The following is a 115,343-nucleotide window of genomic DNA, read 5'->3' on the forward strand; positions in this document are numbered from 1 at the left end:
AGATCGGCGCCTAAACCGCCTTCACCTTCACCCGCAGCCCGTCCCGCGGCTTCGGGATCGGCCACATCTGCCAGTCGGGCTTGTAGCCTGGCGCGAGCGACACCTCGATATTCTCCAGGAAGTGCCGCGCGAAGCATTTCGCCTGCATGTAGGCGAAGTGCAGACCGAGGCACATATGCGCGCCGCCGCCGAACGGCACGAAGGCGAAACGGTGACGGCCACGCTGTGCGTCCTCGGTGAAGCGCAGGGGATCGAAACGGTCCGGCTCCGGCCAGATCTCCTTCATGTGGTGGGTATAGAGCGGGTTGATGCCGATCGCCGTGCCGGCGGGAATCGCAAAACCCTTGAAGCTGAAATCGCGCATCGCGCGGCGCGGCATCGACGGCACCGGCGGCTTGAGCCGCAGCGCTTCCTTGAACGCCATCTCGGTCAGCGGCATCTTCTCGAGATCGTCGAAGCTGGTCGGCGCGCCGGAGGCGAGGCCGAGCGCGAGCACCTCCGCGCGCAGCCGGTCCTGCCAGTCCGGATTGGCGGCGAGCTCGCCGATGAAGGAGGTCAGCGACGAGGTCAGCGTGTCGTGCGCGGCCATCATCAGGAAGCTCATATGGTCGATGATGTCCTGGTCGGACAGCAGCGCGCCGTTCTCATGGGTGGCGCGGCAGAGCTGCGAGAACAGATCGTCGCCGCCGTGATTGCCGCGCCGCAGCGGAATCTGCTCGCGGAAATAGGCGATGATGCGCTTGCGTCCCTTCACCCCTCGCGCCATCTGGGTGCCGGGCAGGGGGCGCCGGATCGGGGTGACGGCGGCGGCCACCATGTCGATGAAGGCGCGGTTGATCTCGTCGACCTCGGGCCCGATATCGGCGCCGAGGAACGAGGCCGCGGCGAGATCGAGCGTGAGCTGTTTCATCGCCGGATAAAGCTGCATCTCACCCGGCTTCGCCTTCCACTGCGCGACGCGCGCGGAAATGCCCCGGTCGAGATCGCCGAGATAGGACTTCATCGGCCCCGACTTGAACGCGACCGATAGCGCCTTGCGATGCAGGCGATGCTCCTCGAAATCGAGCAGCATCAATCCGCGCGGAAACAACAGCCCCAGCACCTTGTCCCAGCCATGGGTCGAGGAGAACAGCTTCTGCTGGTCGAACAGCACGAGCTCGTTGGCCTCGGGCCCGAGCAGCACGACGTTGGTCTCGCCGAAAAAGTGCGTGCGGTAGACCAGACCGTACTTGGCGCCGTTCGCCTCAATATGGCCCTTGGGGTCGGCGAGCACCTGAAAGGTCTTGCCGATGATCGGCCAGCCTTCGTCACCGGGAATGTGCGTCAGCTCGTTGCGCCTGGGCGGAGTGAACGGAAGCGCAGGGGCGGCCACATTCTGCATCGACATGACGATTGCTCCGGTTGGCTGGCCCCGCAAACATAGCACGATCCGGCCGCGATGAGCTGCGGTCGTCTTGCGCACAAAATCGTCACTCCCACCGCCGTCGTCCCCGCGGAGGCGGGGACCCATAACCACAGGGAGGAGTTTTGGTGCGAGGCTGGTAGCTCCGAGTCTTCGTAAATCCGCATCCTGTGGTTATGGGTAGCTCGCGCTGCGCGCGCCCCGGGACGACGAGTGGAGTGCCTACCGCTTCGCCGCTTCCTTCTGCAGATCCGGCGCGTTAACGGCGGGAATGGCGACGCGGCCGGGGCCGGTCACTTTCAGCGCCTCGGCGGCCTTCTCATTCTCCATGATCTTGGCCATCACCGCCTGACCCGCGCGCTCGAAGATCGCGCGGTTCTCGATCACGAACTTTTGCGACCTGCGCAGTCCGTCGATATAGCCGTTGATCTCCGGCACAACGTAGCGCGCCACCATGTCCCAGCTCCGGCGGGTGTTTTCCGGATTGGCCCAGTCGTGCACGAAGCCGATGATGGCGCCGACGCCGCCGGAGACCTGCATCACGTTCTTGATGGTTTTGACGAGATCGTCGGGCGTGCCGATGGTGGACGCCGCCCCCTCGACGAAGGCGGTCTTGTCGACGGCCTCGTCGGGCGAGGAGAACGCGGTGAGGCCCGGCCGCTGCAGCGTGCCGACATTATATTCGTTGTGCCAGCGCATCAGCCCGGCGCCGGCCTCGCGGCGGGCTTGTTCACGCGTTTCGGCGATGTGCCAGGTCAAGAGCACGCGCCAGTCGGCGCGACGCACCGTGGTTCCGTGCTTCTTGGCGGCATCCTCGGCGAACTGCCATTGCTGCTGCAGCGACATCAGGCCCTGGGTCGTCATCGAGCCCAGCGAGATGATGCCGATGCCGTATTTGCCGGCGAGCGTCATGCCGGAGGGCGAGATCTGCGAAGCTACCACGAACGGCATCTCCTCCTGCAGGGGCAGGATCTGCAGCGCGGCGTCGTTCATCGTGAACCAGTCGCTTTTGGCGGTGACGCGCTCGCCGTTGAAAAGGCGGCGGATGATGCCGATCGCCTCGTCCTGGCGGTCGCGCTGCGTCATCGGATCGATGCCGAGCGTGTGCGCATCGGAGGCGAGCGCGCCCGGTCCGGAGCCGAAAATGGCGCGGCCGCCGGTCATGTGGTCGAGCTGCACCATGCGCTGGGCGACGTTGAAGGGATGGTGATAGGGCAGCGACACCACGCCGGTGCCGAGCTTGATCCGCTTGGTGCGCTCGCCGGCCGCGGCCAGGAACATCTCGGGCGAGGCGATCATCTCCCAGCCCGAGGAATGATGCTCGCCGCACCAGAACTCGTCATAGCCGAGCGCATCAAGCTGCTCGACCAGGTCGAGATCGCGCCGGAACTGCAGCATCGGATGCTCCCCGATCGGGTGATGCGGGGCAAGAAAGGCTCCGAACTTCAGGCGCGCCATGGCGGTCTCTCCGGCTGAATTTTCTGTTTGTTGGTCGTGTCAGGCTACGTGCCTGACGGCACGAACGCAATCACGCGATGTCCCGCGCGGTGGAATGCAGGCATGCGCGGTGGCAAGCGAGACGTTGCGTAGTCCTCGCCTCCTTCGCGCTTCATCACGATAACGACGCGCAGCGCGATTGGGCCGGTCCGTTCATTCGCGTTCGACACCTCCGCGTCGAAGCCTCACAATCAGCACGCGCAGAATTCCTCGCCTCGCTCGTGTCATTTGTGACATTCGTCATGATCGGCGCCGCATTTCCGGCGCGGATGCGCCGCGCATCGGCACGAGATTGCGACGTTGCGGTTAATACGTGCGGATTCTTGCGGATTTTCAGCCAATTTCCCCAATTGACAGCCCACGGTCTTTTTATTTTGCGCCGCAGCAACTATCTGGTTGGGCTGGACGTTGAGCGTCGCCCACCAGGAACTTGCCGTGTCGTTAGCCAGAAACATCGACCTCTTGAGACGTCTGCCCCGGCTGGACGGACTGCGCTTCGCCGAGCCCGGCCGCGGTGCAGATGGATCGAGCCCGCTGCAGGAGGTCACTGGCTTCGGCGACAATCCCGGCGCCTTGCGCATGTTCGCGTTCGTGCCGGCGCAATTGCAGCGGCCGCGCGCGCTCGTCGTCGTGCTGCATGGCTGCGGGCAGACGGCGGCCGCTTACGATCTCGGCGCGGGCTGGTCGACGCTCGCGCAACATTACGGCTTTGCGCTGTTGATGCCCGAGCAGCAGCGCATCAACAATGCCAACACCTGCTTCAACTGGTTCAATCCGGAGGACACCGCGCGGGACAGCGGTGAGCCGAGTTCGATCCGCGCGATGATCGCGCACATGGTGAAGACGCATCGCATCGATCCCAGGCGCGTTTTCATCACCGGCCTGTCGGCCGGCGGCGGCATGACCTCGGTGATGCTCGCGACCTATCCGGAAGTCTTTGCGGCCGGCGCGATCATTGCCGGGCTGCCTTACGGCATCGCCTCGAACTTGCGCGAGGCGCTCGACGGCATGTTTCATTCCCCGGCGCGCCCTTCGCGCGAGCTCGGCGATCTCGTGCGCAGCGCCTCCGACCATCGCGGCCCTTGGCCGAGGGTCTCGGTGTGGCACGGCAGCGCCGACCGCACCGTCAATCCCGGCAATGCCAACGAGATCGTCAAGCAGTGGCTCGACCTGCATGGCCTGCCCGAACTGCCGATGGCGGAGACCAATGTCGACGGCTATCCGCGCCAGGCCTGGTGGGACAAGGACGGCGAGACGCTGGTCGAGTCCTATGCCATCACCGACATGGCGCACGGCACGCCGCTGGGGCTCGCCGACAACGATCAGCGCTACGGCATCGAAGGCGCCTTCCTGATCGAGGCCGGCATCTCCTCGTCCTACCACATCGCGAAGTTCTTCGGCCTCACCGGCTGGATTGCGGACGCCGCGACGACGAAGGCGGAAGCCAAATCCACGACGAAGCCCGCGACGAAGCCTGCCGCGAAACCGGCACTGTCGCCGGCACCGCATCTCGCCCGCTCGATCCGCACCGCGGTCGCCGCGGAGCCGGCCGAGCCGCAGGCCGAGAAGGTGCGCGGCTTCGACCTCGGCCAGATCATCACGCGCGCGCTCACGGCCGCGGGATTGATGAAGTAGCGCCGCTGTCGTCCCGGACAAGCGCGCCTAAAGCGCGTGCCGATCCGGGACCCATAGCCACAGGACAAAGTTGGGCACGAAGAGGTGACTCCGAGTCCCCGTAACCACATCTCCCTGTGGTTATGGATCCCGGATCGGCGCGCGCTTCAGGCGCGCTTGTCCGGGACGACAGCGAAGTTGTAGCGGCGGCTTCAATTCAGCTCCGCGAAAAGCTACCCCGTCTGATCGATCACCTCGACCGGTGTCACGCTGATCTCGCCGCCCGCGACCTTCCGCGTCACCTCCTGGTAGTGCTTGAAGAAGTCCCGCGATTGCAGCGTTTTCTGCGCAGCATCGTCGGCGACGCTGGCGAAGTGGAGATAGCTGCCGTCGTCGCGATGCTTCAGGCAACGATAACCGATCCTCCCCTTCAGCTCCGCATCGGCGTCGATCGCCCTGATGAAGCGGCCGATCTCGCGGTGCCACTCCTCCGTCGTGCCGTTCTTGAACGCGTACCTGATCATGAAGTGCTTCATGTGACGCTCCCTGTTCGTCTTGTGCGTCATCATCTGCGCGCTCGATACGATCCCGCAAGTATGGACAAAATTGATAGTATGGACTTTTTCGCCGTTGCTCCTATCCTCATCGCATAGCGTTTTCGAGCGAAGTGGATACCGGTTCGCGTAAAGAAAACGCGTCAAAACAAGAATCTTCCACATGGAGGAAACGACATGGCGAAGACGTCTCCCGCGCGCACCTGTCCGGTTGCGGCGTTTCAGAAGATGATCAGCGGCAAATACAAGCTGCGCATCGTCTGGGACCTCAAGGACGGCCCGCGCCGCTACGGCGAGATCAGAAGCGGCTTGCTGCGCGGCGCATCAGGCAGCGCCGAGATCACCCCGCGCGTGCTCAGCCGCGAATTGAAGGCGTTGACGATGAGCGGCCTGATCGACCGCAAGGATTTCGGCGAGGTGCCGCCGAAGGTCGAGTACCGCCTGACGCGAAAAGGAAAGAGTTTTGTGCCCGTCGTCGCGGCGATCCGCGAATGGGGTGAACGAAACCTCGGCGAGCCCGTGCTCACCGAGGCTGCCGAATAAGACTCACATCTCGCCGGTGATGAACGGATTGGTCATCCGTTCCTGGCCGATGCTCGAGCCGGCGCCGTGGCCGCAGATGAAGCCGACATCGTCGCCGAGCGGCAGCAATTTCGTCTTGATCGAACTGATCAGCGTGGCGTGACTGCCGCCGGGCAGGTCGGTGCGTCCGATCGAGCCGGCGAACAGGACGTCGCCGACATGGGCAAACCGCAGATCCTTGTTGAAGAACACCACGCTGCCGGGCGAATGACCCGGACAATGCAGGATGTCGAACTGCAAGCCGCCGATCGACACACTGTCGCCCTCGTCGAGCCAGCGGTCGGGCGTGAAATTGCGTCCTCCCGTCATGCCGAAGCGCGCGCCGCTCGCCACGACGTTGTCGAGCAGGAACTTGTCCGCGACATGCGGTCCCTCGATCGGCACCGTCAGCGCATCGCGCAGCTCGGCCGCGCCGCCGACATGATCGATATGGCCATGGGTCAGCCAGATCTTCTCCACCGTGACGCCGCTTCTCTTGATCGCATCCAGGATCTTCGGCACGTCGCCGCCGGGATCGATCACCACGGCCTTCTTGGAAGGCTCGTCCCAGATGATGGTGCAGTTCTGCTCGAACAGCGTCACGGGAACGATGATCGCGCCCGCCTTGGCTTGCCGGGATTCTTGCCGGGATTCTTGGCTGTCGTTTTGCTCGGTCATGGCCTCACAATGCCGATTTTTGCCGGGCCGCCAAGCAAAAGATTCGGGCCCGCGCCAGGGAACAACCGTCACACGGCCGTCCCAATTGGCCTGCCAATTTGAACCGGGGCGTTGCTGTCGCGTTCTCCCGCGCAAGGCGTCAGATTTGGGTGGTCTTCGGCATGGCTCACGACAACGAGAATTGGTGGCGCGACGGCATCTTCTATCAGATCTATCCGCGCTCGTTTCAGGACTCGGACGGTGACGGCGTCGGCGATCTCGCCGGCATCCTCAAGAGGCTGCCTTACGTCAAATCGCTCGGCGTCGATGCGATCTGGCTGTCGCCTATCTTTCCCTCGCCGATGGCCGATTTCGGCTACGACATCTCGGACTATGTCGGTATCGAGCCGCTGTTCGGCACGATGGCCGATTTCGACGCGTTGCTCGCGGCCGCCCACGACAACGGCCTGAAGCTGATCCTCGACCTCGTGCCGAACCACACCTCCGACCAGCATCCCTGGTTCGCCCTGAGCCGGTCCTCGCGCGACAATCCCAAGCGCGACTGGTACATCTGGCGCGACCCGGCGCCGGGCGGCGGCGTTCCGAACAATTGGCTGTCCGAGTTCGGCGGCAGTGCGTGGCAGTTCGACGAAGCCACCGGTCAATATTACTACCACGCCTTCCTCGCCCAGCAGCCGGATCTCAACTGGCGCAATCCGGACGTCCGCAAAGCGATCTACGACGTGATGCGGTTCTGGCTCGACAAGGGCGTCGACGGCTTTCGCGTCGACGTGATCTGGCACCTGATCAAGGACGCCGAATTCCGCGACAATCCGGCCAACCCGCACTACGTCGAGGGTCGTCCGCCGAACGAAAAAATCCTCACGCAATATTCCACCGACCAGCCGGAGGTGCATGACGTTATCGCCGAGATGCGGCGCGTCACCGATTCCTATGGCGCGCGCGTCTTGATCGGCGAAATCTATCTGCCGCTGCACCGGCTCGTGGCCTATTACGGCAACGATCTCACCGGCGCGCAGATGCCGTTCAACTTCGCGCTGCTCTCGACGTTCTGGAGCGCCCGCTCGATCGAAAAGATCATCGAGGATTACGAAAAGGCATTGCCGCGCGGCGCCTGGCCCAACTGGGTGCTCGGCAATCACGATCGTCCGCGCGTCGCGAGCCGCGTCGGGCCCGAGCAGGCCCGCGTCGCGGCGATGCTGCTGCTGACGCTGCGCGGCACGCCGACGCTGTACTACGGCGACGAGATCGGCATGCACCAGCTCGCGATCGCGCCGGAGGACGTGCGCGATCCCTTCGAGAAGAACGTCCCCGGCATCGGTGTCGGCCGCGACGGCTGCCGCACGCCGATGCAATGGGATTCCTCGAACTTCGCAGGTTTTTCGCAAGCAAGGCCGTGGCTGCCGCTGCCGGAGGACCACATCCGCGAGAATGTCGCCAATCTCGAAGCCGACCCGCGTTCGATCCTCAACCTCTACGAGCGCCTGATCGGCTTGCGGAAGAGCTGCCCTCCGCTGGTCACGGGCGATTATCATCCGATCGCCGCGCAAGGCGATCTGCTGATCTATCGCCGCGCGGCCGGCGGCAAGGCCGTGATCGTCGCGCTCAATCTCGGCCCCGATCCGGTCGCGGTGACCAGCAGCGCGATCCGTTTCGGCAGCAGCATCTTGCTGTCGACGTTCCTGGATCGCGAAGGTGAGGAGATCGAAGGCGTGCTGGACCTGCGCGGCAACGAGGGCGTGGTGGTGGCGTCACCCACCTAACTATCGTCCCGGGGCGGGACGAAGTCGCGAGCTATGATGCGCAATTGCGCATCTGAGGACCCATAACCACAGGAAGAAGTTTTGCGACGACTCGGAGTTGCCCGCTTTGCCCCACACGTCTCCCTGTGGTTATGGATTCCGGGCTCGCGCTGCGCGCGTCCCGGAATGACGGGCGGGATGGAATCGGCTATTCTCCCGCCATGGACAACACCGCCCGCATCACACTCGTGCCGCCGCCGGATCGTCGCCAGTCGGAGACGGCGCTGGCGATCGCGCGCGGCACCGCGCGTCTGTTGCGCTCGCTCGGCTTCTCCTGCATCAGCGAATTGCCGCTGCCGTCGGGCCGGCGCGCCGATCTCGTCGCGCTGAACGAGCGCGGCGAGATCTGGATCGTCGAGATCAAGTCGTCGGTCGAGGATTTGCGCGCCGATCAGAAATGGCACGAATACCGCGCCCATTGCGACCGGCTGTTCTTCGCCTTCACGCAGGATCTGCCGTGCGAGATCTTCCCCGATGACACCGGCCTGATCGTCGCCGACGCCTACGGCGCGCACCTGCATTGCGAGGCACCCGAGCACAAGCTCGCCGCCGCCACACGCAAGCAGATGACGGTACGTTTCGCGATGACGGCGGCCTTGCGGATCAACCGCCTGGTCGATCCGCAGGGCCATGCGGATTTCTGGGAGTAGGCTGACTTCGTAGCCCGGATGGAGCGCAGCGCAATCCGGGACAATTGCAGCCCGTCGCGCCAATCCCGGATTACGCTGCGCTCCATCCGGGCTACGCAGTGTCGTAGGGTGGGCAAAGCGAAGCGTGCCCACCAATTAAAATTAATCAGGATCGAAATAGAGAACGTGGGCACGGCGCTTCGCGCCTTTGCCCACCCTATGCGACCGCTACCTCGGCGCGCGCTTCGCCAGGATCCGCTGCAAGGTACGCCGGTGCATGTTGAGCCGGCGCGCCGTTTCCGAGACGTTGCGATTGCACATCTCGTAGATGCGCTGGATGTGCTCCCAGCGGACGCGGTCGGCCGACATCGGGTTGGCCGGCAGCTCGGATTTGTCCGTGTTGGTCGACAGCAGTGCGGCGACGACGTCGTCGGCATCCGCGGGCTTGGAGAGATAATCGATCGCGCCCATCTTCACCGCGGTCACCGCAGTGGCGATGTTGCCGTAGCCGGTCAGCACGATCGCGCGCGCATCCGGCCGCTTCTTCTTGAGCGCCGAGACCACGTCGAGGCCGTTGCCGTCGCCGAGCCGCAGATCCACCACCGCGAACGCCGGCGCCGATTTGCCGATCTGCGCAAGCCCGTCCGAGACCGTGTCGCATGATGTCACCGAAAAGCCGCGGCTCTCCATGGCCCGTGACAAACGCTCCAGAAACGGCTTGTCGTCTTCAACGATGAGCAGCGAGCGGTCGGTCTGTTCGTTCAGGTCGGCAATGGCGTTCAAGGTTGTTTCCTCTCTCCAGCGCATCGACATATGGCGTCGCAATCGCGCGGTGCCAAGGCGGCAAATGGTCGACCCGCCCCGTTGTGCGACGCAAGGTCGCGGCTATCCTATTGTTTCTTCGAGCGTCTCGATAGCCTCAAAACGCTGTCTCGGCCATGTGATCTGAACCACCGCACCATGGTCCGGAAAGATTCGGTTGGTAAACGAGACCTTCGCGCCGGTGCGCTCCAGCAAGGTGCGCGCGATGAAGACGCCGAGGCCGAGGCCGCGCCGTTCGCCGCCACCATCATCCTGGGGGCGTCGCCGCGACAGATAGGGCTCGCCGATCCGGTTGAGGATATCGGGTGGAATGCCCGGTCCGTCGTCGGAGATCACAAGCTCGATATGGTCCTGGTTCCACCAGGCGTTCACCTCGACGGTGGTGCGGGCGAAATCGACCGCGTTCTCGACGATGTTGCCGATGCCGTAGAGGATCGCGGGATTGCGCGAGCCGACCGGCTCCGCCGCCGCGGCCACCGCGATCCGCACCTTGATCTCGACGCCGAAATCGCGATGCGGCGCCACCACCTCCTCGATCAGCTCCGACAGCTTCATGTGGTCGAACGGCGCGCCGGTGGGGGAAAGCTGGGTGATCTTGCTGAGGATGTCGCGGCAGCGCTGGGTCTGCTCGCGCAAGGTCTTCAGGTCGGCGGCGATGCTTGGCTCCTTCACCGTCTTTTCCAGCTCGCGCGAGATCAGGAAGATCGTCGCGAGCGGCGTGCCGAGCTCGTGTGCGGCCGCGGCGGCAAGACCGTCGAGCTGGGTCAGGTGCTGCTCGCGCGTCAGCACCAGTTCGGTTGCGGCCAGCGCGTCCGCAAGCTTGCGCGCCTCCTCGGTCACCTGGAACGAGTAGAGGCTGGTGACGCCGATCGCGAGCGCAATCGAAAGCCAGACCCCGACGAGATAGACCGGCGGCAGCACCAGGGGATCCTCGGAATCCCACGGCAGCGGAAAATGGAAGAAGAACAGGACCGACGCGCAGGCCACCGCGAGCAGGCCGAGGCCGAAGGTGAAACGGGCCGGCAGCGCCGTGGCCGAGATCAGCACGGGTGCGAGGAACAGGAACGAGAACGGGTTCTGCAGTCCGCCGGTGAAGAACAACAGACCGGCCAGCTCGACGATGTTCAGCGCGAGCAGGCCGGCCGCCTGCATCGGCTCCAGCCGCTGCATCGGATTGGCTGCGGTCTGGAGTGCGAGGTTGAGCGCCGCCGAGAGCGCGATGATGCTGACGCAGGGAATGATCTCGACGTTGAACTCCAGCCCCTGGGCCACGATGAAGATCGCGGCGAGTTGCCCCAGCACCGCCAGCCAGCGCAGCCGCAGGATCGTGTCCAGCCGGATATGCCGCTGCGCGTGATGGAAGTCGGAATCGGCAATTTTGGTCATATCGGCCAATGTGGCGGCGCCTTCCAAGGTCACGGACGCCGGGCTGACGGAACCGCCCGGTGAGGAGCCCTTACATCGAGCCTTGCGCTCGCCGATGCAATAGCAGAAGAACGGCCAGCATGACCGAGAATGGCAAGGCTTCAAGTCGGCCGACTGTCGCGGATCGAGATTCGTCCGCGGCAATTGCCGTCGATCACCTCGTCAAGGTCTACAAGCAGACCCGCGCCGTCGACGACATCTCCTTCTCGCTGCCGCGCGGCAGCATCACCGGGCTGCTCGGCGGCAACGGCGCCGGCAAGACCACGACCATCGCGATGATCATGGGCTTGGTGCTGCCGACCTCCGGCCGCGTGCAGGTGCTCGGTCACGAGATGCCGGACGAGAGTGCGTCCGTGCTGGGGCGGATGAATTTCGAAAGCCCCTATGTGGATATGCCGATGCGGCTCACGGTGCGGCAGAACCTCACCGTGTTCGGCAAGCTCTATGCGGTGAAGAACCTCACTGAGCGCATTGCCAGGCTCGCCGCCGATCTCGACCTCGGCGATTTCATCGACCGCGCCAACGGCAAGCTCTCCGCCGGGCAGAAGACCCGCGTTGCGCTGGCAAAGGCGCTGATCAACCAGCCGGAGCTGCTCTTGCTGGACGAGCCGACCGCCTCGCTCGACCCCGATACCGCCGATTGGGTGCGGGCGCATCTGGAGCGGTATCGCCGGGACAACAACGCCACCATTCTCCTCGCCTCGCACAACATGCTCGAGGTCGAGCGGCTCTGCGACCGCGTCATCATCATGAAGCGCGGCCGCATCGAGGACGACGACACGCCCGAGGCGATCATGGCCCGCTACAACCGCACCACGCTGGAGGAGGTGTTTCTCGACGTCGCCCGCGGCCGGGCAAACGGGGCGAAGGAGGCGGTGAGGTGAGGGAGAGCTGTAATCGTAACTTCAATGGAGCGACGTCATTCCGGGGCGCGCGGAGCGCGAGCCCGGAATCCATAACCACAGGCGGCAGCTGTGAGGCGAGACTGGTAAATCCGAGTCTTCGCCAAATTCAATCCTGTGATTATGGATCCCGGGTTCGCGACTACGTCGCGCCCCGGGATGACACTTTCCATCCCGGCCACGGGGTACGGCCATGACCGAGCTCTCCCTCCACCGCGGCATCTCGCTCCACCGCATCGGCGCGATGATCCTGCGCTATTGGTATCTGCTGCTGTCGTCCTGGCCGCGGCTGCTCGAGCTGCTCTATTGGCCGGCGCTGCAGGTCATCACCTGGGGCTTTCTCCAGTATTACATCGCCGAGAACGCCAATTTCTTCGCGCGCGCCGGCGGCACGCTGATCGGCGCCGTCATCCTCTGGGACATCCTGTTCCGCGGCCAGCTCGGCTTCTCCATCTCGTTCCTGGAGGAGATGTGGGCGCGCAACCTCGGCAATCTCATGATGAGCCCCTTGAGGCCGATCGAGTTTCTGTTGGCGCTCATGGTCATGAGCCTGATCCGGCTTGCGATCGGCATCATTCCGATGACCCTGCTCGCGCTGTTCCTGTTTCACTTCAACATCTATGCCCTCGGCCTGCCCCTGATCGCGTTCTTCTGCAATCTGATCTTCACCAGTTGGTCCGTCGGCATCTTCGTCTCCGGCCTCGTGGTGCGTAACGGCCTCGGCGCCGAGAGCATCGTCTGGACCTTGATGTTCGCAATCCTGCCGCTTGCTTGCGTCTACTATCCCGTCAGCGTGTTGCCGGTCTGGCTGCAATACGTCGCCTGGGCGTTGCCGCCGACCTATGCCTTCGAGGGCATGCGCGCGCTGCTGATCGAGCAGACCTTTAGGAGCGATCTGATGATGGAGGCGTTGCTCATCAACGCCGTCCTTTTGGTTGCATCTTTTGGGGCATTCCTTGCCCTTTTGCGCAGCGCAAAGCGGCACGGCTCGCTGCTGTCGGGCGGTGAATAAAGTCACTTTCCCGTGGATTCACGCTGATTTGGCGGTTTTCGCCACGTAGATGTACGGAACCATGCATTGACGCAATATTACGCATTCGGCAGTATGCTGCGATGCGAAGAGGAATATGACGATGCCTATTGGTGAGTTCGGCGGCGCACCGCCCCTGGCGGCAGAAGGCAGTCCGGTCCTGACGACGCCGATGTACTGGATGTACGAGATGGCGCACGCCTCTCTCAATCCGGCGCGTGCGGTCACCGACGCGACCAAGCTGCTGTTTCAGAACCCCCTCAATCCCTGGTCGCGCACCGAGGTCGGCAAGTCGGTCGCCGCGGCCTGCGAATTGTTCGAGCGCACCACGCGCCGCTACGGCAAGCCGGAATGGGGTCTCAACGACACCGAGGTCAACGGCATCCGCGTCCCCGTCGAGATCCGCTCGGTCTGGGAAAAGCCGTTCTGCAAGCTGCTCTACTTCGACCGCAAGTTCGCCCGTCCGCTGCGCAGTCCGCAGCCGCGCGTGCTGATCGTGGCGCCGATGTCCGGCCATTATGCGACGCTGCTGCGCGGCACGGTCGAAGCCTTCCTGCCGGCGCATGAGGTCTACATCACCGACTGGGCCGATGCCCGCATGGTGCCCTTGAGCGAAGGCCGCTTCGATCTCGACGATTACATCGACTATGTCATCGAGATGCTGCATGTGCTCGGCGGCAACACCCACGTGATGGCGGTGTGCCAGCCCTCCGTGCCCGTCGTCGCGGCGGTCTCGATCATGGAAGCGCGGCGCGATCCGTTCGTGCCGACCTCAATGACGCTGATGGGCGGCCCGATCGACACCCGCCGCAATCCGACAGCGGTGAACAATCTCGCCCAGGAGCGCGGCATCGACTGGTTCCGCAACCACGTCATCACCAAAGTGCCGTTCCCGCATCCGGGCATGATGCGCGACGTCTATCCAGGATTCTTGCAGCTCAACGGCTTCATCAGCATGAATCTCGACCGGCACATGGATGCCCACAAGCAGCTGTTTGCCCATCTGGTGAAGGGCGACGGCGATCTCGCCGACAAGCATCGCGACTTCTACGACGAATATCTCGCGGTGATGGATCTGTCGGCCGAGTATTACCTGCAGACCGTCGACACCGTGTTCGTGAAGCACTCGTTGCCGAAGGGCGAGATGACCCATCGCGGAACCCGCGTCGATCCTTCCAAGGTCAAGCGCGTCGCGTTGATGACGGTCGAAGGCGAGAACGACGACATCTCCGGTCTCGGTCAGACCGAGGCGACGCACACATTGTGCAGCGCGATTCCCGATCATCGCCGCGTTCATTACGTCCAGAAGGGCGTCGGACATTACGGCGTGTTCAATGGATCGCGTTTCAAGTCGGAGATCGTGCCACGGATTCACGACTTCATGGTTTCGGCTGCGAATCCTGCTTCGTTGCAGGCGCTTGCGGCTGAATAACCTGGAATTTCGGCTTTCCCGTCGAAATTTCGGCCCCTGTCGCGGCCTCCGGCGGGCGCAACTCCACGCCAGATTCGCGGTATTTAGGTAGCTTTATAGGAGTGAGTCTGCCCTCACCCCTTGGGGGTGTTGCATGCGTCCAGCGGGGGCGAAAAAAGCCGGTTCCAACCCCAGTCTGTAGGGTCTCCCGGACGCCTGACCGCTGTATATTGGGCAAATGATTTGTTTTTGCGCCGAGCGCTTCCCATGGCGGCGGTTATGGCAGAATCCGGGCGCCCTCCTGCCCCCCGGACTGACAGACATGGCCACCCGCGCACTCCTTTATCGTAGGCCCCACGAACCGAAGACCCTCGTCATCACCCACGGATCGCAATTTTTTGCGATTCGGCTGCGCCGGCACCGCCGCGCGCGCCGTTACACGCTCAGAATCCATCCGAGCGACCGCGAAGCCATCCTCACCATGCCGCCGCGCGGCACGCTTGCGGAGGCCAAGGACTTCGCACAGCGTCACGGTGCGTGGATCGCAGCGCGCCTCGGCCGCTTGCCGAAGGCCGCACCGTTCCAGCCGGGCACGGTGATACCGCTGCGCGGGACGCCGCATCGCATCGTTCATCGCGCCGGCACCCGCGGCACGGTGTGGACCGAGGTGCGTGACAGCGGTGAGCGCATTCTCTGCGTCGCCGGCGGCCTCGAGCATGTCGATCGGCGCGTCAGCGATTTCCTAAAGCGCGAGGCGCGCCGCGACCTGCAGCGCTCGGCGGAGGTCTACGCGGCCGAGCTCGGGGTCAGGGTCAAGCGCCTCTCGATCCGCGATCAGTCCAGCCGCTGGGGCTCCTGCACCTCGGCCGGCTCGCTGTCGTTCTCCTGGCGGCTGATCCTCGCCCCGCCCTTCGTGCTCGACTACCTCGCCGCGCACGAAGTCGCCCATCTCGTCGAGATGAACCACTCGCCGCGCTTCTGGCGCGTCTGCGGCAAGGTCTGCCCGTCGATGGAGCGCGCCAAGAAGTGGCTCGACACGTACGGGAATGATCTGCACCGGTATGGCGTCGAGGATTAGTTCCTCGCAGATCAGGCCGCGCTCTCAGCGCTGTCATCGCCCGCGAAGGCGGGCGATCCAGTACGCCGCAGCAGCCGTTATGAATCTCGATGCCTCGGAGTACTGGATTCCCCGCCTTCGCGGGGAATGACAGGAGAGAGTGGGCAGGCATCACCGCTCCATTCTCGCCACACTTCGCGACGATTGCGCCGCTTGCCTGATTAATCCCGGCGCATCAACCGCTTCGCAGCATCCAGCGCGCATCGCGCCGGACCTCGTCTTCTACTGTGCATGGGGTTGTTTTCGCAGTTTGTGCTTTGAGGCCCGAAGGGTCCCAACCCACAACTACCGATTCCCGCCGAACAGCCGATCCATCAGCCAGCCATCGAGCCCCGCCGCCGCTTCCGGCCGGACATTGGCGCGCGTCGGAGGCGGCGGGCGATAGCCGCCGGCGTTCGGTTGTGGCGGTGCCGCGGGCGTCGGCGGCGACACCTGCGAGGCCGCCTGCGCGAGGTTCGACAGGCCCCAGCCGCCGGGTGAGCTCGGCAAGGCCGCCACCGGCACGCCCTCGTGCGCGGCCTTCATGAAGCGCGACCAGACTTCGACCGGCAGGCCGCCGCCGGTCGCCTTCTTGGTCGGCGAGTTGTCGTCGTTGCCGAGCCAGACGCCGGTGACGAGACTCGCGGTGTAGCCGATGAACCAGGCGTCGCGATAATCCTGGCTGGTGCCGGTTTTGCCCGCCGCCGGCCAGCCCGGGATCTCCGCCTTCTTGGCAGTGCCCGAAACAAGCGTCTCCCGCATCATCGCGTTCATCATGCCGACATGGCGGGGGTCGATGACCTGGTTGCGCTCCTCCGCCTGGCGCATGTAGAGCAGCTTGCCGCTGACTGTCCTGATCCTTGTGACGACATGCGGCGCCACGGCGAGGCCGCCATTGGCGAACGGCGCATAGGCGCCGACCAGCTCGACCATGGAGACTTCGGAGGTGCCGAGCGCGATCGAGGCGTTGGGCTCGAGCTTGGAGGAGATGCCGAGGCGGTGTGCGGTGCGCACCACGTTCTTCGGCCCGACCTCGAGGCCAAGACGGATGGCCACCGTGTTGAGCGACATCGCCAGCGCCTGCGTCAGCGTCACCGCGCCGAAATATTCATGGGTGTAGTTCTCAGGACGCCAGCCCTTGACCTCGATCGGCGCGTCCTGGCGCATGGTGTCGGGCGTCAGCCCCTGCTCGAGCGCGGTCAGGTACACGAACGGCTTGAACGAGGAGCCCGGCTGACGTTTTGCGGTGACCGCGCGGTTGTACTGGCTGTCGGAATAGTTCCGCCCGCCCACCATGGCGCGCACCGCGCCGTCGGGCGTCATGGCCACCAGCGCGCCCTGGCTGACGTTGAACTTCACGCTCTTGGCCGCGAGCTCGTCGATGATGGCGGCTTCCGCCACGCTCTGCAGTTTCGGATCGATCGTGGTCTCGACCTTGATGCTCTCGTCGATCTGCCCGACCAGATCGTCCAGCACCTCGCCGATCCAGTCGGCGACGTAGTTCACCGTGCCGGCGCCGGCCGGCTTCACGTTGTAGGAGGGATGGCCGATCGAGGCCTTCGCCTGCGCGTCGGTGATGAACTTCGCATCCGCCATCGCCGCGAGCACGATCTGGGCCCGCGCTTCGGCACCTTCCGGATTGCGGTTCGGGGCAAGGCGGGACGGCGACTTGACGAGGCCGGCCAGCATCGCGGCTTCCGCGACCGTCACGGCCTTCGCCGACTTGCCGAAATATTTCTGCGCTGCCGCCTCGACGCCGTAGGCGCCGGAGCCGAAATAGACGCGGTTGAGATAAAGCTCCAGGATCTCGTCCTTGGAATGCTTGCGCTCCAGCCAGATCGCGAGCTCCACCTCCTGCAGCTTGCGCTGGATGGTGCGCTCCTGGGTCAGGAACAGGTTTTTCGCGAGCTGCTGCGTCAAGGTCGAGCCGCCCTGCGATACGCCGCGATGGAGCACGTTGGTGACGAGCGCGCGCAGGATGCCGACCGGGTCGATGCCGAAATGCGAATAGAAGCGGCGGTCCTCGATGGCGATGAACGCCTTCGGCAAATGCGGCGGCAGATCCTTCAGCGCGACATTGGCGCCGGCCATCTCGCCGCGCTGGGCCAGAATGCTGCCGTCGATGCCGACGATCTGGATCGTTGGCGGGCGCTTCGGGATCTCCAGCGACTGGATCGGCGGCAGATGCGCGCCGACATAGATCACGACGCCGATCACCGCGATGACGCCCCACAGGCTCAGCACCGCGCCCCAATAGACCAGGCGGCCGAGACCGAACCCGCCACGCGACTTCGCTCGACGCTTGGCGCCGCTGCGGCCGGCTGGCGCCTTGCGCTCGCGCGGCGGCTCGGTGCCGGCATCCTCGCTCTTGCGCTTGGCGGATGGCTTCGCGGATTTCTTCGGCTTGTCGTCGCCGCCGGGAACGCGGTCTGCCGGGGTGAGCCGCAGATCGGCAAGCGCCGCGGGCAAGCCGAACAGCGGCTCCTTCCGCGCACCCTTTTTCTTTCCCCACGCCATACGCAAAACGCCCGGTCAGCCCGCCCCGCCGAGACGCTAGCGGTCGCTGTTTAAGGCCGGGTTACCCCGGCGTTAACGCACGATTAGGAGATGCGGCATTCGCCGGCCGCAGTTCCGCTTCCGGGGCCGCAAGGCTAGGATCGCTCGTATCAATAAGATGAGGGAGCGCCATGGGCCATATCGATCCGACCAAGGAGATCTTCGCGCAATTCCGGGAGAACGATCGGCCGGGCCCGATCCACATGCTCAACCTGGTGCGCCTGCGCAAAGAGGCGGCCTATCCCGACGGCCGCAAGGCCAGCGGCGCGGAAGCCTATGCGGCCTATGGCCGAGAAAGCGGCCCGGTGTTCGAACGGCTCGGCGGGCGCATCGTCTGGCAGGGCAAATTCGAGCTGATGCTGATCGGCCCGCAGGAGGAACGCTGGGACCATTGCTTCATCGCCGAATATCCAACCGTCGCCGCCTTCGTCGAGATGATCCGCGACCCCGTCTATCGTGAGGCGGTGAAGCACCGCCAGGCCGCGGTGGAGGATTCGCGGCTGATCCGGCACGCCGTGCTGCCGGTCGGGAAGAACTTTGGAGAGATACCGACCTGAACGCCAAGTAGGAGGCTCTCTCGATCGTCATGGCCGGGCTTGACCCGGCCATCCACGGCTTCCTTGACGCCCCAAGAACGTGGATGCCCGGGACAAGCCCGGGCATGACGTCGCAGAGGCAGATGCGTTCTAGCCCGACGGGCCGGTGTCCTCGATGATCGGTCCGAACAGCTCCCAGCGCTCGCCGTTGAACTTCATCATCTGCATCTGCTTGTTGACGCGGTAGTCGTTCGGCCCGGTGTTGATCTTGATGCCGGGCAGCGCCAGGCTCGGCGTGTAGCCCTTGATATTGGCGGCCTGCTTCATGATGTTCGCACGCGTCAGATCGTCGCCGCATTGCTTCAAGACCTGCACCAAGAGCTCGGCGACCGAGTAGGCGTAGGTGTTGATGGTGTTGAGCTTGTCACCTTCCGGGAAATACTTGTCCATGAAAGCGAAGAAAGCCTTCACGCCGGGATCGTCCTTCCACTGCGGGTCGCTCGGCTCCTTGCCGTAATTGGTCGAGATGATGCCCTTGGAGATGTCGAGGCCTGCCGGCTTCAGCGTCGCCGAAATCGGGCTCGCATTGATGTCGAGGATGTGCACCGGCGTCCAGCCGAGATCGGCAAGCTTCTTGATAGCCTGCGCCGCGAATTTCGGCGTCGAGGCGTTATAGAACAGGTCGACGCCCATCGACTTCAGCTTCACCACCTGCGAGTCGACGGTGGGGTCGGTCACCTCATACGACACCTCGCCGACGATCATGTTGGCCTTGTCGCCGAGGCCGCTCTTGAGGCCGGCAAGATAGTCGCGGCCCATGTCGTCGTTCTGGTAGAGCACGCCGATCTTGGCGTTGGGGTGATTGGCGAGAATGTATTTTGCGTAGATCCGCCCCTCGGACACATAGTTGGGATTGTAAGCGATGGTCCAAGGATAGTTCTGCGGATCGTTGAAGCGCGCGGCGCCGGTCGAGGCCAGCAGCTGAGGTACCTTCTTGCCGTTGAGGTACTTCTGCACGGCGGCGTTCGCGGCTGTGCCGATCAGCTGAAAGGTGAACAGGACCTCGTCGCCCTCGACCAGCTTGCGCACCTGCTCGACGGTCTTCGGCGGCGAATAGGCGTCGTCATACTGGATCAGGTTGATCTTGCGGCCGTTGATGCCGCCCTGATCGTTGATCATCCTGAAATATGCGGCCTGGGTCTTGCCGATATTGGCGTAGACCGAATAGGCGCCGGAGAACGGCACGGTCTGGCCAATCTTGATCTCGGTGTCGCTTGCGCCGGTGTCGTATTTCTTCTGGGCGAGGGCCTGGCTGGTCGAGACTGCGACGGCGAACGCCGCCGTGGCAGCTAGGAAGGCTCTGCGATTGTTCATGTTGGTTCGTTCCTCCTGACGGAATTTTAGGTCGATGGTCTTTCTCCGTTGATTGCAACGGTCGCCATCGCTGCCGAAGATTGTGGAGGAAGCTTCGCCGCAGCGCAAGGATCGCGGCGCCGCGCCGTAGCGTCTCAGGCGAGAAACATCGCAATCAGCGCGATTGCCGCCGGCAGCGCCTGCACGATCAGGATCCGCGTGCTGACGGTCGCCGCGCCATAGGCGCCGGCCACGATCACGCAGAGCAGGAAGAACACCTTGATCTGGAATGCGAAGGCCGGGTTGCCGTGGAACAGGCCCCAGACCAGGCCGGCCGCGAGGAAGCCGTTATAGAGACCCTGATTGGCGGCCAGCACCCTGGTGATCTCGGCCTTCTCGGGCGAATTCCGAAACACCTTCAGGCCCAGCGGCTTGTCCCAGAGAAACATCTCCAGGACGAGGAAGAAGACGTGCAGCGCCGCGACCAGCGCCACCAGGATATTGGCGATCAGGATCAAGGCGAGCTCCCCCAAAAGCATCAGCTTTCGGGTGGACGTTAGCACGGCCGCCGTGGCAAGTGCGATCGATGTGTTTCGATTGCTGGTGCCGCAATGTCCGCTCGATCAACCAAGGTGCCTGAACGCTTCGGTCTCGACCACCTGGCGACGCCGATCGGGATTGCGCTGCTCGTCACCGATGCCGAGGGCAAGCTGCGCGCGCTCGACTGGGAAGACTATGAGCACCGCATGCGCGATCTGCTGCGCCTGCACTATGGCACAGTGGATCTGCGTGATCAGCCTGCGCCGTCGGACATGCGGACCGCACTCTCGCGCTATTTCGACGGTGATCGCGGTCAGCTCCAGAGCATCGCATGGCGTATCGCCGGCACGCCGTTCCAGCAAAAAGTCTGGACCGCGCTCGCGCAGATCCCCGCCGGCACCACGATGAGTTACGGCGCGCTCGCCGCGAAGATCGACATGCCCAGGGCGATACGAGCCGTCGGCCACGCCAACGGCTCAAATCCGATCAGTGTGGTGCTCCCGTGCCATCGCCTGATCGGAGCGGACGGTTCGCTGGTGAAGTATGGTGGTGGCCTCGAGCGGAAGAGATGGCTGCTGCGGCACGAGGGGGTGGAGATTTAGGTCTTTCAATTCGTCATTCCGGGGCGCGCGTAGCGCGAACCCGGAATCCATCGGGCGACACCGACGGTACCGATAAATGGATTCCGGGTTCGCCGCTACGCGGCGCCCCGGAATGACGAGTGGAGAGAATCCCCCGAGCGTCCTACGCCGCCGGCTGCACCGCCTTGTCGCCGGCCATCACATGGGTCAGCGCGCTCTTGATCGCGGCCTGGCGCGTCGGCGCGTTGATCTGGGCGCCCAGCAGGTCGGTGACGTAGAACACGTCGCGCGCGCGCTCGCCGAAGGTCGCGACATGGGCCGAGGCGATGTTGAGATTGAGCTTGGAGATCGCGGTGGTCAGCTCGTAGAGCAGGCCGGGCCGGTCGAGCCCGGAGACCTCGATCACGGTGTAGCGATCGGACCATTGGTTGTTGATCGTCACCTCTGGTTCGATCACGAAAGGCTTCGCCTTGCTGCGCACGGTGCGCCGCGCCACCACTTCCGGCAGGCGCAGCTTGCCCTCCAGCACGTCCTCGATCATCTCGCCGATGCGCGTGGCGCGCCGTCCCTCGTCCTCGTCGCGGTCGTACTCGCGCGAGATCGAGATGGTGTCGAGCGCGCGGCCGTCGGTCGTGGTGTAGATCTGGGCGTCGACGATGTTGGCGCCGGCCGAGGCGCAGGCGCCCGCGATGATCGACAGCAGCCAGGGATGGTCGGCGGCGAAGATCGTCAGCTCGGTGACGCCGCGCACCTCGTCGAAACCGACATTGATCGCGAGCTTGTGGCCGGCCTGCTCGCTGGAGCGGACGAAGCGGGCGTGCCGGATCTTGCGCGGCAGCTCGACCTTGAGCCAGTAGGCCGGATAGTGCCGGCCGATATAGGCGTCGAGCTCGTCGTTCGGCCATTCGGCGAAGGCCATGCGGAATTCGGCGTGCGCAGCGGCGAGGCGCTTGCCGCGGTCGACCTCTGAGAAGCCGCCGGTCAGCACCGGCTCGGTCTCGTAGTATAGCGAGCGCAAGAGCTGCGCCTTCCAGCCGTTCCACACGCCAGGGCCGACCCCGCGGATGTCGGCGGTGGTCAGGATGGTCAAGAGCTTCATCTGCTCCACAGACTGCACCACGGCAGCGAAATTCTCGATGGTCTTGCGATCGGAGAGGTCGCGCGACTGCGCGACCGTGGACATCGTCAGGTGCTCCTCGATCAGCCAGGCCACGAGCTCGGTGTCGGCCGGGCTGAAGCCGAGCCGCGGGCAGAGCCGCCGCGCCACCTTGGCGCCGGCGATGGAGTGGTCCTCGGGACGGCCCTTGGCGACGTCGTGCAGCAGCGTTGCGATGTAGATCACCGCGCGGTGCTCGGGCCGGATCTTGCGGAACAGGTCGCTCGCCAGCGCGAACTCCTCGATGCCGCCGCGCTCGATGTCCTGGAGGAAGCCGATGCAGCGGATCAGGTGCTCGTCGACGGTGTAGTGATGATACATGTTGAACTGCATCATCGAGACGATCTTGCCGAAGGCGCGGATGAAGTGACCGAGCACGCCGGTCTCGTTCATCCGCCGCAGCACGATCTCGGCATTGTCCGAGGTCAGGATCTCCATGAACAGCCGGTTGGCCTCGGGATTTTCGCGCAAGCCCGCATTGATCAGGCCGAGCGAGCGCGTCACGTCGCGCATCGCATCCGGATGGAAGGCAAGGTTGTTCTTCTGCGCGAGGCGGAAGATGCGGATCAGATTGACCGGGTCGTGCTTGAACACGTCGGGCGCGGCAACATTGATGCGGTTGTTGTCGACGATGAAGTCGTCGCTGTCGGGGACGCGCCGCTTCACTGCGCTCGGTCGCAGCCGCGCCATCACCCGGCTCAGCACCGGCGCGGGCTTGGCCTGCTGGTCCTCGAGCTTGGCGCAGAGGATGGCGGTGAGGTTGCCGACTTCCTTGGCGACCAGGAAGTAGTGCTTCATGAAGCGCTCGACGTCCTGCATGCCCGGATGCGAGGTGTAGCCGAGACGTATCGCGATCTCGCGCTGGAGATCGAAGGAGAGGCGCTCCTCGGCGCGACCAGAGTAGAAATGCAGATTGCAGCGCACCGACCAGAGGAAGTCGGCGCAGCGGCGGAAGGTGCGATATTCCTGCGCGTCGAACACGCCGCGCCCGACCAGCTCGTGGGTGTCGCGGACGCGGTAGACGTATTTGGCGATCCAGAACAGTGTGTGCAGGTCGCGCAAGGCCCCCTTGCCGTCCTTGACGTTGGGCTCGACCAGATAACGCGACTGGCCGCCGCGGCGGTGGCGCTCCTCGCGCTCGGCGAGCTTTGCGGTGACGAATTCGGACGCGGTGCCCTGCACCACTTCCTTGTCGAAGCGCTCGACCAGCTCGTCGTAGAGCGGCTTGTCGCCGGTCAGGAAACGCGTCTCCAGGATCGCGGTCCGGATGGTCATGTCGCCGCGCGCCTGCCGGATCGATTCATCGACCGATCGCGTGGCGTGGCCGACCTTCAACCCCATGTCCCAGAGGCAATAGAGGATCGCTTCGGCGACCTGCTCGCCCCAGGCGGTCTGCTTGTAGGGCAGGATGAAGAGCAGATCGATGTCCGATTCCGGCGCCATCAGGCCGCGGCCGTAGCCGCCGGTCGCCACCACCGCCATGCGCTCGGCGCCGCTCGGGATCGGCGAGCGGTAGAGATGGCGCGTCGCGGCCGAATACAGGATGCGAATGATCTCGTCCTGCACGTGGCACAGCCGCTCGGCGCAGCGGCGGCCGTGGCGGTCCTTCAGAAGGATCGCCTGGGCGGCGGCGCGCGCCGCGATCAGCTCCGCCTTGAGCAATAGCGCCATCGCCGTGCGGAACGCGTCCTCGCGCCCCTCGTGCTTCTCGGCAAGCGCATCGACCGCGGCGGTGATCCGCGCGGTATCGAAGCGCTCGTCCACCTGTGGCTTCTGCTCAGTCGCGACGCTGTCCATATCTTACCGGATATAAGAGGTGACAGGCGCTGTCACGAGACATTCGCAAGGGACGACCGGCGAGTTTCGCCATGCAGATGAATCGGCTTCGATACCGATATCGGCGCCTGGGGTAACGTCATGAATGTGCTCAGATTTTTCTCCTGGATCCCGGCTGGTCATGACTGCCTCCACCAATCATGGGCTGACACAAAACCAATCGCGCTCTATACCGCACGTCGATATCCCCGGGAGAGAACAAGATGGACGCTGCAGAGCTGCGCCAGATGCAGGCCCCGATCAAGGAGCGCTACAAGACCGATCCCAAGGCTGCGCTGATCACGCTGAAGGCCAAGGGCTCCACCGATAGCGAAGGCATTGCGTGCAAGGTCGAGACCGGCCGCGCTATCGCGATGGCCGGCCTGCATCCGGGCACAGGCGGTTCCGGCCTCGAGCTTTGCTCCGGCGACATGCTGCTCGAAGCCCTGGTCGCCTGTGCCGGCGTCACGCTGAAATCGGTCGCGACCGCGATCGAGGTGCCCTTGAAGACCGGCAACGTCTACGCCGAGGGCGATCTCGATTTCCGCGGCACGCTCGGCATCGACAAGGAGACCCCGGTCGGCTTCGCCGAGATCCGCCTGCGCTTCGAGGTCGACACGTCAGCGCCGCAGGACAAGCTCGATCTGCTGCTCAAGCTCACCGAGCGGTATTGCGTGGTCTATCAGACCATCAAGAACGGCCCGAGGGTTTCGGTGTCGATGCAAAGGATGTAAGACGCAGGTCGTCATTCCACCGATTGGTGTCGTCCCGGGACGCGCCGCTTGGCGCGAGCCCGGGACCCATAATCCCCGGCCGTCGGGATTTTCGGACGGTCGTTGCTCCTAGCTCTTAAGCCACCATGGCCTGTGGTTATGGATTCCGGGCTCGCGCTTCGCGCGCCCCGGAATGACAGATAAAATGTCCCTCGACCTCCACTTCCTCCTCTTCCTGCTCCTGCGCATGGCGATCGCGGCGGCGTTCGTGGTGACGGCATCGATCATCACCGAACGCTCGGGACCCGTGATCGGCGCGCTGATCGCGACCCTGCCGGTCTCGGCCGGGCCGTCCTACGTCTTCCTTGCGATCGATCATGACGCCGCGTTCGTCGCCCAGGGCGCGCTGGCGAGCCTGCCGGTCAATGCGGCAACGATCTTGATGTGCCTCACTTACGTTGTGCTGTCGCAGCGGCACACTCTCGTGGTGAGCTGCGGAAGCGCTTTCGCGGTATGGATCGGGATGGCCTCGATCATCCGCCAGTTCGACTGGTCGCTCGCCGCGGGGCTCGCCGCCAATCTGATCGCGTTCGGCATCTGCATTCCACTGCTCGCGCGCTATCGCCATGCGAAGATGCCGCTGGTGACGCGCCGCTGGTACGATGTGCCGATGCGCGCTGCGCTGGTTGCGACCCTTGTCGCCATCGTGGTTTCGACATCGAGTTGGGTCGGCCCGCGCATCAGCGGCATCATTGCACTCTTTCCCGTGGTGTTCTCCAGCATCATGGTCATCCTGCATCCGCGCATCGGTGGACCGCCGACCGCTGCCGTGCTCGCCAACTCCGCCTGGGGCCTGCTCGGATTTGGCATGGCGATTGCGGTCCTGCACGTTGCAGTCGTGTGGTTCGGCTCCGCCGCCGGCTTGTGCCTCGCGCTCGCAACTTGCGTGGCATGGAATCTGACGCTGTGGAGAATAGGACGGCGCGCCTTGCGCCGCACGCGGCCGATGCCGTGAGACTACGGATATGCGCGACGCGACGTCGCGAGAAGCCGATGTGGCCCGCTCGGATCAACCGTTGAATGAGCGCCATCATTTCAAGTCCTGCCGTACTGTTCCGGTGTGAGCTCCAGCGGCTCCTCGCGCTGACATGCTGATAACCCCCGTCGAATTCCCGACAGTAAAATTAGAACTTTGTTCGAGCTTTTGCCGTAAAGAATCAGGCTGCTCGCCCGCTTCGTTGCTGTCCGACCATCGCGACGGACCTTCCAATCGGATCTGGGGGAGACGCAGATTGGAATATGTCAGCACTGCTGCGCGATCAGTTCCTCGATACTGACGAGCATATCCCCCTTCGGCTCAATTCGAGATGGAGATTTCCTGATGTTCGGCCGTAAATTCCACACTGATGCACAATCGCGGCTCGATGCCATCGGCCGTTCGCAGGCGATGATCGAATTCAATCTTGATGGGACGATCATCACGGCCAACAAGAATTTTCTCGACGCACTCGGCTACCGGCTCGAGGAGATCCAGGGCAAGCATCACTCGATGTTCGTGCCGGCCGACCAGCGCGACAGCGCCGAGTACAAGGCGTTTTGGGCCGCATTGAACCGTGGCGAGTATCAGGCGCGCGAGTTCAAGCGGATCGCGAAAGACGGCCGCGAGGTCTGGATCGAAGCATCCTACAATCCGGTGCTCGACGGCAACGGCAAGACGGTGATGATCGCCAAGATTGCGACCGACATCACCGAGAAGAAGATCCGCAGCATGACGGACGCCTCCAAGATCGCTGCCATCAGCCGCGCCCAGGCCGTCATCGAGTTCAAGCTCGACGGCACCATCCTCTCGGCCAACGAGAATTTCTGCAAGGCGCTCGGCTATTCGCTCGACGAGATCAAGGGCAAGCATCACAGCCTGTTCGTGGCCGAGGCCGACCGAAACAGCCCGGCCTATCGCGAATTCTGGGCCGCGCTCAACCGCGGCGAATACCAAGCTGGCGAGTTCAAGCGGATCGGCAAGGGCGGCCGCGAGGTCTGGATCCTTGCCTCCTACAATCCGTTGCTCGACGAAAACGGCAAGCCGTACGGCGTGGTCAAGTTCGCGACCGACGTCACCGCGGAGAAGCTGAAGAATGCCGATCTCGCCGGCCAGATCGCGGCGATCGACAAGGCCCAGGCCGTGATCGAGTTCAACATGGACGGCACGATCATCACCGCCAACGCCAACTTCCTCGGCGCGCTCGGCTATTCGCTGGCCGAGATAAAGGGCCGCCACCACAGCATGTTCGTCGAGCCCTCCGAGCGCGACGGTGCCGGCTATCGCGAGTTCTGGGCCGCGCTCAATCGTGGCGAGTACCAGGCGGCGGAGTACAAGCGCATCGGCAAGGGCGGCAAGGAGGTCTACATCCAGGCCTCCTACAATCCGATCCTCGACCTCAACGGCAAGCCGTTCAAGGTCGTGAAATACGCCACCGACGTCACCAAGCAGGTCCTGGTCCGCATGGGCAACGAGCGCGTGCGGGGCATGATGGAATCGGTCGCCGCCGGCTCGGAGGAGCTCAACGCCTCGGTGCGGGAGATCTCCGAGGCCATGACCAAGTCGCGCGAGACCGCGATGGGCGCGGTCGAGCAGGTCGGCGCCGCCGACGCGCAGGCCCAGCGCCTCACCGAGGCCGCGCAGGCGATGAGCGGCATCGTCGAGATGATCAACAACATCACTGGGCAGATCAACCTGCTCGCGCTCAACGCCACGATCGAATCGGCGCGCGCGGGCGAGGCCGGCCGCGGCTTCGCGGTGGTCGCTTCCGAGGTCAAGAGCCTCGCCAACCAGGCCAAGCAGGCGACCGACAAGATCGGCCAGGAGATCGGCAGCCTCAACAGCATCTCCGGCGACGTCGTCAGCGCGCTCGGCTCGATCAAGCAGGCGATCAACAATGTCAGCGAGTACGTGACCTCGACCGCCGCCGCGATCGAGGAGCAGAGCACGGTGACCAACGAGATGTCGACCAGCATGCAGCGCGCCGCCGCGGAAGCCGCGGCGATCGCGGCGAGGGCGTAGCGTCGAATTTGTAGCCCGCATGAGCGCAGCGAAATGCGGGACATGCGTCCCCCGATGTCGCTTCGCTCATCCGGGCTACGACGCCTCTACGATTTCGGCAGTTTCGCCTTCAGCGCATACAGAGCATCGAGCGCCTCGCGCGGCGACATCTCGTCGGGGTGCAGCGCCTTCACCGCCTCCATCAGCAGCTCCGCTTCGCTCGGCGGCGCGGCTTCAGTGGCGGCGCGCGAAGGGACAGCGAACAGCGGCAGATCGTCCACCAGGGCTCGTGCGGTCTGGCCGCGGTCCTGCGCCTCCAGCTTGGACAGCACCGATTTGGCGCGCGTGATCACCGCCGGCGGCAGGCCGGCGAGTTTCGCCACCTGGATGCCGTAGGAGCGGTCGGCCGAGCCCGGCAGCACCTCGTGCAGGAACACGACGTTGCCCTGCCATTCCTTCACCCGCACCGTGGCGTTGAACATCCGCGGCAGTTTTGCCGCGAGCGCGGTCAGCTCGTGATAATGCGTCGCGAACAAGGTTCGGCAGCGGTTGCTCTCGTGCAGATGCTCGATCGCGGCCCAGGCGATCGAGAGGCCGTCGAAGGTCGCGGTGCCGCGGCCGATCTCATCGAGGATGACGAGCGAGCGCTCGCCGGCCTGGTTCAGGATCGCCGCGGTCTCGACCATCTCCACCATGAAGGTGGAGCGGCCGCGGGCGAGATCATCGGCGGCGCCGACGCGCGAGAACAGGCGGTCGACGATGCCGATCCGCGCGCGCGTCGCCGGCACGAAGCTGCCGATCTGGGCCATCAAGGCGATCAGCGCGTTCTGGCGCAGGAAGGTCGATTTACCGGCCATGTTGGGACCGGTGAGCAGCCAGAGCTGGCCTGACTTCTGCGCCGGCGCGGGAGAGAGGTCGCAGGCATTGGCGATGAACGGCTCGCCGTTGCGCTTGAGCGCCTGCTCGACCACGGGGTGGCGGCCGGCCTCGATCGCAAAGCTGAGCGAACCGTCGACCTCGGGCCGCACATAGTTCTCGTCCACGGCGAGCTTGGCCAGTGACGTCGCGACGTCGAGCAGCGCAAAGCCTTGCGCCGCGGCGCGCAGATCGTCGCTGATCGCGAGCGCCTTGCCGCAGAGCCGCTCGAAGATCTCGAGCTCGAGGCCGAGCGCGCGGTCGCCGGCATTGGCGATCTTGGCCTCGATCTCCCCTAACTCGGCGGTGGTGAAGCGCACCTGTCCCGCCAGCGTCTGGCGATGGATGAAGGTCGCGTTCAGCGGCGGCGACATCAGCTTGTCGCCGTGCTGGGCGGTGACCTCGACGAAATAGCCGAGCACGTTGTTGTGCCGGATCTTGAGACCCTTCACGCCGGTTTGGTCGGCGTAACGGGCCTGCATCGAGGCCACGACCAGACGCGAGGCATCGCGCAGGTTTCGCGCTTCGTCCAGCGCGGGCGCGTAGCCCTGGCGCACGAAGCCGCCGTCGCGCTTGATCAGCGGCAGCTGCTCGTCGAGCGCGCTGGCGAACTCGGCTGCGAGCGCGCGCGACGGCCTTTGCAGCGCCGCCATCACCGCCGCGATTTCCTGCGGCGGCTGATCCAGTTCGGCGAGCCGCGTCAGCACCTGGTCGGCGGCGATGATGCCGTCGCGGATGCCGGCGAGGTCGCGCGGCCCGCCGCGGCCGACCGAGAGTCTGGCCAGAGCGCGCGACATGTCGGGCGCGCCGCGCAGGATGCTGCGGATGTCCTCGCGCGCGGCGGAATCGGCCACGAAGGTGCTGACCGCGTCTAGCCGCCGCGCGATCGCCGGCGCATCGGTCAGCGGCGCCGCCAGACGCTGCGCCAGCAGGCGGGAGCCTGCCGAGGTCACGGTGCAGTCGATCGCGTCGAGCAGCGAGCCGCGGCGTTCGCCGGCGAGCGTCCGCGTCAGCTCGAGATTGGCGCGCGTCGCCGGATCGATCGCCATGGTCGCACCCGAGGCTTCGCGCGCGGGCGGCGAGAGCGGCGGATGCTTGCCGACCTGGGTGCGGTCGACATAGGTGACGGCGGCGGCCGCCGCGGTGGCCTCCAGTCGCGTCAGCTGCGCGAGCCCGTCCATGGTCGCGACGGCAAAGTAGTCGCAGAGCCGCTTCTCGGCGGTGGCGCCGTCGAAGACGTCGCGAGTCAGCGGTGTCACCGCCGGCAGCTCGCGCAAGGTCTGGCCGAGCTCGTTGTCGCCAAAGAGCGCGTCGGTGACGATCGCCTCGTTCGGGTTGATGCGCGCCAGCGTCGCGGCGAGCTCGCCGCCCGAGACCTCGGTGACCATGAATTCGGCCGTCGAGATGTCGATCCAGGCAAGGCCGAAGCGGTCGCCGCCGGCGGAGGAGCGGGCGCGCGCGATCGCCAGCAGGTAATTATTGGCACGTGCATCCAGCAGCGTGTCCTCGGTCAGCGTGCCCGGCGTCACCAGCCGCACCACGCCGCGGCGTACCACGCTCTTGTTGCCGCGCGCTTTCGCCGCGGCAGGATCCTCGGTCTGCTCGCAGACCGCGACCCGATGCCCGGCGCTGATGAGACGATGCAGATAATCCTCTGAGCGCTCGACCGGCACGCCGCACATCGGGATATCCGCGCCCTGGTGCTTGCCGCGCTTGGTCAGGACGATGCCGAGCGTCCTCGAGGCGATCTCGGCATCCTCGAAGAACAGCTCGTAGAAGTCGCCCATCCGGTAGAACAGCAGCAAGCCCTGATGCGCCGCCTTGATCTCCAGATACTGCTCCATCATCGGCGTGACGCGCGCGGCAGCCTCGGCCTGCGGCGCGGGCGTGTCATCGGCGGGCGGAACTTGTATCGGCTGTTGCATCGTCATGGGCGGCGCAACCTACAAAATTTCGGCACCTGCTCCTATTTGCTTTGCCGGGGAAGCGAAGGTTTTCCACGTTGTCCGTGTAGCGCATGCGGCTGCCACATTTTCCGCCGTCATTCCGGGATGCGCCGGAACGGCGCAGGCCCCGAATCCATCGGGCCGCACGTCACGCCGACAAATGGATTCCGGGTTTGCGCCAAATGGCGCGCCCCGGAATGACGTCTGCTCCGCGAAACCGTCAATTGACCTGCCGCGGGCGCCCTCCTAAAACTCCGCCGACATTGAAGAATTTGGCCGGATCGCGGCATTCAGGGAGAACAACGATGCGTGACGTCTTTATCTGCGATGCCGTGCGGACCCCGATCGGCCGTTTCGGCGGCTCGCTCGCCAAGGTGCGCGCCGACGATCTCGCCGCCGCCCCGATCAAGGCGCTGATGGCCAAGCACCCCAATCTCGATTGGGCACAGGTGGACGAGGTGTTCTTCGGCTGCGCCAACCAGGCCGGCGAGGACAATCGCAACGTCGCGCGCATGGCGCTGCTGCTGGCGGGCCTGCCGGATTCGGTTCCCGGCCAGACTCTGAACCGGCTCTGCGCCTCGGGCCTCGATGCGGTCGGCGCCGCGGGCCGCGCCATTCGTTCCGGCGAGATCGATCTCGCGATTGCCGGCGGCGTCGAATCGATGACCCGCGCGCCCTTCGTGATGGGCAAGGCGCAGGAAGCCTTCTCGCGCTCGGCCGAAATCTTCGACACCACGATCGGCTGGCGCTTCATCAATCCGCTGCTGAAGGCGCAGTATGGCGTCGATGCGATGCCGGAGACCGGCGAGAACGTCGCCGAGGAGTTCCAGGTCTCGCGCGCGGACCAGGACGCCTTCGCCATCCGCTCGCAGCAGCGCGCAGGCGCAGCGATTGCCGCCGGCTATTTCGCGGAAGAAATCACGCCCATCATCATTCCCGGCGGCAAGGCCGGCCCGATCACCATCGACAAGGACGAGCATCCGCGTCCTGAGACCACGCTGGAAGGTTTGGCAAAACTGAAGCCGATCGTGCGCAATCCCGGCACCGTCACGGCCGGCAACGCCTCCGGCGTCAATGACGGCGCCGCCGCCATGATCCTGGCCTCGGAAGCCGCGGTCAGGAAGCACGGCCTGACGCCGCGAGCCCGCATCCTCGGGCTCGCCTCGGCCGGCGTGCCGCCGCGGATCATGGGTATCGGCCCGGTGCCGGCGACCCGCAAGCTGATGGAACGGCTGGCTAAGAAGATCAGCGATTTCGACCTGATCGAGCTGAACGAAGCTTTCGCTTCGCAGGGCATCGCCTGCATGCGCCAGCTCGGCGTCGCCGATGACGCCGATTTCGTTAATCCGCATGGCGGTGCCATCGCGCTTGGCCATCCGCTCGGCATGAGCGGTGCTCGCCTCGCGCTCACCGCCGTGCACGGCATGGAGAAGCGCGGCGGCAAGCTCGCACTCGCCACCATGTGCGTCGGCGTCGGCCAGGGCGTCGCGGTTGCGATCGAGAAGCTGAATTGAACTCTCTCCTTCGCCGCTCCCCGCTCTTCGCGGGGAGAGGCGAAGATCCCGGGCTCGCTCATTTCTCTCGCGTCCCGGAAAGACAGGGAGAAAATACCTGTGATCATCGAGCGCGAAAAGGACGTCACGGCCGCGGCCCTCGCGGTAATGGAGCGGACATCCGATCCTCGGCTGCGCGAGATCATGGTCTCCCTGGTCAAGCATTTGCACGCCTTCGTCCGCGATGTCAGGCTGACCGAGAAGGAGTTCCGCGACGCCGCGGCGATCGTGGCCGAGCTCGGCAAGCTGACCACCGACACGCATAACGAAGTCGTGCTGATGGCGGGGTCGCTCGGCGTCTCCTCGCTGGTGTGCCTGCTCAACAACGGCGATCAGGGCAATACGGAGACCGATCAATCATTGCTCGGCCCGTTCTGGCGGTTGAATTCGCCCCGGGTCGAGAATGGCGGATCGATCGTGCGCTCGCAGACACCGGGAGCCACGCTGTTCGTCAGCGGCCGCGTCGTCGATAAGGACGGCCGGCCGGTCGCCGGTGCCGAGGTCGATGTCTGGCACGCCTCGCCGGTCGGCCTCTACGAGAACCAGGACCCCGAGCAGGCCGACATGAACCTGCGCGGCAAGTTCACGACCGATTCTGACGGGCGCTTTTCCTTCCGCTCGGTGATGATGGTCGGCTATCCCATTCCGACCGATGGTGTCGTCGGCCGCCTGCTCGCGGCGCAGGCCCGCCACCCCTATCGTCCCGCGCATCTGCATGCCCTGATCTTCAAGCCGGGATTCAAGGTGCTGATCTCGCAGGTCTATGATCCCAGCGACCCCCATATCGACAGCGACGTGCAGTTCGGTGTGACGCAGGCGCTGATCGGCAAGTTCGTGCGCCACGATACGCCGCATCCGACGGCGAAGGACGCCACCGTGCCTTGGCATTCGCTCGACCATACCTACCGGCTCGAGGCCGGAGAGGCCGTGCTTCCGCGTGCGCCGATCAGGTAGCAGCGGCCGGCTGCCATGCGCGGGAACGCCGCCAAACCGGCTTTCCCAAATTAGTTATATCCTATAATGATTGGCGGAAGAGTTGACTGGCCGGACCGAAAACGGCCGGGGAGGAGTTCGCCAATGACATTCATCTATCCCACCGGCAGCAACGCGGCGCATCCGCTGCCGCTGTCGCCCGACTACAAGAGCTCGATCAAGCGCGCGCCGAACAAGCCCTTGATTCCGATGCCCCATACGCTGTCGGAGCTGACCGGGCCGGTCTACGGCCACGAGACCGTGCGCGAGGGCGACAACGACCTCACCCGCCAGCACGCGGGCGAGCCGCTCGGCGAGCGCATCATCGTGCATGGCCATGTGCGCGACGAGGACGGCCGCGGCGTGCCGAACTCGCTCGTCGAGATATGGCAGGCCAATTCCTGCGGCCGTTATGTCCACGTCCGTGATCAGCATCCGGCGCCGCTCGATCCGAATTTCACCGGCGCGGGCCGCACCGTGAGCGATGCGTCCGGCTATTATCGCTTCGTGACGATCAAGCCTGGCGCCTACCCTTGGGGCAATCACCACAATGCCTGGCGTCCAGCGCACATCCATCTGTCGGTGTTCGGCCATTCCTTCGTCACGCGCCTGGTGACGCAGATGTATTTCCCGAACGACCCCTTGTTCCCGTTCGACCCGATCTTCAACTCGGTGCCGGACGAGAAGGCGCGGGCGCGGATGGTCTCGTCGTTCGACTTGGAGAATACCCAGCCCGAATGGGCGCTGTGCTACCGCTTCGACATCGTGCTGCGCGGCAAGGACGCCACCCCCATGGAGAACCATTAAGTGCAAGAGTCCGCGAAGCCCGACGGGATCACCCCATCGCAGACGGTCGGTCCGTTCTTCAAATACGGCCTGACGCCGACCGGCGAGTACGCCTGGAACGACGCGTTCACCAATTCGACGCTGACGCCCGATGTCACCGGCGATCGCATCCGCATCGAGGGCCGGGTGTTCGATGGCGACGGCGTGGCCGTCCCCGATTGCATGCTGGAGATCTGGCAGGCGGATGCGCAGGGCCGCTTCGCCGATCCCCAGGACAAGCGCGCGCTGCCGAATGCGAGCTTCCGCGGCTTTGCCCGCTGCGGCACCGACAAGGACGGCAACTATTCCTTCGAGACCATCAGACCGGGTGTGGTGCCGGATCCCGAGGGCAAGCCGCAGGCGCCGCACATCCTGCTTGCGGTGTTTGGCCGCGGCATGCTCAGGCATCTCTACACCCGCATCTATTTCAACGACGAGGCCGGCAACGCCACCGATCCAGTGCTGGCGCTGGTGCCTGCCGACCGCCGCGCCACGCTCACTGCGGTCCGCGAGGCCGGCAAGCCGGTCTACCGGCTCGACCTGCACCTGCAGGGCGACAACGAGACGGTGTTCTTCGACGTATGAGGGCAGGGCGTGCCGGGGAGGCCTGCTCCTCGGCACACATATCTCATTCGGCGCATCGGAGCCGGTGCTGCGTTGCCGCATCAGACTCGAACGTTGATTTTGCGCGGTTGTGCGTCAGCCTCGCTGACTCAATACCGATGACTTGACGCCTAATCTCCGTATTCATGCGGGGTTCGTGAAATACAATTCCGGCGCGAATCAATCCCGTATTTACCGTAGTCGTCTAGGGTGGCCGCAGTTTCGACGCCGACCTGGATTGTTTCATGAAATTTCGTCTGTCCTTGTCCTCTGCGATCGTCGCGTTTGGCATCGTTCTCGCCATTGGTTTCGCCGCCGTTGTTTCCACCAGCCTGTACGCCCTAAAAGAGCTCAAGGTCGGCGGTCCGCTCTATTCCGACATCAAGCTCGGCAATGACCTCATCGCCGACATCCTGCCGCCGCCCGAATACATCATCGAAGCCTATCTCGAGGCGACGCTGGCCATGCGCGAGCCGGATCAGCTGGCGGCCCACGGCGAGCGTCTGGTCCAGCTCCGCAAGGACTACGACGAGCGCAAGGCGTTCTGGGTCTCCTCCAGCCTCTCGGCCGACCTCAAGACCGCGCTGGTGTCGAAATCCGATGCGGAGGTGCAGAAATTCTGGAAGGCATCGGATCAGCTTCTGCCCGCCCTCAAGGCCAAGGACGCGGCGGCTTCCGAGCGCGTCTATGCGCAGCTCAAGGAGGCCTATACCGCGCATCGCGCCGTCATCGACAGTATCGTCGAGAGTGCCAACAAGCGGAATGCCGCCATGGAGAAGCTGGCCGCGGACCGCGACAGCGCGATGCTCTATATCCTCCTCGGCGTCTCCATCGCCGTCCTCGCCTTCGTTACCGCCGGCCTGCTGGGTGTTGCCCTCGGCGTGGTGCGCCCGATCGTGCGCATGACGGACACGATGCAGAAGCTCGCGACCGGCGATCTCGCCGCCGAGATTCCGTTCGCGCAGCGCCAGGACGAGGTCGGCTCGATGGCGGGTGCGCTTGTGGTGTTCAAGCAGGCGGCGGTCGAGAACTCCCGTCTGCGCGAGGAGCAGTTGCGGCAGGAACGGGCGGCGGCGCTCGCCAAGCGCTCCGCCCTGCACCAGATGGCCGAAACGGTCGAGCGCGAGACCGGCCGCTCGGTCGATACCGCGACCGCGGCGACGCAGGGCGTGGAGCAAGCCGCCTCCGGCCTCTCTGAGATCGCAAAGTCGCTCTCTGCGCAGTCGCAGGCGGTGGCGGCGGCCTCGACCCAGGCGCTCGGCAGCTCGCAGGCCGTCTCCGCTGCGGCCGAAGAGTTGAGCGCCTCGATCCGCGAGATCACCAGCCAGGTCGCGCGGACCAGCACCGTCACCAAATCGGCCGTCGCCGGCCGCGAGCAGGCGCGTTCGACCATTCAGGCGCTGGCCGGATCGGTGAAGAAGATCGCGGAGGTCTCCGACCTCATCGGCGGCATCGCAGGCCAGACCAACCTCCTCGCGCTCAACGCGACGATCGAGGCGGCGCGCGCCGGCGAGGCCGGCCGCGGCTTCGCGGTGGTTGCCGCCGAGGTGAAGTCCCTGTCCGACCAGACTGCCAAGTCCACCGAGGAGATCGGCCGGCTGATTGCAGAGATCCAGGCCTCGACGCAGGCCGCGGTGGACGCCGTTGAGGCTATGGGAGGCCACATCATCGAGATCGACGGCGTGGCGACATCGGTCGCTGCCGCGATGGAACAGCAGGATGCCGCGACCCGGGAGATCATGCGGTCGATTTCCGAATCGGCCTCCGCCGCACAGGAGGTCTCGGCCAAGATCGGCGACGTCAGCCGCGATGCCGCCTCCGTCAACCAGCGCGCCGCGGATGTGAGGCAGGCGATCGCCGGGATGACGGCCAATCTCGATCAACTGCGCGCGATCGTCGTGCGGACGGTGCGCGACTCGACCGCCGCGGCCTGAGCCGGCGGCAGCCGCTGGTGCCCGGGCATGTGATCGTGCAGTATGACGCGGGACAGGGGCATCGTGGTTCATGACATCTCCACAATTGCCGACGGTCGTTGAGCCCGCCCGACTGACGGCCGCGCTGCGCCGGGGCGGCGCGCTGGATGCAGGCGCCGTCCGCGAGGTGAAGGTGCTGCATCAGCGCGACACAGTGGTGTCGCATATCGTCAGGCTCGGGCTGCGCTATGTCGGCGAGTCCGCCGGTGCTCCGCAGTCGCTGATCCTCAAGACGCCCAATGCCGCTTTCGCCAAGCGCCTCGCCAATGGCGGCCGGCGCGAGGTGGGCCTTTACACGCAGCTGGTGCCGCAGATGCCGCCGGGACTCGTGCCGCGCTGCTTTGATGGGCATTTCGACGAGGACAGCTTCGCCTGGCATCTGCTCCTGGAAGATCTCACCGACAGCCACGAGATCGCGACGGCCTGGCCGGTGCCGCCGTCGCGTGAGCAGACGTTCGCCATCGTCACGACGCTGGCGCGCTGGCATGCAGCCTGGTGGGACCATCCGAGCCTCGGCGAGACCCTCGGCACCTGGGCCAGCGTGGAGGACAGCGCGCAACGCATGGAGACGTTCGCGGGGCATTACGACCGCTTTGCCGATCTTCTCGGCGATCGCCTCAGCGAGGAACGGCGGATCCTCTATCGTCGGCTCATCGATCAATCGGAGCGGCTGTCCCAGCGTTACCATTCACGCCGCCACCTCAGTATCACGCATGGCGATGCCCATGTCTGGAATTTCCTGCTGCCGCGCACGGGAATCGATGACACCGTGCGCATCTTCGATTTCGATCTGTGGAGCATCGACGTTCCGACGCACGACCTCGCCTATATGATGGCGATGCATTGGTATCCGGAACGCCGGCAGGCGCTCGAACGGCTGCTGCTCAATCTCTACCACGACACGCTGATCGAGAGCGGCATCACCGGCTATTCGCGCGGAGCGCTCGACCGCGACTATCGCTGGGCGGTGCTCTGGCAGATCACGCGGCCGGTCTGGCAGTGGAGCATCAACATCCCGCCGCTGATCTGGTGGAACAATCTGGAGCGGGCGTTTGCGGCCGTGGATGATTTGGGCTGCGAGGAGCTGTTGTAGCGCTGTTGTGTCCCGGACGCGGTGCAACGTGTAGCGCTGCGCTGCGTCCGGGGCCCGAGATCCGCTACTCCATCACCGCATGCTCCGGCCCCGCCGCCTGCTTGCGCAGCGTCGCCTTGGTCGAGCCGATCAGCAAAGCGAGCGGGATGGTGCAGAGGATGAAGAGCATCACCAGCTGGTAGTCGTGCGCGAAGGCGATGATCTGCGCCTGCACGTTGACCATTCTGTCGGCCATGGCGCGGCCGGTGTCGGTCGACAGATTGATGATGCCGCTGACGCCGGGCATCTGCAGCGCGTGGTTGAACGGGTTGATGTGCTCGGACAGGATCGCGTAGGTCCATCGCGTGCCTTGCGTCAATTGCGCGATCACGACGGAAATGCCGACCGAGCTCGCGACGTTGCGCATCAGGGTCAGCATCGCGGTGCCGTCGGTGCGCAGCTCGTTCGACAGTGTCAGGAACGCCACGGTCGAGAGCGGCACGAAGACGAGGCCGAAGCCAAAACCCTGGATGACGCTGACCGTGACGATCTCCGGCACCTGGGTCAGATCGGTCCAGCCGGTCATCTGGAACAGCGAGCCGGCGGTCAGCGCCAGGCCGCAGATGATCAGCGTGCGCGCCTCGAAGTAGCGCATCATGCGGCCGACCAGCATCATGGCGAAGAAGGTGCCGAGCCCGCGGGTCGCCAGCAGCAGGCCGGCGGTGATGATGGGATAGCCGATCACGTTCTGCATGTAGGGCGAGGCGAGCGCCATGGTGGAGAACAGGACGAGCCCCATCACGATCATGAACAGGCAGCCGGTGACGAAGTTGCGGTCCCGGAACAGGGCGAAGCGGATGAACGGGGTCGAGGTCGTGAAGGAATGCGCGAGGAAGAAGTAGAACGCGGCGGCCGAGACGATGAACTCGGCGAGGATCTCGTTCGATTCCAGCCAGCCCAATTGCTCGCCGCGGTCGAGCGCGAGCTGCAGCGCGCCGATCGCGACCGCCAGCGCGGCGAAACCGAACCAGTCGAATTTGAGGCTGAAATCCTTCCTGGTCTCGTCCATGAAGACGACCAGCCCGAGCACGGTGATGATGCCGAACGGCAGGTTGACGAAGAACACCCAGTGCCAGGAATAGGTCTCGGTGAGCCAGGCTCCCAGCGACGGTCCCATGATCGGACCCATCATCACGCCCATGCCCCAGATCGCCATCGCCTTGGCGCGTTCCTGAAGCGTGTAATAGTCGAGCATGACCGATTGCGACAGCGGTACCAGCGCTGCGCCGAACACGCCCTGCAGCAGGCGGAACAGCACCATCTGGTTGATGTCCTGCGCGAGGCCGCACAGCACCGATGCCATGGTGAAGCCGGCCGAGCAGATGATGAAGATGCGCTTGCGGCCGAAGCGGTTGGCGATCCAGCCCACCGGCGCCGTCATGATCGCGGCGGCGACGATGTAGGAGGTCAGCACCCAGTTGATCTGGTCCTGCGAGGCCGACAGCGTGCCCTGCATGTAGGGGAGGGCGACATTGGCGATGGTCGTGTCGAGCGCCTGCATGATGGTCGCGGTCATGGCGCAGATCGTCACCATGTTCCGGCGCAGGCCGGGGACCATCGGGCTGGCATGGGGGCCGGACATCGCGCCAGTCCTTGTCTTATTCTTTATCCTGGCCCGCGGTCGCGGACAGGCCGAGCAGGCCGGCAAGCGACCGCCGATGACCGGTGTCGATGGTGGCGTAGACGCTCATGCCGGCTTTCAGCTTCCGCACATATTTGTCGGTCTCGTCAAAATAGATGCGGATCGGCACACGCTGCACCACCTTGACGAAATTGCCCATGGCGTTCTGCGGCGGCAGGATCGCGAATTGCGCGCCGGTGCCGGGCGAGAGCGAGCCGATCTTGCCCTTGAAGACATGGTTCGGGAACGCGTCGACCTCGAGCGTGACGGACTGGCCTTCGGTGACATAGGTGAGGTCGCTCTCCTTCGGATTGGCGTCGACCCAGGGATGGGCGACGTCGATGATGGAGAACACCGGCGTGCCGGCGGGCACATAGCGGCCGAGCTGAATCTGCTCGACCTGCGTCGCCACTCCATCCATCGGCGCGCGCAGCACGGTGTGGTCGAGGTTGCGCTGCGCGTCATCCAGCTTGGCTTTTGCCTGAGCGTAGGGCGGGAATTGCTCGAGCGGCAGATCAGGGTTGCCGAGCAGCTGGGTCTTTGCGTTGGAGAGCTGCTGCTTGATGTACTGCGCCTGCGCCCCGGCGGTGACCAGTGCGTTGGAGGCGTTGTCGAGATCGAGCTGGGAGCCGAAATTGTTCTTCACCAGCGCCTGCTTGCGCTCGACGTCGCGCTGCTTCAGATCGATGCCCTGCTGGGCGAGGCCCAACATGTCGCCGTAGATCTTGATGTTGGCGACGAGGTTGTCATAGGTCGTGCGCGCCTGCGCGAGCTGCGCCTTGGTCTCCTCGACCGCGAGGCGGAAAGGAACCGGGTCGATCTCGAACAGTTCGTCGCCGCGCTTGACCGACTGGCCTTCCTTGACGACGACTTTCAGGATCTTGCCGGAGATGTCGGGTGTCACCAGCACCTTCTGTGCGCCGACATAGGCATCGTCGGTGCCGACATAGCGGCCCCCATGCAGATAGAAGGTGACGCCGCCGATGGCGACGATGACAGGCAGCACGACCAGGAGCAGGAAACGGCGATAGCGGCGCAGGCCCGCCAGCAGGCGGCGGCGCGGATCGGTGCCGGCCTTCTTGGTCGGCTTGCCGCTGTCGCTCTTCTGCTCGGGCTGCAACTTGACGACCTGATCAGCCATGGCGCTGCTCCTTGCGTGCTTGCTCCGCGCCGGATGCCTGGATCGCGGTTCGCACGTTTTCCTTGATGGTTTCGAGCTGGGTGAGGAGGCGGTGCGCGTCCGCCGGATTGATGCCGTCGAGCGCGTTCGCCGTCAGCTCCGACTTCAGGCCGCTCATGCGGCCGAGCAATTGCCGCCCGGCCTTCTTGAGGTACAGGCGCTTGACCCGGCGATCCGAAGCGTCGCTGCGGCGCTCGATCCAGTCGTTGTCGCAGAGCTTGTCGATCAGCCGCGTCAGCGTGATCGGCTGCATCTCCAGGAGCTCGGCGAGCTCGGACTGCTTCATGCCCTCGCTGCGCTCCACCTTGGCCAGCACCGCCCATTGTGCCCGGGTGATGCCGAAGCGCGAGGCCTCCTTGTCGGCATAGACGCGCAAGAGGCGATAGAGCTCACCGAGCGTGAACAGGAAATTCTGGTCTACCGACCCGCGGCTCATGAGCGTCGTCTCCAATAAGCTTGAATATTATAAGCAAGCTTATGATTAATTCACGGACCGGTGGCGCGGTGCTGTCCCGCGGGAGGAGCATGGCTGGCAGCCGTAGGACTCGTCGTGCTTTGGGTTCCCCCGCCGAAATGCTAGAAGACGGCGACATGAGCCTCGCAAAGCCGGCATTCCCCGCGCCCGACCATGATCACGGCCGCTGCACCGCGGACGCGCTTGCGCATGCCGAGGTGGTCTGCCAGCAGCGTGCGCAGAAATTCACGCCGATCCGCCGCCAGGTGCTGGGTGCCTTGCTCTCCAGCCACCGCCCGCTCGGCGCCTACGAAATCATCGACGAGCTTGCCAAGTCGATGGCGCGGCCGGCACCGATCACGATCTATCGTGCGCTCGACTTCCTGATGGCCAACGGCCTCGTGCATCGCATCGAAAGCCGCAACGCCTATCTCGCTTGCGCAGCCCACGACCACGATTCGACCTCCGCGGTGGCGTTCCTGATCTGCGAGCGCTGCGGCCTGGTCGGCGAGATCTCCTCGGCGTCCTTCGCCAAGGACCTCAACGCCGCCGCGCGCAGCTCAGGCTTCGCGCCAAAGCTGTCTGTGGTGGAGATCACGGGCGTCTGCACGCATTGTCAGAAAATGTCTTGAAGCAACAACGGCGCAAAGCCGGATTTTTGGGAAGAAATGTCCGCACCTCAAGCCATACCGTCCGCCGGCCGTCCCCTCAGTGCCAGCGCCATCGCCCTGATGCTCATGCTGTGCCTGACCTGGGGATTCAACCAGATCGCGGTGAAGCTGGTGCTGCCGGACATTCCGCCGATGCTCCAGGCCACCATCCGCTCGATGGGCGCGCTGCCGGTGCTGTTCCTCATCGGCACCTTTCGCGGTGTCAATTTTTTCGAACGTGACGGCACCTGGAAGCCCGGCCTGATCGCCGGGCTGATGTTCGGCATCGAGTTCGTGTTGATCTTCCAGGGGCTGCACTTCACGTCTGCTTCTCGTGCGGTGGTGTTCCTCTACACCGCGCCGTTCTTCGTGGCGCTCGGCTCCTACCAGGTGCTCGGCGAGCGTCTCGGTGGCGCGCAATGGCTCGGCCTTGCCATCAGCTTTGCCGGCGTGGCGCTTGCGATCGGCGTGCCCCAGCCCAATGTCGATTCGCAGGTTCTGCTCGGCGATCTCATGATCGTCGGGGGCGCCGCGCTGTGGGCCGCGACGACGCTGGTTGCCAAGGGCACGCGGCTGCGCTTCGCCGCGCCCGAGAAGGCCCTGGGTTATCAGGTCGCGACCTCGATCCCGATCCTGGGGCTGGCGGCCTGGCTGTTCGGCGAATCCATCACCCACACTCCGTCGCCGCTGTCGCTCGGCCTGATGGCCTTCCAGGCGATCTGGGTGGTGGGAACCACGTTCACGCTTTGGTTCGCGCTGGTGAAGGCCTATTCGGCCAGCAAATTGTCCGCTTTTACCTTCATCACCCCTTTGTTTGGCGTGGTGGGTAGCTATTTCATCATGCACGACACCCTCAGCCTGACATTCGGGGCCGCAGCGGTCCTTGTAATTGCTGGGCTTTTTCTGGTTAACCGTCCCAGCCCATCAGCTGCGGCGCCGCGTGATGCATTGCTGAACGTCACCAAAACCTGATATTTGGACCGCCATGAACAAGCTCGAAAACCCTCTCGATTCAGACATTGCGGGCCCGGCGCCCCGGCACCGGACCACCCAGGTCAAGGTCGGCAACGTCACTGTGGGCGGCGGTGCGCCGATCGTCGTACAGTCGATGACCAACACCGATACCGCCGATGTCGAAGGCACCATCGCCCAGGTCGCAGCGCTCGCGCGCGCCGGCTCCGAAATGGTCCGCATCACCGTGGACCGCGAGGAGGCCGCAGCCGCCGTTCCGTACATCCGCGACGGCCTCGCCAAGCGCGGCATCACTACGCCCCTGATCGGCGACTTCCACTATATCGGCCACAAGCTGCTCGCGGCCTATCCGGCCTGCGCCGAGGCCCTGGCCAAATACCGCATCAATCCCGGCAATGTCGGCTTCAAGGACAAGCGCGACACCCAGTTCGCCGACATCATCGAGATCGCGAACAAGAACAACAAGCCGGTGCGCATCGGCGCCAATTGGGGCTCGCTCGACCAGGAGCTTTTGACCAAGCTGATGGACGAGAACGCGGCCTCGCCCAATCCGCGCGACGTGCGCGCGGTGACGCGCGAGGCCATGGTGCAGTCGGCGCTGCTCTCGGCGGCGCGCGCCGAAGAGCTCGGCATGCCCAAGGACCGCATCATCCTCTCGGCAAAAGTCTCGGCGGTGCAGGATCTCATCGCGGTCTATCAGGATCTCGCGTCCCGTTCGGACTACGCCATCCATCTCGGTCTCACCGAGGCCGGCATGGGCTCCAAGGGCATCGTTGCGTCCTCGGCCGCGCTCGGCATCCTCTTGCAGCAGGGCATCGGCGACACCATCCGCATCTCGCTGACGCCCGAGCCCGGCGGCGACCGCACCCGCGAGGTGCAGGTCGGCCAGGAGCTCTTGCAGACCATGGGCTTCCGCACTTTCGTGCCGCTGGTTGCCGCCTGCCCCGGCTGCGGCCGCACCACCTCGACCACGTTCCAGGAGCTGGCCCGCTCGATCCAGGATTTCATCCGCGACGAGATGCCGACCTGGAAGACCAAATATCCCGGCGTGGAAGAGCTCAACGTCGCGGTGATGGGCTGCATCGTCAACGGCCCCGGCGAGTCCAAGCACGCCAATATCGGTATCTCGCTGCCCGGCACGGGCGAAGCGCCGGCCGCGCCCGTCTTCGTCGACGGCAAGAAGTTCCGCACGCTGCGCGGCCCGACCATCTCCGCCGACTTCAAGGCGCTGGTGATCGACTACATCGACCAGCGCTACGGCCAAGGCGCCAAGGTGCCGGCGCCTGCGGCAGAGTAGGCGCTCCTCAACATCGGAATCGTAGGGCGGGTTAGCACAGCCTAACCCGCCTATTTTTTTGCGGGCGCGAGGTGGCGGGTTACGCTTCGCTAACCCGCCCTACGTTGCTACGATGGCTCCCAATCAAGAACGATCGGGAGACACGCCATGAGCTCACTCGCCGGCAAGCAGGGCCCGCGCTATCGTCACACCGCTGAAGACGGCGCGCCGTACGAGACCATCGTCGTCGAGAAGCTCACCCCCATCATCGGCGCGGAAATCAGTGGCGTCGATATCGGCAAGCTTGTCGATGGCGATGCCCGCTCCAACCGGCAGATGGACGAGATCCATCGCGCGCTCGCCGAGAACCTCGTCATCTTCTTCCGCGACCAGCACATCACACCGCAGCAGCATCTCGCCTTTGGCCGCAAGTTCGGCGAGCTGCATTTTCATCCCGCCGCCCCGCATGAGGACGAAGACCCCGCCTTGATGAAGATCTATGCGGACAAGAACTCGCCGCGCGCCAATGGCGAGGGCTGGCACTCCGACGTGTCCTGCGATCTCGAGCCGCCGATGGGCTCGATCCTCTACATCAAGCAATGCCCGCCCCGCGGCGGCGACACGCTGTTTGCCAACATGTACGCGGCCTATGAGGCGCTGTCGGAGCGCATGAAAGCCTATCTCGATGGCCTGACGGCGCTGCATGACGGCGAGCCGATCTATCGCGGCCTCTATGCCAATTATGGCGTTGCCGATCGTCCCTCCTATCCCCATGCCGAGCATCCCGTGGTGCGCACGCATCCGGTCACCGGCAAGAAGGCGCTCTACGTCAACCGCGGCTTCACTCGCCACATCAACGGCATCCCGCGCGACGAGAGCGATGCGATGCTGGCCTATCTCTACCAGCACGCCGAGAACCCGCTGTTCCAGTGCCGCTTCCGCTGGACCGAGAACGCCATCGCGTTCTGGGACAACCGCTGCACCCAGCACCGCGCGATGTGGGACTACTGGCCGCACACACGCTCGGGCACGCGCGTGACGGTGAAGGGAGAGAGGCCGGTCTAATGGGCCGGGCTCGGGAGACCAACATCAATCAGTCGGCTTCGCGCAAAGGAAAGCCCCGGACGCGAGACCGGGGCTTCGTTTGTCGAAGAAGTGCCAAAGTCAGTATTTGGCGACGATCGGGCCACCGAAGCGGTAATTGATGCGGGCGGTGACAATGTCGACATCCTGGCGGATCGTATCACCGCGCGTGACCCCCGGAACGATCGACGAGCTAAAGGTGATGTCGCGATTCCCCATGAACAGGTGATCGTACTCGAGCGCCAGCGACCAGTTCGGCGCGAAACCGAATTCGATGCCGGTGCCTACGACGCCGCCCCAGCGGGTCTCGGTGGCGCGATCAAACACCAAGCCGATGCTGGTGATCACGCCCTCGTACTTGTCGCGGGTGACGGCGGCGCCGCCTTTCACGTACCAGAGAACGTTGTTCCAGCTGTAGCCGACCTGGCCGGTGAATAGGCCGAGCGCATCAACCTCGGAGCGGTTGGTGAAATTGCCGTAGAACAAGCTGGAATTGGAGCCGGTGAAGTCGGCCCAGTTGCCCTGCGCCTCAACACCGAACACCCAATTGGTGGCCTGCCAGCGATAGCCGATCTGACCACCGACGGTGGCGCCGCTCGCATTGTGGCAGCCTTCCCGGAAGGGCGGTGCAACGGTGAAGCCGGCATCGTTGTAGATGTCCCAGCACTTGTCGGCCCAGCCGCCACCGCCGTTGATGCCGACGTAGAAGCCGCTCCAATCGTAGATGGGGGCGATTGCGGGTGCCTTGGTGTAGGGTCGGGCTGCAAGGTCAGCGGCCGACGCCGCGCCTGTGAACAGCGCCATCAGAGCGGCGGTTGCGAATGCGAGTTTCTTCATTTGACCCCGTAGACATTCAATGGACGATTCGAATTCAAACCCGCCCAAAATACCGGCTAGTTGCGCGTTCGTCCGTCGCTCCGCCGCAACAGTCGCCGACAATCTCCGCGAGCGCGGGAATCGCGCGATTGCCAGTGCCGCATCGCGCAACGACACGATCGTCATTTTCATTTCGTCTCAAGTACTTAGCTGCCGACGCGATGGTCGGCCTGATCGCCCAAGGCAGGGGGGCGCCCTGGGTCAGACCGCGCGTTGACGCTCGGACCTCCCTGCGTCAAGGTGATCAAAAGCAAAAAGCACCGCCGAAGGTCGCGTCATCTTTCGTCCCGAAAGACTACAACTTCCTCACCGAAAGCGGTCCCGGCACCGGCATGCGTGAGCAGCAGCGGAGTAGCGCTTGAGGCACCTGCGGAGCGTCATCGTCGGGCTGGTCGCCTCGATCGTTCTGTCATCGCTTGCATTCGTCACGGCCGGCGAGGCTGCTATCGCGCGCAAGAGTGCGAGACATGAGCCGAAACCCTCACCTTCATTCAAGTGCGAGACGCCCAAATTCCGGATCGTCGTGGATGTCGGCCACACGCCGGACTCCTACGGTGCATTGAGCGCACGCAACGATCCGGAGTTTGGCTTCAACTTCCGCCTCGCACGGCTCATCACGGCCAAGCTCAAGGCCGAGGGCTTTGCCGCAACCCGCCTGCTCGTCACCGACGGCAAGGCACGGCCGAGCCTGTTCAAGCGCGTCGGCGCTGCAAACGAAGGCCGCGCCGATCTGTTCCTGTCGGTCCATCATGATTCGGTGCCGGACAAGCTGCTCGAGACCTGGGAATTCGACGGCGCAAAGAGCTATTTCAGCGATCGCTTTTCGGGCCACTCGCTGTTCGTGTCGCGGCAGAATCCGCACTTTGCCGCCAGCCTGATGCTGGCCAGGATGATCGGCCGGCAATTGAAGCAGCAGGGCCTGCACTATGCCAGCCAGTACACGCTGCCGGTGATGGGCCGCTACCGGCGCCAGCTGCTCGACAAGGATGTCGGCGTCTACCGCTATGACGGGCTGGTCGTGCTGTCGCGCACGCGAAGCGCCGCCGTGCTGCTCGAGGCGGGCTCGATCATCAATCGCGACGAGGAAATGGAGATGAACTCGCCGGAGCGACACGAGGCGGTCGCACAAGCCGTCGCGGCCGCGATGAGGGAGTTTTGCGAGAGACGGTAGTTGGCCCTGCCGGTTCAGCAGCAGTCATTGCGAGCGCAGCGAAGCAATCCAGAGTCCTTCCGCAGAGGCAGTCTGGATTGCTCGCTGCGCTCGCAATGACGAGGAAGCTACAGCGGCCCGGCTCGATATTCCCTATTCGCCAGGCTCGCCTCCTCCAGATCCAGATCGCGCTCGATCCGCCGCCGCGTCTCGTCGGTGATCTGGCCGTCGCGCAGCAGCTTGTGGATGAATTTGCGCTCGGCGGCGATCAGGTCGCGGGTCAGAGCGGTGCCGGCGGCAGAGATGTCGTGACGGTTGGGATCGAGCGAGTCCGGGAGCTGGTTGAAGCGGATCTCGTGGCGGGCGCGCAGCAGCCGCATCACCTCGTCGGAAACCTCTTTTTCCGCCGTGAGCGCGTCGAGCGATTTCAGCGCGGCACCCAGCGCCTGACGGCGCGCGGCGATCTCCGCTTCGTGCTCGGCGGCATGCTCGTGACGACCGGCTTCGGCGACGCCGAGCCACCGCACGATCGGTGGCAGCGTCAGGCCGACGCCGATCAGCGTCACGAAGATGACACCGAAGGCGACGAACAGGATCAGGTCGCGATACGGAAACGCTTCGCCATTCGGCAGCGTGAACGGCAGCGCCAGCGCGGCGGCGAGCGACACCGCGCCGCGCACGCCGGTAAAGGCGAGCACGAATGGCCATTGCCATGGCGGCGAAGGATCGCGCTCGCGCAGCGACCTGGAGAGCATTCGCGGCAGATAAGTCGCGGGATAGAGCCAGGCAAAACGCGCGATCACGACGATCACCAAGACCAATGCGGTTGCGATGAGAATGTCATCGAGCGGAAAAGTCTTTGATTTCTCGTAGAGCGCGCGCATCTGGAAGCCGGTGAGCAGGAACAGCATGCCCTCGATCAGGTAGATCACGAGATCCCAGAAGAAGATGCCTTGCAGGCGCGTCGCCGAGGAGATCAGCAATGGGCCGTTCCAGCTGACATAGAGCCCGCAGGCCACCGTTGCGATCACGCCGGAGCCGCCGACATGCTCGGGCAGCCAATACGAGACATAGGGCGTGATCAGCGACAGCGTCAGCTCGACCTGCGGATCTCCAGACCATTTGCGAAGGCGCAAGGAGAGCCAGCCGACGCCGATGCCGAAGGCGATCTCGCCGGCGACGATGAGGAGGAATTCACCGGCCGCGAGCGGCAGTGAGAAATGGCCGACGAGGATCGCGGCGAGCGCGAAGCGGTAGAGGATCAGCGCGGTGGCGTCGTTGGCGAGACCTTCGCCTTCGAGCACGACCAGGATGCGGCGCGGCATGTTCAGCCGGCGCGCGATCGCGAGCGGCGCCACCACATCGGGCGGCGCGACGATGGCCCCGAGCAGGAAGCCGACGGTCCAGGGCAGGCCGATCATGTAGTGTGTGGCGGCCGCCACCATCGCCGTGGTGAAGATCACGGCGCCGACCGCGAGCAGCACGATCGGACGCAGGTTCTTCTTGAATTCGCGCCAGCTCATCGCGACGCTGGCCGAGTAGATCAGTGGTGGCAGCACCACCAGCAGCACCAGCTCCGGCGGCAGCTCCACAGTCGGCATGCCCGGCACGAAAGCGAGGCCGACGCCCGCCAGCATCAGCAGGATGGCAGGGGCGACGTTGAAGCGTCGCGCGGCCAGTGCCACGCCTGCCAGCACGGCCAGCAGGATGAGAAAGGTCTGAAACTTCGCTTCCATGATGGTCTGTCTTGACCCGGAAGCGACGGCTAGGTCAATGCGCGGCTCACGCCAGCCGTTCGGCCACCATCCGCCCAATCCGCGCGAACGCGGATGTGATCTGCGCCGCGCTCGGCGTGCCGCCCTGGGTATAGGCCGCGATCAGGATCGGCGTATCCGGCTTCGGCCAGGCGACCGCGATGTCGCCCGAGGCGTCCTTGCCGTTGTTGCCGGTCTTGTCGCCGATCTTCCAGCCTGCCGGGAGTCCGCCACGCAGGCGATTTGCGCCGGTCTTGCAGTTCACCATCCAGTCGGTGAGCAGGGCCCACGAAGCAGGCGACAGCGCCTCGCCCGCGACCAGCCGGCGCAAATTTCCCGCCATCGCTGCCGGCGTCGTGGTGTCCCGGGGGTCGCCGGGTTGCGAGCGGTTGAGCTCGGGCTCGTTGTGGTCGAGCCGCGAGGTGGTATCGCCGAGCGACCGCCAGAAGGCGGTCAGCGCGGCGGGGCCGCCGATCCGCGCCAGTAGCAGATTGGCGCAGGTGTTGTCGCTGAGCTCGACGATGGCCTTGCACATCTCGCCGACCGACATCTTGCCGGCCGCGAGATTTTCCCTCGCCACCGGCGCGTATTCCAGCAGATCCGACTGGCCATAGCGGATCATGGCCGCGAGTTGCTCCTCGCCGCGATCGACCCGCGCCAGCACGCTGGCGGCGAGCGAAGCCTTGAACGTCGAACACATCACGAACCGTTCGTCGGCGCGCCAGGAGAGCTTCTTGCCGGTTGCGAGATTCTCCGCATAGAGCCCGATCCGCCCGCCGCTCTCGCGCTCGTAGGATTCGAATTCTGATGGGGCATCCCCGGCGAGCGCAGGGGAGGCGGCCAACCAGGCGAATGAGGCGAGCAGGGAGCGGCGGTCGACAAGCATGGTGATTTCCAGGCGAGCAGGGGTGGGAGATGGAGCGGACGCTGCATCCGCATCGTCATTGCGAGCGCAGCGAAGCAATCCAGACTGTCTCCGCGGTGAGATTCTGGATTGCTTCGCTGCGCTTGCAATGACGGAGAATTGGATAGCGAGTGCGTCCGAATTCGGGCAGCAGGACGGCGTCCGTCACTCCCTCAAATCATATCGGTACGACTTCGACACGATCTGCCAGCCGTCGGCGAGCTTCATCGCCACGAGATAGTCGGTGAAATAGCGCGGCGGCAGCTGGCAGCGCACCTTGATGAACGCGGTCTTGTCGTCCGACCGGTCGATGGTGACGATGAAATCCTCGCGCGGCTTGCCTTCGGCCTTGGCCGAGGCGCGCTTGCGCACGCGGTCGAGCCAGTCCGGCACGGTCAGAACCTGGAGCTCGCCCTTTTCGACCCAGCGCAAATCGGCGGAGGGATGGAAGATGGCGCCGAGCTTGTCGGCGTTGCCCTCGTAAAGTCCGTCAAAATAGGATTGCACGACGGCTTCGACGCTCGACCGGTCCTGGCTCATGGGTCGTTCCTTTGCATGATGGCTTCGGGCCAACTTAGTCGTACACGTTGAAATGCGCTATGGGTGTGTCAGCGATTTGCGCGAAGGCGTCACGATGGCAGAATCAGAAAATTCGAACGCTCGCATTCTTGTCGGCGAATGCTTTTGCCGCGCCGTGCGCTTCGAGGTGGCCGACGCATTCGCCTATGCGATGAACTGCCACTGCTCGAACTGCCGGCGCACCACCGGTGCCGCCTTCAAGCCCTTCGCCGGCATCCGGCAAGACAGGCTTCGTATTGTCAGGGGTGGCGACCTCCGGATGATTTTCGGCGACGACACCACCCATGACGCGCATTGTGGCCGCTGCGGCTCGCTGCTCTATTCCCGGGTCCGAGAAGGAGAGTGGGTCCACGTCGCCATGGGAACCCTGGTCGATGCCCCCTCCATCCGGCCGAGCGCCCATATTTTCGTCGGCTCGAAGGCGCCCTGGCATGAAATTACGGACGACCTGCCGCAATATCGGGAGCACATCGGGGTTGTCTGACGGAACCCGGTCCGCACCGCCGTCCGTTGGCGAACCGCGACAGCGCTGGCGCGACAAACAAGAGAGGTCGTACGGCCTGCCGCCGGGGTCCGCTTCGTGACCTCCATCACAAGCGCCGGCGGAGGATGTTGCTAAAGCGGTCCCAAAGGGCCGGACGGCCCGGAACCATCGGAAGTCGTGTCATGCGCAGCTTGTTCAGACTTTGTCCGCTTTTCGTCGCCCTCGGCCTGATGTTCGGCGCCGGGCCGGCTGTTGCCGGAAAGCGCGTGGCGCTGGTGCTGGCCAATTCGGCCTATCAGCACGCGCCCTCGCTCGCCAATCCTGTCAATGACGGGTCGGTGATGGCCAAGACCCTGAAGGAGGCCGGCTTCGACGTCGTCGACTCCCGGCACGATCTGTCGGCGCTGGAGACACGGCGCGTGCTGCGCGACTTCGCCGACGCGACCCGCGACGCCGAAATCGCCGTGGTCTACTACGCCGGCCACGGCATCGAGGTGGAGGGCTCGAACTATCTGATCCCGGTGGATGCCAAGCTCGAGCGGGACACCGACGTCTTTGACGAGGCGCTCTCCCTCGACCGTGTCCTGGTCGCGGTCGAGCCCGCCAAGCAATTGCGTCTGGTGATCCTCGATGCCTGCCGCGACAATCCGTTCAGCAAGCGGATGAAGCGCACGGTCGCTTCGCGCGGCATCGGCCGCGGCCTCGCCCAGGTCGAGCCGTCCAGCCCAAACACGCTGATCGCCTATTCGGCCAAGGCCGGCTTCACCGCGCAGGACGGCGACGGTGCCAACAGCCCGTTCACCATCGCGCTGTCGAAGCATCTGACGACGCCGGGCCTCGACGTCCGCCGCGCCTTCGGATTCGTGCGCGACGATGTGCTGAAGTCGACCGGCAACAAGCAGGAGCCGTTCGTCTATGGCTCGCTTGGTGGCGAGGACGTGCCGCTGGTGCCGGTCAAGCTGGCGCCGGCAGCGCCCGTAGCCAATCCCCAGGCCGATATCCGCCGCGACTACGAGCTCGCGCTCCAGGTCGGCAACCGGCCGGCGTGGGAAGCCTTCCTTGCCCAGCATCCCGACGGGTTCTATGCGAGCCTTGCCAAGCTCCAGCTCGAGAAGATCGGCGCGGAGCAGGCGCATGCGGCGGCGATCGCGAAAGCGAAGCAGGCCGAGGCCGAGCGCGACCGCCTTGCTGCGCTCGGCGCGCAGAAGGATGCGCAAGCCAAGGCCGCGGCCGATGCGAAGGCCGCCGAGCAGGCGCAGCTTGCCGCGCAGAAGGCCAAGGAGCAGGCCCAGCAGCAGGCCGCCGCCGCCGAGCAACAGCGCGTCAACCTCGCCGCCACGGCGCCGGGCGTTGCGCCGGGCAACACCACGAGCGCTGCCGGCACCAACGTCGCCGCGCTCAGCCCGACGACCGCGCCGGCCGATCTCAACCGCTCGGTGCAGAGCGAGCTCGGCCGCGTCGGCTGCTTCTCCGGGCAGGCCGACGGCAATTGGAATACGTCCTCGCAGCGGTCGCTGTCGCAGTTCAACCGCTATGCCGGCACCAAGCTCGACGTGAAGGTGGCGAGCACCGACGCGCTCGATGCGGTCAAGGCCAAGCCGTCGCGGGTCTGCCCGCTGGTCTGCGAGCACGGTTTCAAGGCCGAAGGCGACAAGTGCACCAGGATCGTTTGCGGCAACGGCTATGTCCTGAACGACGACAATGAATGCGAGAAGAAGCGCGCGGCCAAGCCGGCGTCAAAGCCCGCGACCTCGCGTCGCGACGACGGCGAGGACCGCCCCGCACGGCAGCGGGCCGGTGCTGGAGCGGGCGGCTACGGTGCAGCCGCGGCGGCTGGCGCGGGCCGTGCCTCGAGCGGCAGTGGTCAGATCTTTTGCAACGCTCTGCTCTGCCGGCCGGTCAGGCCCGGTTGCCGCCTCGTTTATCGCGGCGGCGGCGGCCCCCACGTCGACGCCAATGTCGAGGTCTGCAACTGAAATGGCACGGCTTTCCTGACCACTCGAACAATAACCTAAAGCGCGATGACGCTTCATCCTGATCGCATCGCGCTTTAGCTCAGTTCTTCCGCTCGGCCACGAAACGCGCGGCGGCCTGCAAAATTGCGGCGCGGTCGCCGAAGATCGAGACGGCGCTGTCGGCGCGCGCGAGCAGGTCGCGCACGCGCTGCTTGGCGCCTTCGATCCCGAGCTGGGTCACGAAGGTGGTCTTGCCGAGCGCGGCATCGGCGCCGGCCGGCTTGCCGAGCGCGGCCGCATCGCCCTCGACGTCGAGCAGATCGTCGGCGATCTGGAAGGCTTCGCCGAGCGCGCGGCCGTAATCGTCGAGCGCCTGATATTCCGCCTTCGAGGCCTGGCCGAGGATCGCGCCGGCAATGCAGCCGTAGCGCAAGAGCGCGCCGGTCTTCATCTGCTGGATACGGGCGACATCGATCGGCTCGTTGCCGCCAAAGCGGCCTTCGCCGGCGAGATCGAGGATCTGGCCACCGACCATGCCGCCGATGCCGGCGCAGCGCGCCAGTGCACGCGTCAAGAGCAGCCGCACATTGGCGTCGCGATGGACCTCGTCGCGGGTGATGATGTCGAAGGCGAGCGTCAGGAGGCCGTCGCCGGCGAGGATCGCGGTGGCGTCGTCGGTTTGCTTGTGCAGGGTGGGGCGGCCGCGGCGCAGGTCCGAATTGTCCATGGCCGGCAGGTCGTCATGGATCAGCGAGTAGCAATGGATGCATTCGAGCGCGGCGCCCACGAGCAGGGCCGCCTCCCGCGGCACGCCGAACACGGCGGCGCTCTCGACCACCAGGAACGGCCGCAGGCGCTTGCCGCCGTTGAGGCTCGAATAGCGCATTGCGTCCATCAGTCGCTTGGGCCGGGCGATTTCGTCATGCAGGATGTCGTCCGACAGCAGGCGCCCGAGCAGGGCTTCGGTGTCATCAGCGGTCTTGTCCAGACGTTTGGCGAAATCGGACGGGGACGTGCCGGTCATCAAGAAGGGCTCCAGAACTAAAATTCGGCGGGACAATCCTTTATGCGCCCGCGCCAGTCAATCGTTTGGAAGGCCTAAAAAGTGCTGGAAAAGGCCCGAATTATCACAGACTTAATGCTCCAGCCCGTGGCCGCTCGTCAGTTCGTGCCGGAAAGGTCGATTTGCGCATCGTCAAAATCCTGCTGGTGGTGCTCGCGCTCGTGGTCCTCGCGCCCTATGTGATCGCGCCGTTCTACCGCACCGGCCACCCAGTTTCGACGCTGATGGCCTGGCGCAGCCTGCGGGGCGCGCCGATGCAGCGGGAGTGGATCGATCTCGCTGATATGTCGCCCTCTCTGCCGCGCGCGGTGGTGGCGGCCGAGGATGCCCATTTCTGCAAGCATCACGGCATCGATTGGGGGGCGCTGCGCGAGGCGATCGACGACGCCAGGGAGGACGGCACCGCCTTCCGGGGCGCCTCCACCATCACCCAGCAGGTCGCGAAGAACCTGTTCCTGTGGCAGGGGCGCGACTTCGTTCGCAAGGCGCTCGAATTCCCGCTGGCGCTTTGGATCGACCTCGTCTTGCCCAAGCAGCGGATTCTCGAAATCTACCTCAACATCGCCGAGCTCGGCCCGCAGGGGCAGTTCGGGGTCGAGGCGGCCAGCGCCTATGCCTTCGGCAAATCGGCCGAAAGCCTCTCGCCCCGCGAGGCGGCGCTTCTGGCCTCGATCCTGCCGAATCCGGTCAAGCGCAGCGCCCGGACCCCGGGACCGGGCGTCCGGCGGCTGGCAGCCACCTATATGGCGCGGGGGCAGGCGAGCTCGCTTGCGACCTGTTGGCGGGAAAATCGCTGATTTTTGGCCCGTTCCGGGCGCATTTTCCGGCCCAAGAGCCTAGCTTTACGGCCAGCCTTCCTCTATAAGCGCGGCCTTGATCGGCATTCAGCTCGCCTCGTTATTTGCGGGTGCTGAGCCGTCCCTTCGCGGACGATGCCCTGATGACACCAATCCCTAGAGGATACTGAAATGGCCGTTCCGAGAAGAAAAACCTCGCCGTCGCGCCGTGGCATGCGCCGCTCGGCGGACGCCATCAAGAAGCCGACCTATGTGGAAGACAAGGACTCCGGCGAGCTCCGTCGTCCGCACCATCTCGACCTCAAGACCGGCATGTACAAGGGCCGCCAGGTCCTGAAGAAGAAAGAGTCCTGAAGCCAGGATCTTTCTCGGGCGGGAGATCGGACCCGCCCGATTCGGCCAACCCATGAGATAGACGGTGATGGCGGCGGAGCGGATGCTTCGCCGCTGCATTGTTCTGTCCGGATATCTTGATCGAGAAGGCATCAAGCCGATGGTCGGTTTCCCGCTGCTCCTGATTCCGCTCGCGGTCTACAACATCATCGCCTTCCTGATGCCGACCGTGTCCTTCACGGACGTGCTGTTCAAGGTGCCTATGGTGTCCGGAGAGGTCTGGCCGGTCACGCTCGCCGATCTCCTGCTCGCGCTCGGCATCGTTCTGCTGCTGCTCGAGGTGGTCAAGGGTGCGCGGCCGGGCTCGAAATTCCTGATGGATCATTTGCTGTCGCTGATCATCTTCGGCGCGGCCGCTGCCGAATTCGTGATGTGGCCCAAATTCGGCAACTCCACCTTCTTTCTGCTGGTGCTGCTGGCGATGGCGGACTTCTTCGCTGGCATCGCCCAGCGCACGCGCCGCCGCGTCACCTATGTCGCCGAGACCACGGTGCCGGCCCCTCGTAAGGCCAAGCGCAGGGCCGAAGCGCCGGCGGAAGACGTGGAGTCCGAGCGCAAGTTCGAGCCGGTGATCGCGCCGCAGCCGGCGCCGGCCGCACCTACCGCGCAATGGGTCGCCGAGTCCGTGCTGATGGATCACCCGGCGCCCAAGCCCGTGCAGGGCGCCCCCTCGCCGGAAATTCCCTCGCCGCAGCTGCAGCCGGGGAACGGCACGCCGTCTTCCGACACGCCGCCGCGCTGATTTCTCTGAATTGGCTCGCATCTCACCGCCGCGGCAGTGTGCTCCCTTGCCCCGTTCTTACGGGGAGTGGGTTGGGGTGAGGGGCCTCTCTCCGCGGATGCGATAGCCGCGGGACCTGTACCCCCTCACCCGGATCGCACCGGACGATGCTTCGCATCGCCGAGGCGATCCGACCTCTCCCCGCAAGCGGCGAGAGGTAAGAAGCGCGCTCTCACTTCAATCAATCTTAAGCTACCTGACGCGTGCGCGCGCTGACGGTTCCGAGCGGGCGCTTGCTGCCATAGGCCATCAGCGCATCCTCGGAGGAGGCGCGGCGGAGCCGGCTCGTTTGCGGCAGCTGCTCGGCATTGGCGATCAATTGTGTGACGAAGCTCGGATCGGGGCGGGGCAGGGGCACCTTATGGACCCACCGCAACGTCGGCATCAGCGGCACCAAGGCCGTGCCTGTGCCGTTGTCCGCCGCGTCCGATCGATCAGTACTCAACATCGCAATCACCGTTGATCCGGCGAGACTGTCGCGTTTCGAGACGCGGGGGCCGGCGCGAGTCCTGTACTCGCAAGGCCTATGCCGGCCGGGCCGGTTTGGTTCCGACGCCTTCGGAAACGTGGTTTCCAAATTGTTTATCAACTTTGCCTAGGTTCGGCAGCGAATCTGGCTCTATCCTGTGCCGGCTCAGGACTTCTCCACTGTCCCGAAACGAGGCGACTTTGACCCCTGGATTGCCGCAAGCCTCCGACATCCTGGCCGCGCTCGGTCAGGCCGTGTTCGCCTGGGACATCGCCAGCGATGCCATCGTCTGGGGTGAGCAGGTCAGCGCCGTATTCCCCGGCATTCCCGCCGAGCGGCTTTCGACCGGCGCCGAATTCGCCAAGCTGATCGAGCCCGCGCAAACGCTGCGGACGGCGGCGCTGGCACTGACGTCCCCGGTGCACGGCGCCGACGGCACCCCTTACCGAATCGAGTACGGCGTGCGCATGAGCGCCTCCGATCCCGTGATCTGGATCGAGGAGACCGGCCGCTGGTTCGCAGGTCCCGACGGCCGTCCCACGCGAGCGATCGGCTCCGTCCGCATCAACAATGAGCGCCACGCCCGCGACGAGGAATTGAGCAGGCTGGCCCGGCTCGATCCGCTGACCGGCGAGCTCAACCGCTCGCATCTGATCGCGGCGCTGGCCGAGGCGATCGAGGAGACGACGCGCTTCCGCTCGACAGCGGCCTTCATGCTGGTCGGCATCGATCATCTCGCCCGCGTCAACGATGCTTTCGGCTTCGACGTCGCCGACGCCGTGATCCTCGACGTCGCCAAGCGCATTCGCGCGCGCCTGCGCGGCGGCGACGTGCTGGGGCGCTTCTCCGGCAACAAGTTCGGCCTGATCCTGAAGAACTGCACCGTCGACGACATGAACGTGGCTGCGGAGCGCTTCCTCGCCGGCATCCGCGACGAGGTGGTGCCGACCAAATCCGGTCCGGTCTCGGTCACCGCGTCGATCGGCGCGGTCAGTCTGCCGCGCTATGCCCGCAACACCGACGAGGCCGTCAACCGCGCCCATGAGACGCTGGACGCCGCCAAGCGCCGCCGCTCCGGCTCGTTCGCGGCCTGGCGTCCGGATGCCGCGCGCGACGCACAGCGCCGCGTCAACATCCGCGTCACCGACGAGATCGTCACCGCGCTCAACGAGCGCCGCATCAGGCTCGCCTATGAGCCCGTCGTCTCGGCTGTCTCGCGCGAGCGCGCATTCCATGAATGCCTGGTGCGGATGGACCAGGGCGACGGCCAGGTGCTGCTCGCGCCCGACATCGTGCCGGTCGCCGAACGGCTCGGCCTGATCCGCCTGGTCGATCACCGCGTGCTCGAGCTCGTGGTCGCCGAGCTCGCGGCGGCGCCCGACGTCTGCCTCAGCCTCAACATCTCGCCGGATACGACCATGGATCCGGACTGGTGGGCGGGGATCGAATCGCTGATGCTGGCCCATCCCGGCGTCGCCGAGCGGCTGATCGTCGAGATCACCGAGACGGTCGCGATCCAGGACATCGACGACGTCCGCGCCTTCGTCAGCCGCCTCAAGCATTTCGGCAGCCGCATCGCCATCGACGATTTCGGCGCCGGCTACACCTCGTTCCGCAATTTGCGCAAGCTCGGCGTGGACATCGTCAAGATCGACGGCGCCTTCGTGCAGAACATCACCCATTCCGCCGACGACCGCGCCTTCGTGCAGACTCTGATCGATCTCGCTCGCCGCCTCGACATCAAGACCGTCGCCGAATGGGTGCAGGACGACGAAGCGGCAAACATGCTGCGTGACTGGGGCTGCGACTACATCCAGGGCCGCCTGATCGGGCTGGCTTCGGCGGAGCGCCCGTGGGGCCTGCCGTCGGATGCGCTGCCTGCGGCGGGCTGAGATGCTGTAGGGTGGGTTAGCCGAAGGCGTAACCCACCACTTTACTCTCCGCGTCGAGAGAGAAGCGGTGGATTACGCCTTCGGCTAATCCACCCTACAGACTACGAGATCTCCTCACGCTCCCTCGTCCAGCGCCACCAGCTCGCGCTTCTTGCGCAGCGACGGCAGCAGCGGCGCGATCAGCAGCACCAGGGCAAACACAAGGCACACTGCCGAGATCGGCCGCTGCACGAAGGTCCAGAGATCGCCCTGCGACAGGATCAGCGACTTGCGCAAATTGTTCTCCATCATCGGACCCAGCACGAAGGCCAGCACCAGTGGCGCCGGCTCGTAGCCGAGCTTGCGCATGAAATAGCCGATGATCCCGAACGCGATCATCACATAGACGTCGAACACGTTGTTGCTCGAGCAGTAGACGCCGAGGATCGTGAACAGGATGATCAGGGGGAACAGGATGTTGTAGGGCAGCTTGAGCAGCTGCACCCACATGCCGATCATCGGCAGGTTCAGGATCAGCAGCATGACGTTGCCGATATACATGCTGGCGACGATGCCCCAGAACAGGCCGGGGTTCTGCGTGATCATCAGCGGGCCCGGCTGCAGGCCGTGAATGACGAAGGCTCCGAGCAGCAGCGCCATCACCACGTTCGGCGGGATGCCGAGCGTCATCAGCGGAATGAAGGCGCCGCCGGCTGCGGCGTTGTTCGCCGATTCCGGGCCGGCGACGCCCTCGATCGCGCCGTGGCCGAACCTTTCAGGGGTCTTCGACAGCCGCTTCTCCAGCGCGTAGGACGCGAATGACGAGACCACGGCGCCGCCGCCCGGCAGGATGCCGAGGAAAAAGCCGAGGATGGTGCCGCGGCCGACCGGACCGGCGCTCGCCTTCCAGTCCTCCTTGCTCGGCAGGAGATGGGTGATCCTGGTGTTGATGACGTCGCGCTTGATCGCCTGCTCGGTGTTGAGCAGCACCTCGGCGACGCCGAACAGGCCCATCACCACGGGCACGAGGCCGATGCCGTCGATCAGCTCCATGCGGCCGAAGGTCAGTCGCGGCTGCGCGGTGATGCTGTCGAGCCCGATCAGCCCGAGCACGACACCGATGCACGCCATCAGCAGTGCCTTCGGCATCGATCCCTGGGTGAGGAAGGTGAGCACGACGAGGCCGAGCACCATCAGGCTGAAATACTCGGCCGGGCCGAAAGCAATGGCGAGGCTGGCGAGCTTCGGCGCCACCAACATCAAGGCGACCAGCGCAAAGGTGCCGGCAGCGAAGGAGCCGAACGCGGCGATGCCGAGCGCGGGGCCCGCACGGCCCTGCTTCGCCATTTGGTGGCCGTCGATGCAGGTGACGACGGAGGCCGCCTCGCCGGGGATGTTGACCAGGATCGAGGTGGTCGAGCCGCCATACATCGAGCCGTAATATATGCCGGCCATCATGATGATGCCGGATTCCGGCGTTCCCGACAGTGTCACCGGTAGCAGTAGCGACATCGCCGAGATCGGGCCGATGCCGGGCAGCACGCCGACCAGCGTGCCGATGAAGACGCCGATGAAGCAGTAGAGCAGGTTGACCGGCAGCAGCGCGACGCCGAATCCATGTGCCACGTTGACAAGCGTATCCATGGCGTCAGCCGATCCCGAACAGGCCTGACGGCAACTGGATCAACAGCAGCCGCTTGAGCACCCACCACATGCCCAATGGCACCAGCACCGCGATCGGAATCGCCAGCGTCCAGCGCACCGGATCGATCAGCCGCAACAGCAGCAGCATCAGCGGGATCGATGACAGCAGGAATCCCAGCGGCTCCAGCGCGAACGCGAATGCAGTGAGGCAGGCGATGAGGACAAGCGGCTTGCTCCAGCGCACGTTCTCCCAGCGCGAGGCCAGCGTCGGCCCACCCTCGGTGATTGCCGAGACGATGATCGCGCTCGCGAACACGCACATCAGGATGCCCGTGTAGAACAGCACATAGCCGGATCCGGGATCGTTGATGGTGCCGAGCCTGAGCTTCAAGCCCGACCAGACCACGAAGCCGCCGAGCGCGAGCCCGATCAGCCCGCCCCAGAGTTCGGAGTTGCTGAGGCGGAGCTTGACGTTGGTTGGATCGTTCATCGATTCTCTCTCGTGCCCCGGACGCAGCGCAGCATCGCAACTTGCGTTCACGCACGTCCTCGACGTGCTATGGCAGGTGCGCTGCAAAGCCGGGGCCAATGCGTGTGGGCGAAGAAGATGGGTCCCCGCTCTGCGCAGCAGCGTTGCACGCTGCAGCGCGTCCGGGACACAAGCAGCGCGGTCTTACTTCTTCGCGAGCCCGAGCGTCTCGATCACCTTGCGCTCGGACTCCGTGACCTCGACGATGAATTTCTTGTAATCCTCCGTGTTCTTGTAGTTCGGCACCATGTCGTATTTGGCCAGCGTCGCCACCACCGCAGGATCCTCGACCGCCTTCTTGAATGCGTCGTGCAGCTTGGCGACGATCTTGGGATCCATCCCTTTCGGTCCTGCAATGCCGAACGGGGAATCATAGACCATGGGATAGCCGAGCTCCTTCAGCGTCGGCACGTCGGGATAGTTCGGCGAGCGTGCGCCGGTCCACACCATCAGGAGCCGCAGCTTGCCGGCGTCGACCAGCGGCCGCCATCCCGTGGAATCAGCCTGCAGCATAGTGTGCTGTCCCAGCACGGCGGCGTTAGTCTCCGCGCCGCCCTTGAAAGGGACCTGGGTCAGCTTGATGCCGGACATCGCGGCGATCTGCTCCATGCCGATATGCAGCGAGGTGCCGGCGCCGGGCGTGGCATAGGTCACCTTGCCCGGATTCGCCTTTGCGAACTCCACCACGTCCTTCCAGCTCTTGAACTGCGATTCCGCGCTCGTGGTCACGCCGAAGGTGTAGCCGGTGAGATGGACGATATAGGTGAAATCCTTTGCCGGATCCCACGACACCTCCTGCATCAAGGGCAGGCGAAACACGGTGATCGGGATCTGTGAGATGGTATAGCCGTCCGGCTTCGCCGCCGCGGCCATCGTCGCCGGCCCGACCGTGCCGCTGCCGCCGGCCTTGTTGTCGATCACGATCGGCTGGCCCAGCACCTTCGAGGCGCTGTCGGCGATCGCGCGCATCGAGAGATCAGTCGATCCGCCGGCCGGCCAAGGCACGATCAACGTGATCGGCTTCGTTGGATAGTCCTGCGCATTGACCGCCGTGGAGAGCAATAAGCCCATGACGGCGTGCACCGCGGCAAATGCAATCGTCTTCAGCCCGTATCCCGACATCGAAAGCCTCCCTCGCGGCGGCCTCTCTGGGGGCGCCGTCTCTCGTTGCGAGGCGATTGTTCCTGAATTTGACGGAGAAGAAAAGCGTGTTGCGCGCATCGCTGTGCGGCCGTCGGTCAGCTAACGCCGACAGAGCCGACCTCTGCGACAATTCGTCGTTTGGCCGCGTGCCGAGAGGCGGAATTTGAGCGGCCGAAGCGGTCAGGCCACGCGCCGGACCGTGTTCAGCGTCTCGATGGTGCGGCCGACTTCCGAGGCGAGACACGGCTTGCCGAAATAATAGCCTTGGACCGCGGTGCAGCCGCATTCGCGGACGAAGTCGAGCTGTTCCTCGGTTTCCACGCCCTCCGCCGTGGTCTCGACGCCGAGCACGGAGCCGAGGCTCGCGATCGTTCTGACGATGGCAACGCTCTCCGGGCTTTCGCCGAGCGTTCCGACGAAGGAGCGATCGATCTTGATGCGGTCGAATGGAAACTTGCGCAGATAGCTCAGGGAGGAATAGCCGACCCCGAAATCGTCGAGGCTGACGCGCACCCCGAGTGCGCGGAGCTGGTGCAGGATGTCGATGGTCGCCTTGCTGTCGTCGAGCAGCGCCGTCTCCGTGACCTCGAGCTCGAGCCGCTGCGGCGGCAGGCCGGCTTCCGCAAGCGCGCTCGTGACCATCGCCACCAGGCCGCGGGAGCGGAATTGCACCGGAGACAGGTTCACCGCGACGGTGACGCCGGGCCAGGACGCGGCGGTGGCGCAGGCCGTGCGCAGCACCCATTCGCCGATCGGAACGATCAGCCCGTTCTCCTCCGCAATCGGGATGAACTCGGCCGGAGAGACGAAGCCGCGCGAGGGATGCTTCCAGCGCAGCAATGCCTCGAAGCCGGTGAGCTCGGAGGAATCGAGCCGCATCTGCGGTTGAAACACCAGGTGGAATTCACGCCCTTCCAGCGCGCCGACCAGGTCCTGCTCCAGCGCGTGCCGGCTGCGCGCCTGTTCCTCCATCTCGGGCTCGAACAACTGATAGGCTCCGCGCCCCTTGGCCTTGGCCTGGTAGAGCGCGAGGTCGGCGCATTTCATCAGCTCATCGGCATCGAGTCCGTGGTCGGGCGCGATCGCGATGCCGACGGAGACGCCGACATGGATCGACTGGCTTTCCAGCGGCGGCGGATGACCGATGATCTCGACCAGGCGGCGGGCGAGCGCCTCGGCCGATTGCGGCTGCGGCCCGCGCTGGAGCACGGCGAACTCGTCGCCGCCAAGCCGCGCGACGGTGTCGTGCTCGCCGACATTCTCCTTGAGGCGCGCCGCGACCCAGCGCAGCAGGCGGTCGCCGGCGGCGTGGCCGAGGCGGTCGTTGACGGTCTTGAAGTTGTCGAGGTCGAAGCACAGCACGGCCATGGCGCCGCCGGCGATCGCGACCTGGTTCAGCCCCTCGCCCATCTTCTCGCGGAACAGCGTGCGGTTGGGCAGGTCGGTGAGCGAATCGTGCCGCGCCATGTGCGCCACCCGGGCCTGGGCCTTGTGGCGCTCGGTGACGTCCTCATAGGTCACGACCCAGCCACCATGCTCCATCCGCTTGTGGTTGAGCTTGATGATGCGGCCGTCGTTCAAATGGCGGTGCAGCGTGTGCTCGCCCTCGCGCAGCCTCTCGACGTAGTCGGCATAGAGCTTGGCGCCGGTCATGTTCGGATGGATGCCGAGCTCGCAGGCGTGCTCCATGATGTCGCGCATCGAGACGCCTGGCTTCACGGTCTCCGGCGACAATCCATACATCTCGATGTAGCGGCGGTTGCAGACGATCACGCGCAGGCTGGCGTCGAGCATGCACAGGCCCTGGCTCATGTTGTTCAGGGCAGCGTCGAACCGGCGGTACTGCTCGCTCAGCTCCTCGATCGCACGCTCGCGCTCGGTAATGTCCTCATAGGTGGCGACGAAGCCGCCTTCGGCCAGCGCGCAATAGCGCACCGAGATCACCGTGTCGTTCGACATGCGCCGGCGCATCGGCGAGGAATCACGGCTTGCGATCCGCGCGCGGACGGCTTTGAGGATCTGCTGCGGGCTGTATTCCGGGGAGAACGCGCCGTTCGCCATGGATCGCTCGATCAGCTCGGCGAGGTGTGTGCCGGGGCGGGTCTCCTCCGGCGACAACAGGTAGATCTTGAGGTAGGTGGAGTTGCAGACCCGAAGCCGCATGTCGCTGTCGAAGAAGGCGAGCCCGTGGGCCATGTTCTCCAGCGCCGCATCGAGGATGAAATTCTGCTGCCGCAGCGTTTCCTCGTATTGCAGCCGCTCCGTGACGTCCTCGTGCACCGTCACCCAGCCGCCGTCGGGAAGAAAGCGGGAGACCGCCTGCACCATCCGTCCGTCGTAGCGCATCACCAGCAGCGTCTTCGGCTTCCTAGTGCGCACGTCCTCCAGCCGGTTCTGGTAGAATTCGTCGCCCGACATGCCCGGCAGGTTGCCGCGCGACATCCAGTGCTCGATCACCGTGGAATGCGCGACGCCCGGCTTCACGATCTCGGGGTCGAGGTTGTAGAGCTTCAGGAACCGTTCGTTGCAAACGACGACACGGCTGTCGACGTCGTACATGATCAGTCCGTGCGACATGTTGGCGAGCGCGTGCTGGCTGCGCTCGGTCTGCACGCGCAGTTCCGCTTCGAGCCGGGCGAGGCGGGTGACGTCATCGCAGATCGTCATCCAGCCGCCGCCGGGGAGCGGCTTCAGCTCGAGCGACATGACGAGGCCGCTCGCCAGCATTTGCTCGGTGCGGAACGGCTTGCCCGCGGCGATCTGCGCCATCCGCCTCGAATACAACGCGTCGAGCTGGTCTTGCGGAAAGTTGCCGCGGCTTGCGCTGTGCGCGAGCACCTCGCGATAGCTGGTGCCGATCCGCACGATTTCGGCCGACATGTCGAACAGTCTGAGATAGCGCTGGTTCGTCAGCACGATCCGGTTGTCGGCATCGTAGACGCAGACGCCCTGTTCCATGTGGTCGAGCGCAAGCTGGCTCAGCGCGACGAGGGCGCCTGGGCCCTGCTCACGGCCTGTACCAAGCTCGCTCTCGCGGGTCGACATCATGGGGTCGGCGGGGCCTCGGCCAGCAATAGACTGAATGCAGCCTAATTCAGCCGCCGAGGCTAGCGAACAGGCCGGAAAATTCCCTTAAGCGCCGTAGTTTACGGAGGATGACCGGCGATGGTGAGCGCACGCGTAAACGGCCCGCTGCCAAGGCGATAGGCCGTAGCTCCGGACGAGCGCGGCGATATTCCCGCTCCGCTCGTACAGATTTACAGCGCCGGGCGTTGCTCTACGGCCCGTACAGCACGAGCTCCGTATCGGTGAGGTCGCCGAGCTGTGGCTGGTGCGGGCCCCTGAAGTATTTCCGGCCGCGCCGCTCGGTGTAGATGCCGACGAGGCCGGGAACCGGACCGTTGGCATCGACGGCCACCGCGATCTTGCCGAGCCGCAGCAGCAGCCGTCCGATGCGGCCGGCGCATTCGGCAAATTCTGCGGTGCTCCGGCAATAGATCAGCTTCATGGCGGGCGGTGCGATGAAACCGCGGCGGATGCGCACCGGTTGCAGGATGAAGGGGAAGGTTCCCTTCGGCGTGCGGCATACCAGACTGAGGCAATTGTAACGCGCATGTCGCGTCAAAAGCTCGGTCTCCGCCTCGGAAAGCCCCTTGATCTCCTTGGCGTGCGGCGGAATGACCTCGATCTCGTTCCAGCGCGGGACGCGCGCTAGCGCAGGGACCGAGAAGAATATGCCGCGGCAATAGGCGCGAAAGCCCTGCGTCTCGATGATTGGCCAGGTCCACTGCGCCGGGCTGATGTTGAAATAAGTGACGTGCTTGTGCCGCTGGGCGATCTTGGTCAGCAGCGGCGCGTAGTTGCGGTAGGCCGGGTCGACATACCAGCTCGACAAATTGCACCGGATGGCGGTCTCGTCGCCCTCCTTGCGTTCGCTGTAGATCAAGAGCAGCACGCCGACGGGCGTGCCGTCGTCGTCGAGCATGTAGCCGAAGCGCGGATAGCCCTCCGGCGCGGCCCGGAAGGCCTGCCGGCGCAGACCCTGGATCCAGTAGTCGCGTGAACGGCCGACGAAGCCGCGCGTCAGCAAGTCCGCGATCTTATCGACGTCGGACTCGGTGATCTCGCGGCATCGGACCTTGGTATGGATCACGCTCGTCTTGCCCGTGGAAATGGTCGGCCTCGTGAGGTCTATCGTTTCAGCATGATCTTCTCGGAAAACCGCTCCGCACTTTTCCGGATCATGCTCTAGCGCCAACCTTCGCCATGGGCCTCGGCCGCGACAGGCGGCTGCAGGCTCAGGACGTCCCGCACCTTGGCGGGCCAGGCGGAAAGATCGGTGCCGTGGGTGTGGAACATGGCGACGGCCAGGCGGTCCATGCCGAAGGCAACGCAGCCGGTGTGCGCCGGCTCGCCGTCGGCGTCCTGGATTCCCCAGGTCGTACCGAAATGCTCGCGGTGATAGTTGAAGCTCATGCACGCCGTCGGCTGCTCTTCCGAGCGCAGCGGGATGAGCAGCTCGAACTTGAGCTGCTGCTGCTTCTGGCTCACCGCTTTCATCTGGCCAACGCGGCCGAAGAACGGATCGCTGGCATAGTCGACGCGGAAGGTGAGGCCGAGATCGGTCGCGATCTTCTGCGCGCGCACCATCCAGCGCTCGCGGAAATCGGCGACGTCGTCGGGGCTGCCGATGCAGACATATTCGCGCATGCGGAACGATTGCAGCCGGTCGAGATGCTTCGACGGCTCGCGGCGGAAGCAATCCGCGGCAACGTCGAAGCGCAGGCCACCCTTCGGCAATTGGCCGCGGCTCGCCGCGATCGGATAGACCGGATAGCAGGCGGCCGGCGACAGCACGAGATCGGCCGGCGACAGCGAAGTCGTCCAGTCGCCGCCGGCATCGAAGCGGCTCACTGCGGCGTTGATCTCGCGTTCGGTGCCGTGCAGGCCGCAGACGCAGCCGAGCAGGTTCGGAAAGCTCTTGAGATAGCCGGACTTCTCCAGCTGGGATCGGCTCATCACCGGCGGGAAGCGCATCACCTCGGTGCCGGCCTCGCGATGAACGGTGATCAGCGCGGCGAGCTTCTCGACGATGCCCTCATAGAGGGCGGTGCGGGCATAGACGCCATCGGCGCCCATGCGGTGGAACAGCTGGTCGGCGAGATGATCGAGCGGATCGATCATTTGCGGCGCGGTGGTGGGCGAGTCGGGGAGGACGGCAATATTCATGGTTCGATGTCCTGCTATCTCAAAATTGTTCTTGTTGAATCGGTCGCGGAGGTACGTCAGTCGCGAAGGCTCGCCGGCACCCCGCTCATCAATGTCGACGTCGCGGCATTGGCCAGGATCCGGTCGTTGTTGATCATGATCGGCGACGACAGCACGTCGCGGAGGTGGCGGCCCATGGTGAACTCGCCGTCGTTGCGATAGCCGGCAAGTCCCGCGGTGCGCATCGCATGCATCACGGTCTCGACCGCGAGCTCGGAGGCCTGCACCTTCAAGAGCGTGATCGAGGACTGGAAGTCGAGCGAGCTCAGAGCACGCTCGTCGTGCTCGACGCGGGCGAAAGCGTCGATATTGGCTGATATCAGCGCGCGCAGCTTGGCCAGCGACATCTTGGCGGCGGTGAAGTGCGCCGCGGCCGGGGGCATCTGTCCGCCGGACGAGCGGGCCGCCTTGCGGATGAAGGCCTGCGCGCGCGTCACCGCCGCAGCGGCGATGCCGGCCCAGGCCGACGACCAGCACAGATGCGCGAATGGCGTCATGGTCTGGGCGTGGATCTTGTCATAGGATTCCGGGAAGATGCGGTCGGCGGGGCAGTCGACCTTCAGCTCGAACCCGGTCGAGCAGGTGCCGCGCATGCCGAGCGTTTCCCAGCCCAGCGTCCGCTTCAGCGAATAATCGTCCTTGGCGAGCGCCAGCAGCACCTGGTCGGAGGCGGCGGCTTCGGTGGCGCGGCGGGCGATGGTGACGAGGCCATCGGCTTCGGCGCCGTAGGAGATCACGGTGGCGTCGCGCACCAGCGAGACGGTATCGCCGGCATGGTCGACCGCAGCCGCGCTGGCGCGGATGTTGCCGCCGTTCTGGCCTTCGGTGGTGGAGGAGGCGAGCAGCCACTGGTCGCGGGCGACCCGGCGCATCATGGTCTCCATCCAGGGGATGCCATGGCCGTGCCTGATGACGCAGGCGACCTTGGTCTGGTGCATCGCGTAGATCATCGCCGTGGACGCGCAGGCGCGTCCGAGCGTGTAGCAGATGTCGGTGACGTCATGGATCGAGGCGCCGAAGCCGCCGAACTCGACCGGAATCATCACGCCGAGCAGCTTCTGCTCGCGTGCGACGTCGAAAGCCCGGTGCGGGAAGCGGGCGTCGCGATCGACCTCGTCGGCGTCGGCCGCGGCCGCTGCGGCGGTCCGGGCGGCGCGCTCGATCAGGGAGGGACCCTGCTCGAGAAAGCTCGTCTGCATTTCGTCGACAGTGAGGACTGCTTCACGCACGTTCATGCTCGTCCGCCTCCGGTTTGCCGTTCGAGATCGCCGGCATCATTCGCGATGCCGCTTGAGGCGATCCTCCAGCCATCTTTGCTTGTGAGACGAGGCTACGGATTTAATTCAAATTCGTCGATGAAATAGAGGGTAAACAAAACCCAATTCCGAACGAACAGTTAAGGTCCGGTTGTTCGCATCGCCGGATTTTCTGGTATCGCGTTAGGACTCTGGAAGAAGGTTGGATTTCCGACAATCTGAGTCATCGTTTACTAAGAAACGCGAAGTATTGGTGTCGCCCATTGCAGGACCGGCAGCCCGCACCCATCGTAGCCGGCAGTCCGGTCCGACCCCGATAGACAGATGGGAATTTGCCGATGCAGGCCTTTGATACCGTTTTGCGCAATCGCATCATCAAGCTGGTGAAGGGCATCCTCGAACAGAATTCGCTCACCGCGAACGTTACGCCTTCGGCCAAGCTCGTCGATATCGGCCTGACCTCGATGGACATGGTCAATCTCATGCTCGGCGTCGAGGCCGAATTCGACTTCACCATTCCGCAGTCCGAGATCACGCCGGAGAATTTCCAGTCCGTCGAGACGCTGGAGCGGATGGTCGCGATGCAGCTCCAGCCGGCGACCGCGGCTTAACAGGGGCGCATCTCCCCCCGTTCCAAATCCGCCGCAAAACTGGCATAGCTTAACCATGTCACATTCGGCGGACAGGGTGGAGCAGGCATGACGCAGGCGGTATTGGGCATCATCGGCGGCTCGGGCATCTATGACCTGCCCGGCTTAGAGGGTGCGCGCGAAGAGGTGATCGAGAGCCCCTGGGGCGAGCCGTCGGCTCCTTTAAGGCGTGGCTCCATCGCCGGCCTGCCGATCGTGTTCCTGCCCCGGCATGACAAGGGGCACCGGCTGTCCCCCTCCGACATCAATTATCGCGCCAACATCGACGTGCTGAAGCGCGCCGGCGTCACCGATTTGATCTCGCTCTCGGCCTGCGGTTCCTTCAGGGAGGAACTGCCGCCCGGCACCTTCGTTCTCGTCGACCAGTTCGTCGACCGCACCCATAAGCGCGAGAGTTCGTTCTTCGGCCGCGGCTGCGTCGCGCATGTGTCGATGGCGCACCCGGTCTCGCCGCGGCTGCGCATCCATCTGGCGGCCGCCGCGGAAGCGGAAGGCATCGCGATCGCGCGCGGCGGCACTTATGTCTGCATGGAAGGGCCGCAATTCTCCACTTACGCGGAAAGCATGACGTACAAGACGCTGGGCTACTCGGTGATTGGCATGACCAATATGCCCGAAGCCAAGCTCGCCCGTGAGGCGGAGATCTGTTACGCCACCGTCGCCATGGTGACGGATTTCGATTGCTGGCATCCCGACCACGATGCGGTCACCGTGCAGGACATCATCCGCGTGCTGAATTCGAACGCCGACAAGGCGAAGTTGCTGGTGGCGCGGCTGGCCAGGGACTTTCCGCGCGAGCACGAGCCGTGTCCGATCGGATCGGACCGTGCGCTCGACACCGCGCTGATCACGGCACCCGAGGCGCGCGATCCCGAGCTCCTGAAGAAGCTCGATGCGGTGGCCGGGCGCATCCTGCGAGCGTGAGACGCAAGAAGAACGAAAAGGCAGAATGCCATGAAAGTCGACGGCAAGCATTTCCGCAGCATCTGGCGCGAGCGCGACGGCTGGTCGGTCGGCGCGATCGATCAGCGCCGGCTGCCGCATGAATTCGTCATTGCGCGGCTGACTTCGTGTGAAGATGCGGCCGTTGCTATACGCGACATGCTTGTGCGCGGCGCGCCGCTGATCGGCGCCACCGCCGCCTACGGCATGGCGCTCGCGATGCGCGAGGACGCTTCCGACGCCGGGCTGCAACGCGCTTATGACACGCTGGTCGTGGCGCGGCCGACCGCGATCAACCTGAAGTGGGCGCTGGACGAGATGCGCGCGGCGCTCGCGCCGATCGATCCGGTGGAACGGGCGGAAGCGGCCTATGGGCGCGCCGACGAGATCGCCGAGCAGGACGTCGAGATCAACCGCGGCATTGCCGACAACGGCCTGAAGCTGATCGAGGCCACCGCGGCGAAGAAGCCGGGCGAAGTCGTCAACGTGCTGACCCATTGCAACGCCGGCTGGCTCGCCACCGTCGATTGGGGCACGGCGACGGCGCCGATCTATCTTGCGCATGAGCGCGGCATCAAGATCCATGTCTGGGTCGACGAGACCCGTCCGCGCAACCAGGGCGCCTCGCTCACGGCCTGGGAGCTTGGCCATCACGGCGTGCCGCACACGGTGATCCCGGACAATACCGGCGGGCACCTGATGCAGCACGGCATGGTCGATCTCGCCATCGTCGGCACCGACCGCGTCGCCGCCAATGGCGACGTCTGCAACAAGATCGGCACTTACCTGAAGGCGCTTGCCGCGCATGACAACGGTGTGCCGTTCTACGTCGCGCTGCCGTCGCCGACGATCGATTTCGCCGTCCATGACGGCATCCGCGACATCCCGATCGAACAGCGCAGCGGCGTGGAGGTCACCGACATGACCGGCCGCACCGCGGACGGCCGGCTGGAGACGGTACGCATCGTGCCCGAAAACTCGCCGGTCGCGAATTACGCCTTCGACGTGACGCCGGCGCGGCTCGTCACCGGTCTCATCACCGAGCGCGGCGTGCTGAAGCCGGATCGCGCCGCGCTGGCGTCGGCATTTCCGGAGCGGATCTCTACGGCGGCGAAGTAGATTTGGTTGGGCGATATCTCGCCACAACCGTCATTGCGAGCGCAGCGAAGCAATCCAGACTCCCTCCGCGGAAAGACTCTGGATTGCTTCGCTGCGCTCGCAATGACGGCGTATGTCGAACTACCCCAGCTTCAGCCCCGTCGCCGTCTCCAGCTCCGCGATCGCCTGCGCCCCGCTCGTCACCTTGATCGTGGTCATGCCCATCTGACGCGCCGGCTTCAGGTTGACGCCGAGATCGTCGAGATAGACGCAATTGTTCGGATCGACCTTCAGCGTCTCGACCATCATCTGGTAGATGCGTGGATCGGGTTTGCGCAGACCGATCTTGGCGGATTCGATGACGTGATCGAACAGCACCATGACTTCGGCGATGTAGAGAGAACGTCCCGTCATGCTGCCGATCGCGTTGGCCGGCAGATTGTTGGTGATGCAGCCGGTCTGGAATTGCGCCTTGATGCGCTTCAGGGCCTCGACCATCTCCGGGCGCAGATCGCCCTGCAGCAGCGGCAGCACGTCTCGGCCGCGCACCTCCGCACCGAGCGCGAGCGATTCGGCGGCGAACAATGCGTCGAACGTCTCGATGTCGACCTCGGCCCGCTCGAATTTGGCCCAGGCGTTTTCCAGATGATTGGCGGCGTTGGTGCGCCGGATGATATCGGCGGGCAGGCCGCGCTCGGTCTCGAACCGCGTGAACGCCTCGAAGGGCGAGCTCGTCAGCACGCCGCCGAAATCAAAGATCACCGCCTCGATCGCCAATGTCCTGCCCTCGTCAATTGCTTTCCAAGAGGGCTAGCATGCGCTATCGGCAAGAGCCAGTCCGAAGCAATCGCCCGCCTTCATCGATGCCGATGCGTGTTCCCATGAAGAAGCTCGCCACCCTCATCGCAGCTACGCTGCTGCTCGCTGCGCCCGCTCACGCCATCGTCGGCGGCGGCACGCCGCAGGCAGATGGCGTCGCCCGCGCCGTCGTCACCATCGTCGGCTCGCGCGGCAATTTCTGCACCGGCAGCCTGATCGCCCCGAGGCTGGTGTTGACGGTCGCCCATTGCGTGCAGCCGGGCGCGGATTACAAGGTGGTCGATCGCGGCGGCGACGGCCAGCCGCAATTGCTGAACGTGCGCACCGTCGCGATCCATCCGAACTTCAACATGCAGGCGATGCAGGCGCATCGCGCCACCGCCGACGTGGCGCTGCTGCAGTTGGAAATTCCACTGAAGGGAAAATCCACGGTGACGGTCGGCATGCCCACGATTCCAATTCAGGTCGGCAGTCGCTTCGTCGTCGCCGGCATCGGCGTCACGGTTCTCGGTGATGGCAAGAGCGGCGGCACCACGCGCGTGGCCGGCCTCGTTGCAACCGGGCAGCCCGGCACGCTGCAGATTCGTCTGGTCGATCCCGTAACCAACGGTGTTCGCGGCGGAATTGGCGCCTGCACCGGCGATTCCGGCGGCCCCGTGTTCGAGGACAGGTCGAACGGTCCCGTGCTCGTCGGCCTCATCAGCTGGTCGACAGGACCGAACGGCGCCGCCGGTTGCGGCGGCTTGACCGGCGTGACGCCGCTGACGCTCTATCGCGACTGGATCTTGCAGACCGCGCGGAGCTGGGGTGCGGCACTGTGATTTGACCGCGACTTGATCTATGTCATTTTGAAGCGGAGGCGCGGCGGGTGATCATGCCCGTCGCGGAGGAAACGCGCCGTCCAATCAAGGACGGCCACAAAGACAAGCAAGGCATAGAAGCAACAATGAATGTCGCTGTTCGCAGTCACGCCACGGCCAAACAGGCTTCTGAACATTTCGACGTGCTGATCGTCGGCGCCGGCATATCCGGCATCGGTAGCGCCTATCACATCCAGAAGCAGCTGCCGGGCACGAGCTACGTCATCCTGGAGACGCAGGAAACATTCGGCGGCACCTGGAGCACACATCGCTATCCCGGTATTCGCTCCGACAGCGATCTCCACACTTTCGGCTACAGCTTCAAGCCTTGGGTCGGCCCGCCGATTGCGACCGCCGAAGAGATCCTCTCCTATATGAAGGAGGTGATCGACGACAACGATATCGCGCGGCACATTCGCTACAAGCACAAGATCAATTCCGCGAGCTGGTCGAGCGAGCAGAATCTCTGGACCATCGACGCCGTGACGACCGACACCGGCGAGCCCAGGACCTTCACGGCGAACTTCCTCTGGATGTGCCAGGGCTATTATCGGCATTCCGAAGGCTACACGCCGGAATGGAAGGGCATGGACCGTTTCAAGGGCCGCATCGTCCATCCCCAGACCTGGCCCGACGATATCGACCTCACGAACAAGAAGGTCGTCGTGATCGGCTCGGGCGCAACCGCGGCAACACTGGTGCCGAACATCACCGACAAGTGCGCCCATGTCACCATGCTGCAGCGCTCGCCGACCTATTTCCGCCTCGGCCGCAACGCCATCGAGATCGCGGAAGAGCTGCGCCGGTTGCAGGTCGATGAAGCCTGGATCCACGAGATCGTGCGGCGCAAGATCCTGTTCGAGCAGGATGCGTTCACCAAGCTCTGCGTGTCCAAGCCCGAGCAGGTGAAGAAGGAGCTGATCGGCCAGATCAGCGCCGTGCTCGGTCCCGACTACGACGTCGAGACCCATTTCACGCCGAAATACCGGCCGTGGCGGCAGCGCATCGCCTTCGTGCCGGATGCCGATTTGTTCAAGGGCATCGCCAGCGGCAAGGCCTCCGTCGTCACCGACGAGATCGAATGCTTCGTCGAGAACGGCATCCAGCTCAAGTCCGGCAAGCTACTCGAGGCCGATGTCATCGTCACTGCGACCGGCTTCAATCTTGCCGCGCTCGGCGATATCGCCTTCGAGATCGACGGCAAGCCGCTCGCCTTCGGCGACACCGTCACCTATCGCGGCATGATGTTCACGGGCGTGCCGAACATGGTCTGGGTGTTCGGCTATTTCCGCGCCAGCTGGACGCTGCGCGTCGATCTCGTCGCCGATTTCGTTTGCCGGCTGCTCGGGCACATGAAGGCGAAGGGTGCAAAGAAGGTCGAGGTCAAGCTGCGACCTGAAGACCACAACATGCCGATCCTGCCCTGGATCGATCCGGAAAACTTCAACCCCGGCTACATGATGCGCAACATGAACCTGCTGCCCAAGCGCGGCGACAAGCCGGAATGGCAGCACAGCCAGGATTACTGGACCGAGAAGGACGAGATTCCGAAGACGGACCTGGACGACAAGGCTTTCGTCTACAGTTGACGATGCCGATGTAAGGCGAGGTTAGCGATCGCCACTGTCGTCCCGGGGCGCGAAGCGAGCCCGGGACCCATACTCCCAGGCGGTGGTTATAGAGCGAGCTGGTCACTCCGAGCCTTCGCCAAACTACTCCCTGGGGTTATGGGTCCCGGATCGGCGCTCCGCTTCGCTGCGCTTGTCCGGGACGACACCATTTGCTCGGTTGGCAGCGCCTCAACTCATCTACACCACGCTCAAGAATTCCGCCGCGTCGCATTCGCGGCGATCGCGGCCGCGGCGGTCCGGTTCTCGACGCCGAGCTTGGCGTAGATCTGCTCCAGGTGCTTGTCGACGGTGCGCGGGCTGAGGCCCAGAATTTGCGCGATGTCGCGGTTGGTCTTGCCCTTGCTGAGCCAGGCCAGCACCTCGCCTTCGCGCGTGGTGAGGCCGAGCTCGCTGGTGAATTCGGGCGGCAGCGCGGTGCCGGCTTCCTTGGACAGCCGCAGCAGGAATTCGTTCGGCGCGGTCTCGCCCATGTAATAGAAGCGGAGCTGCGGACTGTCGGGCAGCGACGCGGCCTGGGATTTCGAGCCGCTCTTGGCCTTCGCCTGCTCGAGCCATTGCAGCAGCGTCGGCGGCAGCACGAAGTCGTCGGTCTGCGCGCCGTGATGATCGGATAGCAGCTTCTGCGCCTGCGGCGTCGCCCACAGCAAATGGCCCTGGCGATTGACCGCGAACAGGAAACGGCCGGAGACGTCGAGCGCGGCGCGCGCGCTTTGGGTCAGCCGGGCGTTGCCGAGATGGACCCGGATGCGCGCCAGCATCTCCTCGATCACGATCGGCTTGGTCACGTAGTCGACCCCGCCGGCTTCCAGTCCACGCACGATGTGCTCGGTCTCGGCAAGACCCGTCATGAAGATCACCGGGACGTTGGCGAGACCCGCATCGCGCTTGAGCCGGCGGCAGGTCTCGAAGCCATCGATGCCGGGCATCACGGCATCGAGCAGGATGATGTCGGGCGTGATCTGGTCGATGATGCGCATCGCCGCGGCGCCGTCGAGCGCCACCATCACCGTCATGCCGGCGCCGTCGAGCGCGTCGGTGAGCAGCCGGAGCGTCTCCGGGGAATCGTCGACGACGAGCGCGACGTCGCGCTTCTTCGATTCAATGCTCATAAGCATGCAACGTCTTCAATGTGTCCATGTACTGGTCGAGATCGAAGCGATCGACCAGCGACCGCATCTGCGCGACGAAGTCGGCATGCTCGGGGTGCTCGCTGCCGATCTCGTCCAGCTTCAGCTGGATGCCCTTGACGTAGCCGATCTGGCCGAGCCCGATCAGCGCCTCGATGTGCCGCAGCGGCGGCTTCGATCCGGTCTCCGGATGCCAGAACGGCACCGCGACCTCATGCGAGCCGTATTGCCATTCGATCTTGAGAAGCTGGCGAATCGTCGCCAGCAGCCGCGGGATGTCGATCGGCTTCATCAGGTAGCCGTCGTGGAAGGGCTGCGCCAGCGGCGCGCCATGAGCCTCGAGCGCGCTTGCCGACACCATCAGGATGCGGGCCTGATGATGGCCGCTGGCGCGCAAGGCCTCGGCGACCGCCCAGCCGTCCATGGCAGGCATCGAGATGTCGAGCAGGAACAGATCGGGCCGGCAATGCTGCGCCAATGCGAGGCAGCCGGCGCCGTCGGGTGCGCTGAGCAGGATGAAGCCGAGCGGCGTCAGCACCTCGCGCAGGAGGTCGCGATGCACGGGATCGTCGTCGGTGACGAGGATGGTCTTGCGCGGGCCGTGATACCCTGAGACCGGCGCCTCCACCGGCGCGATCCGCTGGGGATTGGCGACCTCCGAGAGCAGGATCTTGACCCTGAAGGTCGAGCCGGTGCCGACCGTGCTCGTGACCTTGATGTCCCCGCCCATCACGCCGGCGAGCAGGCGGCTGATGGTGAGCCCGAGGCCGGTGCCGGTCTGCGGCTGCGACGCGCCGAGCGCACCCCGCTCGAATGGCGCGAAGATGCGTTCGAGGTCGTCGCCCTGGATACCCGGGCCGGTGTCGATCACCTCGAACTCGGCGACCGGGCTGCGGTAGTGCACCACGAACTGCACGCTGCCGGACTGGGTGAACTTGATGGCGTTCGAGAGCAGGTTGATCAGCACCTGACGCAGCCGCTTCTCGTCGGCATAGACCACCCGCGGCAGCGTCGGCGGCCGCCTGAACACGAAGTCGATGCCCTTGGCGGCGGCCTGGAGGCGGAACATGCCGACGAGCTGGTCGAGGAACTCGCTCAAGCGCACCTCGTCGCGCGACAGATACAGCCGCCCCGCCTCGATCTTGGAGATGTCCAGGATGCCGTCGATCAGGCCGGAGAGATGGTCGGCGCTGCGGCGGACGACGCGGACCTGGTCGCGCGGCTTGGCGCCGAGAGTCGTATCCTGCTCGAGCAGTTGCGCATAGCCGCTGATCGCATTGAGCGGCGAGCGCAGCTCGTGGCTCAGCCCGACCACATAGCGGCTCTTGGCGAGGTTGGCGGATTCGGCGACCTCCTTGGCACGCTGGAGCTCGGCATCGGTGCGCTTGTGCGCGTCGATCTCCTGGATCAGCAGCGCGGTCTGCCGCCGCGTCTCGGCCTCGGCGGCGCGGCGGCTCTGCTGCGCCAGCACGAACAGCCACGCCACCACGCCGATGATGATGCTGAGCGAGAAGAACACCTTCCAGAGCACGTCGGACACGAGCTCGTTGTCGCCGTGCACGTTCGCCGACGTCTGTAGATAGATGAGTCCCAGCACCAGGGCGATCAGGCCGGCGGAGACCACGAACACGCCTATATAGTGGCCCACTTGCGAGTTGATCCGGGCGTAGATCGGCTGCGGCATCAGCCGGCCCAGCGTTTCCGACACCTGCGCCTGGAATCTCGCATGCGGCTTGCAGAGATCGTGGCAGCGCGCGTCCAGCGAACAGCACAGCGAGCAGATCGGGCCGGCGTAAGCGGGGCAGGAGGCCATGTCCTCCGGCTCGAACGAGTGCTCGCAGATGCAGCACTGGATCGCCTCGATGTTCTGCCAGCTCCGCTTCGGCTTGCGGGCGATGTAGTATTTGCCGTCCGTGGCCCAGGCGATCAACGGTGCCGTGAGGAAGGCCGCCGCGAGCGCGATGAAGGCCGACAGCGCCTTCGCGGTCGGCCCGAACAGGCCGTAGAAGGCGCTGATCGAGACGATGGTCGCGATCGTCATCGCTCCCACGCCGACTGGATTGACGTCGTAGAGATGCGCGCGCTTGAACTCGATCTGCTGCGGCCGCAGTCCGAGCGGCTTGTTGATGACGAGGTCGGCGACCAGCGCGCCGACCCAGGCGATGGCGACGTTGGAATAGAGCGCCAGCGTCTGCTCCAGGGCCTTGTAGACGCCGATCTCCATCAGCAGAAGGGCCACGACGACGTTGAAGACCAGCCAGACCACGCGCCCGGGATGGCTGTGGGTCAAGCGCGAGAAGAAATTCGACCAGGCGATCGAGCCGGCATAGGCGTTGGTAACGTTGATCTTGACCTGCGACAGGATCACGAAGGTGCCGGTCAAGGCCAAAGCGAGGTCGGGCTGCGACAGCACATAGCGGAATGCTTCGAGATACATGTGCGCCGGCTCGGCGGCTTCTTCGGGCGGCACGCCGTGGCTGAGTGCGAAGAAGGCGAGGAACGAGCCCGCCAGCAGCTTCAGCGCGCCCAGCACGATCCAGCCCGGCCCCGCGCTCATCAGCGCCATCCACCAGGAGGCCCTGGAGGCGCGGCGGTCGCGCGGCAGGAACCGCAGGAAGTCGACCTGCTCGCCGATCTGCGCCACCAGCGAGAACACGACCGAGGCCGCAACGCCGAACAGCAGGAGATCGAAATGCCCGTTGAGGTCGCCGTGCTCGCCGGAGAACTTGTGCCACTCCGCAAAGGAGCGCGGGTTGTGCCAGGCGATCGCGGCAAACGGAATGATGTGAAGGATCACCCACAGCGGCTGCGTCCACAATTGGAAGCGGCTGATCAGCGTGATGCCGTAGGCCACCAGCGGGATGATGACGACGGCGCTGATGAGATAGCCCACCGGCCGCGGAATCCCGAAGCACATCTCGAGTGCCGACGCCAGGATCACGGCCTCGATCGCGAAGAAGATGAAGGTGAAGGAGGCGTAGATCAGCGAGGTGACGGTCGAGCCGATGTAACCGAAGCCGGCACCCCGCGTCAGCAGGTCGATGTCGATGCCGCATTTGGCGGCATAATACGCAATAGGCACCCCGCAGCCGAAGATGATGATGGAAACCACGACGATGGCGGCAGTCGCGTTGGTGACGCCATAGTTCAGCGTGATGGTCCCGCCGATCGCCTCCATCGCCAGGAACGAGATCGCGCCCAGTGCCGTGTTGGCGACGCGGGCGGCGGACCAGCGCCGCGCGCTCTTGGCGGTGAAGCGCAGGGCGTAATCTTCCAGCGTCTGGTTGGCGACCCATTGATTGTACTGGCGCCTGACGCGGTCTATTCGCTGCCGCCCTGCCACTTAACCCCACTCCCGATACGGACCCGGACCCCTCGCAAATTCCGTACCAGAAGCCTACGTCGGCATTTTGCGGTGCAGTATACGCGATCTTGCGTATGCGTGGGCTGCATAAATTCGAGCCATCCTCACGGGCACCAATCGCGTGTTCTCGAACAAAAGTGGGGTGCTCATGTCAGACGAAGCAAACAAGGGCCTGTTGTCGCCGCTGCGGCGCAAATTATTGATGGGAATGGCCGCGGTCCCGGCCATCACCATGCTGCCGCGCGGGTCATTTGCGCAGGCGCCGGCGACCTCGGCGGTCAACACCACGGGTCTGGCCGTCACCGACACCGAGGTCACGGTCGGCATCCTGCATTCGGCGACCGGCACCATGGCGATCTCCGAGACCGGCTCGATCCAGGCCGAAAAGCTTGCGATCGAGCAGATCAACGCGGCCGGCGGCGTGCTCGGCCGCAAGATCAAGTTCATCCAGGAGGACGGCGCATCGGACTGGCCGACCTTCGCCGAGAAGGCGAAGAAGCTCCTCGTCAACGACAAGGTCGCGGCGATCATGGGCTGCTGGACCTCGGCCTCGCGCAAGGCGGTGCTGCCGGTCGTCGAGCAATATAACGGCATGCTCTACTACCCGACCTTCTACGAAGGCCTCGAGCAGTCCAAGAACGTCATCTATACCGGCCAGGAAGCGACCCAGCAGATTCTCGCCGGCCTGAACTGGATCGCCAAGGAGAAGGGCGCCAAGTCCTTCTTCTTCATCGGCTCGGATTACATCTGGCCGCGCACCTCCAACAAGATCGCGCGCAAGCACGTCGAGAACGTGCTCAAGGGCAAAGTGGTCGGCGAGGAATATTATGCGCTCGGCTCGACGCAGTTCAATTCGGTCATCAACAAGATCAAGCTGACCAAGCCGGACGTGATCTTCACCGACGTCGTCGGCGGTTCCAACGTCGCCTTCTACAAGCAGCTCAAGGCGGCCGGCATCGATCTCTCCAAGCAGGCACTGCTGACGATCTCGGTGACCGAGGACGAGATCGACGGTATCGGCGGCGAGAACATCGCGGGCGCCTATGCCTGCATGAAGTACTTCCAGTCGCTCGACAATGCGAACAACAAGGCTTTCGTCTCGGCGTTCAAGAAGATGTGGGGTGAGAAGACCGTGATCGGAGACGTCACCCAGGCTGCCTATCTCGGCCCGTGGCTGTGGAAGCTGACGGTCGAAAAGGCCGGCTCTTTCGACGTCGACAAGATCGCCACGGCTTCTACGGGTGTCGAGTTCAAGGGCGCGCCGGAAGGCTATGTGCGCATCCACGAGAACCATCACCTCTGGTCGAAGACCCGGGTGGGGCGCGCCAAGCTCGATGGCCAGTTCGAGCTGATCTACGAGACCGCCGATCTCGTCGAGCCGGATCCGTTCCCGAAGGGTTACCAGTAAGAAGCGTTACCGTTAAGACGCGGCGTCCGCCGCACCCCCTCAAGGCAAAACCGCTCCCTGGCGTGGATCGCAAGTCCATGCCTCAAGCCCCCGCGTCGCGAACCTGCTCGCGACGCGGGACCCTTTCCCGACGGAGGACATGGATGTTCGGCGACTATTCGATTGGCGACCTCGGCTCGATCTTCGTCATGCAGGGGTTTGCCGGACTGATCCTGTTCTCCGTCTATGTCCTGATGGCGCTCGGCCTTGCGATCATCTTCGGCCAGATGGGCGTCATCAACATGGCCCATGGCGAGTTCATGATCCTCGGCGCCTACGTCACCTGGATGACCTCCAACCTCTTCCAGGCCTATTTGCCGAGCCTGTTCAGCGGCTACTTCTTCCTCGCCATGATACTGGCCTTCCTCGCCTCGGGCGCGCTGGGCATGCTGGTGGAATGGGGGTTGATACGGCACCTCTACAAGCGCCCGCTCGATACGCTGCTCGCCACCTGGGGCCTCAGCCTGATGCTGCAGCAGGCCTATCGCTCGGTGTTTGGCGCGCGCGAGGTCGGCGTCGAGCTGCCGCAATGGATGCTGGGCTCGCTCCGCGTCACCGACAGCATCGAGGTGCCGATCAACGGCGTCTTCGTGATGTGCCTCACCGTGCTGATCACCATCGCCGTCGCCTACGTCCTCTACATGTCGCGCTGGGGCCGCCAGGTGCGCGCGGTCGTGCAGAACCGCATCATGGCCGGCGCGGTTGGCATCAACACCGAGAAGGTCGACCGCTACACCTTCGGCCTTGGCTGCGGCATCGCCGGTGTCGCCGGCAGCGCCTTCACCATGATCGGCTCGACCGGGCCGACGTCGGGCCAGCTCTACATCGTCGACACTTTCCTCGTCGTCGTGTTCGGCGGCGCCGCCAGCCTGCTCGGCACCATCGCCTCGGCCTTCTCGATCTCGCAGACGCAATCGACGCTCGAGTTCTTCATGTCGGGCTCGATGGCCAAGGTGCTCACGCTGCTCGCCGTCGTCGGCATCCTGATGCTGCGGCCGCAGGGTCTGTTCGCCCTCAAGGTCCGCAAATAACGAGAAGCAGGCAAGTCATGATCATCAACTCACGCTTCTTCAACCGATCCGAACTGATGGGCTTCATTGCGCTCGCCGCCGTGCTGTTCGTGATCCTGCCGCTGACGCTGGATGTCTTCCGCCTCAATCTGGTCGCGAAATATCTGACCTACGCCTTCGTCGCGATCGGCCTCGTGCTGTGCTGGGGCTACGGCGGCATCTTGAGCCTGGGGCAGGGCGTGTTCTTCGGCCTCGGCGGCTATTGCATGGCGATGTTCCTCAAGCTCGAGGCCTCCAGCGTCGAGAACACCAAGATCCAGTCGACGCCCGGCATTCCCGACTTCATGGACTGGAATCAGATCACGGCGCTGCCGTTCTTCTGGCAGCCGTTCCACAGCCTCACCTTCACCATCCTCGCCATCATCCTGGTGCCCGGCCTGTTCGCTCTGATCATCGGCACCGCGATGTTCAAGCGCCGCGTCGGCGGCACCTATTTCGCGATCATCACCCAGGCCGTCGCCGCCATCCTCACCATCCTCATCGTCGGCCAGCAGGGCTATACCGGCGGCATCAACGGCATGACCGATCTGCGCACGCTGAAGGGTTGGGACATCCGGCCCGATCACGCCAAGATCATCCTGTACTTCGTCGAGGTGGTGCTGCTGTTCGCCTGCATCGGCATCGCGCAGTTCATCCGCCTGACCAAGCTCGGCCGTATCCTGGTGGCGATGCGCGAGCAGGAGGACCGCGTCCGCTTCTCCGGCTACAGCGTCGCCAATTTCAAGATCTTCGCCTTCTGCATGGCCGCGATCTTCGCCGCGATCGGCGGCGCCATGTTCGCGCTCAACGTCGGCTTCATGTCGCCGTCCTTCGTCGGCATCGTGCCGTCGATCGAGATGGTGATCTACACCGCGGTCGGCGGGCGGATGTCGATCTTCGGCGCGGTCTGGGGCGCCATCCTGGTGAACTTCGCCAAGACCAGCCTGTCGGAATCCTTCCCGCAACTCTGGCTGTTCGGCCTCGGCGCGCTGTTCATCGCGGTCGTGCTTGCTTTCCCGAACGGCTTGTCCGGGCTCTGGGCCGATTACGTGCAGCCGCGCATCGACCGGCTGTTCGCCTCGCACAAGCCGAAGGAGAACTGGACCGACAATTCCGTCGCCGACGGCGCACCGGCAGAGTGAGGAGGCGATCATGCTCATCGGTCATCAGCCGAAGGACTTCCTGCTCGCGGTCTCCGGCCTCACCGTCTCGTTCGACGGGTTCAAGGCGGTCAACGATCTCTCGTTCTATGTCGAGGAGAACGAGATCCGCGTCATCATCGGCCCCAACGGCGCCGGCAAGACCACGGTGCTCGATTTGATCTGCGGCAAGACCAGGGCGACCTCGGGCTCGATCCAGTTTCGTGGCAAGGAGCTCACGAAGATGAGGGAGAACGAGATCGTGCAGACCGGCGTCGGGCGCAAGTTCCAGACGCCGTCGGTGTTCGAGGATCTGACCGTGTTCGAGAACCTCGAGATCTCGTTTCCGCGCGGCCGCACCGTGTTCGGCTCGCTGACCTTTCAGCGCGATCAGCTGGTGAAGGACCGGGTCGAGGAGGTCGCGGAGATGATCTTCCTCAAGGACAAGCTCAATACCTATGCCGACGAGCTCAGCCACGGCCAGAAGCAGTGGCTCGAGATCGGCATGCTGCTGATCCAGGATCCCGACCTCTTGATGCTCGACGAGCCCGTCGCCGGCATGAGCGTGTCCGAGCGCGCCAAGACCGCCGAATTGCTCAACCGCATCATCAAGAACCGTTCGGTGCTGGTGATCGAGCACGACATGAAGTTCGTCGAGGACATCGCGCACAAGGTCACCGTGCTGCACCAGGGCCAGATCCTCTCGGAGGGGACGATGGAGAAGGTGAAGAACGATCCCAAGGTCATCGAAGTGTACCTCGGTCACTAGCGCATGATCCCGGAAAGTGGCGTCCGGTTTCCGGACAAGATCATGCGCAAGAAGCAAGGAGCAGGCTGATGCTGGCTATTTCTGATCTCCACGTCGCCTACGGCCAGAGCGAGGTGCTGCACGGGCTCAACGTCAAGGTCGCGGCGAACGAGATCGTTGCGATCATGGGCCGCAACGGCATGGGCAAGACCACGCTGATGAAGTCGCTGATGGGCATCCTGCCGGCCAAGAGCGGCTCGGTGAACATGGATGGCGCCGAGCTCGGCAACCTCAAGAGCTTTGAGCGCGTCGCCAAGGGTCTCGCCTACGTGCCGCAGGGCCGCATGATCTTCTCCACCATGACGGTGAAGGAGAACATCGAGACCGGGCTCGTCGTCTCCGGCGGCTCCGAGGTGCCTGACGACATCTACGAACTGTTCCCGGTGCTGCTGGAGATGAAGGGCCGCCGTGGCGGCAATCTCTCCGGCGGGCAACAGCAACAATTGGCGATCGCGCGCGCGCTCGCCACCAAGCCGAAGGTGCTGCTGCTGGACGAGCCGACCGAAGGCATCCAGCCCTCGATCATCAAGGAGATGGCGCGCACGTTGAAGCGCATCCGCGACGAGAAGGGGCTGTCGATCGTCGTGTCCGAGCAGGTCCTCAGTTTCGCGCTCGACATCGCCGATCGCGTGCTGGTGATCGAGAACGGCGAGATCGTGCGCGATGATCCGCGCGATGCCGTCGATGCCGCGCAGGTCTCGAAATATCTGTCCGTCTAACCAACCGTGTAAAAGGGGAGCATCTCGATGCCAGAGACACTGATCAAGGTCGATCTCACCAAGTCGGCCTATGAAAACGACATGGTGCACAACCGCTGGCACCCCGACATCCCGATCGTGGCCTGGGTCAATCCCGGCGACGATTTCATCATCGAGACCTATGACTGGACCGGCGGCTTCATCAAGAACAACGATTCCGCCGACGACGTGCGCGACATCGACCTGTCGATCGTGCACTTCCTCTCCGGCCCGATCGGCGTCAAGGGCGCCGAGCCCGGCGACCTTCTCGTCGTCGACCTGCTCGACGTCGGTCCGCTCAAGGAGAGCCTGTGGGGCTTCAACGGCTTCTTCTCCAAGCAGAACGGCGGCGGCTTCCTCACCGACCATTTCCCGCTGGCGCAGAAGTCGATCTGGGACATCAAAGGTCTCTACACCTCGTCGCGTCACGTGCCCGGCGTCAACTTTGCCGGTCTGATCCATCCCGGCCTGATCGGCTGTCTGCCCGATCCGAAGATGCTGGACACCTGGAATAAGCGCGAGGCCGAGCTGATCTCGACCAACCCGACCCGCGTGCCCGGCCTTGCCAATCCGCCGTTCGCGCCGACCGCCCATGGCGGCCGCGCCAAGGGCGATGTGAAAGCCAAGATCGGCGCCGAGGGTGCGCGCACCGTGCCGCCGCGCGAGCATGGCGGCAATTGCGACATCAAGGATCTCTCGCGCGGCTCGAAGATCTACTTCCCGGTCTACGTCCCCGGCGCGGGTCTTTCGATGGGCGATTTGCACTTCAGCCAGGGCGACGGCGAGATCACCTTCTGCGGCGCGATCGAGATGGCCGGCTGGCTCCACCTGAAAGTCGAGGTGATCAAGGACGGCATGTCGAAATACGGCATCAAGAATCCGATCTTCAAGCCGTCGCCGATCACGCCGAACTACAAGGACTATCTGATCTTCGAGGGCATCTCGGTGGACGAGGCCGGCAAGCAGCACTATCTCGACGTCCACATCGCCTATCGTCAGGCCTGCCTCAACGCCATCGAATATCTCAAGAAGTTCGGCTATTCCGGCGCCCAGGCCTATTCGATCCTCGGCACCGCGCCGTGCCAGGGCCACATCTCCGGCGTCGTCGACGTGCCCAACGCCTGCGCCACGCTATGGCTGCCGACCGAGATCTTCGACTTCGACGTGATGCCGTCGGCGGCCGGACCCATCAAGCACATCACCGGCGACATTCAGATGCCGATCTCGCCGGACAAGTGACGCCGCGCTCCCTCTCCCCGTTCTCACGGGGAGAGGGTTCGGGGTGAGGTGCTGTCTCCACACGCACGGTGGCAGCGAGTTGTGTGAACAGGCAAGAGCGTAGGTGATGCGATGCCGGTCTACGAATATCTCTGTGACGACTGCGGTCCCTTCAAGGACCTGCGCCCGATGGCGGAATGCGACGATCCGCAGAGCTGCCCACACTGCGAGACGATGGCGCCCCGCGTCATCCTGACGGCGCCGAACTTTTTCTGCATGCCGGCGGAGAAGCGCAAGGCGCACGCCGTCAACGAGCGCAGCACGCACGCACCGCAGACGCTGGCGCAATATAAGGCCTCGCACGGCCCGGGCTGCGGCTGCTGCTCCTCGGGCAAGACCGTGAAGGACAAGAGCGCGGCGGATAGGACAAAGCCGGCGCGGCTGATGACCAAGAGCAGGAGCGGCGCCAAGGGCTTTCCGACCGCACGCCCCTGGATGATCAGCCACTAACCCACGCCAGCATCAGACAACAGGAGCGCTCCACATGCTTCACGGTGACATCTCCAGCAGCAACGACACGGTCGGCGTCGCGGTGGTCAATTACAAGATGCCCCGCCTGCACACCAAGGCCGAGGTGCTCGACAACGCTCGCAAGATCGCCGACATGATCGTCGGCATGAAGGTCGGGCTGCCCGGCATGGATCTCGTGATCTTCCCGGAATATTCCACACAAGGCATCATGTACGATGCCAAGGAGATGTACGAGACGGCGTCAATGGTGCCGGGCGAGGAGACCGCGATCTTCGCCGAGGCCTGCCGCAAGGCCAAAGTGTGGGGCGTGTTCTCGCTCACCGGCGAACGCCACGAGGAGCATCCGCACAAGGCGCCCTACAACACCCTGATCCTGATGAACGACAAGGGCGAGATCGTGCAGAAGTATCGCAAGATCATGCCTTGGGTACCGATCGAAGGCTGGTACCCCGGCAATTGCACCTATGTCTCCGAGGGGCCCAAGGGTCTGAAGGTCAGCCTGATCATCTGCGATGACGGCAATTATCCGGAGATCTGGCGCGACTGCGCGATGAAGGGCGCGGAGCTGATCGTGCGCTGCCAGGGCTACATGTATCCGGCCAAGGAGCAGCAGGTCATGATCTCCAAGGCGATGGCCTGGGCCAACAACGTCTATGTCGCGGTCGCCAATGCCGCCGGCTTCGACGGGGTCTACTCCTATTTCGGCCACTCCGCGATCATCGGCTTCGACGGCCGCACGCTCGGCGAATGCGGCGAGGAGGATTACGGCATCCAGTACGCCCAGCTGTCGAAGCATCTGATCCGCGACGCGCGCCGCAACGGCCAGTCGCAGAACCATCTCTACAAGCTCGTTCATCGCGGCTACACCGGCATGATCAATTCCGGCGACAGCCCGCGCGGCGTCGCCGCGTGCCCGTATGACTTCTACAAGAACTGGATCAGGGATCCCGAAGGCACGCGCGACATGGTCGAGGCAATGACCCGCTCGACGCCGGGCACCGAGGAATGCCCGATCGACGGCATCCCGAACGGCGCGGCGGCCAGCAATTACTGAGCCGTGGCCGATTCCGCCTTACCCTCCCCTGGAGGGCCCCTGGAGGGGGAGGGTCGATCGCGCGTAGCGCGAGCGGGGTGGGGTGATCCCTCCTCTCGGGCGCTGTTGGATGGGGAGAGACCGTCACCCCACCCCGTCTCACATTTCGCTACGCTCCATGTGAGCCGACCCTCCCCCTCCAGGGGAGGGTAAGAAAGAGGCGTTACCGCTTCTGCTCGGTGGGCCTGCGCGGGGGCCGCGGCGGCGCCGGCGTGCCGCTCATCTTGTTGGCGGCCTCGCTGACGTCGAGCAGCGAGCGGCGAATGTCGTCGAGGTAGGCCGCCGATTTCTTCTTCATGGTGCGGGCAAGCTCGTGCAGTCCCTGGATCTTCTCGAACAGCTCGTCGGCCTTGCCGTCGACGAAGCCCGGCACCGCGCCCTCGATCTTGGCGACCGCCTTGTCGAAGCCCGCAAAGGCGCTGTCGACCTTGGCCATGACCGAATCGATCTCGGCGCCCTTGCTCCTGAGGTCGGCGGTATAGGTCTCGAACGTGTGCAGGCCCTCCTTGATTGCGGGGGCGTTGTTCACGATGGTGCGGTCGACGCTGTGCAGGGTTTCGACGATGGTTTCGGCGTCGCTGAGATCGGCCGTCAGCACCGGGATGCCGTCCGCGTCCAGCGGCACCGGCGGTGCAGAGGGGGCGCCGCCGATGAGTGAGATCGCGGCAATGCCGGTGAGGCCCTGGAACTCGATTCCGGCCACGGTGTCCTTGCGGATCGGCGCGGTGTTGTCGAGCATGACGAGTGCCACGATCCTGCGCGGACTATCCAGCTTGATCGACAGGATCTGGCCGGCGGGCACGCCGTCGAAATTGACCGGCCCGCCGCGGCGCAGCCCGCTGGCGGAGCCGCCCTCGAACACCACGCGCAACTGGCTGCGGCTCTGGATGGTGCGCCATTTCTGCGCGCCGAGCAGGCCGCCGAACGCCACGGCGATCGCCGCCAGCGTTGCCGTTCCGATCACAAGATTGCTCGCGCGTGCCATGCAGGGGCGATTTTACGGCCAAAGCGGGGAAGTTGGAAGAAGGTCACGATGGTACGTAGGGCGGGTTAGCGAAGCGTAACCTGCCAACGCCTCGCGCGTGGATGCACCGAATTGGTGGATTACGCTGCGCTAATCCACCCTACGGACCTACGCACCTCAATGCCCGGCCGCCCGCTTTGCCGCAGCATTGTTCAGCACGATCAGGGCGTCGACGGCCACACCCGTCCTGGTGTTGATCAGGAACGGGTTGATGTCGATCGAGGCGATGCGATCGCCCGCATCCGCGATCAGGTTGGATAGCCCGACCAGCGCCTTCACCGCCGAGGCCTCGTGCAAGACCGGCCTGCCGCGATAGCCGCGCATCTTGACGCCGGCCTTGGTGCGGCCGATCAGGAGCCGTGCCTCGCTCTCATCCAGCGGCGCGCCGGCGAGCGCGACGTCCTTCATCAGCTCGATATCGATGCCGCCGGTGCCGAACAGCACGACCGGCCCCATCTCTGCATCGAGCGAGGCGCCGACGACGAGCTCGAGCTCGGCCTTGACTTGCTGTGCGATCAGGATGCCGTCGAGCTTCGGCTTGCCCTTGAGCTTCGCCACGCGCGCGGTGATGTCGGCGAACGCCTTCTTCACCTCGGCTGCGCTGTTGAGGTTCAGCACCACGCCGCCGATGTCGGACTTGTGCAGGATCTCCGCACTGACGAGTTTTGCCACGACCGGAAAACCGATCTGCTTGGCAATCTTGATGGCGTCCGCCGCGGTCTGTGCGATCGCCTCCTTCGAGATCGGAATGCCGTAGGCCTTGAGCAGCTTCTTCGAGGCGACCTCGTCGAGCGCAGCACCGGTCGCCGATTTCAACGTCTTCTCCAGCACGGCGCGGGCGGCGGGTTTCGAGCTCGAGACGATATCGGGCACCTCCTTGCGCAGCTTCGCATAGGCGAGCAGCGACTTGATCGCGGTCACCGCGCGGTCCATGCCCTGCATGACCGCGAGATGCGGCAGCGACTTCCGCAAGTCCTTGGTGTATTCGGTGAAGCCGATCGACATCGCGCTGATGTAGATCACCGGCTTGCCCGCCTCGCTCGCCATCTCGTTGACGATACGCAAATTGCGCTCGCGCAGCTCGTGCGGCGCCTTCGGCAGCTCGGCATCGACGATGACGATGTCGATATCGGGGTCGTCGATCATCAGCTTGATCGACTTCATGTAGACGGAGGGATCGACCACTGCGGCGAAGCCGGCATCGAGCGGATTGCCGACGATCGAGCCGGGGCCGAGCATCTTCGCCAGATCCGCGCTGACATGCGGGCTCAGCGGCGTGAAATTCAGGCCTGCGGCATAGAATGCGTCGATCAGCATGCCGCGCTTGCCGCCGGACAGCGTCACAGCGGCGAGCCGGTCGCCTTTCGGAACGGCCGCGTGCACGAAGCACTCGGTGGTCTCGATCAGCTCGTCGAGGCCACCGACCCGGATCACCCCTTCGCGCGTCGCGATCGCGTCGAACGTCTCGATCGAGCCGGCGAGCGCGCCGGTATGGGCCATCGCCGCGGCGCGGCCGCCTTCGGAGGCGCCGAGCTTGAGCGCGATCACGGGCTTGCTCGCCGCGCGCGCCGCCTTGCAGGCATCGCGGAACGCCTTGGTGTTGCGCACGCCTTCGAGATAGACGACGATCACCTTGATGCTCGGATCCTCGGCGAAGTAGCGCATCAGATCCGGCGTCTCGAGCCCGGCCTCGTTGCCCGTGGTCACCATGTAGCCGACGCCGACACCCCGGTCTTCCAGCGTCTGGCGGATCGCCATGACGATCGCGCCGGATTGGCCGGCGATCGCCACCGCGCCCTGCTCCATGGTGACGAAGCGATCGTCGATATTGGTGAAGAGCTTTTCGCCGGCGCTCAAATTGCCGAGGCAGTTCGGGCCCGTGACCGCGAGCCCCGTCTCGCGCACCGCAGCCTGCAATTCGGCAGCGAGCTTCTGGCTTTCGTCATCCTGCAGCTCGCTGAAGCCGGAGGTGACGATGGTGGCCGACCGCGCGCCGGCTGCGGCGGCGTCGCGGATCACCTGCACGGCAAAGCGCGCAGGCACCAGCACCAGGACGTGATCGGGCTTCTCCGGAAGACTCGCAAAATCCTTGTAGCAGGGAACGCCCCAGACGGTATCGCGCTTGGCGTTGACCGGATAGAGCCCGCCTTCGAAACCGTACTTGATCAGATTGTTCCAGATGCGCTCGGCATAATTGCCGGGCTTGTCGGTCGCGCCCACCAGCACGATGTTGTGCGGGTGCAGCATTGCGTGGATGCCCTTGACGATGTCGCTGGCATCGGGCGGCGGAGACCATGGACGTGATGCGGGCGCAGCAGACACACGGGCTTCCATGGCGTGACCTCACCTGTTGTTCTTATTGGTGTCGCGTCACTCTGTTCTATGGCGAGTCCTTTGGCAACTGTGTGGCCGGTATGCCGTGTGGTGGAATGAAGCGCGCACCGGTGCGTGTCAGTCCGATCGGCGATCTAGCCGTCGGCGCCAATCAATGTCGCATGCACGATGTAGCGCCCGGGGCCGGATGTGACGGCATCGAATGGCCAGCAGGTCGCGAGAACAAGCTCGAAACCCTGTGCCATGGGATCGATGCCGGATGCATCGAAGCGAACCACGGCCGAGGAATCCGCGCGATAGCGAAAGTGTCGACCGTCACTGCGCGTGACATCGATGATGTCGCCAATGGCAACATCCTTCAGGAAGCGGAAATGAGTGTCGCGATGGGCGGCATAGACGGCGATCCCGCGTTCGCCCGCATCAGCCGTGTGCTGGATATGACCGGGCCCGAAAGCGAGCGCCTGTCCGCTCGTGCCTTCCAGTACGATGGCGCTGGCACCGATCCGCTTCACCTCGATCCGCGCGACCGGCCAGGTGTCGGCCCAGGACCAGGGCTTTACCGCCTGTCCCGTGGCAATGCTCCGGTCGAAGGCGCGCTCCAGCAGCACCTGCGCCAGCCACGCCTTGGCGTGGATATAGGCGCCGTCGCCGAACAGGAAGAGGCCGACAAGCGCGAGGACCAGCGGAGAGATGAAGCGGGGCATTGTGTTTCGTCTCCCGTCATTGCGATAGCGAAGCGAAGCAATCCAGACTGTCTCCGCGGCGGCAGTCTGGATTGCTTCGTCGCTTCGCTCCTCGCAATGACAGTGAAAAAAGGCGCGCGCGGCCGTTTGGAAGGGACGGGCAGCCGCGCGCGCTAACAGAGGAGTCGGGGAGCTCCTCTCTCAAGCGGCGTCAGTGAGCAAGGTCCGACGCCGGTTGAACACGAACACGATCAGGGCGAGCACGATCAGGATGAAGCCTGCGATCATCTTCAGCTCGGCCGAGGTCGCGGTCTTGGGCAGGCGGATCGCATCGGGCGCAGCAGGCATAGGCCGTCGCGTTGCCGGCTGATTGCGCGCGTCGGCATGGCGCTCGTGCAGCTGCGTTGGCGTCAGATGCGGCCGCTCGCCGAACACTTTCTCGAACTCCCAGCCCGCGGGCAGGTTGATCGGCAGTTCGCTGAGCTTGAGCGGTTCGCCTTCGGGACGGCTTGGCGTCTTGTCGACCGCGACGAGGCTGGTCAGCCGCGTGACGATCTGATGGTCGAGCGCCAGCGCCAGGATCGCCTTGTCAGCTTCCTCCGGCGTCATCTCGCGCAGGGTGCGCGCGACTTCCGCATCGGCGATCTTCCGCCTGGCCCAGAGCTTTGACAGGCCCTTGCCTTCGGCTGCGTTTTGCAGCGGCAGCGTCACCGACCACGGACGGTCGCCGACGCGGCCCTTGATCTCGAGCGAGCCTGCGAGCTTGTCGAGTCTCGCCGCCAGCACCAGGGGCTCGTCGCGATAGACGTCGGGGATGATCGCCGGGGTGACGTCGGCATTGGCCTCGGAAAACCTTGCGGTGAGGCCGGTCACGGCCGGATTCTCCAGCTTGGCGAACAGGCCGCGCATGCGCTCCTCCACCTGCTCGGTGGAGCCGATATGGGTGAAGGCGCCGCGGCCGAGCTCGGCGGCACGGGTCATCAGATAGGTGTTGGGCGCGGACCCGATGCCGACCATGAAGACGCGCGAGCGGCCGCGCATCGTCGTGATCGCATCGAACAATTGCTGCTCGTTGCCGATCGCGCCGTCGGTCAGGAACACGACCTGGCGGACCATGCCGGTGTCGCCGAGCCTGTCGGTCAGCGCCGCGCGCATCGCCGGCACCATCTCGGTGCCGCCGCGCGCCTGCAAGGCGCCGACGAAGGAGGTCGCCTCGCCGACATGCGCAGCATCGGCCGGCACGGAGGCCGGAAACAGCATGTCCATGGTGTCATCGAAGCGGATCACGTTGAAGCGGTCATTCGGCTGCAGGCGGCCGAGAGCGTAGAGCAGGCTTGCCTTGGCCTGCACGATGGACGTGCCGCCCATCGAGCCGGAATTGTCGATCACGAACACGACCTCGCGGGGCAGCGGCTTCTGCGCCGCCTGCTCGGCGCTCGGCGGGGTGACGAAGGCGAGCAGGTAATCGGCATCGCCGATGTGCTCGCGGAACAGTCCGACCGAGGGCGCTGTCTCGGCAGCCGGCTTCCAGGTCAGCTCGAAATCACGGTCGGCGGGCACAGCACCGTCGGCGAGCGTCACCACGCGCGTCATGTTATCAGGGCTTTCCGTCTTGACGGCGTGATGGTGGCTCTTGACCTCGCCGAGCGCAAAGCCGGCCCGCAGGCGCACAATGATGCTGGTCGGATTGAGCGGCGGATGTTTGGCGGGATCCAGCACAGGCGGCGAGATGCGCTCGCGATCCGGCACCGGGTCCGACGTCGCCGCGCCCCAGCCCGAGCCGTCCTTGCGGAAATCGACGCTCTGGATGATCGGTGCGGGATTGTAGCGCGGTCCGACCACGAGCGGCAGGCGCAACGAATATTCGTTGCCGACTTGATGCACCGGCTCCTGGTACTCGATCTGCACCAGCACGGTTTCGCCGGGACCGATATTGGCGACCGAGTTGGTGAAGATGTTCGGCCGCTCCTGCTCGGTAAGCGCGGCCTTCTGGCCGGCGCGGCGCGCCTCCTCGTAGATCACGCGCGCTTGCTGCCGTTCCTTGATGTCGCCGATGATGACGCGGTCGCCGACCACCATCTTCAGTGTGTCGACGGCGCCGCCGGCCGCGAGCGGATAGACGTAGGTGGCCTCGACCCAATCCTTGGTCGGGTTGCGGAATGCTTGCGTGACGCGGGCGCGCAAGGTCGGGCCCGACACGGTGATGTCGATATCGGTCCCGAGGCGAATCGCCTCCGTGGTAGTGCCGTCCTCTTTCAGTAGCAGGCTGCCCGACCGTGCTTCGCCGGGCTGGAGCAGGCTGGCCTGTTCGGTCGTCGCCGACCAGCTCGCCCCGAAACTCACCAGCAGGGCCAGGAAGGCGACCAGCATCACGGCGATGCCCTGCGCCAGAAGGAACAGTCCGACCTTGATGAGGCGGCTCAACAGCGGGTGGTCGTCGCTATCGGCCGTGTCGTAGGCGTTCATTTGGCTTGCTCCGAAGCATGTTTGCTAGTCCTCAGCATCCGCCGGCGGGGCGGGATTTCGCGAGCAGAATGATCGGCAATGTTCCGCCGCGGCCGGCCCAGGCTCGCTTGAGCCGGGGCGGTCATGTGCGGTTTTGTGCTGGTTTGTCCGCCCTGCTAGAGTGACCGGCCTGGAGCGGGGCTGACGATGCAGATGCAGGACAAACTCACGGACAAGCAGCTTTCGGACGAGCAGAGCCGCGAGATCGCCGAGACCATTCGCGAGGAGCTCGCCCGGCGCCGGATGTCCCGGCAGGCGCTGGCCGAGCAGGCCAAGCTCAGCCTGTCGACGCTGGAGAAGGTGCTCGGCGGCCGGCGGCCGTTCACGCTGGCGACGACAGTCCGGCTGGAGCAGGCGCTCGGCGTTTCCTTGCGCAAAAATGTCGTCGCGGCGGCGCCTCCCGCCGCAAACGACGTCGCGCCCGACAGTCTCGGCTCCTATGCCCATCGCGCGGTGACCTGGCTCGAGGACGTCTACATCACCCTGCGGCCGTCGTTCGGCGACAAGGATGCGATCTTCGCCTATCGCACTGAGATCGCCTGGGAGCCGAAGCTCTCGTCGCTGGTCTTCCGCGAGGGCGATCGGACCGATGCCGCCTACGAGCATACCGGCGAGGTCGCCGTTCCCCATCAGTCCGGCTTCATCTACCTCGTCATCATCAAGCACGGCCAGCACCGCGTGATCACGGTGTCGCGGCCGACGGTATCAGGCGAGATGTACGGCATCATCTCGACGCTGCGCGCCGGGCCCGGCTCGCAGCTCACGCCGATCGCCGCGCCGATCGCCTATGTGCCGCTCAGGAATATTCCAAAACCCTCCTTGGGCCGGGTTGCGCCCGAGGATCCCAACCACGCCTTGTATCGAAAGCACTTGCGCCGCACGGTGGAAGAGCCGTTTGCGCTGTTTCTGACGTTGTGACAGCAATCCGCTGGGGGGGTGCGTTGCTGGCTTGCTCGAAGGGTTCGCGCCGATCAGCCACTCCGCGCAAGTGAACGGCCCAGGTTAAAGCCATGGTGGCCGGGACGAATCCGGTCGAGGCAAGTCTCGCGATGAAGAGCCCGTTCTATACCGCCGAGCACGACGCGTTCCGCGACGCGATGCGGCGGTTCGTCGAGAAGGAGATCGCGCCCTTCGCCCATGAATGGGACGAAGCCGGCGAATTCCCGCGCGAGCTCTATCGCAAGGCGGCCGAAATTGGCCTCTTGGGACTTGGATTCCCGGAAGAATATGGCGGCGTCGCCGCCGACCAGTTCATGAAGATCGTCGCGAGCCAGGAGCTTGCGCGCGCCGGCGCAGGCGGCGTCAGCGCCAGCCTGATGAGCCATACGATCGGCTCTCCCCCGATCGCGCGGGCCGCACGCGCCGAGGTGAAGGCGCGCGTGCTGCCGCAGGTGCTGGCAGGCGAGAAGATCTCCGCACTGGCGATCACCGAGCCGGGCGGCGGCTCCGACGTTGCCAACCTGAGCACGCGCGCGCGGCGCGACGGCGATCACTACGTCGTCAGCGGGGAGAAGACTTTCATCACCTCAGGGATGCGTGCCGACTACCTGACGGTTGCGGTGCGGACCGGCGGCGAGGGCGCCGGCGGCGTCAGCCTGCTCCTGATCGACGGCGATACGCCCGGACTGTCGCGCACCAAGCTGAAGAAGATGGGCTGGTGGGCCTCCGATACCGCGACGCTGTATTTCGATGCATGCCGCGTGCCCGCCGCGAACCTGATCGGCGAGGAGGGCCAAGGCTTCAAGATCATCATGCAGAACTTCAACAGCGAGCGCATGGGCATGGCCGCGAGCTGCACCGCCTTTGCGCGGGTCTGCCTTGACGAGGCCATCGCCTACGCAAAGGAGCGCAAGACCTTCGGCAAGCCGCTCGCGCAGCACCAGGTCATCCGCCACAAGATCGTCGACATGGCGCAGAAGGTGGCGGCATCGCAAGCGATGCTGGAGATGCTGGCCTGGCGGCTCGAGCAGGGCGAGAGCCCGGTCGCCGAAATCTGCATGATGAAGAACCAGGCGACGCAGACCATGGCTTTTTGCGCCTCGGAGGCCGTGCAGATCTTCGGCGGCGCCGGCTTCATGCGCGGCATCAAGGCCGAGCGCATCTACCGCGAGGTCAAGGTCAACGCCATCGGCGGCGGCACCGAGGAGATCATGAAGGATCTGGCCTCGCGGCAGATGGGGTTGTGACTACGGCCGTCATTCCGGGGCGCGAAGCGAGCCCGGAATCCATCGGGCCGCAGACACCGTAGACAAATGGATTCCGGGCTCGCGCTACGCGCGCCCCGGAATGACGAGAGGACAAAATGTTATTCACCGCCGATCACGACGACATCCGCCGCTCCCTGCAGAAATTCATTGCGGGCGAGATCAATCCGCACGTCGATGCGTGGGAAAAGGCCGACATCTTCCCCGCGCACGAGCTGTTCAAGAAAATGGGCAGCCTCGGCTTCCTCGGCCTGAACAAGCCGGTCGAATTCGGCGGCTCGGGCCTCGACTATTCCTACGCGCTGATGATGGCGGAGGAGCTGGGCGCCATCACCTGCGGCGGCGTGCCGATGGCGATCGGAGTGCAGACCGATATGGCAACGCCCGCACTGGCGCGGTTCGGCTCGGATGAGGTGCGGCGCGAATTCCTGGCGCAGTCGATCTCGGGCGATTACGTCGCCTGCATCGGCGTCTCCGAGCCCGGTGCGGGGTCGGACGTCGCCTCGATCAAGACCCAGGCGCGCTCTGACGGCGACGATTACGTCATCAATGGCGGCAAGATGTGGATCACCAACGGCACCCAGGCCGACTGGATCTGCCTGCTCGCCAACACCGGCGACGGCCCCGTTCACCGCAACAAGTCGCTGATCTGCGTGCCCATGAAGGCCAAGGGTGTCACTGTCGCGCGAAAACTCGACAAGATGGGGATGCGCTCCTCCGACACCGCGCAAATCTTCTTCGACAATGTCCGCGTGCCCAAGCGCAACCGGATCGGCGAGGAAGGCCAGGGTTTTACCTACCAGATGATCCAGTTCCAGGAGGAGCGCTTGTGGGGTGCGGCCGCCTGTCTGAAGGCGCACGAATACATCATCGATCAGACCATCGAATACACCCGCAACCGCAAAGCATTCGGCAAGTCGATCCTCGACAACCAGGTCGTGCACTTCAAGCTCGCGGAGATGCAGACCGAGGTCGAGCTCCTGCGCGCGCTGATCTATCGCGCCGGCGAGCAGCTGGTCGCCGGCGAGGATGTGACGCGGCTCGCGACCATGGCCAAGCTGAAGGCCGGCCGGCTCGGCCGCGAGCTCACCGACGCCTGCTTGCAATATTGGGGCGGAATGGGCTTTACCAACGAGACACCGGTCAGCCGCGCCTATCGCGACAGCCGCCTGACCTCGATCGGCGGCGGCGCCGACGAGGTCATGCTGATGGTCCTGTGCAAGATGATGGGCACGCTGCCCGGCAGCAAAGGGAAGGCCTGATGATCACGCTGTATCACTGCGACGCCGCACGCTCGTTCCGTCCGCTCTGGATGCTGGAGGAGATGGGGCTGCCCTATGAATTGAAGATGCTGCCGTTCCCGCCGCGCGTCTTCGCCAAGGACTATCTCGCGCTCAATCCGCTCGGCACCATCCCCTTCTTGATCGACGGCGAGACAAGGATGACGGAATCCTCCGGCATCTGCCATTACCTCGGCATCAAATACGGCCCGACGCCGTTGATGGTCGGTCCTGAGGATCCCGCCTACGGCGCGTTCCTGAACTGGATGTATTTCAGCGACGCCACGTTAACCTTCCCGCAAACGCTGGTGCTGAGATACACACAGCTCGAGCCGGAGGAGCGTCGCAACCCGCAGGTCGCCACCGATTACGCGAAATGGTTTCTGGGGAGACTGCGCGCGGTCGAGGCAGCGACCGCGACTGCCGAAACATTGTGCGCGGGCCGCTTCACCGCCGCCGACATCGTCATCGGTTACGCGCTTCGGCTCGCGAGCAATATCGGGCTTGCCAAGGATTTCGGGCCAAACGTCGCAGCCTATTGGGCGCGCCTGCAGCAGCGCGAGGGTTTCAAGCGCGCGGTCGCTGCGGAGCAAAAGGCCGGGCAAGAGCAGAATGTTGCGCCGAGGGTGAGGGCGTAAGGGAGACCGTCATTCCGGGGCGCGGAAGCGCGATCCCGGAACCTTGAGATTCCCGGTTCGCGCTATTGGCGCGTCCACGACGCGCCATGTCTTTTGACAGCGCTATCCTACCGTGACAGCGCCCAAATTTCCGCTAAGGTGACCTCCGTCCGCAGCGGCCAGAGAGCCGCGCGAGGAGGAACCCAATGGAATATAACGGTCGCGAATCCGACCACCTGATGCTGATCACGCCGGAGCGGGTGTTTTATGCGGGCCTGCTCGGCCGTCCGCGCAAACGGACACCCGGCTGCTGCCATGTCTATGTCGCGGTGAAGGGCAATCTGCACCTGACCATCGACGACGTTCTCGCCACCGGCGAGCTGTTCGTCACCCTGCCGAACCAGCGGCACTCCATCGCCAGCGACTATCGCACCGTCATCAGCGTGACGCTGGAGCCGGAAAGCATGGCGGATGGCGTGATTGAAGCCTTGGCCGCACGCCTGACCGGACCCGATCAGGCCGCCTATGCCCGCAAGATCCTCGCCGCCTACGCACTTTTGCGTCAGCGCCGCTATGGCGACATCACCACGGCCGAGTTCGACGAGATGTGCTTTGGCGAGGCGCTGCCGCGCCGCGTGCTGGATCCGCGCGTGATGCGTGCGGTGGCCCGCATCGAGCGCTTCTCCGGCGAGCCGGTGACGGCGGATACCTGCGCCGCTGAAGCCGGCCTCTCGGCCTCGCGCTTTCTGCACCTGTTCAAGGAGGAGACCGGCATCTCGTTCCGCTCCTTCCGCGCCTGGAAGCGCGCGCGGTATCTGCTGCACTTCGCCAACCAGGACCTCAACCTCGCCCATCTGGCGCAGGACATCGGCTATCCCGATTCCACGCATTTCAGCCACTCGATCCGCCGCTTCTACGGATTGAAGCCGCGGGCGATCTTCGTCGGCTCGCGCGATCTTGCGATCTACCGCAGCACCGAGACCGTGCGGATGGCGGAGGCTTCGTAGGGTGGGTTAGCCGATCAGATGCGCGAAGCGCAGCTGCTCGGCGTAACCCACCTCGTCAATTTCACGGAGGCAGACAGTGGTGGGTTACGCCTTTGGCTAACCCACCCTACGAATTCGTCGTTTTTCCCAGCTTCTCCGCGCAAGAAGCCGCATGTCGCGCGTCACATGATCGCAAGCGTTGAATTCTCAACGTGCGAGACAGTGAACGCATGAGCGACAAGGCCGTCATCACCTGCGCGCTGAACGGCGTGCTCACCGACCCCAAGCAGCACAACGTCCCTGTCACGCCCCAGCAGATGGCGCGCGAGGCCAAGGCTGCGTTCGAGGCCGGCGCGTCCATCATGCACATCCATCTGCGTCAGCAGGCGCCGGGCAAGGGACATTTGCCGTCCTGGGAGGTCGCGGTCAGCAAGGAGATCCAGCAGGCCATCCGCGAGGCCTGCCCGGGCGTGATCATCAACCACACCTCGGGCGTGTCGGGGCCGAACTATTCAGGCGCGCTCGACTGCATCCGCGAGACGAAGCCCGAGATTGCCGCCTGCAATGCCGGCTCGCTCAACTACCTGAAAGTGAAGGCCGACAACAGCTGGGCCTGGCCGCCGATGATGTTCGACAATGCGGTCGAGAAGGTGAAGGACTATCTCGACGTCATGAACGCGGTCGGCACCATTCCCGAGTTCGAATGCTTCGACGTCGGCATCGTCCGCTGCGTCGGCATGTACACCCAAGTCGGCATGTACAAGGGCCCGCTCGAGTACAATTTCGTCATGGGCGTCGCCTCCGGCATGCCTGCCGATCCCGAGCTGCTGCCGATCCTCTTGAAGCTGAAGCGCCCCGAGGCGCATTGGCAGGTCACCGCCATCGGCCGCGAGGAGATCTGGCCGCTGCACCAGCGCTGCGCCGAGCTCGGCGGCCACTTACGCACCGGCCTCGAGGACACCTTCTACCTCGCCGACGGCAACAAGGTGACGTCGAACGGTCAGCTGATCGAGGCCGTCGCCGCCTGCGCAAGGCGCGCCGGCCGCGAGATCGCGTCACCGGCCGAGGCGCGGAAGATCTTTGGGACGAACAGGTAAGGTATCGCCTCACCCGTCATTGCGAGCGAAGCGAAGCAATCCAGAATCTCTCCGCGGATGCAGTCTGGATTGCTTCGTCGCTTCGCTCCTCGCAATGACGAGCAGGATCAAGTCATGTCCACCATCGAAAACACCATCTCCCCCGGCAGCGCCGCCTACCACGCCAACCGCGACGGCATGCTCGGCCTGATCGACCGCATGCGAGCGCTGGAAGAGCGCACGCGCGCCGCATCCGCCGCGGCCAAGGACCGCTTCCACAAGCGCGGCCAGCTGCTGCCGCGCGAGCGCGTCGCGCTGGTGCTCGATCCCGGCGCGCCCTTCATCGAGCTGTCGACGCTCGCCGGCTACATGTTCGACGTGCCGGATGCGAACAAGAGCGTGCCGGGCGGCGGCGTCATCGCCGGCATCGGCTTCGTCTCGGGCATCCGCTGCATGGTCAGCGCCAGCGATTCCGGCATCGACGCCGGCGCGCTGCAGCCTTACGGCCTCGACAAGACGTTGCGGGTGCAGGAGCTCGCGCTGGAGAACAAGCTGCCCTATGTGCAGCTGGTCGAAAGCGCCGGTGCCAATCTGCTGCGTTACCGCGTCGAGGATTTCGTTCGCGGCGGCAACATCTTTCGCAACCTGGCGCGGCTCTCCGCTGCGGGTCTGCCGGTCGTCACCGTCACGCACGGTTCCTCCACCGCGGGCGGCGCCTATCAGACCGGCCTCTCCGACTACATCGTCATGGTTCGCGGCCGCACCCGCGCCTTCCTCGCAGGGCCCCCGCTGCTGAAAGCCGCGACCGGCGAGATCGCGACCGAGGAAGAGCTCGGCGGCGCCGAGATGCATACGCAGATCTCCGGCCTCGGCGATTACCTCGCCGAAGACGATCGCGACGCACTTCGCATCGCGCGCGAGATCATGGCGGCGCTGCAATGGGAGCGGCCGGGCCGGGCGACGCTGCAATTCAAGCCGCCGCGCTATGACCAGGACGAGCTGCTCGGCATCATGCCGATGGACCACAAGCGCCCGGTCGACATGAAACAGGTGATCGCGCGCATCGCCGACGATTCCGATTTCACCGAGATGGCGCCGAACTACGGCCCGGCCACCGTTTGCGGCCATGCCCGCATCGAAGGCCAGGCCATCGGCATCATCACCAACAACGGCCCGCTCGATCCCGCCGGCGCCAACAAGGCGACGCATTTCATCCAGGCCTGCTGCCAGACCCGCACGCCGATCCTCTATCTCAACAACACCACCGGCTACATGGTCGGCAAGGCCTATGAAGAAGCCGGCATGATCAAGCACGGCTCCAAGATGATCCAGGCGGTGACCTCGGCAACCGTGCCGCAGATCACCATCTACTGCGGCGCCTCGTTCGGTGCCGGCAATTACGGCATGTGCGGCCGGGGCTTCCATCCGCGCTTCTGCTTCTCCTGGCCGAATGCCAAGACCGCGGTCATGGGCGGCGAGCAGGCCGCCGAGACCATGGCGATCGTGACCGAGGCCGCAGCGGCGCGCCGGGGCAAGCCGATCGAGAAGGACAGGCTGGACGCGATGAAGGCTGAAATCATCGGCGTGTTCGACGGCCAGATGGATGTGTTCTCGACCAGCGCCCGCGTGCTCGACGACGGTGTGATCGATCCGCGCGACACCCGCGCCGTGCTGTCGGAGGTGCTCGCGATCTGCCGCGAGGGAGATGCGCGCACGCCCCAGCGCATGCAGTTTTCGGTGGCCCGCCCATGAGGAACGGATCAGTGCAGCACCGGCCGTTCTTCAAGGTCCTGGTCGCCAACCGCGGCGAGATCGCGCTGCGCGTGATGCGCAGCGCGCGAAAACTCGGCCTCGGCGTCGTCGCGGTCTATTCCGATGCGGATCGCGATGCGCTCCACGTGCGGCAGGCCGATCAGGCCGTACGCATCGGCGAAGCCTTGCCGGCGCAATCCTATCTCAACATCTCGGCAATCATCGCCGCGGCCAAAGCCAGCGGCGCGGATGCCGTTCACCCCGGCTATGGCTTTCTCGCCGAAAACGAGGCGTTTTCGCGCGCCTGCAAGGATGCCGGCCTCGTCTTCATCGGCCCGTCGCCGCAGGCGATCGAGGCGATGGGCAACAAGGCCGGCGCGAAGGAGATCATGAAGAAGGCCGGCGTGCCCATCGTGCCCGGCTACCAGGGCACTGAGCAGGGCGACGAGGTCATGCTCGCGGAAGCCAAAGAGATCGGCTTTCCCGTGATGATCAAGGCGGTCGCCGGCGGCGGCGGCCGCGGCATGCGCCTCGTCACCGATGCGGCTTCGTTTCCCGATGCGCTGCGCAGCGCGCGATCGGAGGCGAAAGCCGCGTTCGGCGATCCCACACTCATCCTCGAGCGCGCGATCCAGAATCCGCGCCACATCGAGATCCAGGTGTTCGGCGACAGCCACGGCAACGCTATTCATCTGGGCGAGCGCGATTGCTCGGTGCAGCGGCGGCACCAGAAGCTGATCGAGGAAGCGCCGTCGCCCGCGGTCACGCCGGAGCTGCGCGCTCGAATGGGCGAGGTCGCAGTCACCGCCGTGAAGGCGCTGCGTTATGAGGGCGCCGGCACGCTGGAATTCCTGCTCGATCCAAGCGGCGCGTTCTACTTCATGGAGATGAACACGCGCCTGCAGGTCGAGCATCCCGTGACCGAGGCCATCACCGGGCTCGATCTCGTCGAGCTGCAGCTGCGCGTCGCGCGCGGCGAGCCGCTGCTGATCAAGCAGCAGGACATCAGGTTCTCCGGCCACGCCATCGAGGTGCGGCTGTGCTCGGAAGATGCCGCGCAGGATTTCATGCCGCAGTCCGGCCGCATGGCACGCTGGCAGGTGCCCGAGGGCATCCGCGTCGAGCACGCATTGCAACCGGGCTCGGAGATCCCGCCGTTCTACGATTCCATGATCGCCAAGCTGATCAGCCATGGCGCCAATCGCGAGGAGGCGAGGGGACGGCTGATCGTTGGCCTCGAGCAGCTTACGGCCTTTGGCGTGACGACCAATCAGGCGTTCCTGTTATCGTGCCTGCGTCATCCCGGCTTTGCCAAGGGTGAGGCGACGACGGCTTTCATCGGCGCCCATCGCAACGAGCTGCTTGCGCCGCGTGCGGACGCGGCATTCAAGATCGCGCTGGCAGGCCTGCTGCTCTACGTCACCAATCCGCGCGCGCCATCGCGGCAGGGCGGACGGAGCCTCGCCGCCACCTTTCCGCTGCCGGCGAAAATCGACATCGGCGGCGATGCGCACGAGCTCGACATCATGCGCGAGCGCGACGGCAGCTACACCGTCGCCGTCGAAGGCCGCCAGCATAAGTTCGAGATCGACCAGCTCGATCCCGACGCCGTCCGCTTCCGCCTCGCCGGCGTGATGGACAGCGCAAAATTCCTGCGGGATGGCGATCGGCTGTACGTCCAGCACCGCGGCATCCCGCTGGTGGCGAATGATCTCACCCTCGCCGCGCCGAAGGCGACTTCAACGAATGGCGGCGACGGCAAAGTCCGCGCCGCCATGAACGGTCGCGTCGTCGCTGTCCTCGTCAAGCCCGGCGATCGCGTCACCGTCGGCCAGCCGGTGCTGACGCTGGAGGCGATGAAGATGGAGCACGTCCACAAGGCCGGCACCGCGGGCGTGGTTAGCGCGATCGACGTCGCCGAAGGCGAGCAGGTCACGACGGGCCGCATCGTCGCGGAGATCGGGGCGGGTTAGCGCCACAAACGCGGTCTCGTAGGGTGGGCAGGCACGCAGCGCCGTGCCCACGAATGTCGATCATAAGCGGAATGGTGGGCATGCTTCGCTTTGGCCACCCTACGGCTGTGGCGGCCGCTCACGTTCAAAAACAAAGTAATTTCAAGATCTTGCTTGTTGCGCAAATCTCGCGGCAATTTCGCATTGAACATAGTTCATTTTCAAGCTACCAATATTGAACGATGTTCAATATCTGGAGCTATTCATGCTGCGCGCGCGCGACCAAGCTCAACCGGCCAATGCACTGGTCCCGCCAGTCGTTCGCCGACTCTCGTACGCCCCCCTTCAAACCGGCGAGAAATATCTTATCGGTGCGCTCCTCGTCCTGACGCTCACCGCGCTCCTGGCGCCCACGATGCCCGCCGCCGCCTGGCACATCCCGCATTTCGTCGATAGCCGCACCTTCCTCGGCGTGCCCAATGCCGGCGACGTGCTGAGCAATCTCGCCTTCCTCGCGATGGGCGTCTGGGGCTCGGAGCGGCTGCGTGCCCGCCACGATGCGCCGGTGGGTGCGAACTGGTTCTTCGTCGGCCTGATCCTCACGTGCCTCGGCTCGGGCTTCTATCATCTCGACCCCGACGTGCCGCAACGGCTCATCGCCGATCGTCTCGGCATGGCGGTCGCGTTCGCGGGCTTTCTGGGCATCGCGGCCAGCGAGCGCATCAGCACGCGCGCAGGCGAAGCGGTGCTGGTGCTGACGATGATCGCGGGCCTGTTGGCGGCCTGGGTGGCACGCGAGAATCTCACGCCCTGGGTGGTCGTGCAGTTCGGCGGCATGGCGCTGGCCGTGGGCCTTGCGTTGACACGCCCGCGACCCGGCGCGCTTGGCGTGCCGCTCGGCGGCGTGATGGTCTTCTATGTTTTGGCCAAGCTGTTCGAACTCGGCGACGTGACCGTGTTCGAAGCGACCGGCCACATGGTCTCGGGCCATACGCTCAAACATCTCGCCGCCGCGCTCGCGGCCTGGCCGGTGATCCGGGCACTGGGATCTAGGCCGTGTACGCATTAAGCGGCTGGCCGTCGACTGATGTCCGCTTAAGCCCCAACACCAGCGGAGAAGCAGCAATCTTCCAATGTCGCTGAAGGGCCACATGCGGACTCATGCAGGGCAGCATCATTCAATCACCTCGTCAGCCGTCGCGAGTAGCGCGGTTGGAATATTCAGACCGAGAGCGCGAGCAGTCTTAAGATTGATCACCAATCGGAAGCGTTCCGGCTGCCGGATCGGGAGTTCGGCCGCTTTCGCGCCCCGCAGCAGTTTTGCAACATAACCGGCGGAGCGGCGATTGAGGTCAATGATGTCAGGGCCATACGCGAGAAGGCCACCTTCGACCGCTTCTTCACGCCAGTGATACACCGCCGGAATGCGGTTTTGCGCGGCGAGCTCGATGATCTTGCGCCGGTTGGCGAACCCGATGGGGTCCACAAGCACGAGCAGGCCCTGAATATCCTTCGAAGCTATGGTCTGGAAAGCAGGGCCTATGTCCTCCACCGAGCGTTTGATCACCGGAAGTATCTCGACCTGCCGGTCCGCGGCGGTTTTCTGGAAGTCGGCCATCAGCCGTGCATGATATTGGTTGTCGGGGTCGAGGAGCACCGCGAACCGCGACGCCCGTGGCAGTAACTCCAACAGAAGCCCGAAATTCTTGCCGCTGCTTGCGACCCCGGTCAGTCCCGTCACGTTTCCACCCGGCCGCGCAAGACTTGCCGCAAGGCCGACACCGACCGCGTCTGCGGTGGCAGTCACGATGGGGATCGTGCCGGTGACTGCCCTGGCGGCAATTGCCTCGGGCGTGCTGGACGCCACAATCACCTCGACTTCGAGAGCCACCAGCTCGGCGGCAAATCTCGCCAGTTGTTCCCGGTCATTCTTCCAGAACCGGCGCTCGATGATGATGTTCGCGCCCTCCACATATCCCATCTCGCGGAGTCCGCGATCGAAGGCTTCGATTCGTTGGTGCGGAACTGACGCCAGGAAACCGATGCGAGGCATCTTCTTCATGAGCTGATGGGCGGGCTGCGCGATCAAGCTGCGCGGCCAAACGGCACCGATGGCCCCGATCAGTGCAATGAACTCCCGCCGCTGCATGTACCCTCCAAGGACCACGCCTGGGGATGACTACATTAGCATTTTGCCGTGGGACCGTGTGATCGACGGAGGTATGCGGGACTGAGATGGGCCGTTTGGGTTGAATAAGTCGAAAATAACGTCACAGCAAGAACCTCGCTGAATTAGGTCAGAGCGAGTGATGAAGTTCTCGCCTTCAACCCAACTATGCTCTCGGAGCTTTCGCAGAAAAGCATCGAGCGTGCGTTGTACCAACTCCCGGCTCGGAGCACTTAGATAAACAATTCGATGGACACGTTCCTTTTGCCGGGCGCGCGCGGCAACTGGCCAAATTGCGGCCAGTCCGCCGAGGGTCGACATGAAATCGCGTCGCCTCATGACTAGCCTCCAAACAGCGGAGCATTATGGGGCGCAATCAGGACCGAGGATAGGGTAATGAGTCCGCAATGGGTCGAATGCAGACGGTCGCGGTCGCGCGGCAAGGTCGCTACGGGCCGACATCGGGCGTAGAGCCTTATTCGATCACCTCGTCCGCACGGGCGAGCAGTGATGGCGGGATTTCGATGCCTAAGGATCGCGCGGTTGCTGAGTTGAGAACCAAACTGAACTCCGTGGGCTGCTGAATGGGCAAATCCTCCGGCCGAGCACCTCCCAAGATTCGTGCGGCGTAGATGCCGGCTTTTTCAAAGTTTGCGACAAGGCTCGGCCCGTAGCTCATCAGGCCACCGGCCGCCGGAAACTCGCGGAATTCATAGGACGCCGGAAGCGAATGACGATCGGCCAATGCGACAAGTTGCGCACGCAGGTTGAAAAATATCGCATCGTTGCTGACGAGGACCGCACCGACTTGGGCGCTAACAAGCTGCCTGAAAGCTGGCTCTAATTCGTCCTGGTTGCGCGCCTTGGCTACTTTCAAGGTCCGCCCGGTCGAACGGGCAACTTCGTCAATTTCCTGAAGCAGGTCTTGATTGTCAGGGTTCACCAAAAATCCGACGGTAGCCTTTTGCTGGAGCAGCTCCTGGATCAGTTCGAGGCGCTTTAGGACAAGCCTCGCTGTCATCATAGATATGCCCGTGGCGTTGCCCCCGGGGTGAGCGAAGCTCTTTGCCAGTCCGAGCTTCACGGGGTCTGACGCGATTACGAATACGATCGGAATGGTTGAAGTTACTTTCCTTGCGGCGAGCGCAACCACATTGCCCCCTCCGATGATCAGCGCTGGATTGAAATGCAAGAGCTCCTGAGCGAGCTCCGGAAGCCTACTGTGGTTTCCTCGTGCCCACCAACGTTCTATCGTAACGTTTTTGCCAACTACGAAACCCCTCTCCGCGAGACCTCTTTCGAATGCTGCGTCATAGGGACTCGCAATGTCAGGGGAACCCACGGACAACACACCGATAACAGCTACCGCTGAACGTTGCGCGCTCGCCGTCAGCGGCCACAGAGGTGCCGCGCCGACAAGAAGCGTGATGAACTCCCGCCGTCTCATGTGCGCTCCTAAGCTCTCTGGTGACGGCATCGTAGCCGTTCAGGCGAGCTCATTGAAAGTGGCCAAGGTCAAAAGTGTTGCATCCGCGAACCGCCGCAAACTTCTGTCTCCCCCAGCTCCACGAAGCGAGAAGCATTTGTTCCCGCTCCTAGAATTGCAATATGGCAAGCCGATTTGCGACAGCATTACTGCTACACATCTCGCTGGGATTGCTGACCATGCCATCGTTTAAGGAGATCAGGGACCCTGACGATGCTCACGTTCCGGCGTCAGGCACGTGCAACCGCAAGAATGAGTTTCGACCCGGGCGGTTGAGGGGTTGGAGTGCAGGCTTAGACTTCTGCTATGGGTCAAAAGCGGTGCTCGGAGGGCGAGGTCCCAATGGTCGGCTGAGGGCCACAAGCGGACATCAACGGGACGATGCAAGAGCACATGGCGGATTTTCGGTTGCCATGATCCGGCCCCGCGCTGGGGAGCACGGAGCGTACAGAACGCTGGCTTGAGGTTGAGGCAATTGGTCCAATCTTCTGATCCATCTTGAAACAAGATCAAGCCTCTCTAAGTCTCACGCCGGAAGGCTCCTCCGACCTCTTTTGGAAAGGATTGCTTGTAACCGTCGAGGACGACGATGATGACTCTGGAAGAAAAGCTCGCCCGCTTGCGCACCCACCGCAATAGCATTCACCGCTACCACCGGCTGCTCAAGACCCGCCTTTCCGATCTGGAGCGCGAGTACATCGAAAGCCGTCTCTCCGAGGAACGGGCGGCGCTGGTAAGCCTCGCGCGCACGCCGTTCCCCATTCCTTTTAAAATGCCGCCGCCAGAGCAGCAGCCGCAGACCTTCAAGCCTGAGGTGACCTGAGCTTGCCGTGGGCATCAGGAGGTCGCTCCCGTGCGACAGCGGCCCATCAACGGCGTCGAGCCGGAAAGAACCGAGGATGACATTACGCGTGAGCTGCTCGGCCCCAGGGGCGTTCCGGGCGGTCCCGATCCCGCCCGCATGGTCCCGCAGGTCGAGAAGAACACGCCAAAGCACATAAGGTGGAGAAACCCCGAGCTCCCGCGATGAACCGAGCGCCAGAAACCGGAACCTTGTTGATCTGGTCAAGGGCAGAGAGGCGGAACGGGTAGTGGCAAATCACCGTTGCTCCGAATTGCGGGGCGCCTTTGATTGCGGTGCAATGATGCAAGACGCTCAGAAGTACATCAACATTGCCGCTCTAGTCGCGCTCGCTGGTTGGCTTGGTCTCTGTTTCAAGATGGGCTGGTACTGATGGGGCGGCTTACGCCCGGAGTAGACCACATCGGCCCCAGCCTGGAGGTTTTTCCGGATCGAAAAACGAGCTGGGACCGAGAGGTCTGCCGTTGGATGGCAAACGCAGCTTGGTCCCAAAAATCATGCCCCGTGGCATTCAAATTTGGGAATCCGACGCAAACGGAATGCCCGATGAACCTAGCCCCGGAGCAAGGCCTTTCCATCGGCACTTTCGGAATTTGGCGCCGGGAGTAAGCCGTCCAGCAAGGCTAGCTCGAGCTGCGGCACTTACGGCTGACCCAAGGCCGACTGCGCTGAGTAGCTGCCGGCCCCAGGTCCGCACCGAATTTCGTCCGCGTCGGCTGAACAGGTTTTTCCGATGACGGCGAAGCTATGCCACGAGCCAAACGATCCAGCTTCTCAGCTACCGGTGGTCAGCCGCGGCGGGTTGCGGGACATAATCCAGAGCTCGATCGCTGCCAAGATTGCGACCGCCGCGCCGATGATCACATGCACGGTCATCGCGGTGGTTCCCTGGAAGCCCAATACCCAGGGCGATACCAGTGCCCACAAGCCGACGACGAGGTTCAGCCACTCCTCCCACACCGCGAACGCCGCCAGCGCCGCGACCGCAAGGATCGCGATGGCGATACCGGTGATAACGGCGTTCTGAGAGACCGTCCCCGCATCGAAACCGAATATCCAGGGCGAAACGAACAGTATCGCGCCGAGGATCAGGTTCGCAACGTCACAAAACTTTGCGTTCGTCCAATTCCCTTCCCAATTCTGCATGGCACCCTCCATTGGAGGTTTCGATGCCAAATCAACCGCGTAATCGCCGAGCCGGTTTCCATCGCGGCCCGCGGCATAATGGCAACGGAGAGGCGGACCCGCCGCGCCGGTGCTGTCCTAGGCTGTGTGCTCATTAAGCAGCTGACCGCCTGCGGTCCCAACCTTAACAGCGGCGGGAAAGCGGACGGCTCCGGAGGTCGCTGAAGGGTCAAAATGCGAAGAACTCAGGTTGAGCAAATCTGGACCGCTCTGCCGCGATAAGCAGACCTCTGTGAGACGCAGCGCAACTTCGCAGATGGACCAAAGGCTGAATTTACGGACTTAGTCACTATTGGCACGCGCCAGCAGGGACGTTCGAAGCCCTTCTTCGATTGACACGATCTGACTGTTCTCTCCACTTGGCCAATTGTCGGTTAGAGGCTTGAAGTCGTCGCCGCCCATCCTAAGTTCAGACGCTGCCGGCTGTGTCCGGCAAAACGAAACTCATGCGAAGGATTGAGAAGCCCGCTTGCGCGGGCATAAGTCGAGGGAAGTCACATGAGAAAGCTTGCTCTTGCAATCGCCGCGGCAGCAACGCTCCTCATCGGAACCGTTGCGCCGGCCTCGGCCCATTGGCGGGGCCATCATCATCATTGGGGCGGTCCAGGCATTGGTCCGGCCATCGCGCTCGGCATGTTCACCGGAGCGCTGGCCGCCGCGGCCGCACCTCCGGTCTATTATGCGCCGGTCTATGGTCCGCCGCGATACTATTATGGCCCCCGCTATTACCGGACCGTCCGGTATTATCCGGCGGCATATCCTTACTGGTATCCCTGGTGAACTGATGCAAAGGCCCGGCCTGCAACCGGGCCTTATCGCTGCCCGGCATCTCGATCGCCTGCGTCCGGCGCTGCCGAGCCCGCGTTTGGGATGACTGGAACCGATGGCAGCAGGAGAAGTTCTGTCGTGAACATGCAGGTCCGGAGGCGCACCGGGCCCGAGCGAGCGCGCCAAATGCGCCTCGACGCTAGCCCGGCCCGCGTAACACGATCGGATCTGGTCTTCGCATGAACAAGAATGCCCGTTTCAATATCGGATACGCCATCGCCGCAATTTTCGCGGTCTTCCTGATTCAGTATCTGATCTCGGCGGCGAACCAGATCGCGGTGATCCCCTACAGCGAATATCAGCAATTGCTGCGCCAGGGGAAAGTCGAGACGGTCGGCATCTCCGACCGCACCTTGCAGGGCACGCTGAAGGAGCCGCTGTCCGGCGGCCAGAAGCAATTCGTCACCACGCGCGTCGACCAGGACGTCGCCCAGGAGCTCGAGAAGCACAACGTCCGTTTCACCGGGCAGATCGAGAGCACGTTTCTGCGCGACCTGTTGTCCTGGGTGATGCCGGTTCTGCTGTTCTTCGGCGTCTGGTGGTACATCGGCCGCCGCATGGCCGAGGGCGGCGGGATCGGCGGCGGGCTGATGGCGATCGGCAAGAGCAAGGCCAAGGTCTACGTCGAATCCAACACCGGCGTCACGTTTGCCGACGTCGCCGGCGTGGACGAGGCCAAGGACGAGCTGCGCGAGGTTGTCGATTTCCTGAAGAACCCGACCGACTATGGCCGGCTCGGCGGCCGCATGCCGAAAGGCGTGCTGCTGGTGGGCCCGCCGGGCACGGGCAAGACCTTGCTCGCCAAGGCCGTGGCCGGCGAGGCCAGGGTGCCGTTCTTCTCGATCTCCGGCTCGGAGTTCGTCGAGATGTTCGTCGGCGTCGGTGCGGCGCGGGTGCGGGACCTGTTCCAGCAGGCGCACGACAAGGCGCCGGCCATCATCTTCATCGACGAGCTCGATGCGCTGGGCCGCGCCCGCGGCATCGGCCCGTTCGCCGGCGGCCATGATGAAAAGGAGCAGACACTCAACCAGCTGCTGGTCGAGCTCGACGGCTTCGATTCGCGCTCCGGGCTCGTCATCCTCGCCGCCACCAACCGGCCGGAGATCCTCGACCCTGCCCTGCTCCGCGCCGGCCGCTTTGACCGCCAGGTGCTGGTCGACCGTCCAGACAAGCGGGGCCGGATCGAGATCCTCAAGGTGCACATGAAGAAGGTGCGCCTGGCCGAGAATGTCGATGCAGACGCCGTTGCCGCGCTGACACCAGGCTTCACGGGCGCGGATCTCGCCAATCTCGTCAACGAGGCCGCGCTGCTGGCGACGCGCCGCGCCGCCGAGGCGGTGACCATGAGCGATTTCAACAATGCGGTCGAGCGCATGATCGCAGGCCTGGAAAAGCGCAACCGCCTGCTCAACCCCAGGGAACGCGAGATCGTCGCCTATCACGAGATGGGGCACGCCCTCGTCGCGCTCTCACTGCCGGGGACCGATCCCGTGCACAAGGTCTCGATCATCCCGCGCGGCGTCGGCGCGCTCGGCTACACCATCCAGCGGCCGATCGAGGACCGCTTCCTGATGACCAAGGAGGAGCTGGAAAACAAGATGGCGGTGCTGCTCGGCGGCCGCGCCGCGGAGCTGATCGTGTTCGGGCACTTGTCGACCGGTGCGGCGGACGACCTGCGCCGCGTCACCGATATCGCCCGCAGCATGGTGACGCGCTACGGCATGTCGGAGCGTCTCGGCAGCGTCGCCTATGAGCGCGATCCCGGCAACTTCCTGGCCGGCCCTGACCGCCCCTATCCGACGCGCGAGCGCGACTATGCCGAGGAGACCGCCGCCGCGGTCGACCACGAGGTGAAAACCATCGTCGACCAGGTGTTCCAGCGCACCCAGGGCATCCTGACCACGCGGCGGCCGATCCTGGACCGCGCCGCAAAAAAGCTGCTCGAGAAGGAAACGCTGGAGCAGAGCGACATCGATGTGCTGATCCGGGAGATGCCCAAGGAAGGGCTGCGGGCGATCTAGGGCCACTCACGCGGCGCGCTTGCGCCTGATCTCGGCGGGAAGCTCGATCATCCGCCTGTCCGGAGGCGAACCGTTCGAGATGAGCGGCGCGGGCGCGCCATCGCGCTTCGGCGCCTCGATCCCGATGCCGGGATCGGTGCTTCTGGCGTGCCATTCGATCAGGAGATGGCCGGCCACCAACATCAAGCCGGCGCAGAACAGCGCAAGAGCTGCGCTCACGAGATCACGATAGTCATCCATCCCACGAACCAAGCATGCGTGCAGCCTCATCGGCGCCTGCGTGGACCAGATTGGAATGAAGGCTCCGCGTTTCAAGAGCCTGTCTGCAGCGGCAAAGGCATACGGCAATCGCAATTTCCGTCACGACCGTTCACGCTGGAACATTCCGGCCATTTCCAAATTCTAGTGGCGCCCACCGGCCTGAGGCGTCTGGGTGCCATGATCGGGCTCAGCGGATCAGGTTCGCGGTGGTCCAACCATCTTGCTCTAACGAGGATTTGGCCATGAAACCTGACTGCGCTCGGACCGCGCCGCTCTCGGCGCTTCACTCAGATTATCGCTTGGATCGGCAAGGCGCCCCTGATCGGGGCGAACGGTGCTCGTGAGGGAGGGCGCGATGTTGGTTACCTCACTTCCTGCCCTTCACGGGGAAAGCGGGCTATCCCGCTATCTCAAGGAGATCCATCGTTTTCCGCTGCTCGAGGCAACGGAGGAAGCCGACTATGCGAGGCGATTGCGCGATTGCGGCGATCGTGACGCCGCCTATCGGCTGGTGACGAGCCATTTGCGGCTCGCGGCGAAGATCGCGCTGCAATATCGCCGCTATGGCCTCGCCATCGCCGACCTCATCTCGGAGGCCAATGTCGGGCTGATGCTGGCCGTCAAGCGGTTCGACCCCGAGAAAGGCTTCCGGCTCGCGACCTATGCCTCCTGGTGGATCAAGGCCTCGGTTCAGGAATACATCCTGCGATCATGGTCGCTCGTCAAGCTGGGCACCACTGCTGCGCAGAAGAAGCTGTTCTTCAACCTGCGCAAGCTGAAGAACAAGCTTGGCGTTGCGGAGGATGGCGAGCTCCGGACGGATCAGCTGACATCTATCGCGAGGCATCTCGACGTCGGGGAAGCCGACGTCGCCGAGATGAACGGCCGGCTGCGCGGCGACATCTCACTCAACGCGCCGATCAGCGTCGAGACGGAAGGCGACCAATGGCAGGACCGGCTGGTGGATCCCTCTCCCGATCCGGAGAGTCTGCTGCTGGACGCGGCCGACCGTGAACGCACCAAGGCTGCCCTCGCCGATGCACTCGCTGCGCTGACACCGCGGGAGCGCAGCATCGTCGAGGCGCGATATCTCGGCGAGCCGCAGCAGACGCTGGATGCGCTCGCCGGCAAGTTCGGCATCTCGCGCGAGCGCGTCCGACAGATCGAGCAGCGCGCGTTGCAGCGGATCAAGGCGAAGATGTTCGCGCGCCTCGATGAGGCGCGCCTTGCGACGTCGCGTTAGGCGAGCGAAGAAGAATGCTGATCGGCCAAGGCCGATCAGCATCCTCTGCAGATATCGGGGACAAGACGTTCGGGCGAAAACTCCCGGCTCCTGCGCTCGGTCTGGCCGGACTTCTCAGGATTGCTCCGAGACGCTCCGACGGAACTGGTCGCAAGCTGCCGGGCGGGCTCGGCCGAGCTCCGCATCTCGGCGCGAGGCGTGTCGGCCTCCTTGGCCTGAAGCCCATTGGCCATGCCCAACACAGCGACGGCGAGGACAATGCCTCTCATCTGATGATCCTCCTTTCGCGTGAGCGATGAGTGGCTGAACGATGAGGAGCGGCCTCGCCGGCCGCTCCCCCATTTCAGCTCGTGGCGGGCTCCGGCTTGTCTCGATCAGGCGGCGTGAGGTCGAGCCGGATCCCGGATGGCCCGAGGACCGGCAGCAATGTGTCCACCTTCATGGTCGGGCTGCCCCGGTCCCAGCTCGACCACGGCATCGTGTCCAGGTACGGGATCGGCGGCAAGGCGAGCCGCTCGAAACTGTCCGCCGTCTTGGCGGCAGGGCCGGGGCTTTCGGCGCCAAAGGCCGCAAAGGGCACCAGCGAGAGGCCAGCCCCAACGGCCAAGGCGGCGAGCCGCCGCAACGTTTTCCGAGTGGTTTCCCCGCGAGCGGAGAAAGCACGATCCTTGATCATTTCATCCTCCTTTCGTTCGAGAACACAGTCACAGATCCATGGCAAACGAGCCCGGCCGTTCGGCCGGGCTCGCCCGTCCTTAGAAGTCCATCGCGGGAGCGCTCGGCGCTTCCGTCTTCTTCGGCTTCTCGGCCACCAGCGCTTCGGTCGTGATGAGCAGCGAGGCCACCGAGGCCGCATCCTGCAAGGCGGTGCGGACGACCTTGGCAGGATCGATCACGCCCGCCTGCACCAGATCCTGGTACTCGCCAGTCGCGGCATTGAAGCCCCAGGTGTAGGTCTGGTTCTCGAGCAGCTTGCCGACGACGACGGAGCCGTCCTCACCCGCATTCTGCACGATCTGCCGCGCCGGGACCTGGATGGCGCGGCGCACGATGTCCACGCCCGCCTTCTGGTCGGCATTGGCGGTCTTGACCCCGTCGAGCGCCTTGAGCGCGCGCAGCAGTGCCACGCCGCCGCCCGGCAGGATGCCTTCCTCGACCGCGGCCCGGGTCGCATGCAGAGCGTCGTCGACGCGATCCTTGCGCTCCTTGACCTCGACCTCGGTCGCGCCGCCGACCCGGATCACCGCGACGCCGCCGGCGAGCTTGGCGAGGCGCTCCTGCAGCTTCTCGCGGTCGTAGTCCGAGGTGGTTTCCTCGATCTGCGCCCTGATCTGCTGGCTGCGCGCCTCGATGTCCTTCTTGGCGCCGGCGCCGTCGACGATCGTCGTGTTCTCCTTCTCGATCACCACTTTCTTGGCACGGCCCAGCATCTTCACGGTGACGTTCTCGAGCTTGATGCCGAGATCTTCGGAGATCACGGTGCCGCCGGTAAGGATCGCGATATCCTCCAGCATCGCCTTGCGGCGGTCGCCGAAGCCCGGCGCCTTGACGGCTGCCACCTTCAGGCCGCCGCGCAGGCGGTTGACGACCAGCGTCGCCAGCGCCTCACCCTCGACCTCCTCCGCGATGATCAGGAGCGGCTTGCCGGATTGCACGACCTGCTCCAGCAGCGGCAGCACGGTCTGCAGGCCCGACAGCTTCTTCTCGTGGATCAGCACATAGGGATCTTCGAGCTCGGCCTTCATCTTCTCGGCGTTGGTGACGAAATAGGGCGAGATGTAGCCGCGGTCGAACTGCATGCCCTCGACCACTTCGAGCTCGGTGTGCAGGCTCTTCGCTTCCTCGACCGTGATCACGCCCTCATTGCCGACCTTCTGCATCGCATCCGCCAGGAAACGGCCGATCTCGGCGTCGCCGTTGGCCGAGATGGTGCCGACCTGGGCGATCTCGTCGTTAGAAGTGATCTTCTTGGCGTGCGACTTGAGGTCGGCGACGATCGCGTCCACGGCAAGGTCGACGCCGCGCTTGAGGTCCATCGGATTCATGCCGGCAGCGACCGCCTTGGCGCCCTCCTTGACGATGGCCTGCGCCAGCACGGTCGCCGTGGTGGTGCCGTCTCCGGCGAGATCACTGGTCTTGGAGGCGACCTCGCGCACCATCTGGGCGCCCATGTTCTCGAACTTGTCCTCCAGCTCGATCTCCTTGGCGACGGTGACGCCGTCCTTGGTGATGCGGGGAGCGCCGAACGATTTCTCGATAACCACGTTGCGTCCCTTTGGACCGAGCGTGACCTTCACCGCATTCGCCAGTGTGTCGACGCCCCGCAGCATGCGCTCGCGGGCCTCGGTCGCGAACTTCACGTCCTTGGCAGCCATGTTGTTAAACTCCTTTCCGTTCGATGACTGTCAGCGTTACGCCGCCTTCTTCAGCGTGCCGGCCTGCTCGGCCACGCCGAGAAGATCGCTTTCCTTCATGATCAACAGCTCCTCGCCGTCGATTTTGACCTCGGTGCCCGACCACTTGCCGAACAGCACCCGGTCGCCGACCTTGACGTCGAGCGGCACAAGCTGGCCCTGCTCGTTT

The 115,343-nt window shown here is 64.6% G+C and carries 97 protein-coding genes (1 of these 97 running past the window's edge); 56 read left to right on the plus strand and 41 right to left on the minus strand.

The features are described from left to right. Window positions 1-10: 10 nt before the first annotated feature. Together XF30_RS04865 and XF30_RS04870 are read right to left on the minus strand one after the other, a co-directional pair. Entirely contained in the window at window positions 11-1,387 is a 1,377-nt protein-coding gene (locus XF30_RS04865; protein WP_192893032.1) for a cytochrome P450, read from the minus strand. Window positions 1,388-1,624: 237 nt separating this feature from the next. Then, window positions 1,625-2,860, minus strand: coding sequence for an LLM class flavin-dependent oxidoreductase (locus XF30_RS04870; protein ID WP_109142075.1), 1,236 nt, complete (start codon window positions 2,858-2,860; stop codon window positions 1,625-1,627). A 474-nt stretch (window positions 2,861-3,334) separates the two neighbouring features. Between XF30_RS04870 and XF30_RS04875 the strand changes: the two genes are divergently transcribed. Further along, complete coding sequence (locus tag XF30_RS04875; RefSeq protein ID WP_109145567.1) at window positions 3,335-4,534, plus strand: extracellular catalytic domain type 1 short-chain-length polyhydroxyalkanoate depolymerase; 1,200 nt, start codon at window positions 3,335-3,337, stop codon at window positions 4,532-4,534. Between the two features lie 212 nt (window positions 4,535-4,746). Here XF30_RS04875 and XF30_RS04880 read toward each other — a convergent pair whose 3' ends face one another. After that, window positions 4,747-5,049 carry a hypothetical protein gene (locus tag XF30_RS04880; protein WP_225130141.1) on the minus strand — a complete coding sequence of 101 codons (303 nt, stop codon included), beginning with the start codon at window positions 5,047-5,049 and terminating at the stop codon, window positions 4,747-4,749. A gap of 195 nt (window positions 5,050-5,244) precedes the next feature. On the opposite strand from XF30_RS04880, the gene XF30_RS04885 reads away from it, so the two are divergent. Beyond that, window positions 5,245-5,610, plus strand: coding sequence for a winged helix-turn-helix transcriptional regulator (locus XF30_RS04885; RefSeq protein WP_036002358.1), 366 nt, complete (start codon window positions 5,245-5,247; stop codon window positions 5,608-5,610). Between the two features lie 3 nt (window positions 5,611-5,613). Here the strand turns inward: XF30_RS04885 and XF30_RS04890 are convergent, their stop codons facing one another. Continuing rightward, window positions 5,614-6,306, minus strand: a complete 693-nt coding sequence (locus tag XF30_RS04890; RefSeq protein ID WP_109142076.1) for an MBL fold metallo-hydrolase — start codon at window positions 6,304-6,306, stop codon at window positions 5,614-5,616. Between the two features lie 161 nt (window positions 6,307-6,467). On the opposite strand from XF30_RS04890, the gene XF30_RS04895 reads away from it, so the two are divergent. Both XF30_RS04895 and XF30_RS04900 read left to right on the plus strand, forming a co-directional pair. Continuing rightward, a complete protein-coding gene (locus XF30_RS04895) occupies window positions 6,468-8,069 on the plus strand; it encodes an alpha-amylase family glycosyl hydrolase (RefSeq protein WP_109145568.1) in 1,602 nt (533 codons plus the stop codon). Window positions 8,070-8,269: 200 nt separating this feature from the next. Next, window positions 8,270-8,758: an MmcB family DNA repair protein gene (locus tag XF30_RS04900; RefSeq protein WP_109145569.1), complete on the plus strand. Its 489-nt coding sequence runs from the start codon at window positions 8,270-8,272 to the stop codon at window positions 8,756-8,758. Between the two features lie 207 nt (window positions 8,759-8,965). Here XF30_RS04900 and XF30_RS04905 read toward each other — a convergent pair whose 3' ends face one another. Next, the gene (locus XF30_RS04905) at window positions 8,966-9,520 is read right to left on the minus strand and encodes an ActR/PrrA/RegA family redox response regulator transcription factor (protein ID WP_036002403.1); all 555 of its coding nucleotides are present in this window, start codon (window positions 9,518-9,520) and stop codon (window positions 8,966-8,968) included. 102 nt (window positions 9,521-9,622) lie between these two features. Beyond that, on the minus strand, window positions 9,623-10,945 hold the full coding sequence (locus XF30_RS04910) for an ActS/PrrB/RegB family redox-sensitive histidine kinase (protein WP_109142077.1): 1,323 nt from the start codon (window positions 10,943-10,945) through the stop codon (window positions 9,623-9,625). A gap of 119 nt (window positions 10,946-11,064) precedes the next feature. On the opposite strand from XF30_RS04910, the gene XF30_RS04915 reads away from it, so the two are divergent. The 4 genes from XF30_RS04915 to XF30_RS04930 all read left to right on the plus strand — a co-directional run bounded on the left by XF30_RS04915 (window position 11,065) and on the right by XF30_RS04930 (window position 15,405). Continuing rightward, window positions 11,065-11,868: an ABC transporter ATP-binding protein gene (locus XF30_RS04915; protein ID WP_036023980.1), complete on the plus strand. Its 804-nt coding sequence runs from the start codon at window positions 11,065-11,067 to the stop codon at window positions 11,866-11,868. A gap of 211 nt (window positions 11,869-12,079) precedes the next feature. Next, window positions 12,080-12,898, plus strand: coding sequence for an ABC transporter permease (locus XF30_RS04920; RefSeq protein ID WP_036002338.1), 819 nt, complete (start codon window positions 12,080-12,082; stop codon window positions 12,896-12,898). Between the two features lie 121 nt (window positions 12,899-13,019). Then, on the plus strand, window positions 13,020-14,348 hold the full coding sequence (locus tag XF30_RS04925) for a polyhydroxyalkanoate depolymerase (protein WP_025033269.1): 1,329 nt from the start codon (window positions 13,020-13,022) through the stop codon (window positions 14,346-14,348). 217 nt (window positions 14,349-14,565) lie between these two features. Further along, window positions 14,566-15,405: a M48 family metallopeptidase gene (locus XF30_RS04930; RefSeq protein ID WP_036023974.1), complete on the plus strand. Its 840-nt coding sequence runs from the start codon at window positions 14,566-14,568 to the stop codon at window positions 15,403-15,405. A 324-nt stretch (window positions 15,406-15,729) separates the two neighbouring features. Here XF30_RS04930 and XF30_RS04935 read toward each other — a convergent pair whose 3' ends face one another. Beyond that, window positions 15,730-17,940, minus strand: a complete 2,211-nt coding sequence (locus XF30_RS04935) for a transglycosylase domain-containing protein (protein WP_109142078.1) — start codon at window positions 17,938-17,940, stop codon at window positions 15,730-15,732. Window positions 17,941-18,110: 170 nt separating this feature from the next. Here XF30_RS04935 and XF30_RS04940 point away from each other — a divergent pair, with 170 nt between their 5' ends. Beyond that, window positions 18,111-18,536, plus strand: a complete 426-nt coding sequence (locus XF30_RS04940; RefSeq protein WP_036002330.1) for a DUF1330 domain-containing protein — start codon at window positions 18,111-18,113, stop codon at window positions 18,534-18,536. A 129-nt stretch (window positions 18,537-18,665) separates the two neighbouring features. Here the strand turns inward: XF30_RS04940 and XF30_RS04945 are convergent, their stop codons facing one another. Continuing rightward, window positions 18,666-19,889 (minus strand): ABC transporter substrate-binding protein, encoded by a 1,224-nt coding sequence (locus XF30_RS04945; protein ID WP_036002328.1) that lies wholly within the window; start codon window positions 19,887-19,889, stop codon window positions 18,666-18,668. 134 nt (window positions 19,890-20,023) lie between these two features. Continuing rightward, window positions 20,024-20,407, minus strand: coding sequence for a DUF1304 domain-containing protein (locus XF30_RS04950; protein WP_081492917.1), 384 nt, complete (start codon window positions 20,405-20,407; stop codon window positions 20,024-20,026). A gap of 72 nt (window positions 20,408-20,479) precedes the next feature. Here XF30_RS04950 and XF30_RS04955 point away from each other — a divergent pair, with 72 nt between their 5' ends. Further along, a complete protein-coding gene (locus XF30_RS04955) occupies window positions 20,480-21,010 on the plus strand; it encodes a methylated-DNA--[protein]-cysteine S-methyltransferase (protein WP_109142079.1) in 531 nt (176 codons plus the stop codon). A gap of 142 nt (window positions 21,011-21,152) precedes the next feature. Here XF30_RS04955 and XF30_RS04960 read toward each other — a convergent pair whose 3' ends face one another. Then, on the minus strand, window positions 21,153-23,942 hold the full coding sequence (locus tag XF30_RS04960; RefSeq protein ID WP_109142080.1) for a [protein-PII] uridylyltransferase: 2,790 nt from the start codon (window positions 23,940-23,942) through the stop codon (window positions 21,153-21,155). Between the two features lie 242 nt (window positions 23,943-24,184). Here XF30_RS04960 and XF30_RS04965 point away from each other — a divergent pair, with 242 nt between their 5' ends. The 3 genes from XF30_RS04965 (at window position 24,185) to XF30_RS04975 (ending at window position 27,731) form a co-directional block, all read left to right on the plus strand. Beyond that, window positions 24,185-24,694, plus strand: coding sequence for an OsmC family protein (locus XF30_RS04965; protein ID WP_109142081.1), 510 nt, complete (start codon window positions 24,185-24,187; stop codon window positions 24,692-24,694). 184 nt (window positions 24,695-24,878) lie between these two features. Continuing rightward, on the plus strand, window positions 24,879-25,688 hold the full coding sequence (locus tag XF30_RS04970) for a hypothetical protein (protein ID WP_036002311.1): 810 nt from the start codon (window positions 24,879-24,881) through the stop codon (window positions 25,686-25,688). Between the two features lie 366 nt (window positions 25,689-26,054). Next, window positions 26,055-27,731 carry a methyl-accepting chemotaxis protein gene (locus XF30_RS04975; protein WP_109142082.1) on the plus strand — a complete coding sequence of 559 codons (1,677 nt, stop codon included), beginning with the start codon at window positions 26,055-26,057 and terminating at the stop codon, window positions 27,729-27,731. 86 nt (window positions 27,732-27,817) lie between these two features. On the opposite strand, the gene mutS is transcribed toward XF30_RS04975, so the two are convergent. Then, a complete protein-coding gene (gene mutS / locus XF30_RS04980) occupies window positions 27,818-30,556 on the minus strand; it encodes a DNA mismatch repair protein MutS (RefSeq protein ID WP_109142083.1) in 2,739 nt (912 codons plus the stop codon). 320 nt (window positions 30,557-30,876) lie between these two features. On the opposite strand from mutS, the gene pcaF reads away from it, so the two are divergent. The 6 genes from pcaF (at window position 30,877) to XF30_RS05010 (ending at window position 37,590) form a co-directional block, all read left to right on the plus strand. Then, a complete protein-coding gene (gene pcaF / locus XF30_RS04985) occupies window positions 30,877-32,085 on the plus strand; it encodes a 3-oxoadipyl-CoA thiolase (RefSeq protein ID WP_109142084.1) in 1,209 nt (402 codons plus the stop codon). Between the two features lie 99 nt (window positions 32,086-32,184). After that, complete coding sequence (locus XF30_RS04990; protein WP_109142085.1) at window positions 32,185-33,078, plus strand: dioxygenase family protein; 894 nt, start codon at window positions 32,185-32,187, stop codon at window positions 33,076-33,078. A 123-nt stretch (window positions 33,079-33,201) separates the two neighbouring features. Next, window positions 33,202-33,903, plus strand: coding sequence for a protocatechuate 3,4-dioxygenase subunit beta (gene pcaH / locus XF30_RS04995; RefSeq protein WP_109142086.1), 702 nt, complete (start codon window positions 33,202-33,204; stop codon window positions 33,901-33,903). After that, window positions 33,904-34,506: a protocatechuate 3,4-dioxygenase subunit alpha gene (gene pcaG / locus XF30_RS05000; RefSeq protein ID WP_109142087.1), complete on the plus strand. Its 603-nt coding sequence runs from the start codon at window positions 33,904-33,906 to the stop codon at window positions 34,504-34,506. It begins immediately after the preceding gene. Window positions 34,507-34,769: 263 nt separating this feature from the next. Then, window positions 34,770-36,458: a methyl-accepting chemotaxis protein gene (locus tag XF30_RS05005; RefSeq protein ID WP_109142088.1), complete on the plus strand. Its 1,689-nt coding sequence runs from the start codon at window positions 34,770-34,772 to the stop codon at window positions 36,456-36,458. A gap of 70 nt (window positions 36,459-36,528) precedes the next feature. Continuing rightward, the gene (locus XF30_RS05010) at window positions 36,529-37,590 is read left to right on the plus strand and encodes a phosphotransferase (RefSeq protein ID WP_109142089.1); all 1,062 of its coding nucleotides are present in this window, start codon (window positions 36,529-36,531) and stop codon (window positions 37,588-37,590) included. 64 nt (window positions 37,591-37,654) lie between these two features. Here the strand turns inward: XF30_RS05010 and XF30_RS05015 are convergent, their stop codons facing one another. Genes XF30_RS05015 through XF30_RS05025 form a run of 3 tightly spaced genes read right to left on the minus strand, consistent with a single transcriptional unit; the run spans window position 37,655 to window position 40,866 of the window. Then, entirely contained in the window at window positions 37,655-39,211 is a 1,557-nt protein-coding gene (locus XF30_RS05015) for an MDR family MFS transporter (RefSeq protein ID WP_244608875.1), read from the minus strand. Between the two features lie 16 nt (window positions 39,212-39,227). Continuing rightward, on the minus strand, window positions 39,228-40,391 hold the full coding sequence (locus XF30_RS05020) for an HlyD family secretion protein (protein ID WP_109142090.1): 1,164 nt from the start codon (window positions 40,389-40,391) through the stop codon (window positions 39,228-39,230). Beyond that, window positions 40,384-40,866 carry a MarR family winged helix-turn-helix transcriptional regulator gene (locus XF30_RS05025; protein WP_036002289.1) on the minus strand — a complete coding sequence of 161 codons (483 nt, stop codon included), beginning with the start codon at window positions 40,864-40,866 and terminating at the stop codon, window positions 40,384-40,386. The genes XF30_RS05020 and XF30_RS05025 overlap by 8 nt, the downstream gene beginning before the upstream one ends. Before the next feature lie 155 nt (window positions 40,867-41,021). On the opposite strand from XF30_RS05025, the gene XF30_RS05030 reads away from it, so the two are divergent. The 4 genes from XF30_RS05030 to XF30_RS05045 all read left to right on the plus strand — a co-directional run bounded on the left by XF30_RS05030 (window position 41,022) and on the right by XF30_RS05045 (window position 44,847). Beyond that, complete coding sequence (locus tag XF30_RS05030) at window positions 41,022-41,516, plus strand: Fur family transcriptional regulator (RefSeq protein ID WP_036002259.1); 495 nt, start codon at window positions 41,022-41,024, stop codon at window positions 41,514-41,516. A 36-nt stretch (window positions 41,517-41,552) separates the two neighbouring features. Next, on the plus strand, window positions 41,553-42,506 hold the full coding sequence (locus XF30_RS05035; protein WP_109142091.1) for a DMT family transporter: 954 nt from the start codon (window positions 41,553-41,555) through the stop codon (window positions 42,504-42,506). Window positions 42,507-42,519: 13 nt separating this feature from the next. After that, entirely contained in the window at window positions 42,520-43,803 is a 1,284-nt protein-coding gene (gene ispG / locus XF30_RS05040; RefSeq protein ID WP_036002253.1) for a flavodoxin-dependent (E)-4-hydroxy-3-methylbut-2-enyl-diphosphate synthase, read from the plus strand. A 147-nt stretch (window positions 43,804-43,950) separates the two neighbouring features. Then, window positions 43,951-44,847, plus strand: a complete 897-nt coding sequence (locus XF30_RS05045; protein ID WP_109142092.1) for a TauD/TfdA dioxygenase family protein — start codon at window positions 43,951-43,953, stop codon at window positions 44,845-44,847. Between the two features lie 99 nt (window positions 44,848-44,946). Here XF30_RS05045 and XF30_RS05050 read toward each other — a convergent pair whose 3' ends face one another. Next, window positions 44,947-45,702, minus strand: coding sequence for an outer membrane protein (locus XF30_RS05050; protein ID WP_109142093.1), 756 nt, complete (start codon window positions 45,700-45,702; stop codon window positions 44,947-44,949). A gap of 397 nt (window positions 45,703-46,099) precedes the next feature. On the opposite strand from XF30_RS05050, the gene XF30_RS05060 reads away from it, so the two are divergent. Beyond that, the gene (locus XF30_RS05060; protein ID WP_036023940.1) at window positions 46,100-46,912 is read left to right on the plus strand and encodes an N-acetylmuramoyl-L-alanine amidase; all 813 of its coding nucleotides are present in this window, start codon (window positions 46,100-46,102) and stop codon (window positions 46,910-46,912) included. Window positions 46,913-47,019: 107 nt separating this feature from the next. Here XF30_RS05060 and XF30_RS05065 read toward each other — a convergent pair whose 3' ends face one another. The 3 genes from XF30_RS05065 to XF30_RS05080 form a co-directional block, all read right to left on the minus strand. Continuing rightward, window positions 47,020-48,627 carry a Na+/H+ antiporter gene (locus XF30_RS05065; RefSeq protein WP_192893034.1) on the minus strand — a complete coding sequence of 536 codons (1,608 nt, stop codon included), beginning with the start codon at window positions 48,625-48,627 and terminating at the stop codon, window positions 47,020-47,022. Between the two features lie 46 nt (window positions 48,628-48,673). After that, window positions 48,674-49,531 carry a class A beta-lactamase gene (gene bla / locus XF30_RS05070; protein ID WP_109142095.1) on the minus strand — a complete coding sequence of 286 codons (858 nt, stop codon included), beginning with the start codon at window positions 49,529-49,531 and terminating at the stop codon, window positions 48,674-48,676. Window positions 49,532-49,714: 183 nt separating this feature from the next. After that, complete coding sequence (locus XF30_RS05080) at window positions 49,715-50,089, minus strand: nuclear transport factor 2 family protein (protein ID WP_036038516.1); 375 nt, start codon at window positions 50,087-50,089, stop codon at window positions 49,715-49,717. A 94-nt stretch (window positions 50,090-50,183) separates the two neighbouring features. On the opposite strand from XF30_RS05080, the gene XF30_RS05085 reads away from it, so the two are divergent. Together XF30_RS05085 and XF30_RS05090 are read left to right on the plus strand one after the other, a co-directional pair. Further along, window positions 50,184-50,612 (plus strand): GFA family protein, encoded by a 429-nt coding sequence (locus XF30_RS05085; protein ID WP_192893035.1) that lies wholly within the window; start codon window positions 50,184-50,186, stop codon window positions 50,610-50,612. Between the two features lie 182 nt (window positions 50,613-50,794). Continuing rightward, entirely contained in the window at window positions 50,795-52,588 is a 1,794-nt protein-coding gene (locus XF30_RS05090; protein WP_109142098.1) for a caspase family protein, read from the plus strand. 79 nt (window positions 52,589-52,667) lie between these two features. Here the strand turns inward: XF30_RS05090 and XF30_RS05095 are convergent, their stop codons facing one another. Next, complete coding sequence (locus tag XF30_RS05095) at window positions 52,668-53,591, minus strand: polyprenyl synthetase family protein (RefSeq protein WP_109142099.1); 924 nt, start codon at window positions 53,589-53,591, stop codon at window positions 52,668-52,670. Between the two features lie 161 nt (window positions 53,592-53,752). On the opposite strand from XF30_RS05095, the gene mtgA reads away from it, so the two are divergent. The 3 genes from mtgA to XF30_RS05110 all read left to right on the plus strand — a co-directional run bounded on the left by mtgA (window position 53,753) and on the right by XF30_RS05110 (window position 55,562). Next, window positions 53,753-54,427: a monofunctional biosynthetic peptidoglycan transglycosylase gene (gene mtgA / locus XF30_RS05100; protein WP_036002223.1), complete on the plus strand. Its 675-nt coding sequence runs from the start codon at window positions 53,753-53,755 to the stop codon at window positions 54,425-54,427. Between the two features lie 171 nt (window positions 54,428-54,598). Then, window positions 54,599-54,781 (plus strand): 50S ribosomal protein L32, encoded by a 183-nt coding sequence (rpmF, locus tag XF30_RS05105; RefSeq protein ID WP_007598106.1) that lies wholly within the window; start codon window positions 54,599-54,601, stop codon window positions 54,779-54,781. Between the two features lie 139 nt (window positions 54,782-54,920). Next, window positions 54,921-55,562, plus strand: a complete 642-nt coding sequence (locus tag XF30_RS05110; protein ID WP_192893036.1) for a hypothetical protein — start codon at window positions 54,921-54,923, stop codon at window positions 55,560-55,562. A 226-nt stretch (window positions 55,563-55,788) separates the two neighbouring features. Here the strand turns inward: XF30_RS05110 and XF30_RS05120 are convergent, their stop codons facing one another. Further along, window positions 55,789-56,049, minus strand: a complete 261-nt coding sequence (locus tag XF30_RS05120; RefSeq protein WP_036002219.1) for a hypothetical protein — start codon at window positions 56,047-56,049, stop codon at window positions 55,789-55,791. A gap of 221 nt (window positions 56,050-56,270) precedes the next feature. Between XF30_RS05120 and XF30_RS05125 the strand changes: the two genes are divergently transcribed. Further along, on the plus strand, window positions 56,271-57,962 hold the full coding sequence (locus XF30_RS05125) for a bifunctional diguanylate cyclase/phosphodiesterase (RefSeq protein WP_109142101.1): 1,692 nt from the start codon (window positions 56,271-56,273) through the stop codon (window positions 57,960-57,962). 114 nt (window positions 57,963-58,076) lie between these two features. Here the strand turns inward: XF30_RS05125 and XF30_RS05130 are convergent, their stop codons facing one another. The 7 genes from XF30_RS05130 to XF30_RS05160 form a co-directional block, all read right to left on the minus strand. Continuing rightward, window positions 58,077-59,585, minus strand: coding sequence for a tripartite tricarboxylate transporter permease (locus tag XF30_RS05130; RefSeq protein ID WP_036002213.1), 1,509 nt, complete (start codon window positions 59,583-59,585; stop codon window positions 58,077-58,079). Window positions 59,586-59,589: 4 nt separating this feature from the next. Further along, window positions 59,590-60,075 (minus strand): tripartite tricarboxylate transporter TctB family protein, encoded by a 486-nt coding sequence (locus XF30_RS05135; protein ID WP_109142102.1) that lies wholly within the window; start codon window positions 60,073-60,075, stop codon window positions 59,590-59,592. Window positions 60,076-60,258: 183 nt separating this feature from the next. Then, complete coding sequence (locus tag XF30_RS05140; protein ID WP_036023927.1) at window positions 60,259-61,236, minus strand: tripartite tricarboxylate transporter substrate binding protein; 978 nt, start codon at window positions 61,234-61,236, stop codon at window positions 60,259-60,261. Between the two features lie 201 nt (window positions 61,237-61,437). Further along, window positions 61,438-64,305: a PAS-domain containing protein gene (locus tag XF30_RS05145; RefSeq protein WP_109142103.1), complete on the minus strand. Its 2,868-nt coding sequence runs from the start codon at window positions 64,303-64,305 to the stop codon at window positions 61,438-61,440. A 229-nt stretch (window positions 64,306-64,534) separates the two neighbouring features. Continuing rightward, window positions 64,535-65,410, minus strand: a complete 876-nt coding sequence (locus XF30_RS05150) for a GNAT family N-acetyltransferase (RefSeq protein ID WP_109142104.1) — start codon at window positions 65,408-65,410, stop codon at window positions 64,535-64,537. A gap of 95 nt (window positions 65,411-65,505) precedes the next feature. Further along, on the minus strand, window positions 65,506-66,486 hold the full coding sequence (locus XF30_RS05155; RefSeq protein ID WP_109142105.1) for an amino acid--[acyl-carrier-protein] ligase: 981 nt from the start codon (window positions 66,484-66,486) through the stop codon (window positions 65,506-65,508). Between the two features lie 56 nt (window positions 66,487-66,542). Next, on the minus strand, window positions 66,543-67,760 hold the full coding sequence (locus XF30_RS05160; RefSeq protein WP_109142106.1) for an acyl-CoA dehydrogenase family protein: 1,218 nt from the start codon (window positions 67,758-67,760) through the stop codon (window positions 66,543-66,545). Window positions 67,761-68,119: 359 nt separating this feature from the next. On the opposite strand from XF30_RS05160, the gene XF30_RS05165 reads away from it, so the two are divergent. From XF30_RS05165 to mtnA, 3 genes are all read left to right on the plus strand, one after another. Beyond that, complete coding sequence (locus tag XF30_RS05165; RefSeq protein WP_036002155.1) at window positions 68,120-68,392, plus strand: phosphopantetheine-binding protein; 273 nt, start codon at window positions 68,120-68,122, stop codon at window positions 68,390-68,392. Between the two features lie 87 nt (window positions 68,393-68,479). Beyond that, window positions 68,480-69,355: an S-methyl-5'-thioadenosine phosphorylase gene (locus tag XF30_RS05170; RefSeq protein WP_109142107.1), complete on the plus strand. Its 876-nt coding sequence runs from the start codon at window positions 68,480-68,482 to the stop codon at window positions 69,353-69,355. A 30-nt stretch (window positions 69,356-69,385) separates the two neighbouring features. Beyond that, entirely contained in the window at window positions 69,386-70,492 is a 1,107-nt protein-coding gene (gene mtnA, locus XF30_RS05175) for an S-methyl-5-thioribose-1-phosphate isomerase (RefSeq protein WP_109142108.1), read from the plus strand. A 120-nt stretch (window positions 70,493-70,612) separates the two neighbouring features. On the opposite strand, the gene XF30_RS05180 is transcribed toward mtnA, so the two are convergent. Beyond that, window positions 70,613-71,248 carry an HAD-IA family hydrolase gene (locus tag XF30_RS05180; protein ID WP_192893037.1) on the minus strand — a complete coding sequence of 212 codons (636 nt, stop codon included), beginning with the start codon at window positions 71,246-71,248 and terminating at the stop codon, window positions 70,613-70,615. A gap of 104 nt (window positions 71,249-71,352) precedes the next feature. Here XF30_RS05180 and XF30_RS05185 point away from each other — a divergent pair, with 104 nt between their 5' ends. Together XF30_RS05185 and XF30_RS05190 are read left to right on the plus strand one after the other, a co-directional pair. Further along, a complete protein-coding gene (locus tag XF30_RS05185) occupies window positions 71,353-72,111 on the plus strand; it encodes a S1 family peptidase (protein WP_036023917.1) in 759 nt (252 codons plus the stop codon). A 125-nt stretch (window positions 72,112-72,236) separates the two neighbouring features. Then, window positions 72,237-73,739, plus strand: a complete 1,503-nt coding sequence (locus XF30_RS05190) for a flavin-containing monooxygenase (protein ID WP_192893038.1) — start codon at window positions 72,237-72,239, stop codon at window positions 73,737-73,739. Between the two features lie 230 nt (window positions 73,740-73,969). Here the strand turns inward: XF30_RS05190 and XF30_RS05195 are convergent, their stop codons facing one another. Both XF30_RS05195 and XF30_RS05200 read right to left on the minus strand, forming a co-directional pair. Then, window positions 73,970-74,896, minus strand: coding sequence for a response regulator (locus XF30_RS05195; protein ID WP_502696078.1), 927 nt, complete (start codon window positions 74,894-74,896; stop codon window positions 73,970-73,972). Next, the gene (locus XF30_RS05200; protein ID WP_109142110.1) at window positions 74,880-78,251 is read right to left on the minus strand and encodes a hybrid sensor histidine kinase/response regulator; all 3,372 of its coding nucleotides are present in this window, start codon (window positions 78,249-78,251) and stop codon (window positions 74,880-74,882) included. The genes XF30_RS05195 and XF30_RS05200 overlap by 17 nt, the downstream gene beginning before the upstream one ends. Window positions 78,252-78,420: 169 nt before the next feature. Between XF30_RS05200 and urtA the strand changes: the two genes are divergently transcribed. From urtA to XF30_RS05240, 8 genes are all read left to right on the plus strand, one after another. Next, complete coding sequence (gene urtA / locus XF30_RS05205; RefSeq protein ID WP_036002134.1) at window positions 78,421-79,680, plus strand: urea ABC transporter substrate-binding protein; 1,260 nt, start codon at window positions 78,421-78,423, stop codon at window positions 79,678-79,680. 143 nt (window positions 79,681-79,823) lie between these two features. Further along, entirely contained in the window at window positions 79,824-80,750 is a 927-nt protein-coding gene (gene urtB, locus XF30_RS05210; protein WP_036002129.1) for an urea ABC transporter permease subunit UrtB, read from the plus strand. A gap of 17 nt (window positions 80,751-80,767) precedes the next feature. After that, entirely contained in the window at window positions 80,768-81,910 is a 1,143-nt protein-coding gene (gene urtC / locus XF30_RS05215) for an urea ABC transporter permease subunit UrtC (RefSeq protein ID WP_192893039.1), read from the plus strand. Between the two features lie 10 nt (window positions 81,911-81,920). Beyond that, entirely contained in the window at window positions 81,921-82,676 is a 756-nt protein-coding gene (urtD, locus tag XF30_RS05220) for an urea ABC transporter ATP-binding protein UrtD (RefSeq protein WP_036023985.1), read from the plus strand. 68 nt (window positions 82,677-82,744) lie between these two features. Further along, on the plus strand, window positions 82,745-83,434 hold the full coding sequence (urtE, locus tag XF30_RS05225; RefSeq protein WP_036002119.1) for an urea ABC transporter ATP-binding subunit UrtE: 690 nt from the start codon (window positions 82,745-82,747) through the stop codon (window positions 83,432-83,434). Window positions 83,435-83,461: 27 nt separating this feature from the next. Beyond that, window positions 83,462-84,691, plus strand: coding sequence for a formamidase (gene fmdA, locus XF30_RS05230; RefSeq protein ID WP_028133835.1), 1,230 nt, complete (start codon window positions 83,462-83,464; stop codon window positions 84,689-84,691). A 111-nt stretch (window positions 84,692-84,802) separates the two neighbouring features. Continuing rightward, window positions 84,803-85,180: an FmdB family zinc ribbon protein gene (locus XF30_RS05235; RefSeq protein ID WP_109142111.1), complete on the plus strand. Its 378-nt coding sequence runs from the start codon at window positions 84,803-84,805 to the stop codon at window positions 85,178-85,180. 34 nt (window positions 85,181-85,214) lie between these two features. Then, window positions 85,215-86,255: an aliphatic amidase gene (locus tag XF30_RS05240; RefSeq protein WP_036023905.1), complete on the plus strand. Its 1,041-nt coding sequence runs from the start codon at window positions 85,215-85,217 to the stop codon at window positions 86,253-86,255. A gap of 202 nt (window positions 86,256-86,457) precedes the next feature. On the opposite strand, the gene XF30_RS05245 is transcribed toward XF30_RS05240, so the two are convergent. The 4 genes from XF30_RS05245 to XF30_RS05260 all read right to left on the minus strand — a co-directional run bounded on the left by XF30_RS05245 (window position 86,458) and on the right by XF30_RS05260 (window position 92,801). Then, window positions 86,458-87,279 carry an MlaD family protein gene (locus XF30_RS05245; protein WP_109142112.1) on the minus strand — a complete coding sequence of 274 codons (822 nt, stop codon included), beginning with the start codon at window positions 87,277-87,279 and terminating at the stop codon, window positions 86,458-86,460. A gap of 156 nt (window positions 87,280-87,435) precedes the next feature. After that, window positions 87,436-89,652 carry an acetate--CoA ligase family protein gene (locus XF30_RS05250; RefSeq protein ID WP_109142113.1) on the minus strand — a complete coding sequence of 739 codons (2,217 nt, stop codon included), beginning with the start codon at window positions 89,650-89,652 and terminating at the stop codon, window positions 87,436-87,438. A gap of 134 nt (window positions 89,653-89,786) precedes the next feature. Further along, window positions 89,787-90,356: a class GN sortase gene (locus tag XF30_RS05255; protein WP_109142114.1), complete on the minus strand. Its 570-nt coding sequence runs from the start codon at window positions 90,354-90,356 to the stop codon at window positions 89,787-89,789. Between the two features lie 180 nt (window positions 90,357-90,536). Further along, the gene (locus XF30_RS05260) at window positions 90,537-92,801 is read right to left on the minus strand and encodes a marine proteobacterial sortase target protein (RefSeq protein ID WP_109142115.1); all 2,265 of its coding nucleotides are present in this window, start codon (window positions 92,799-92,801) and stop codon (window positions 90,537-90,539) included. 186 nt (window positions 92,802-92,987) lie between these two features. Between XF30_RS05260 and XF30_RS05265 the strand changes: the two genes are divergently transcribed. The 9 genes from XF30_RS05265 to XF30_RS05305 all read left to right on the plus strand — a co-directional run bounded on the left by XF30_RS05265 (window position 92,988) and on the right by XF30_RS05305 (window position 103,776). Then, entirely contained in the window at window positions 92,988-93,758 is a 771-nt protein-coding gene (locus XF30_RS05265) for a helix-turn-helix domain-containing protein (protein ID WP_057025963.1), read from the plus strand. A gap of 131 nt (window positions 93,759-93,889) precedes the next feature. After that, a complete protein-coding gene (locus tag XF30_RS05270) occupies window positions 93,890-95,026 on the plus strand; it encodes an acyl-CoA dehydrogenase family protein (RefSeq protein ID WP_109145575.1) in 1,137 nt (378 codons plus the stop codon). A 116-nt stretch (window positions 95,027-95,142) separates the two neighbouring features. Then, window positions 95,143-96,306, plus strand: a complete 1,164-nt coding sequence (locus tag XF30_RS05275) for an acyl-CoA dehydrogenase family protein (protein WP_109142117.1) — start codon at window positions 95,143-95,145, stop codon at window positions 96,304-96,306. After that, entirely contained in the window at window positions 96,306-96,962 is a 657-nt protein-coding gene (locus XF30_RS05280; RefSeq protein ID WP_109142118.1) for a glutathione S-transferase family protein, read from the plus strand. Before XF30_RS05275 ends, XF30_RS05280 begins: the two co-directional genes overlap by 1 nt. Before the next feature lie 185 nt (window positions 96,963-97,147). Further along, entirely contained in the window at window positions 97,148-97,948 is an 801-nt protein-coding gene (locus tag XF30_RS05285) for a helix-turn-helix transcriptional regulator (RefSeq protein ID WP_036023887.1), read from the plus strand. 209 nt (window positions 97,949-98,157) lie between these two features. Continuing rightward, window positions 98,158-99,024, plus strand: coding sequence for a beta-keto acid cleavage family enzyme (locus XF30_RS05290; RefSeq protein ID WP_109142119.1), 867 nt, complete (start codon window positions 98,158-98,160; stop codon window positions 99,022-99,024). Between the two features lie 114 nt (window positions 99,025-99,138). Then, on the plus strand, window positions 99,139-100,755 hold the full coding sequence (locus XF30_RS05295; RefSeq protein ID WP_109142120.1) for an acyl-CoA carboxylase subunit beta: 1,617 nt from the start codon (window positions 99,139-99,141) through the stop codon (window positions 100,753-100,755). Next, complete coding sequence (locus tag XF30_RS05300; protein WP_109142121.1) at window positions 100,752-102,728, plus strand: acetyl-CoA carboxylase biotin carboxylase subunit; 1,977 nt, start codon at window positions 100,752-100,754, stop codon at window positions 102,726-102,728. The genes XF30_RS05295 and XF30_RS05300 overlap by 4 nt, the downstream gene beginning before the upstream one ends. Window positions 102,729-102,972: 244 nt before the next feature. Beyond that, entirely contained in the window at window positions 102,973-103,776 is an 804-nt protein-coding gene (locus XF30_RS05305; RefSeq protein ID WP_109145576.1) for a hypothetical protein, read from the plus strand. A 105-nt stretch (window positions 103,777-103,881) separates the two neighbouring features. Here XF30_RS05305 and XF30_RS05310 read toward each other — a convergent pair whose 3' ends face one another. Both XF30_RS05310 and XF30_RS05315 read right to left on the minus strand, forming a co-directional pair. After that, the gene (locus XF30_RS05310) at window positions 103,882-104,856 is read right to left on the minus strand and encodes an ABC transporter substrate-binding protein (RefSeq protein WP_109142122.1); all 975 of its coding nucleotides are present in this window, start codon (window positions 104,854-104,856) and stop codon (window positions 103,882-103,884) included. A gap of 493 nt (window positions 104,857-105,349) precedes the next feature. Continuing rightward, window positions 105,350-106,351, minus strand: a complete 1,002-nt coding sequence (locus tag XF30_RS05315; RefSeq protein ID WP_109142123.1) for an ABC transporter substrate-binding protein — start codon at window positions 106,349-106,351, stop codon at window positions 105,350-105,352. Window positions 106,352-106,949: 598 nt separating this feature from the next. On the opposite strand from XF30_RS05315, the gene XF30_RS05320 reads away from it, so the two are divergent. Then, window positions 106,950-107,183 carry a hypothetical protein gene (locus tag XF30_RS05320; RefSeq protein ID WP_306469161.1) on the plus strand — a complete coding sequence of 78 codons (234 nt, stop codon included), beginning with the start codon at window positions 106,950-106,952 and terminating at the stop codon, window positions 107,181-107,183. Between the two features lie 813 nt (window positions 107,184-107,996). Here the strand turns inward: XF30_RS05320 and XF30_RS05325 are convergent. After that, window positions 107,997-108,368, minus strand: coding sequence for an SPW repeat protein (locus tag XF30_RS05325; protein WP_036002168.1), 372 nt, complete (start codon window positions 108,366-108,368; stop codon window positions 107,997-107,999). A gap of 537 nt (window positions 108,369-108,905) precedes the next feature. Here XF30_RS05325 and XF30_RS05330 point away from each other — a divergent pair. Next, window positions 108,906-109,187: a hypothetical protein gene (locus XF30_RS05330; protein ID WP_057030022.1), complete on the plus strand. Its 282-nt coding sequence runs from the start codon at window positions 108,906-108,908 to the stop codon at window positions 109,185-109,187. Between the two features lie 227 nt (window positions 109,188-109,414). Further along, the gene (ftsH, locus tag XF30_RS05335; protein WP_109142124.1) at window positions 109,415-111,256 is read left to right on the plus strand and encodes an ATP-dependent zinc metalloprotease FtsH; all 1,842 of its coding nucleotides are present in this window, start codon (window positions 109,415-109,417) and stop codon (window positions 111,254-111,256) included. A 6-nt stretch (window positions 111,257-111,262) separates the two neighbouring features. Here ftsH and XF30_RS05340 read toward each other — a convergent pair whose 3' ends face one another. Then, a complete protein-coding gene (locus XF30_RS05340) occupies window positions 111,263-111,496 on the minus strand; it encodes a hypothetical protein (RefSeq protein WP_109142125.1) in 234 nt (77 codons plus the stop codon). Window positions 111,497-111,872: 376 nt separating this feature from the next. On the opposite strand from XF30_RS05340, the gene rpoH reads away from it, so the two are divergent. Next, on the plus strand, window positions 111,873-112,760 hold the full coding sequence (gene rpoH, locus XF30_RS05345) for an RNA polymerase sigma factor RpoH (protein ID WP_109142126.1): 888 nt from the start codon (window positions 111,873-111,875) through the stop codon (window positions 112,758-112,760). 343 nt (window positions 112,761-113,103) lie between these two features. Here rpoH and XF30_RS05355 read toward each other — a convergent pair whose 3' ends face one another. The 3 genes from XF30_RS05355 to groES form a co-directional block, all read right to left on the minus strand. Further along, the gene (locus tag XF30_RS05355; protein ID WP_036002054.1) at window positions 113,104-113,436 is read right to left on the minus strand and encodes a hypothetical protein; all 333 of its coding nucleotides are present in this window, start codon (window positions 113,434-113,436) and stop codon (window positions 113,104-113,106) included. Window positions 113,437-113,515: 79 nt separating this feature from the next. Next, window positions 113,516-115,135, minus strand: a complete 1,620-nt coding sequence (gene groL, locus XF30_RS05360) for a chaperonin GroEL (RefSeq protein WP_109142127.1) — start codon at window positions 115,133-115,135, stop codon at window positions 113,516-113,518. Window positions 115,136-115,171: 36 nt separating this feature from the next. Beyond that, window positions 115,172-115,343: the 3' portion of a co-chaperone GroES gene (gene groES, locus XF30_RS05365; protein ID WP_036020204.1), read on the minus strand. 143 nt of this gene lie beyond the right edge of the window; the window shows 172 of its 315 coding nt (coding positions 144-315); its start codon lies off the right edge, out of view; its stop codon occupies window positions 115,172-115,174.

Source organism: Bradyrhizobium sp. SUTN9-2 (assembly GCF_003122645.1).
Taxonomy (GTDB): domain Bacteria; phylum Pseudomonadota; class Alphaproteobacteria; order Rhizobiales; family Xanthobacteraceae; genus Bradyrhizobium; species Bradyrhizobium yuanmingense.

Excerpts from the sequence above, each read along its gene's own strand:
- urtB (WP_036002129.1), top strand. The coding sequence starts at position 79,824 with ATGTTCGGCGACTATTCGATTGGCGACCTCGGCTCGATCTTCGTCATG.
- XF30_RS05310 (WP_109142122.1), bottom strand. The coding sequence starts at position 104,856 with ATGCAGCGGCGGGAGTTCATTGCACTGATCGGGGCCATCGGTGCCGTT.
- mtnA (WP_109142108.1), top strand. The coding sequence starts at position 69,386 with ATGAAAGTCGACGGCAAGCATTTCCGCAGCATCTGGCGCGAGCGCGAC.
- XF30_RS05255 (WP_109142114.1), bottom strand. The coding sequence starts at position 90,356 with ATGCCCCGCTTCATCTCTCCGCTGGTCCTCGCGCTTGTCGGCCTCTTC.
- XF30_RS05270 (WP_109145575.1), top strand. The coding sequence starts at position 93,890 with ATGAAGAGCCCGTTCTATACCGCCGAGCACGACGCGTTCCGCGACGCG.
- XF30_RS05305 (WP_109145576.1), top strand. The coding sequence starts at position 102,973 with ATGCTGCGCGCGCGCGACCAAGCTCAACCGGCCAATGCACTGGTCCCG.
- urtD (WP_036023985.1), top strand. The coding sequence starts at position 81,921 with ATGCTCATCGGTCATCAGCCGAAGGACTTCCTGCTCGCGGTCTCCGGC.
- pcaH (WP_109142086.1), top strand. The coding sequence starts at position 33,202 with ATGACATTCATCTATCCCACCGGCAGCAACGCGGCGCATCCGCTGCCG.
- XF30_RS04920 (WP_036002338.1), top strand. The coding sequence starts at position 12,080 with ATGACCGAGCTCTCCCTCCACCGCGGCATCTCGCTCCACCGCATCGGC.
- XF30_RS05265 (WP_057025963.1), top strand. The coding sequence starts at position 92,988 with ATGCAGATGCAGGACAAACTCACGGACAAGCAGCTTTCGGACGAGCAG.
- bla (WP_109142095.1), bottom strand. The coding sequence starts at position 49,531 with ATGCTTGTCGACCGCCGCTCCCTGCTCGCCTCATTCGCCTGGTTGGCC.
- XF30_RS05065 (WP_192893034.1), bottom strand. The coding sequence starts at position 48,627 with ATGGAAGCGAAGTTTCAGACCTTTCTCATCCTGCTGGCCGTGCTGGCA.
- fmdA (WP_028133835.1), top strand. The coding sequence starts at position 83,462 with ATGCCAGAGACACTGATCAAGGTCGATCTCACCAAGTCGGCCTATGAA.
- XF30_RS05110 (WP_192893036.1), top strand. The coding sequence starts at position 54,921 with ATGGTCGGTTTCCCGCTGCTCCTGATTCCGCTCGCGGTCTACAACATC.
- XF30_RS05160 (WP_109142106.1), bottom strand. The coding sequence starts at position 67,760 with ATGAACGTGCGTGAAGCAGTCCTCACTGTCGACGAAATGCAGACGAGC.
- XF30_RS05245 (WP_109142112.1), bottom strand. The coding sequence starts at position 87,279 with ATGGCACGCGCGAGCAATCTTGTGATCGGAACGGCAACGCTGGCGGCG.
- XF30_RS04915 (WP_036023980.1), top strand. The coding sequence starts at position 11,065 with ATGACCGAGAATGGCAAGGCTTCAAGTCGGCCGACTGTCGCGGATCGA.
- XF30_RS05285 (WP_036023887.1), top strand. The coding sequence starts at position 97,148 with ATGGAATATAACGGTCGCGAATCCGACCACCTGATGCTGATCACGCCG.
- XF30_RS05330 (WP_057030022.1), top strand. The coding sequence starts at position 108,906 with ATGAGAAAGCTTGCTCTTGCAATCGCCGCGGCAGCAACGCTCCTCATC.
- XF30_RS05140 (WP_036023927.1), bottom strand. The coding sequence starts at position 61,236 with ATGTCGGGATACGGGCTGAAGACGATTGCATTTGCCGCGGTGCACGCC.
- XF30_RS05300 (WP_109142121.1), top strand. The coding sequence starts at position 100,752 with ATGAGGAACGGATCAGTGCAGCACCGGCCGTTCTTCAAGGTCCTGGTC.
- XF30_RS05355 (WP_036002054.1), bottom strand. The coding sequence starts at position 113,436 with ATGATCAAGGATCGTGCTTTCTCCGCTCGCGGGGAAACCACTCGGAAA.
- XF30_RS04885 (WP_036002358.1), top strand. The coding sequence starts at position 5,245 with ATGGCGAAGACGTCTCCCGCGCGCACCTGTCCGGTTGCGGCGTTTCAG.
- mutS (WP_109142083.1), bottom strand. The coding sequence starts at position 30,556 with ATGACGATGCAACAGCCGATACAAGTTCCGCCCGCCGATGACACGCCC.
- XF30_RS05325 (WP_036002168.1), bottom strand. The coding sequence starts at position 108,368 with ATGCAGAATTGGGAAGGGAATTGGACGAACGCAAAGTTTTGTGACGTT.
- XF30_RS05240 (WP_036023905.1), top strand. The coding sequence starts at position 85,215 with ATGCTTCACGGTGACATCTCCAGCAGCAACGACACGGTCGGCGTCGCG.
- XF30_RS04950 (WP_081492917.1), bottom strand. The coding sequence starts at position 20,407 with ATGCTTTTGGGGGAGCTCGCCTTGATCCTGATCGCCAATATCCTGGTG.
- XF30_RS05045 (WP_109142092.1), top strand. The coding sequence starts at position 43,951 with ATGAGCTCACTCGCCGGCAAGCAGGGCCCGCGCTATCGTCACACCGCT.
- XF30_RS04910 (WP_109142077.1), bottom strand. The coding sequence starts at position 10,945 with ATGACCAAAATTGCCGATTCCGACTTCCATCACGCGCAGCGGCATATC.
- XF30_RS05340 (WP_109142125.1), bottom strand. The coding sequence starts at position 111,496 with ATGGATGACTATCGTGATCTCGTGAGCGCAGCTCTTGCGCTGTTCTGC.
- XF30_RS04975 (WP_109142082.1), top strand. The coding sequence starts at position 26,055 with ATGTTCGGCCGTAAATTCCACACTGATGCACAATCGCGGCTCGATGCC.
- XF30_RS04940 (WP_036002330.1), top strand. The coding sequence starts at position 18,111 with ATGGGCCATATCGATCCGACCAAGGAGATCTTCGCGCAATTCCGGGAG.
- XF30_RS05145 (WP_109142103.1), bottom strand. The coding sequence starts at position 64,305 with ATGATGTCGACCCGCGAGAGCGAGCTTGGTACAGGCCGTGAGCAGGGC.
- XF30_RS04890 (WP_109142076.1), bottom strand. The coding sequence starts at position 6,306 with ATGACCGAGCAAAACGACAGCCAAGAATCCCGGCAAGAATCCCGGCAA.
- XF30_RS05190 (WP_192893038.1), top strand. The coding sequence starts at position 72,237 with ATGAATGTCGCTGTTCGCAGTCACGCCACGGCCAAACAGGCTTCTGAA.
- XF30_RS05015 (WP_244608875.1), bottom strand. The coding sequence starts at position 39,211 with ATGTCCGGCCCCCATGCCAGCCCGATGGTCCCCGGCCTGCGCCGGAAC.
- ftsH (WP_109142124.1), top strand. The coding sequence starts at position 109,415 with ATGAACAAGAATGCCCGTTTCAATATCGGATACGCCATCGCCGCAATT.
- XF30_RS05010 (WP_109142089.1), top strand. The coding sequence starts at position 36,529 with ATGACATCTCCACAATTGCCGACGGTCGTTGAGCCCGCCCGACTGACG.
- urtC (WP_192893039.1), top strand. The coding sequence starts at position 80,768 with ATGATCATCAACTCACGCTTCTTCAACCGATCCGAACTGATGGGCTTC.
- XF30_RS05165 (WP_036002155.1), top strand. The coding sequence starts at position 68,120 with ATGCAGGCCTTTGATACCGTTTTGCGCAATCGCATCATCAAGCTGGTG.
- XF30_RS05290 (WP_109142119.1), top strand. The coding sequence starts at position 98,158 with ATGAGCGACAAGGCCGTCATCACCTGCGCGCTGAACGGCGTGCTCACC.
- XF30_RS04945 (WP_036002328.1), bottom strand. The coding sequence starts at position 19,889 with ATGAACAATCGCAGAGCCTTCCTAGCTGCCACGGCGGCGTTCGCCGTC.
- groL (WP_109142127.1), bottom strand. The coding sequence starts at position 115,135 with ATGGCTGCCAAGGACGTGAAGTTCGCGACCGAGGCCCGCGAGCGCATG.
- XF30_RS04865 (WP_192893032.1), bottom strand. The coding sequence starts at position 1,387 with ATGTCGATGCAGAATGTGGCCGCCCCTGCGCTTCCGTTCACTCCGCCC.
- XF30_RS05250 (WP_109142113.1), bottom strand. The coding sequence starts at position 89,652 with ATGGAAGCCCGTGTGTCTGCTGCGCCCGCATCACGTCCATGGTCTCCG.
- XF30_RS04965 (WP_109142081.1), top strand. The coding sequence starts at position 24,185 with ATGGACGCTGCAGAGCTGCGCCAGATGCAGGCCCCGATCAAGGAGCGC.
- XF30_RS05260 (WP_109142115.1), bottom strand. The coding sequence starts at position 92,801 with ATGAACGCCTACGACACGGCCGATAGCGACGACCACCCGCTGTTGAGC.
- XF30_RS04960 (WP_109142080.1), bottom strand. The coding sequence starts at position 23,942 with ATGGACAGCGTCGCGACTGAGCAGAAGCCACAGGTGGACGAGCGCTTC.
- XF30_RS05155 (WP_109142105.1), bottom strand. The coding sequence starts at position 66,486 with ATGAATATTGCCGTCCTCCCCGACTCGCCCACCACCGCGCCGCAAATG.
- XF30_RS04935 (WP_109142078.1), bottom strand. The coding sequence starts at position 17,940 with ATGGCGTGGGGAAAGAAAAAGGGTGCGCGGAAGGAGCCGCTGTTCGGC.
- XF30_RS05120 (WP_036002219.1), bottom strand. The coding sequence starts at position 56,049 with ATGTTGAGTACTGATCGATCGGACGCGGCGGACAACGGCACAGGCACG.
- XF30_RS05085 (WP_192893035.1), top strand. The coding sequence starts at position 50,184 with ATGGCAGAATCAGAAAATTCGAACGCTCGCATTCTTGTCGGCGAATGC.
- XF30_RS05295 (WP_109142120.1), top strand. The coding sequence starts at position 99,139 with ATGTCCACCATCGAAAACACCATCTCCCCCGGCAGCGCCGCCTACCAC.
- XF30_RS04880 (WP_225130141.1), bottom strand. The coding sequence starts at position 5,049 with ATGAAGCACTTCATGATCAGGTACGCGTTCAAGAACGGCACGACGGAG.
- XF30_RS05235 (WP_109142111.1), top strand. The coding sequence starts at position 84,803 with ATGCCGGTCTACGAATATCTCTGTGACGACTGCGGTCCCTTCAAGGAC.
- XF30_RS05135 (WP_109142102.1), bottom strand. The coding sequence starts at position 60,075 with ATGAACGATCCAACCAACGTCAAGCTCCGCCTCAGCAACTCCGAACTC.
- pcaF (WP_109142084.1), top strand. The coding sequence starts at position 30,877 with ATGCGTGACGTCTTTATCTGCGATGCCGTGCGGACCCCGATCGGCCGT.
- XF30_RS05130 (WP_036002213.1), bottom strand. The coding sequence starts at position 59,585 with ATGGATACGCTTGTCAACGTGGCACATGGATTCGGCGTCGCGCTGCTG.
- rpmF (WP_007598106.1), top strand. The coding sequence starts at position 54,599 with ATGGCCGTTCCGAGAAGAAAAACCTCGCCGTCGCGCCGTGGCATGCGC.
- rpoH (WP_109142126.1), top strand. The coding sequence starts at position 111,873 with ATGTTGGTTACCTCACTTCCTGCCCTTCACGGGGAAAGCGGGCTATCC.
- XF30_RS04955 (WP_109142079.1), top strand. The coding sequence starts at position 20,480 with ATGTCCGCTCGATCAACCAAGGTGCCTGAACGCTTCGGTCTCGACCAC.
- XF30_RS04930 (WP_036023974.1), top strand. The coding sequence starts at position 14,566 with ATGATTTGTTTTTGCGCCGAGCGCTTCCCATGGCGGCGGTTATGGCAG.
- XF30_RS04895 (WP_109145568.1), top strand. The coding sequence starts at position 6,468 with ATGGCTCACGACAACGAGAATTGGTGGCGCGACGGCATCTTCTATCAG.
- XF30_RS05280 (WP_109142118.1), top strand. The coding sequence starts at position 96,306 with ATGATCACGCTGTATCACTGCGACGCCGCACGCTCGTTCCGTCCGCTC.
- XF30_RS04970 (WP_036002311.1), top strand. The coding sequence starts at position 24,879 with ATGTCCCTCGACCTCCACTTCCTCCTCTTCCTGCTCCTGCGCATGGCG.
- XF30_RS05320 (WP_306469161.1), top strand. The coding sequence starts at position 106,950 with ATGATGACTCTGGAAGAAAAGCTCGCCCGCTTGCGCACCCACCGCAAT.
- urtA (WP_036002134.1), top strand. The coding sequence starts at position 78,421 with ATGTCAGACGAAGCAAACAAGGGCCTGTTGTCGCCGCTGCGGCGCAAA.
- XF30_RS05170 (WP_109142107.1), top strand. The coding sequence starts at position 68,480 with ATGACGCAGGCGGTATTGGGCATCATCGGCGGCTCGGGCATCTATGAC.
- XF30_RS05035 (WP_109142091.1), top strand. The coding sequence starts at position 41,553 with ATGTCCGCACCTCAAGCCATACCGTCCGCCGGCCGTCCCCTCAGTGCC.
- XF30_RS04900 (WP_109145569.1), top strand. The coding sequence starts at position 8,270 with ATGGACAACACCGCCCGCATCACACTCGTGCCGCCGCCGGATCGTCGC.
- XF30_RS05005 (WP_109142088.1), top strand. The coding sequence starts at position 34,770 with ATGAAATTTCGTCTGTCCTTGTCCTCTGCGATCGTCGCGTTTGGCATC.
- XF30_RS05185 (WP_036023917.1), top strand. The coding sequence starts at position 71,353 with ATGAAGAAGCTCGCCACCCTCATCGCAGCTACGCTGCTGCTCGCTGCG.
- XF30_RS04870 (WP_109142075.1), bottom strand. The coding sequence starts at position 2,860 with ATGGCGCGCCTGAAGTTCGGAGCCTTTCTTGCCCCGCATCACCCGATC.
- XF30_RS05025 (WP_036002289.1), bottom strand. The coding sequence starts at position 40,866 with ATGAGCCGCGGGTCGGTAGACCAGAATTTCCTGTTCACGCTCGGTGAG.
- urtE (WP_036002119.1), top strand. The coding sequence starts at position 82,745 with ATGCTGGCTATTTCTGATCTCCACGTCGCCTACGGCCAGAGCGAGGTG.
- XF30_RS04925 (WP_025033269.1), top strand. The coding sequence starts at position 13,020 with ATGCCTATTGGTGAGTTCGGCGGCGCACCGCCCCTGGCGGCAGAAGGC.
- XF30_RS05020 (WP_109142090.1), bottom strand. The coding sequence starts at position 40,391 with ATGGCTGATCAGGTCGTCAAGTTGCAGCCCGAGCAGAAGAGCGACAGC.
- XF30_RS05315 (WP_109142123.1), bottom strand. The coding sequence starts at position 106,351 with ATGCCGTCACCAGAGAGCTTAGGAGCGCACATGAGACGGCGGGAGTTC.
- XF30_RS05095 (WP_109142099.1), bottom strand. The coding sequence starts at position 53,591 with ATGACCGGCACGTCCCCGTCCGATTTCGCCAAACGTCTGGACAAGACC.
- XF30_RS05195 (WP_502696078.1), bottom strand. The coding sequence starts at position 74,896 with ATGCTTATGAGCATTGAATCGAAGAAGCGCGACGTCGCGCTCGTCGTC.
- ispG (WP_036002253.1), top strand. The coding sequence starts at position 42,520 with ATGAACAAGCTCGAAAACCCTCTCGATTCAGACATTGCGGGCCCGGCG.
- XF30_RS05275 (WP_109142117.1), top strand. The coding sequence starts at position 95,143 with ATGTTATTCACCGCCGATCACGACGACATCCGCCGCTCCCTGCAGAAA.
- XF30_RS05090 (WP_109142098.1), top strand. The coding sequence starts at position 50,795 with ATGCGCAGCTTGTTCAGACTTTGTCCGCTTTTCGTCGCCCTCGGCCTG.
- XF30_RS05080 (WP_036038516.1), bottom strand. The coding sequence starts at position 50,089 with ATGAGCCAGGACCGGTCGAGCGTCGAAGCCGTCGTGCAATCCTATTTT.
- XF30_RS05030 (WP_036002259.1), top strand. The coding sequence starts at position 41,022 with ATGAGCCTCGCAAAGCCGGCATTCCCCGCGCCCGACCATGATCACGGC.
- XF30_RS05050 (WP_109142093.1), bottom strand. The coding sequence starts at position 45,702 with ATGAAGAAACTCGCATTCGCAACCGCCGCTCTGATGGCGCTGTTCACA.